Source organism: Paenibacillus sp. KN14-4R (assembly GCF_052180255.1).
In the GTDB taxonomy this organism is placed as follows: Bacteria; Bacillota; Bacilli; order Paenibacillales; family NBRC-103111; genus Paenibacillus_AM.
On sequence record NZ_CP197466.1, the window covers coordinates 1,970,293 to 2,085,635 of the forward strand.

The window sequence follows — 115,343 nt, forward strand, 5'->3', positions numbered from 1 at the left end:
TCTTGGATCGAATTCTGCATCACGCAACTGTCGTTACCATTGTAGGCGAATCTTACCGATTGAAGGATCATTTTACTCAAGATGACAAGTGATTTTGTACATCCTTAAACAAGCAGAAGTGTACATGTTTATGTTGACATTTACAGTTATGAAGTTAAGCCATAAAGCATGGTCACTTTTTAAATACAATAAAGATTATGAGTATCAAAAGATGAATTGCTTATTCAATGATGATGGAAATTTAATTGCTATAGGGTATTTGCGATCGGGTATTGCTGATGATCACGATGTAATGGAAATTGTGATGCAAATAAATGAAAACGTTGCTGAGAGTATTTCTGAAATAAGAAAGGCTTTGTATTCTTCATTAATTGATGTCTGTAAAGCTGCTCATAATCCCGCAAGGAAAATTAAGTTGGTGACATGGGAAGTTTTTGATGGTGATCGTGAATTTTACATAGAACAAGACTACGAATATGAGGGGGGTTACAGCAGAAAGGATTACATCTATTACGTCCCTTTGAGAGGGGGGCTACCCCAACTGCAACCTTTTTCATTCAATTAACGGGAAAGATCGTTCAGTATCATGTGGTCTACCAGTCGGGTTGCCCCTCGTTACGCTAATGTTACCTACTAAGAAGCAAATTTGATCAAAATCTAAGAAAAAGTGAGCAATTAAGAGCTAAGTGATTCTCCATAGAGGGAGGATAGTTTAGCAACTATTACAGTAGTAAACACGTTAATTACCATAATCATGAAAAAGGAGCAGTGAGTAATTTGGGAAAACTGTTTGTTTTGTTAGTCTTATTATCACTACTTCTGATGGGATGCAGCAACAGTCCGCCAATGCCTGACCTAAATAAACAGAACTTAAATCTTCATATCAGCAAACCAGAAGGACAGAACTACAATGTTTATAAGAAAGTTGAAGATAATGAAACGGTAAAAACAGTAATGGATGTCTTACTAAATGTGCAATGGGAGAATTCTAAAGTATCTATGTCTCGTCAGCCCGACTATAAAATTAATACTATTAATACAGACCTTACAGTTCCATACGAGCCAGTGACTTATGCTATTTGGATTTCCCCAAAGAAAGACATTTTGGAAGTAATTATTGAAGGACAGTCTAAATACGGAAAACTTGCAAAGAAAGATAGTGCAATTTTATTAACGATTATTCAAACGCTATTCAACTAACGAGCAGAATAGTTAAATTAAGACAAACACGGATTATAACAAAAATTTGACTAAATGATACAATTTTGCTAACATATTTTTAATTTTCAAAAAGAGAATATGCGGCTATGATGAGAAAAGTAATTTTGATTAATTATTTGCAGAGAGCTCCTGTTTGGTGTGAAGGAGTAATAATGATCTTAATGAAAAAAGGCTCGGAGCTTCGCACGGATCTGAGATGTAATTCTTAGTGATGCTGCGACGGGGTCTCCCGTTAATGAGATAGGGTATAATCAATAAAATATTGCCGTACCCGAAGAGGTTGATATGGTAACATATCAATAAAACTGAGGTGGTACCACGAAGCTAACAACTCTCGTCCTCAAGATGAATAATCTTGGGGGTGGGAGTTTTTTTGTTGTTTAGTTGTATACGTGCTTTTAAGTCCCGATAACAAAAAAATTGGAGTGATATGAATGAGTAACGATCAAATTATCCTTAGATTAGAGAAATTAGACAGTTTAAGATCCCAGGGAATCCCGGTATATCCTGAGAAATTTACTACAAATTCTGAACTTTATGAGGCAGCCTTGTTTAAAGATGGAACATCCGGTGTGCGAGTTGCTGGAAGAATAATGGGTATTAGGAACTTCAGTAAATTTATTTTTATTACCATATCGAACATAGAAGGAAGTTTACAACTTCTTTTGAGTAAGGAAGAGGTTGGTGAGATATCTTTTAATCAATTTCATAAATTAATGGACATTGGGGATTTTATCGGTGTTGAAGGACATATGTATACGACCAAGACAAATGAGAAAACACTGCGAATTGATAGCTATGTATTTCTTGGTAAAGCTTTGCGTACTTTACCAGAAAAATGGCACGGATTAACTTCCATTGAAACTCGATATAGGCAACGATACTTAGATTTAATAATGACAAAGGAAACTCAAATACGTTTATTAGCTAGAACTAAAATGGTAAGTGCCATTAGGAGATTCTTTGAGGATCAAAATTTCCTAGAAGTAGAAACACCAGTCTTACAGCATACTTCCTCGGGTGCAATTGCTAAACCTTTTAGGACATATCATAACTCGTTAGACACTGAATTAAACTTACGCATTGCCCCTGAAACCTATTTAAAAAGATTAATTGTAGGTGGTTTTACCAAAATATATGAATTTGCAAAGTGTTTTAGAAATGAAGGGATCAGTCCTCAGCATCTTCAAGAATTTACAATGGTTGAAGGATATGCTGCATATTGGAACTATGAGGATACAATGAAATTAATGCGTGATATGGTCCTGTATATTCTTGATCGAACCTTTAATACAACTACCATTACAATACAAGGTCACATGATTGATTTTTCATTAGAATGGGACATTGTCTCCTTTAGGGATTTAATCTTAAGAGACACTGGGATTGATATAGACCTTTATCCTGATGTTAAAGATTTATACCAAGAAACCAAGAGGAAAAATATCCACTTCGAACAATCGGATATTGAATCTTTAGGTAGAGGTAATTTCATTGATCTTCTTTACAAGAAAATGTGCCGACCTCAACTGGTAAAACCGACTTTTTTAGTCCAGCACCCTATCGATTTATCCCCATTAGCTAGAGGCAATGATCAAAATCCTACTCTTACAGATCGGTTCCAATTAGTGGTGAATGGAGCAGAAATTATTAATGCCTATTCAGAGTTGGTTGACCCATTAGAACAAAGAAAAAGGTTAGAGGCTCAAGCCCTTCTTAAGAGCAATGGAGACTTAGAAGCTATGGAGATGGATGAAGATTATCTAACTGCGATGGAATATGGGATGCCCCCTATTTCAGGTTGGGGATTTGGCATTGAACGCCTGTTAATGGTGCTAACTGATAGTGATACTATTAAAGATTGTGTTTTATTTCCGTTGACTAAAAAACTTTAAAATTTACTCTTAAGTAGTGATTTGAGTCTGAGTTGCCAATTATATATAGATTCAAGGACTAAACCTTATTCAAATAACGGAGAATGTTAGTTAAATGAGAATGTAAGCAATAGTTTGTAAAAAGTATTTAAAAACTTATTTGTCACCCAATGCCAAGTTAACTAAAGAAAAGGAATCTTCAAGGCAACCTTACCGACATCAAGTCTTTTCAAAAATTGAACAACACCTATAGAGGGGAAGTGACCGACTATGGTCACTTTTATTTTTGGTAAAATCGTCGTGCTTTGGCACGATTGCCGCAATCGGCCATTGAACACCAGCGGCGGCTCCGGTTCCGGCTCGTATCGAAGAATAACCATCCACAAGAGTCTCCCTCACATTGTTTGACTCGTTCCAGGTCGTTTTTGGAAACGAGTAAATCTACAGCAGATTGCAAAATCAGAGGGAGCATCATGTCCAAGTTTTTCTCGGTATGCTTGAACTTTAATGTGAAATGATCCTTTTCATGAATCACTTGCAAAGTTTGATAGAAGTGGCCTACTAATTCATTGAAACGTTCCAGGTCTGGCGGGTGGGGCGATGTTTCCTTTGAAATGGATTTGAAGATTCGATACATGACTTCCCGCATTTCGATTGTCTGCTTCAGAACATCTTCCGCTTCAGACGGTTTCTCCTCCGCTTTTAAAAGAAGAGCTTTTGCTTGTTGTCCGCTCAAGACTTCAGCATGGATGCACCAGTCGACCAATTTGGCGTAACTCGTAAACCAATCCCGCCTTTTCTCAGCACTTTCCCGCCAACTGACGGTATTGATGAAATCCATACACAAACGTTCTCCGACCATCATATAAGGGTTCGTTTCCGACATGATCAAAACTCCTTTACTATAACCATCATAATACATATTGACAGTTAGAAGCAACTCAGTTAAAGTGTAACCATCTAAAGTGATTTTGATGGTTATAAATAAATTCAGGAGGTACTGAGATGAACAATCCGATGTTGGAAGCTGTTAGAACATTGTTGAAGGAAACATTTGATGGACCTGAAAAAAACGCAAGCTGGTACACAGAAGCGAAGCCTGGTAGTGGTTTATTCGGAACGCTTGAAAAATTATCGGCAGAAGATGCTTCGATACCTGTCAATGGTACGACAATCGCCGCACAAACGGATCATACGCGCTATTACTTATGGGCTGCGAATTCCTACTTAAATAAAGAAGAACCCAGGAAGGACTGGGAAGCATCATGGAAAATCACAAACGTTGATAAAATCACATGGACACAATTTAATGACGAACTTCAACAGGAATACACAAAACTACTTAAAAAGATTGATTTATTTGACTCCTTAAATGAAGAGGTATCGAATTGTCTGTTAGGAGCAATCGCTCACTCCGCCTACCACCTCGGTTCGATACGACAGATGATCAAAGCGATCAAAGTCTAAGCCAGAAATAAGCATTAAAAAGCTCCAAGGAATGATTCCTTGGAGCTTTCAGCTTGTAGAGAAACACCTTGTTTTTCTACAAGCTTTTTTTGATGCTTTTAGAAAATACGTTTTTTAATTTTTCTTTTTTTAAGAAAAAGACTTTCCTCCACCTAGTTCTTCTTGTCTAGGTGGAGGGCAACCTTCTTCATGTTCTGACTCATGTTCTTGTCCACCGACAGGAGGATGTTTGGTGACAAGAACCTTATCCCTTTCCCGACAGATTGCTGGGAGTGTGACCTTACTGATTAAACTAACGGGCAGTTTACTTGAATAAGGGAAGTGGCTTTTTGTGGGCAAATTTGGTTTTAAATCAAAAAAATGTGATAAATTTAAATAACGAACAAATTACCAGTACTTTGAAACATTTTGAAAATAAATGGTATTCTAAGGGGGGGGTAATAATTATGTTTGAAATCAGTGGTGAAACATTACGATTAATTAAAAAAACCTGTAAAGGAAAGAAACATTTGAAGTTAACTGTTGGCTATTTAACAGGCAATAATTCTATAATAAAAATTTATAATGAAAATGGCGAACTTGATTCATCGATAAAATATCATTATGAAATTGGTTCTATTACAAAGACCCTTACCTCATCCTTGCTATCAAAATATGCATTTGAAAACAAGTTGTCAATAAACGATTCAATACAAAAATATATTGTAGAACTTAGAGAAGACGAATATTATCCAACATTGCTCCGTCTTGCTACTCACTCTTCTGGATATTCAGAAAAACTGCCATTTAATAAACGGGAATATTTTAAGCTAATTCTAGACTTAATTACTGGCGGTGATGGTTTTAGTAGGAATAACCCTTTACATATGGACTTTAACAAAATGAAAATGCTAATTGAAAGAAATAAATTGAAAGAAGTAGATTATTCATGTGAATATTCAAATTTTGGTACATCACTTATTGGATATGGATTGGGGATTGTATCAGGCCGGGGATATTGGGACATCATGAACGACTTTCTTTATAATGAGCTTGGACTAAGCGATACATATTTGGGTACATCAAACAATAATTTACATGGATACAACAGGAAAAATAATAATTGCGGCAACTGGAAATGGAACAAAGAAAATCTTATATCACCCGCAGGAGCAATAAGTTCAACTGCTGAAGATTTACTTAAATATGCCAAAATAAATATTTATGAAGATAAACCATATTTGTCTCTTTGTCATAAAAAACATGGAAATGGAACAAAGAAGTATGATATGGGTCTTGGATGGATGCTTTTAAAGAAAAACAATAATGTTATTTGGCATGGCGGTGGAACAGGATGCTTTAGTTCATTTTTAGGGATAGATAAAGAAAAGAAAGCTGCCTCCGTAGTTTTGGCCAATTATCAATTAGGTAGAAATGATGATGAAAATATAGGATTTTCTTTATTAGAAAGTCTACAGAAATCAAAAGATGAATAAGAACTGCCAACATATCAATCATTAAAAGAGGATTCTGCATTAACTGTAATAAATCAATACATAGAGGCATTACAATGATCACGCTAACAGGTAGAAGAGTGTGGTGGAACGGCTATTTATTATCGCTCTCTATTTTGCCAGAGTAACACATCCGCTTCACCTGCAATATGATGAGTTTAGAAATCTAAAGAGGTGAGCCAATGGCAGTCGTAAAAGCCAGGAAACAGGATATTAATATGTTGGCAAGGTTGCTTCGAGCTGAAGCTGAGACCGAAGGCGAAATGGGCATGATCCTTGTTGGAAATGTTGGCATTAACCGAATAAGAGCGAATTGCTCCGATTTTAAAGGAATCCGGACAATTCCCCAAATGATCAACCAGGCGCATGCGTTCGAAGCGTTGCAACATGGTTTGTACTATCAAAACGCAAGAGAGAGGGAACGCCGTCTGGCGCAACGGGCTGTGAATGGGGAGCGGAATTGGCCAGCCAAATTCTCCCTATGGTATTTCCGTCCAGGAACGTTCGAAAATCCCGGACCATGTCCGCCAACTTGGTATGATCAGCCGCTCGCAGGACGATGGAAGAAGCACTGTTTTTATGAACCGACCGCGAAAGAATGTGAAAATGTATATAATACTTTTTAATTTTATAAACGGAAAGAGCTCAGGATCTTTTAACCTGACTTGTCACAGCCATGTGTCGGTTGACAAGAACTTTATCTCATTAAGTGCCGCGTAAATCGTGGTTTCTTTGGGTTTAGTGCAATAAAGTTGTTGTCACGCTCATTATTCGGAAACTATATCCACGTGACAGGCCGTCCGATGTCGGATGACAAGAACATACATGCTTAAAAGTCGCGTAGTTGCGGCTTTTTTTGTTTTAAGTTTGTGGTTTGTGTCATTAATGTAGGCACATTTGTGTGTGTCGCTGTCGCGTGAGAAGAACATATATTGTTTTACGTAAATGAGGACGGTTTTCAATTAGAGTTAATTTCGTATTTTCGCTTGAGTCAAAACTGAACTCATGGTAATAACTTCAGGGGGCAGGGAAACAATACCTTGAAAAAACGATGCAGACTAAGCAGTGGCGTTAAGCTCCCTCGAAATGATTTAATTTCCTCACTCAGACTCATGAATTCGCAGGATTTCACCCTACGGTAAATGTGAGGGAAGAAGACTTGTAGGAGCCGGTGACTTGGGGATCGTAGCAAGGGCATGCGAGAACAAAGGTGAGGTATCCATCACCCATATTGTTCCATATGCGCACGTCTCCACTTCGCCTTAGCGATTCTCACTCCCATGTCTCAACGGGTCTAAGCCCTTTCATTCCTTCGTCACATCTAACTAAGGGGTGGAGGTCGGTCTTTCTAACGGAACGGGTCCGAGCCCTTTTGCTTAATTTCTCCCGATACTCCGTGCTTCTTGTTATCCTGCGAATGCATGAGCTAGTGAGGAAAGAATGGATTTAGGCTGCTTGCGGGAAAACTTTGGATGAGTCATAGCCCTCGCAACTCTTAGCTAAGCCCACTAGCATTCGTGCAACTTTACCGCATAATTTCATAATAGATTTCATTTTTTTTAACTTCTTTACTTCGACGTTGAAATGGTGCAAAGCTCTGACATCTGAATTTGTCATGACCATACACATTGTCATGAGATAGAGAAACCTCCGTAGACGAGGGAGGCCACGTTTGCTAAGCGACATTTTACCACGCCACTTTCCAGAACTCGCCTCTGTCAGATTAAGGCCGGCATGTCGTAACAAAGCATTTCCATGGGCATAGCCGCTCAGATCTCCGGTTTCTCCTAGAACACCGGCCAAGCTCGTTGCATTCAAACCCTGTATTTCAAGCAACTTCTGTGCGTAGGGAATACGCTTAAGGATGCGATGAAGCTCATGCTCAATTTGTTCAAGCTGGCGCTTCGCCAAGTCATATTCCTCGAGCAATTGCCCCAGGTGAAGTTTGTAGGCATGGAGTGCCTGCGTGGCACCAACACTGGATTTTGCTAGTACAATGAGCTGCTCCGCTCGTTTAACTCCAGCATGACGCTTCACATATTGTTTCCATCCAACAAGGACCTGTTCTGTTGTTAAGCGACAAATTTCCTCCGGTAAGGGGAAGAGTCTGAGCGTAGCAATGGCACTCGTGCAAGTAAGGATCTTAAAGACCTGGCGCAGCTCAGGAAACACGATATCTACCCATCGATGAATTTGGTTAACAGCGCTGTTGAGCCGTTTGGTAACCGAGTCTCGGTTAGCCATGAGAATTCGCAGTTCTTCGTAGGCTTCTGGATGAAAACGAACAGGGGAGTAATACCCGTTTTTGACCATATCTGCAATGACAAGAGCGTCCTTGCGGTCGCTTTTAGATGGGGTATTGTCACGGTTCTCCTTGTTCTTTTTGACGAGATGGGGATTAACAAGAACGGACTCAATGCTCTGAGAAGAGAGCCAATGTGCGAGATTTAGCCAGTAATGTCCGGTGGGCTCCATGCCTACAATGACTTTGTTAAGCTTGTAGGCTTTGAGTAGATCATGGATCCAGCGCCCCAGCATCTCAAACCCTTCAAGATGATTGCCAAACTCTAGCGGTGTACCTAATGCAATTCCACGAAAGCTGACAGAGCGAGCAACGTGAACTTCTTGAGCGATATCTACGCCAACAACTAGATGCTGATCGGTAATGTTTTCAATGAGTTGATTTTGCTTATCTTGTGCTTTAAACTTCATAGTAGAGCGACCTCCTGGATGGGATTTTTGAGGCAATGACCTCGTGCACAACCCCATCGTACCGAGGCGCTCGTTTTTGTTCAACCACCAAATTATTCGTATTACAGGAATTCTAACGGGCAGGATTACGCAAGAACTTCGGTGTATAATTTATAGATAGATGAAAAGGTGGAAGTGTACAGCAATTGTTTTATGAAACGACAAGAAAGTTTTCGTGCATATTGATTATTGCAGGAATATTGCTGAGAGGTCTTGGGCTATGGCAATACATACCCTATGATTCAACTAACGCAGAACGCTCGCGAGCCGTGAGGATTCCTGTAAGGCCTTATTTGTAACCGATACACATCCAACTATGGCAGAAGAGTACAAAATTCTTTCAGTACATGGACGGTGTTCTAAAAATGAAAATACAAATTGTATTGTTTGACGGCTTCGGTGAGCTTGTCTCTTTCGCACCTTTCGAGGTACTCAAAAGAGCGATAGAAGAAGGGGCTCCATTTACGGTTGAACTAGTATCAAGTGAACCAAAACAAGAAATTACTACTTCGTTTGGAGTTACGGTTAGACTAAATGATTTTTTACGAATGGATAATCGTCCAAATCTGTTAATTGTACCTGGTGGTGGCTGGAATCATAAAGCTGAACATGGGGCACGAAAGCAAGCAGAGCTTGGAACCCTGACCGAATTGATTAGAGAGATGCACAACGATGGAACGATCGTTGCGGGAGTTTGTACAGGAGGTATGCTACTTGCTGCTTCCGGTATATTGAATGGTCGAAAGGCGACGATGCACGATTTGGCGAAGAATGAAATCATTGAATACGGGGCAGAGCTTCTTCGTTACAGAATTGTTGATCAAGGGAATATTATCACTGCAAGAGGAGTCACTTCAGGACTTGATTTGGGACTTTGGATCACGGAAAGGTTCGCAAGCGCCAAAATTGCAGCTGCCGTTGAATATAGAATGGAATACGAGAGGCGAGGTGCTGTTTGGAGATAGGAGTGGTCGCAACCAATTTTAAGAATGAAACGTTAAAAGAATAAACAATCACGGAGGAAATATGAGGGAATTAATAAAATTGGGAGTAATAGTTGGGCTAGTATTTCTTATCCTTACTGGATGCGACAAAGAGGTCACAGGTGATGAAAAAACAGCCGAGCAATACGTTGAGGATCACGGTTATAAAATTATCTCTCACAAAAGCGAAACTGATAAGTACAAATTAGAAAAAAGCAAACTTTACGGAAGTACAGAAGCAATACCATACCAGCAGAGCTGGGGAGTTCAAAACGTAGAGCCTGATAATTATTTTGGTAAAGAAATAACAATCTATGGATTTACTGTGTCAAATCATCCTTTGGAAAAAATATATAAAGCGAAAACAAATGTTTATATTATGCTTACCGAAGGTAAGGTTATTGGCGGATATTCTTTTCCTAATAACGAGGGTTTAATTTTAATGGGTAGCGTTTATTCATTGGACGGAAAGACGCTAGAGGAAGTAACAGGAATAACGTTTAAAGAGTGGTCTGATGGTTGGAAAAAAAAGTACGGCAGTTGACTAAACTATCGGACAGGATTGTTCAGTTATATTAGAATTCCTTGGGTTCTTAACGTATAGTAAGGTAAAGTGTTTTCAAATATAGGGGGATTTTAGCACAGTGTACGAGATAGTGTTCTTTGATGTTGATGGTACTTTATACAGTGAAGTGGATAGAGGAATTCCTGAAAGTACAAAAGTTGCTATTCAGAGGCTTCATGAAAAAGGCATAAAGATCGTTGTTGCAACTGGGAGACCTCATAATTTGTGCGAAGAACTAATTGCACTAGGCATTGATATATTAATATCAGCTAATGGGGCACTTGTTAAAACCCCTAATAATGTTATTCATAAGTCGATACTTTCTCCAGAGACTGTACGTGATCTATCAAGTTTTGCCGAGTTACATGAACACAGTATTTCCTATTTTACAGATTCGATTTCAATGAACGGTATAGGAGTAGAAGAAAAGCGTGTTAGAGATGCACTAGTGGAAACCCTTGGTCTAACCCATTATCCCAACAAATTAGACACTCTTCCAGAAGAGATTTACTGTATGTGTCTGTACGCTGATGAGAGTGAAGCCAGAAAATTTATTGATAACTTTCCGCAACTTCAGTTTGTACGTTTCCATAGTTATGTAATGAACATCCTTGAAACTCAAGTGGTCTCTAAATCAGAAGCAATCAAAAAGGTACTGGATTATTTCAACATCCCCGTTAGAAATTCTATCGCTTTTGGTGACGGTGGAAATGACTTGGATATGTTAGAGTTTGTTGGTCTGGGTATTGCTATGGGCAACGGTGAGGAACGTCTTAAACAAATGGCAGATTTCGTTACCAAAAAAGCAAGTGAAGATGGCATATACTATGCCTTAACTAAATTTGGCGTTATTTGATTCTGAACGAACTATATCATTGAACTCCCTCGGTACGATTTAGTTTTCTCACGAATACTCGCTTATTCGCAGGATTCCGCCCTTGCCAGAAAAACGGAAAGATAGTTAGAGAAAGCTAGTTGAAGACCAGAGCAACATGAAGGCGTGAGGAAATAGAGGGGGAGGTTGAAACCCCATATTCTTCCATATACTGCACGCATTCTCCACGCCGCCCCTGGAGGTTCTCACTCCCATGTCTCAACGGGTCGGTGCCCTTTGGTTCAATGTATCCGGTACTCCGTGCTTTCTTTGAAACCCTGCGAATAAGCCAAAATTCGTACGACGAAACGATTATATTAAGCTTAAGCTGCTAGTTGAATTGGCATCGTTTTATGAGGATTGTATGCCTCGTTGCTACGAGCCATCCCTACGAGAATGCGAGCTAATTTACCACATAGTTTCATCAGGGACCTCATTTTCTTCATCTTTTTCACTTGAACATTGTACGTATGGATCGCTTTGAATTCCGGATTGTTCGCAACCAAACTCATGGCCATCATGAAGATGAAACGGCGGAGGCGAGATCGTCCACGTTTACTAATTTTCATCTGACCCGACCATTTCCCAGAGCTTGCTTCTGCGAGGTTAAGGCCAGCATGCCGCAGCAGAGCATTGCCATGAACAAATCCGCTTAAATCCCCGGCTTCACCAAGAATACCAGCGAGTGAAATGGCGCTAATCCCTTTGACAGCAAGCATGGATTTAGCAAAAGGTATGCGATCTAAGACGGCGATAATCTCCGTTTCTACTATTTTTAGCTACTGGCAAGCAAGGTCGTATTCATCGAGTAACTGCTTCAAGTGAAGCTTGTAGGCATTCGTGGCTTGTTTAGAACCTACAGAGCTACTAGCAAGAGCGATAAGAGCTCGAGCTTTTCGCTCACCAGAATGACGCTTCATCAGTGATTTCCAGCCTTTGATGATGTCCTGCGGCTGTAGTTTCCGAAGTTCTTCAGGTGTAGTGAAAAGACGAAGTGTGGCCAACGAACCGGTGCACATAAGGCTCTTAAAGACTTGACGCAGCTCGGGGAAAACAACGTCTACCCAACGATGGATTTGGTTTTTAGCGCTTACGAGTCTCGTCACGACAGAGTCACGGTTTGAGAGATAAACACGCAGCTCTACAAAGGCCTCAGGCGTGCTGCGAATGAAAGGGTAATAGCCGTTTTTGACCATATCTGCAATAACGAGTGCATCCTTTTTGTCGCTCTTGGAAGGCGTGTTGTCACGGTTTTCTTTATTCTTTTTCACGAGATGCGGATTGACAAGAACGACTTCGAATTGGTGATCCGAGAGCCACTTGGAAAGGTTAAGCCAGTAGTGACCGGTAGGTTCCATCCCGACAATGGCTTCAGTTAGACTGTGTGATGCTTGTAGTGATTGCACCCACCGAAGGAGATTGTGAAATCCTTCTTCATCGTTTGAAAAGGAAAAGGAATTCCCAATGGCGATTCCTCGAAAGTTCACCGCACGTGCGACATGAGTTTGCTGGGCGATGTCGATCCCGACGACGAGGTGCTTGGCGGTAATCTTTTCAATGAGTTGATTTTGTTTCTCCTGTGCCTTAAACTTCATAGTAGAGCGTCCTCCTGGATGATGGGATTTTAAGGGCTATGACCCGTTGTGTACTCCCATCGTACCGAGGCGCTTTTCTTTTTGCAAAGACGAAATTAATTCATCTACAGGAATGCTAACGGAGAACAATAGTTGAATCATGATATATAGGCAGCTGGTCAAACGATCAGCTGCCGTTTTCATTGAAGTATTGGGCAGTAGTTTAGCGTGGTAAAAGCGGTTGGTTTACCATTGTATATGGAACATTTGTTTAGTAAAATTATTGCATATAACCAATTACTGGGGAGGTGTTAAATGGAGATCGCATTAGAGCTAATTGAAAGTATGATGGTTAAGTTTAAGTCAGAGAAGAAATGGACTCTCCAAGCGCTTGAACAATTGTCCGAAGAAGATATTACTTCTTCTCCAACATCGGAAAGTAATAGCATTGCTAACTTAGTTGCTCACATTAGAGGTGCGGTTCACTCTCGAATTGAAACAATTCTCCTTGATATTCCCGATACAAGAGATAGAGATAAAGAATTTGAAAAAGGGCTAGAAATGTCTAAGGAAGAAGCCATAAGAAAGACTATGGATGCTTTTGATATTCTAATACAATTTCTTGAACGTCTTAAATCCTCACCTGAGTTGTTAATGTCTCAACCTTTCATTAATCTGCCCCCTCTTACATATAGCCAGGTAAATAATGAGACGACAGCCCTGAATCTTATGATTGCAATGTTTAGAGAGGTCCATTTTCATACTGGACAAATCATCTATGTAGCCAAAATAAGAAAAGGACAGCTCGTTTGGAATTACGATTAATACAGCACATTGACAGGTCTCCATTAAATTAAAGGGACACTATAGCTAAATAAATAACTAAAACGCGGCTGCCGGCATGAATCGGCAACCGTGTTGCGCTAAAGGGCAGGTTAGTTGAACAAGAAAACCTAATATTATTTGCTTTTTAAGCAAAGGGGTAGGTGAAATTTGTCATTTTTAATAATAAATCAAAATAAGATTGAGATACTTCAAAAAGGGCAAGATGGGACACCAATAATTATCCTTACAGGAATGGGTTGTTCATTCGATGAATGGTATGAAGTAACAGAGTCATTAAGTAAATCAAATAGGGTTATTATGTTTCATAGACCAGGGCTAGGCGCAAGTGAAATTGGTAATGAAGTCCGTAATACACAGGCAGTCGTAAACGAAGTAAGTGAGATGATACATTTACTTAAATTATCTGAACCCGTAATATTAGTTGGTCATTCCTATGGTGGGTTATGTGTACAACATTTTGTGAAAGAGCATCCTGAAAATGTTGCTGGAATAGTATTAGTAGATTCAACTTCTGTTGAATTAAAGGTTTTAGATGACTTGAATTTACCTGTTTTAAATGAAGGATCAACCGATGAATTTTGGATGGAAAAATGTCGTTCTTATTCTCAAATGAAAAGGGAAGAATTAAGTGAAATTATTAACCCTACTCTAACAGAAAAACAAAAGCTACTCCCGAATGATATTCAAAAACGCTTAATAGACTTCCAGATAAATCCTTCTTTATACAAAGCAATGCATTCTGAAATTAGCAACTGGAAGAGGGACGGAGATATTATTCAGAATTTGGTGGTATGCCTTGATATACCTTTAATCGTTATTAGCCGAGATAAAGAGCATAACATTAGGTTAGGCACTATGGAAGGTTTACCAGAGTGGGAGTTAAGGTTATTTGAAGAAAAGTGGCAAGAACTTATTATGAACCAAATTAATCTTACTTCAAATAGTAAATTAATAATCGCACAAGAAGCAAGTCATTCAATACATATTGATAGACCCGATATTATAGTTCAATCAATTAATAAACTAAATTCCTTATTTAACTAACGGATTACGATAGTACCATGAGAACAGACTGCCGGTACGATCGGTAGCCTGTTCAGCTAACTGGCAGTTTAGTTGAACCAAGGAATTATGAATATTATTCCATCTTCTGCAGTGGACAGCATGCCCCCTAACACAAAACTATAATTCTATAGGGTGTGGTAATGGCGGGGATACTTTTTGTGGTAGGTCCATAAATAACAATTAGATCTCGGTTCGCAGGGGTTCTTGAAAAGTGTTGCCCGTTTGTTAATACTATTTGAGTATATGGAGAAATATTTAATCGTAATCGTCCATCACTACTCTCTAATTCAGTATTAAAATAATCTACTTTTACATTCTGATATGGGCTATTTTTTGCCATGACAATTGCTTGATATTGTGGAGGGTAAATTAGAAGAGCAGGTGCATTTCCGTCATAATATCCAGTCACTTGATCTCCTACTGACACCATTACATGGTCTACAAAATAAGTATTGGGTGACACAACGAAATTTACTAATGCTCCCAATCCGTTGTCTACAGATATTAATTTAAAACATCCTTCACCATTTTGACCTGTAAAAAAATCATTAATCATAGTGATAGTCCCGTGAAAAGAATAAAAATTTGTCATATATTATCTCCTTTTGCTTTAAAAAGATAATGCACTATTCGTAAAGTCAAATAACCTGTGTTTACAGTATGTAGGTTAATAACTATATGATTGTGCAGATGCCTATAAAGGAGATTCCTCAGCGAATAGCGTGTTGCGCTAACGGCTTACGATAGATCAATTCTGATAGCTTGCAAACAGCATTCAACAACCAATGTAAATGTAAATAAACCAAAAAATGGATAGAGATTCAGATGTATTCTGAAGACTCTATCCATTCTTATTTCGCCAATGCAGCGCACTATAAATCCGTTTCATCCCATATCGCTGCTCAACGTTAACAAATGGAGTAGAGGTATTCCTTCATTGAAAGGCTTTTAGAAATCGCTTACAATAATATAAGTTAATAGATTACATATGCATAATAGGATAGACACAGGGAGAGTGGCTGAAGATGGGATATTGGATTGGAATTGATCTTGGCGGAACGAATATGGTTTGCGGATTGCTCGATGAGAGTATGAACATCGTGGCAAAACTCAAGAAACCTACACTAGCCAATCAAGGCGCTGACGATATTATTCAGCGTATCGCTGAAAATGCAGAACTATTATTAGAACAAAATCTTGTAAATAAAAGTGATCTTCTAGGCATAGGGATGGGCTCACCAGGATTTATTAATCCAGATCTTGGAATTGGTGTATTTTCTGCTAATTTGGGATGGAGAGACTATCCAGTTGCAGCGCAGTTGCAAGCATTAACAGGTATTCCTGTTTCAATTGATAATGATGTTCGGATGTATGTATATGGGGAAGCCATACAAGGTGCAGGTCGTGACCATGATCATGTACTCGGCATTACACTTGGCACAGGGATCGCTGCTGCAGTCGTCAATAACGGCAAATTGTATTATGGCGGAGGTTACATGGCAGGAGAAATTGGTCATATTCCAATGGATGGAGTAACCGCGAAATGTGGATGTGGCTTGGTGGGTTGCTTGGAGACTGTTGCGTCAGCAACTGGAATCGCTCGACAAGCGAGAGAAGCGCTGCAAGCTGGACGCTCTAGTATTCTGGGTGAGTGGTTCACTGGGGACAACATTCAGCGGTTAATAGCGACTGACGTGTCCAAAGCATATGATGCAGGAGACGCACTCGCTCAGGAAATCATGGATTACACAGGTCGTGCTCTTGGAAAAGGTCTAGCAGCAGCAGTTACCTTATTCAGCCCAGACTGCATCGTCATTGGTGGAGGTGCCGCATTAGCGGGTGAAAGACTTTTCGCTCCAATGCGTGAAGAGATTCAAAAATCTGTGATTCCTATCTACTGGGATCGATTGACGATCGTACGCGGCGAATTAATCGATGATGGCGGTGTAATTGGGTCCGCTACTTTTGCGAAGAGTCGTGCTTAGCGCTTTTTATTAATTGTTCAAGAAAACCGTTTGCAGCAGATGCTGTTGAGCGGTTTTTTTGTGATTTCATGTCTAAATTTTATAACAATACGTATAAAAGCAAGTTATTTTGTAGATAAAAATGGACAACTTCCTGTATATATTTTGATTTTTTTAAAAAAATGAAGTGTTCATCTGGTTGTTACAGTTGGTTTATTCATGTTGGTATGACTTTTGCTTTATTGCTTTACTAAGATGAGGTTAAGGCGTAAAAGGAGTTGAGAGAAATGTAAACGCTTTCCTTTCTTGTATGCGATTATGTATTTTATTTATTGGAGGTTAGGGAATGTCTTGGTATCGGTTGAGGAAAACGAAACTACTAAAGTTTTTGATGATCCTAAATATGATTCTACTCTGTTTTTCAGCGAACAGCAGTTGGGTATTGGCTCAGGAAGAGCAAGGTGTGCACGAAAAGTTAGAACCCACAGTTGAGCAGCCACAGCCTGTCATCGAAGCTCCAGTTGTCGAGAAGCTAGATCAGCTCAAAAATAATGAGATCACGCCAGGCGGGGAACCGAAGCAAGGAGATACCGGACAACTGGTTAAAGTTGATAATCCCGGTACGGGGCAGGGTTTCCATACGATTATGAAGTCAGAGGGTATACTTAGCTTGAATGGAATCTCAATTGCTAAGGATGGATCGATCTATGTTACGAATGAGAGTGCGAGTTATAACGATCCTAATGATTATTATAAAACCAAATTTATTCATAAATTCGATCCGGGTGCATCAATAAGCAAAGGCTTCGGCACCCCTGGAAACACACCGAAGAGTATAGCTTTAGATGATCAATTGATCTATGTATATAATAATTACGGAGAAATCATTTATTATCAACAAGATGGATCCGAAGTAAAAAAGAATAGAAAGAATTATAGCATTTATGATGGAGTTGCTTTGGCAATAGATGAATCTCATCTCTTCGTTACGAATGCTGGACAGCGGAATAACATTCAAAAATTTGATAAAGCCGGAAATTTTATTACGGAATGGAATTCTGATCATATTAAGATCCCTGCGGGAATCGCAGTCGATTCGAATGATAATGTCTATCTCCTTAACTCAAATGGCGGCATCATTAATTTTGATAAAAATGGTGCTTATAAGACTACGATCTCATTAGCTGGAGTAGGCATTCCAAAAGCATTTGCTGTTAATGAGGAAGGCGAATTTTTTATACTGGACCAGTCTAAAAATGCTGTCCTGCACTTCAATGGAAGTGGAGTACTACTGAATAGCTGGGGGGAATATGGCACGAGTGAAGGGCAATTTATAGATGCTAAAGCGCTCGCTCTAGACCCTCAAGGAAATCTATACGTCGTAGATGCAGGAAATAACAGAGTTCAATTCATGAAAAAACCAGTTTCTCCACTTCAGGTATTATCTGCTAACCCGATTGCAGGGAATGTAAATGACGCGGACCTTAATCAAGTAATGGTCGATTATACAATTGACGTAAGTTTCTCGAAGGCTATCTCGATACAAAATCCCGACTCCATTCAAATACTAGATGGATCGAATAGGGTGTCAAGTGAAACCGTAATTAAAGAAGCAAGCGGTAGTAAAGTTTTACAAGTGAAATCAATTGGAGGATTAAAGTCTAATCATTCCTATAAATTAAGACTCGCTTTGAATAGTATTTTAAGTGCAGATGGTAGTCAACTTGAGCAAGAATACACGTATGATCTTAAGACCAAAGATGTTACGCCACCAACTGTTGTTCAATCAAGTCCCACTCCAAATGCAAAAGATGTAAAAGCAAGCACGAGTATCCATGTTACGTATTCCAAAGAACTTGCGGAAAGCGACTTCTCAACAATTGTTCTAAAAGATAGCGAGGGTAAAGCATCTAGAATTGAAACTATTCTTCAATCAGATAAAAAAGTACTCACGATTAAACCGATAAATGTGCTGAGTAATAAGGAAGAGTATACCCTTCATATTCCTGCTAATACAGTGCAAGATACTTTAGGCAATAAACTTAAGAAGGAGTTCACATTATCTTTCACAACAGAAGTCCCAGATCAGACTCCACCGACAATTACAAGTACGATCCCAACGAAAGAAGCCAAAGACGTCCCTGTTTCTCAAGAGATTAGTATTACTTTCAGTGAAGAAATTGCCTTAGATGGCGGACAAGTCACATTAGCTACGGATGAAAAGGTTGTAAAATCGAATGTCAGCATTAAAGAAAATGTGCTTACAATTAAACCAGAAGTATCATTACAATTTAGTTCTAAGTATGTGGTTACCGCCGGAGACAATGTGATTAAAGATCTTGCGGGTAATTCATACGTAAGCTCAGATTCAAATGGCACTTTACTTGAATTTACGACTGTTGAACAAGATGTAACTCCACCTACGGTTGTAAGCACAGTGCCTGTCCGGGATGCCAAAGATATTGGTGTGAATACGGAAATTACGATCAACTTCAACGAGACGATTGGTAGTCTGGATACAAACAAACCAATAACGGTAACAAATGCGACAGGTGGTAAAGTTGCAGTAACAAGCAGCATAAGCAAGAATGATCCAAGTGTAGTTTTAGTTAAACCAACGGAAGCACTTGATTATTCAACAAAATATGAAGTTGTGATTCCAGCTGGAGCTGTAATGGATGCATCAAAGAATCCATTTGCACAAGAGTATAGATTCAATTTCAAAACAGTAGCGAATCCAAACTCAGGCAGCGCACATTACAAGGAAATCAAGCTCACGGATGTCACACGATACACGGGTATGGCACTAGATAAATGGGGCAATGTGTACGTGAGCACGGATAAAACCGTTAAGAAATTTGGCCAAGATGGCAAGCTTATAAGAGAAATTAAGAATTTAAATTATCCAGGTGAGTTAGCAATTGACGACGATAGTAACTTGTATATACACGATTATTATGACATTAAGAAGTTTGATAAAGATGGTAAAGAGATTAAGTTCCCGACTGATATTAAAGCGGAAAGTAGTGGCGGCATTAAAGTGGATCATGCGGGGAACATTTATTTAACGAGCAGCTCGCAAGGGAAGATCTACAAGTACGAACCAAATGGCAAGAAGAGTACAGAGTGGGGAAGAACAGGCAATGGTAATGGCGAGTTTAATTCTCCAGTGGCAATTGCTTTTGATGCGAATGGATCTATGTTCATCGCCGATAAACAAAATAAACGCATTCAGAAGTTAGATGCAAATGGTAAATATCTGACTTCCTGGCTTATTTCTGAAGCGGATTCTTATTACGGAGCGGCCCCGGTAAATCTCTCTGTAGATCCATTTGGAAATGTGTACGTGCTTGCTGATGATGGGAAGAAGCTTCTTCTGATATACGATAATAACGGCAAATTTATTCAGGAGATTGGTGCATTAAAACCAAGCTCTGGAGATAATGACTCCTATTATTCAAAACCTGTGAATGTCATAGTAGACGCTTTGAACAATCTATATGTATTAGATAGCAGTAAAAAGCGGGTTCAATATATAGATATGGCACCACGGATTGAAAAAGTTAGCGAGTATAACACGGTTACAGAAGCTCCAGGAAAAGTTGATTATAAGATCCTATTAACTTTGAATGAAATGATCACAGTCGATCAACTCCAGAATATTAAACTAGTGGATGCAGCTAATAAGACCCAAGATATTGTAGTAAACACTGAGGATAATGTACTTGAAATTAGTGCTCGAAGTCCACTAGCTACAGATGCAAAGTACACCTTATTTATTGCAAGTAATTCGATCAAAGATAGCATCAACCAAGGACTAGTCAAATCTTATTCCAAAGTCATCTACACAAAAGATACAACAGCACCTTTTATTTCACGTTCGATTCCAAGTCACAATGGTAAGGTAACTGATTTATCCTCACCGATTATTCTTGCATTTAATGAGGCGATTAAGAAAGGACCCCATTTCGAATCCATTCGCTTGATAGATAACGAGAACAACGTAGTTGAAATTGCAGCTAGTATAGATGGAAACGTCTTAATGATTCGAACTATTCAAGAATTCAAAGACGGGGTATCTTATAACCTGCTTGTCCCACAGGGTGCTGTGATGGACATGAATGATTTGCAAATGAAAGAAGATTATCAAATCATTTTCAGTGCAGCCATACCAGATTTAATACCTCCTACTATCAAAAAGGTGTATCCCGCACATGGCGAGACAAATGTACCACTGACTAGTACGATCACGATTACATTTGATGAATCCATTCAAGCAGGCGAAGACTTTAGGATTATTTCCTTACTTAAAGGAATGGAGCATGTTGTGACTGATCGTCGTATCGAAGCCAATTCGGTAATCCTAACACCAAGACAGCCTTTGCAGTCAGGCAGTGACTACAAAATTGTCGTCCCGAAAAACTCGGTTGTTGATATGGCTGGCAATGCGATAAAGGAATCACACACATTTGTTTTTTCCACAGGTAAAGTGATTGTTCTTCCTTATGTAGTCAGTAGTAAACCAGCTAATCAAGAGACAGGCGTTGCTGTGAATGTTCAACCTACCATTACGTTTAATAAAGACATTCAAGTCAGTAATATAGAATCGATAAGGCTCTTTGATTCGAATGGCGCAGTCAAAGCTTCTGTCAGGGTAGACAAGAACACGATCACGGTTAAGCCAGAGGCAGAGCTAAAACTTAATCATTCTTATCAAGTTGTCATTCCGTCCCAGACGGTAAGCGATCAAGACGGTATTAAGGTAGATAACGAATACGTACTAGCGTTTAAGACGGTTAGCAATAATGCGAATTTAAAGCATTTGTGGATTAAAAAAGGGTCGGAAACAACGGAAATCCCTGATTTCAACCCATTAAAAACAGAATATTCAGTTAATATTGCGAAAAATAGCCAATTGACTGTATTAGGTACTGCTGAAGAGAAAGAAGCGAAAGTGACAGTCTCTGAAAAAGATCGTAATACGCAAGGCTACAAAGTTGAAGTAATCGTTCTTGCACCTGATGGTAAGACAACGAAAACTTATCTTATCTTAGTCAAATATGATCAAGATACGACCCCTCCTAATCCAGGTGATGGAAGTGGAAATCCGAGTGGAGGATCAGGTGGTGGTACGGGTGGTGGTTCAAGCTCGGGCACAACTGCGCCAGCCAATCAAACATCATCCCAGTTTACACTTCGTCATATCAAAGCCTTAGCAGAAAAAATGCAATCACTTGTTGTTGAAAATGCAGGAGTAAAACTTGAGTTTGCTGCTACTGCGTTCCAAGATCCACAAATTCGTGCAGCAATGGACAAATCGAATGCAAGTCTAGAGTTTGGCATTCAGATTTTGAAATCTAATGAGAAGCAAGACATGCTTAATTTTGAATTAACCGCACAGCTTGTTTTTGCTGATGGAACGAAAACACCCATTACTCATTTTACAGAGCCTGTATCGGTCACAATTGATTTATCTAAATTACATGTATCTACAGCAGATGCTAAGAAGCTTACAGGTGTGCGATATGTCTCGAATGCAGATGGATCAGTATCTGTCATTAAATTAGGTGGTAAATATGATGCCAATAAGCAATGGTTTACCTTCCATACAGACCAATTTAGTCGATATGGCATTTTAAAAGCAAATGAGCTAACGACAGTGGAGCTTACTCTTAATCAGCCAGTTGCACTTGTGAATGGTGCTCAAATTCGTAATGATGTTGCCTCCATGCTTGTCAATCAGAGAACAATGGTACCTGTGAGATTTATTGCAGAATCGCTTGGTGCAAAAGTGACTTGGAATGAAGAAGCGCAGCAGGTCACAATTGAACTTGATAACAAGTCGTTGAAGATGACACTCGGACAATCGATTGAAGGATATGATGTCGCGCCTGATTTTGTAAAAGATCGTATATTCGTTCCACTTCGTTACATTTCGGAACAATTGGGTGCCTATGTCCTATGGTATCCATCATCAGAAAAAATTGAAATCATTAAATAAACACGTCCAGGAGGCCCTATGAAAAAAATTGTAATAAGCAGCTTATTATCAATCGCATTATTATTCGGTTCAGTTCCTAGTGCATTTGCAGCAAAAAAACCGATGGATGGTAAAGATAAAGTGATCGTAAAACCGTTAGTCATTATGATGGATTTTCCAGATTATAAGCATAATGAATTTAAGCAAAAGGAGAAAGACTATCGACCGTTCTTTGTGCGTGACACGTATGAGAAAGACTGGTACCAAGATCTATTCTTCGGCAAATCATACGAACTCTATGATGAGACGTATGATTCGATGAAAACGTACTATGAAGAACAATCCAGAGGAAAGTATATTATGGAAGGTGGAATAGCGGGTTGGTATACAGCAAAGAATGGCATCAAGGAATATGGAAAACGAGAGCAAGATAATGCAGCTGAATTAGTTCGTGAGGCCATCGCTGCGGTAGCAAGCGATCCTAATTTCGATTTATCGGAATACGATGTTGAGGATAAATATGATTATAACGGGAATGGCAATTATTTTGAATCGGATGGCATTATTGATACCATCATCCTCGTGCATGCAGGACGTGGAGATGAATGGGGATCAGGCTCACTCGGAAGAGGTCAGGGGATTTGGCCATTCCGTGGAAAAGTATCTTGGTATAATTCCTTTTCTAATCCGGACAATGGTTATAAACAATACGAAGTAACGGATACAAGAGGTAAGAAATTCAAAGCAGAAGACTTTGTTACCGTTGCACAAGATTCATTGCCGATGCTGATGAACCACGAATTTGGTCACACACTGGGATTGCCGGATATTTATGGTCCTGGTGCAGAACCAACTCGTAACTGGTCTATTATGTCAAGCAGCTATCTTGGAAGTGTGTACGCAACAATGTCTCCTCAATTCGGTGGGATTGGAAGAGAAATTCTACAAGAGAAGCTGGGTGGAGATTGGGCCAGGGAGAAAATTATTGATTTTGATGATCTAGACAGCCAAGGGAAGGACTTTGAGATCGGGGCTTTAATGTCCAATACAGATACAGACTTGGTACGTGTGAATTTACCGCCAAAGCTTGATTTTGTTAAACCTTTCAGCGGTGAGAAAATGTATTTTAGCCAAAAGGCAAATGATGCTAGGAATTCCATGACTACAAAATCTAGTATCGATCTCACGAAATACCCATCTAATATTAACCTAACGTTCAAGACTCGCTATGATATCGAACAAGATTGGGACTATGCTTCCGTGCAAGTTCGTGTGGAAGGCAGTGAGAAATGGGTATCGATTAAAGGGAATATCACAACGACAGAAAATCCAAACAGTGGGACTGATAATCCAGATGGAACAGGACGCAATCCTGGACACGGAATTACCGGAAGTACAAAGAATAAAGCTGGTGAGTATGAATGGGTTGATGGTATTTTCGATTTAAGCACATTTGTTGGCAAGAAGATCAATCTTCGGTTTTACTTCTGGTCAGATGGGAATACACCGAAGGAAGGCATATATATTGATGATATTAAAGTCACTTATACACCAGAGAAACCGATCAGCCCTGTAAAAGATCACCAAGGACTCGATGTTACCAAACATGTCCCAGGTGAGAAAGGTGAACATGGTAAAGACAATGAACCTCCAGTCTCAGATCCAGTTGGTGATAAAGAGCAGGTAGTGCCACCTAAACCAGAAGATACGAATACTCCAATAAATTCTGAGGTTGGTCAGCCCGCTGTACAAGATATTATTCCGCCGACTGTTATACAAGTACTCTCAGATACGAATAATTCGGAGTTTGCCGATAATAGTGCAATCCGAGTTGTATTTAGTGAGAACATCCAAGAAAGTGATGCATTTAAGCAAATTACGTTAACTAACGAAGAGGGCAGAGCAGTTGAGTTAATGGGAAGCATTAAGAACAATGTGTTGACGCTTAAACCTCAGAATCCACTTGAGCAAGGGAAGAAATACATCGTTACAATCCCACAAGGTGCAGTCAAGGATACCGCAGGAAACTTATTTAAAGACGCGAATGTATCCGAAATATTAACATCATTAAAGAAAGTTGAGTTAGTCGCACCTGCCGCCGAAACAGTTATCTTCTTCGATGATGCTGAAGGCGCAGATGAAGCATCATTATTTACTTTTGAGGGATTCAAAAAAGATGACGGTGTAAAAATTGCAAATCATTACTACTTGCTAGAGTGGCGTAATCATGAAGGAACGGATCGTTCATTGAAATCCTACGTACTGGGGAATTGGGTAGAGAAGGGTGCTTATGATCCTGGTCTTGTTATCTGGTATATTAATGAATCACTAGGTACGAAAGATCGCCTTGATCAAGATGTTGTGGCACATCCAGGTAGTTTATCTGTTGGGGTCGTCGATGCCGATCAGAATGCGCATGAGAAACGGACGCTTTATAAAACAGAACCGAACAAAGACTATTTGTTACGTGATTCTGCATTTAGTCTAAGAAAAGGAACAGAGATGTTCGTTGAACACAATGATGGCATTGTAACGGATAAGAATCTTGAACCGAATCCTGTATTTAATGACAAAAATGATTACACAAATAAATCCGATCCAAGACAAGGTTTGATTTTGAAAAATTATGGCTTAAATGTGTACCTCACATCAGAATCGGCAAATCGTCGATCAGCAACCGTTCACATTGCAAATGCGAATAAGCCAAAGACGTTTAAGCAAAAAAATATCGATCTATCGATTGATCATCAGAAAAATGAAATTGTACTTGCAGCAGAAGGGCAGCCAGGTTACAAGGCACATGTATCCTATACATTAAAGACGGATAAAGGTGCTCGTGAATATTTCGAAACATTAACCTACAGGAACGGTCAATATAGAGGCGCAATTAACAATTCTATTATTAATCCGAAGGAAGATTGGAAAGTTAATTATGTTTTGATTGATGGTGCAGAATTCAATGCACCTGTCGTTGGAAAGAAAATGTATTACAGTGGTAAGGGGAATTTAATGACTAGCACCATGACAACGAATATAGATTTAACAGAGGCGAAGAACCCTAATTTACAGTTCAAAACTTGGTATGACATTGAAAAAGATTGGGATTATGCATCCGTACAAGTAAAAGCAGAAGGAACAGATAAATGGGTATCGATCCAAGGTAATATTACAACGACCGATAATCCTAATCAAGGTGTAGGTAATAAAGATTGGGTAAGAAATCCTGGGCATGGTATCACAGGTAAATCGGAAGACAATAAGTGGATAGATGCGACATTTGATCTGAGCGCATTTTCAGGTAAAAAAGTAGAATTGAAATTTGAAATGTGGACAGATGCAAACACACCGCAAACAGGAATTTATGTCAGTGATGTTCAGGTAAAAGATAATGGCAAATCGATTTTTTCAGAACGTGTGAATGACACGACTAAATTTAAGTTTGAAGGCTTTAGTGAATTAGTAGATTCACCCATGTTAGATTCTGTTCAAGCCGTTTACAATTCGGAGTTACATGCAATTGGTACAGACTTAAGTGGAGGAAACATTTATAAAGACAGCGTGGATGTTAAGTTTGTTAATCCTAATCAAGAAATCCATTTAGATAGTGAAGCCGCAGTAACTGTTGAGATTACAAATAATAATTTAAATGAAACCAATGCGACCTTAATTATCACGCTGCTCAGCAAAGATCAATCTAAAATGTACAATTTTGTTAGTACGAGCAAGGGTGTTAAATCAAAGACGACAGAGCGTCTAACAACAGGATTTAGCATACCAGAGACAGGTGAGTACATCGTGAAGGCATATCTTGTGACAGATTACAAGACGGATCATGCTTCCTTCCTTTCAGATCCATTAGTGATTCCAGTTAAATAGAGTAGAAAGTGAGGGACAAATATGAAGAAAAAGTTAGTTTTGTCAAGTATTGCGTTGCTATTAGCCGCCATGACATCCCAGATCGCTTTAGCAGATATTCCAATTATTCCTCCGCATCCCAATGATGCTGTTATTAAAGATAATGGGGGATCACTCGATAAGAGAGATAAGAAAGAGAGCGTAAATGCAAGTTCGTCTCCTATTCTAAATGGAATTACTGTGACATCCACACGGAGTATAGCCACCATAACCGGCAAGTTCACGAAATCAGATATTCCGATTTATATGACAGTGAAGCGGGCTTCTGATGACGCGATCAAGTATTTTAATGATGGGAAGACGAATGCGAACGGCGAGTATCGCTTTCAGGTTCAATTGAAAGAAGGCGACTATACGGTCGAATTGCAGAATAAGCAGGGGGATGAAGTTTACAGGTCCTCCTTTAAAGTAACATCTGGAACAGTTCCAACACCGACACCTAGCCCAGACTCAGGAACGAACCCCCCAGTTACTCCAGGAGGTGGTGGAGGAGGCGGTGGCGGTGGTGCGACGACCACAGCGCCTGCAAACCCTACCACATTGAAGTTGGATGCCAATGGGAAGCTGAAGCTATCAAAGGAACAGCTCCAGACTATGTTAGAAAAGAAACAACCCCTTATCTTGCAAACGACAGATACTGTGCTGACATTTCCATACGATGCCTTTGATACGGAGCAGTTAAATCAGGCACTTGCATCATCGGGAACAAGCTTAGAGTTATCTGTTCATCTGTTAAAGCAAGATGAGCGCAAAGAACTACTTCTGCAAGCAGGTGTGGGGGAGTCAAAAGGGATTATTGATTTAGGCGGTGTTACACTTGAGATTCAAGCCGCAATTATTCAAAAAGATGGTTCTAAGACACCTATAACAAATCTCTATGAACCTCTTGCAGTAACGATCGATGTATCCGATATCCTGCTTTCAAGTAAAGATATCGCGAGCTTAACGGGCGTAAGTTATGTGCTCAATTCTCAAGGCAATTACACGATCGTCAAGCTAGGCGGTACTTACGATGCCCTGAAGAAAACAATTACCTTCTATATCGATCGTCTTGGCAATAAAATCGGTATAGTTAAGGCGAACAAGCTAACGACGATTGGTTTGAAGTTAGATGATACGAACACAAAACTTAATGGCGTTAATAAATTAAATGATGTCGCACCTACTCTAGTAAATGATCGCGTGATGGTTCCTGCAAGATATATTGCAGAGAGCTTTGGAGCTCAAGTAAGTTGGAATGAAGAGAAAGGGGAAGTTGGAATTGAGCTGGATGGCAAGCTATTAACGATGACAGTGGGTCAGAAGATCGAAGGTTTTGATGCACCACCAGTCGTAGTCAACGATCGAGTGCTCGTTCCGATCCGTTATATCTCTGAGCAGTTCGGTGCTTATGTATTGTGGTTCCCGTCAACAAGTTCAGTTGAAATTGTAAAATAGGATGAAGTAGCTAATCGTAAGCATGGTGTAAAGAGGGGGTGAATGCCTCCTCTTTTTTTCATGTATTTAATTACATTAAATATTAAAAAGACTGCCAAGAACTCATTGTTCTCAGCAGTCTGTAAAAGGGAAGATTCCCTTGATTATTTCAAATTCTCAGGATTCAAGCACTCAAGTTCAGGAAGTACGAAACGTCCATCTTTACGAACCAATACGTCGTCGAAGTAAATTTCGCCGCCGCCGTACTCAGGACGTTGGATCAATACCATATCCCAGTGTACAGAAGAACGGTTTGTGTTATCTGCTACTTCATAAGCTTGACCTGGTGTGAAGTGGATGGAACCATCGATCTTCTCATCAAACAAAATGTCTTTCATTGGGGTTTGGATGTAAGGGTTCACGCCGATTGCGAATTCGCCAATAAAGCGAGCGCCAGCATCTGTATCTAGGATTTCGTTTAATTTTTGCGTGTTGTTGGAAGTTGCTTCAACAATTTTACCATTTTCAAAACGTAACACGACATTTTCAAAAGAGGTTCCTGAATAGATCGTCGGGCAGTTGTAGGAAATCACGCCATTAACGGAATCGATTACAGGTGCTGTATAAACTTCTCCGTCTGGGATATTGCGAAGACCTGAACATTTGACAGCAGGAATATCTTTAATGGAGAACGAAAGATCAGTACCAGGAGCAACAAGGCGTACTTTATCTGTTTTGTTCATTAGATCTTGAAGCGGAGTCATCGCTGCATCCATTTTACCATAGTCTAGGTTACAAACATTGAAATAGAAGTCTTCGAAAGCTTCTGTGCTTGTATTCGCTTGCTGCGCCATGGACGCGTTCGGGTAACGCATGATGCACCATTTTGTATGGTTTACACGTTGATTTAGAACAGGACGTTGGTATTCTGTCATGAATAATTTCATTTGGGAATCTGGCACATCGGAAGTTTCTGTAATGTTGTCGCCACCGCGAACACCGATATAAGCATGCATTTTTTTCATACGGAACAATTCAACTTCAGCCATACCGCGGAACAATTCAGCTGTACCCGTCATTTGAACTTTGCGTGTCATGACCGGATCACGAGTCTCGATAAAAGCATGACCGCCAGCAGCAGCAGCTTCTTCTACGAAACATTTTCCAACTTCAGGATCTTTAATGCCAATGAGTTCAATAAGTACATTCTCTCCAGGTTGTAAATTAACGGAGTAGTTAATAATGTTTTTTGCAAAAACTTGTAAACGAGGATCTCTCATAATAGTCAATCTCCTTATATCGAAAATAACATTCAAATTCTATTATATTATATTTTGTGAAAGGATTCCAAAGAAAAAGGGTATTCTATATCGAAGAAGGATTGGAGGGAACAAAAATGGCACGACAACAAATTCAAGTTCCGTTTGGTTATGTAGAGCCGAAAGCAAGCATGAAGGGAACGTTACTCGTGTTTGATTTATTCGAGGATTGGGATGAAGAGGCACTACAAAGATTGATTCAGTATGCCGAGGAAAAATCATTCGAGAAGGTTGTACTATATCCCCAACATGAGGAGACGCTTAAGCGGATGGGACTTAAAGCTGATCTTCCTTATCATGCACGGGTTAAACAACTGTATACTTTTTTGAAAATGCCAGAGATCAATGAAACGTTTGTTGAATTACAATTGGATGAGTGGGAAGGTAAACGGAAGAAGTATACCCCGCTGGATGCGTCTTTACGTTTTCTCACAGAAAAGAATAAAGGGCCATTCTTCATCTATATGAATGACAAGTATGCGAATGTTTTTGCAGCAACCTCTGAATTTGAACAATGGATCAAGCAGCTTAGGATGTTGATTGAAGTGAAGTTTGGTCATACTCTGCATCCTAAACTGCACGCTATGAGCCATCGATGGGACGAAGTTTCTTTTGTTCAATTAGGATAAAATCGAAAGATGCTGGGGCTAACGAACTTGCTTTGGCATCTTGGATTTATCTATGGATGCTTTAATATCTTGTTTCGCATTGTGTAATTCCTCTGCTTTTTGCGTCAGTTGAGCGTCAAAATGTTGATCGGTACTAAACTCCACAAGATGCTTCGTCGCTTCAGTTGCATCGTGGTTAGCTTGTGTTAATCTAGCTTTTGCTGCGAGTATGAGCTGTGGATCAGCATTTTCTAGTGCATCAGCCAGCATTGCTTCTGCACGTTGTGCGGCCATAATGGCACTTTCTGCATGCTCCTCGGCGTGCTTAATCGGTTCTTGATGCTGCTCGGATTGTGTCATAATGATAACCTCCTGCAAGTTAGGTGAGACTTCTTACCTTACCATGTGTCAAAATGAATGGATTCATTCGGGAAATGTAATCTTCTCTATTTCCCAGGCAAGCGCAGGATATGAGAAGGAATATCGATTTTCGACAGCAATTTCCTTTGTTGGAACTATTGTGATACGAAAAGTTGTTGACTAAGTGATATAAGAATGGATGCTGTTGACAGGTTAGCTGTCAGCAGCTTTTTTCATTTGCTAGAAAAGGAATTATTACATGCATCTCGAAGTAAGTGAAATGGCTTTTTCGACAAATTATTACGAGACAACTAGCGAGGTGTAACATGACGATTAAAATTATCGTTACAGGTGGAGCCATTATTCGTGATGAACAGGGCAGAATCCTGATGCAGAAACGATCAGACTATGGGGATTGGGGCTTACCTGGCGGTGGGATGATTCCAGGTGAGACTGTTGAAGAAACGATGGTTCGTGAGATTGCTGAAGAAACAGGATTGCAGATTCAATCCTATGAGTTGTATTCGATTTACAGCGGACCTCGCATGCAATATATGTACCCAAACGGTGACGAAGTCGTATTCGTGATGTTTTTATTCGAAGCAACAGCAGATTTAACGGGTCGATTAGCAGCAGATGGTCTAACGCTAAACTATAAGGATGAAGATAACGAATCCATACAATTGAAGTTCAAAGAACTTAATGCCATTAATATTAATGACATTAATCGTGTGCAAAAACCCGTGTTTGAGGATTTAAAAGCGGGTAAAGTAGAGCTGCTTCGCAGTTAAAAGATAAGGTCAAATATTAGTATGGAAAGAGGAGGTAATTCAGATGATTAGACGTTTAGGACAAAGTGACCATGATTCATTAATGCAGTATTTGAGTGAAGAGCCATCCATTAATTTGTTTATCATTGGTGACATTGAATCGTTTGGTTATGAAAGTGAATTTCAAGAGCTGTGGGCACAATTGAATGATGATGGTAATTACGAGGCGGTTATGCTTCGTTATTTCCATTCTTATATCGTATATGCGAAAAGTGACTTTGATGTACAAGGCTTTGCAGACATTATGAACGCTGACCCTGATTTTTCTGAATTGTCGGGTAAGGCGAGCGTTGTCGAAGCATTCGAACATAATAGATTGAATAAATTAGGAAACAAGATTTCGACTTATTTCAGTGAACTGAAAACAGATGATTTCCATTCAATCTCATCTTCACAAGATAGGGTAAAAGTTGCAACAATCGAAGACATCGATCGAATCATCAGCATTCGTTCAAAAGGATTCAAGAACTACAGCAATCGCCCTAATGCAAGAGAGAGTCTGCTTAAAGTGATGGAAAGTGGCGTTAGCCGAACATTTTATACAGAGGATCAAGGCGAGATGACAAGTGTGGCTTCCACAACAGCTGAGAATAGCCTCTCTGCTATGATTGTTGCGGTATGTACATTGGATGAGCATCGTAACAAAGGCTTAGCTTCAGAGGTGATGACTGCACTTTGTAAGCAAATTTTAAGTGAAGGCAAGAACTTATGCTTATTTTATGAGAATCCGAAGGCAGGAGCGATTTATAAGAGACTCGGCTTTAAAGATATAGGTATTTGGAATATGTATCGATAATATGTTGGAAGGGTAATGAAAGAATATGTTAAAGTACAATATTTGTTTTATCCGCAGAAAAGATGAAGTACTGCTCGTCAATCGGCAGTATCCCTCTTGGATGGGGAGCTGGAATGGTGTTGGCGGGAAGCTTGACCAAGGTGAGATACCTAGACAATCTGTCATTCGTGAAGTATTCGAAGAGACAGGCATAGAGCTTCAAGAGGTCTTTTATAAGGGCGCGGTGACGTGGGTGGCTAGTGATGGTCATTACTACGGTGGAATGTATGTATACCTTGCTGAAGTTGCAGATGACTTTGAGTATCCGACACCACTTACTACCTCAGAAGGTATACTAGATTGGAAAAAGATTGATTGGGTGCTGCATCCAGAAAATTTGGGTGTAGCTAAGAACATTCCAAAATTCCTTCCATCTGTGCTTGATGATCCTGAAATCTATAACCATATGTGTACATTCAAAGGCGATGTGATGGTAGGTTTTACGAGTTTGGGAATAACTCCTGATACCGAACATAACGTGAACATAAATTCGGAATGGTCTGCGATATTTGCAGCTAACCAAGCACCGATTCGACCTCTTCAATCTGACGAACAATTACCCCTAGATCTCCTGCTGCTTGCAGATCCAGATGAGAATGTTGTAGAGGGCTATGTACAAAAGGGTCAGTGCTATATCTATGAAGAGCAAGGTGAAGTTATTGGAGAGTATGTGCTGCTGCCTACCCATCCTGGAACGATTGAACTGATCAATGTTGCAGTTGCCGAAAACTGTCAAGGAAGAGGGATTGGCAAGCAGCTTGTTCTGCATGCTGTACAAACAGCGAAAGAACAGGGGTATTCGATAATTGAAGTCGGAACAGGTAATTCAGGTATCGGGCAGCTTCACTTGTATCAGCGTTGTGGATTTCGAATCACAGGTATTGATACAGACTTTTTCGTAAGGAATTATTCGGAACCCATTATGGAAAATGGCATGCAGTGTTGCGATATGATTCGGCTGAGTCAAGTTTTATAATGAATAGGGGGAGTGTCTGATGGTAGCTACAATTCATACGCCTAACTTACTGCTGCGAGCTTTGACTGAAGCGGACGCGCAAGCAATGTTTGAATATTTTTCACAAGAAGCGGTTATGCAATATTATGGTCAAGATCCTTATCAGACGATAGACGAAGCCAAAGCACTCATTCAACTGTTGCTGCAAAATGAGACCGAGATGCGCGGTGCGCGCTGGGGAATTGTGAAAAAGGATGAGCAAAAACTAATTGGCACGATCGGCTTTAATCTTCTAAATCTTAAGAACAAACGAACGGAAATCGGTTATGAATTACATCCCCTCTATTGGCGAAAAGGTTATGCAAGTGAAGCTGTTCAAGCGATAATAGATTATGGATTTAAAGAATTAGGACTAGAACGAATCGCTGCCATTGTATATTTGGATAATACAGGCTCAAATGGTCTACTCGCAAAGCTCGGTTTTCAAAAAGAAGGCATTCTACGACGTTATTTGGTTGCAAATGGACAATCTCATGATGTTTATATGCATGCTTTACTTCGATCCGAGTGGGAATGAGCCATTCGCTGTTTATCGTTTACCGTGAATGAATAGCTAGATTAAGATATAATAGCATGAAGAGATGAAGGTGGTGTTCATATGAATCAAGTCGTAAGTTTTATTTATGCACATCCTGATGATGAAACATTCGGTTGTGCTTCTCTCATTCGCAATCTTGTAGATCAGGGTGGTAAAGCGACCTTGTTGTCTGCAACACGTGGTGATGCGGGTAAGACAGGTCGATTGGGCGAAATGACCAAAGAAGAACTAGCAATTGTACGCGAGCAAGAACTTAAGAACGCTTGCGATATTATGGGCATATCTGTAATTAAGCACTTAGGATATCCAGATGGGAAGCTTAACACCATCGACCGAACAGAGCTAGCTGAGCAGATTATTCAATTCATTAATGAGCAGCAGGCGGAAGTTGTCGTTACTTTCCCAGAGGATGGTATTAGTCTTCATCCCGATCATACCGCGATTCATCATGCGACGAATGAGGCAATCTTTAGTGGGCGCTGCCCATCGGTTCAGAAGTATTACTACAATGCATCTAAGCCTCTTGAACAAATGGGACATTACCCGAATTTACGCATCGATACAGAGCAGATGTGGGAGATGAAAGCAAGTGCGCTTAAAGCGCATAAATCCCAAGTGTTCTCGGTTGAGCGAGTATTTGGTGAGCAGGTCACTTTTGATGAAAGATATCGATACGAATCCTTCGTTCTTGTCTGGGAACGCGGCACCGAGTGGCCGAACAAGCAAGAACAATTTATTTTTGATGATGTAAAATAATCCTTCAATAATACTTCCGAATCACGTAGAGCCGAAATCGATGTGATTCGGAAGTTTTTTGTCTTGCTCCATTAATTTATTGAGTTTCATTTCAGTTGCTGTTTCAGGTGCAGGTGTGTAAATGCTGCAACGTAGATCGGCGCTTCCTTGCACTTGCAGGGATGTTAAGTGAAACAACATTTTGCCTGCCTTAGCATGACGAAATTCTACTGCCACTTCAGGAGCGGTACTCACTTCGCTTTGATTCCACAATCTTGCAAAATCGGGGTAAGAACGACTCATCTCCTCTATAAAATGGTCGTACCATTCATCTTCCACATACTGGCCGTAATAAGTCCTGAAGATCGAGAGAAAGCCTTTGACAAAATGCTCCCAATTGACAGCCAAGCTCTGGAATTCTTTTCGCGTAAAAAGGAGTCCAATCATATTCCGCTCTTCTACCGCAATTTGATTAAAATCTAGAAAAACATGCGATGCAGCTTGATTCCAGCCGACAATATCACATTTGCGATCAGAGATGATCGTTGGACAATGCCGCAGCTCCTGCAAGATCCTTGCTAAGGCGGGGCTGATCTGGGGTTGAATACTTTGGTTGAGACTTACTCCTAAAGTTGTATCTAGAGCCAGTGCATACAAGTATTTGCGTTCATCGAAGGTTAGCTGCAATGCACTTGCGATACAGTCGAGGACAGAAGCAGATACTTTAATGTCTCTTCCTTGCTCAAGCCAAGTATACCAGGTGGTACTGACACCAGCTAATTGAGCAACTTCTTCCCTCCGAAGCCCAGGTGTGCGTCTACGCGTACCAGCAGGCAGACCGACACTTTGAGGGAGTATCTTGGCACGTTGGCTTTTTAGAAATGTTGAAAGTGCTTGCAATCGAGTCTGAGAATTGATGAGAGGCGCCCCCTTTTATAACCTTATTATGGTACTTATTATACTAGGATAAACGCCAACTTGTAATAGGATATTTACTGTGTAAAGATAAGATCAGAGTATGATTTAGGGAGGAAATGAAGATGGAAAGAGTCGTAATCACAGGAATGGGAGTGGTTTCACCACTTGGTAATGATGTTGATACATTCTGGGAGCGCCTAGTCAAAGGTGAGTCAGGTATTTCTTTCATTGATACATTTGATACAACTAGACATAAATCTAAAATTGCAGGGTTGGTACGAGATTTTGACGCTGATGCGATCTTCGGGAAAAAAGAAGCTAGACGAATGGATCGATTCTGTCAATTTGCACTGGCCGCTGCTAAACAGGCTTATGAAGATGCGGGACTCTCCCGAGATAACGTTGATCCAGCGCGACTCGGTGTATACGTAGGTTCAGGAATCGGCGGAATTCAGACCCTAGTCGATCAGCACTCCCTTTTAGGGAATAGAGGACCTGAGCGGGTGAGCCCACTCTTAGTTCCCATGATGATCGCGAACATGGCTGCTGCTCAAATTAGTATGCAATATGATGCTCAAGGACCTACTCAAGCGCCAGTTACGGCTTGTTCGATTGGCAATACGGCGATAGGTGAAGCATTCCGACTGATTCGATTAGGAGCAGCTGATGTCATGATTGCAGGAGGTACGGAAGCGGCTGTAACGGATATTTCACTTGCCAGCTTTGCCAATGCAACTGCGTTATCGACACGTAATGAGGAGCCGGAGCAGGCAAGCAGGCCATTTGATTCAAGTCGTGATGGCTTCGTAATGGCGGAGGGAGCGGGAATCTTAGTCTTGGAGGCATTGTCTCATGCGATAAATCGTGGAGCGACGATCTATGCGGAGGTCATCGGTTATGGGGCCAGCTCAGATGCTTATCATATGGTAGCTACACATCCAGAAGGGCGCGGTGCGATACTGGCTATGCGAGCAGCGATTCAAGAAGCGGGTATTCAGCCGGAGGAGGTTGATGTGATAAGTGCGCATGCGACAAGTACGGAGCTTGGTGATCGAACGGAGACCAAAGCGATTAAGCAAGTCTTCGGTGATGCTGCTTACCAGATTCCGGTAACGGCAAATAAATCGATGCTTGGTCATATGTTAGGTGCTTCTGGAGGTGTGGAAGCCATTGCATTGATTCAGTCGCTAAGAGAGGGTATCATCCCTCCAACGATAAATATGGAGAAGCCAGATCCATTCTGCGATTTGGACTTTGTACCGAATGCAGCAAGGCAAGCAGAATTAACAATAGGGATGTCCAACTCTTTTGGCTTTGGCGGGCACAATGCAGTTATTATTTTGAAAAAATTTCAATAATTAGTTAAAAATTTAGTATATTCCGACAAGTTTAGTATGAAATATGATGGATTTGCGATATAATCTTGCTTGTGATTGTTGTTCTAAGGTATAATTTTATAACTAAAAACCATGAATGAGGAGCATGAAGATGGAAAAATCACTTATTTTCGGACATAAAAATCCTGACACAGACACAATTTGCTCAGCGATTGCATACGCAGATCTAAAAACACAATTGGGCTTTGAAGTTGAGCCTGTTCGTCTAGGCAGCGTGAATGGAGAAACGCAATACGCACTAGATACATTCAAGACCGAAGCTCCACGTCTCGTTGAGACTGTTGCAAATGAAGTGTCTGGTGTCATTCTTGTCGATCACAACGAGCGTCAACAAAGCGCAGCTGACATCGATCAAGTTCGCGTATTAGAAGTTATCGACCACCATCGTATTGCTAACTTCGAGACAAGCGGCCCCCTATACTACCGTGCAGAGCCGGTTGGCTGTACAGCAACTATTTTAAACAAAATGTATAAAGAAAAAGGAATCTCGATTCCCCAAAACATTGCAGGTCTAATGTTATCCGCTATTATCTCGGACTCTCTATTATTCAAATCACCAACTTGCACACAAGAAGATGTGGACGCAGCTCTGGAACTTGCAGCTATTGCAGGTGTAGATGCTCAGGTATATGGACTTGAAATGCTTAAAGCAGGCGCAGATCTTAGCGACAAATCCATTGCTCAATTGATTTCCTTGGATGCAAAAGAATTCCAAATGGGCAGCAGCAAAGTTGAAATCGCACAAGTTAACGCTGTTGATGTCAACGACGTGCTTGTACATCAAGCTGAAATCGAAGCTGCTTTATCTAATATTATTGCAGAGAAAAATTTGGACTTGTTCTTATTCGTTGTAACGGACATTTTGAACAATGACTCAGTGGGTCTTGCTCTAGGCCGTGCTGCCGATGCTGTTGAACAAGCGTACAGCGTAACACTAGCAGAGAACAAAGCGATTCTTAAAGGTGTCGTATCACGCAAATCGCAAATCGTACCCGTGTTAACGGATATTTTCAACAAACGTTAATAAGTCGAATAGATCGTAAAGGCTGTCAGCAGAGATGCTTGGCAGCCTTTTTTTAAATATTTTATAAAATACTTAATTTTTTGAAAAACCAAATGTATAATGGTAACAGATTACATAATTTGGGGGGAGAAACGATGGAAGACTTGCGATATCCAATAGGTATCTTCGTTAAACCAGAGCACATCACAGATGAACAAATTCAAGCATGGATTAGTGAAATTGAGGTACTACCAAGTAAATTACGTCAAGCTGTAACTGAGTTAACAGATGAGCAGCTCAACACCCCGTATAGACCAGATGGATGGACAGTTAGACAAGTTGTTCATCACATCGCAGATAGTCATATGAATTGCGTGATTCGATTTAAGCTTGCTTTAACAGAGGAATTACCGACGATCAAAGCCTATGAAGAAAAGGAATGGGCACTATTGGGTGATTCGATTCACACGCCTATTGAAGTATCACTTGAACTCATTACTGCGTTGCATGAAAAATGGGTCATTCTATTAAAATCAATGTCAGCAGCGAATTTCGAGCGTGCATTCATCCATCCGAAATCGGGTGAAACGAAACTTGCTACCGCTCTCGGTATGTACAGATGGCATGGCAATCATCATCTTGCACATATTAAGGGATTAATTGAGCGTATGGGTTGGAACTAACTGAGCTATAAAGGAGATGTTAATGATGGGGATTAATCAAGTACGCCCAGCATCCAATGAATATGCGCACTACTACGATACATATATCAAGCTTGTCCCAGAGGGAGATATTCTAGCTCAATTGGAACAGCAAATTGAAAAAACAGCCCAGATTTTGTTAGCTACGACGGCTGAACAAGCCTATTTTCGATATGAGCCGGGCAAATGGACGACAAAAGAAGTGATGGGTCATATAGGAGATGTGGAGCGCGTTATGAGTTACAGAGCGCTTCGATTCTCAAGAGGAGATCAAACGCATTTACCATCGATGTTCGAAGATGATTATGTGGCAAATGGAAACTTTAACGACCGCTCACTTGAAAGTTTGGTGGACGAACTTGTTACGATTCGTAAAAGTACAATTGCACTTTACGCAGGCTTAGCAGATGAGGCTTGGAGCCGTACTGGTACTGCGAGTAATGCCATTGTTTCTGTTCGCGCGCTCGCTTACATCATTGCAGGCCATGAGCTCCATCATCTTGATATTCTTAACCATCGTTACTTCGTTTAATCTGTTAGGCTTTATGTCTCTTTTATGTTAGGCTTAAAGGGACAAAAGAAACACGGAGGCACAGATGAACGGACAACAGCGAAGTAGTATCAAACCTGGAATTGAAGTGGATATCGTACTTAAGCAAGACCAGCGAACAGGCAAATTAACACGTGGCATTGTAAAAGATATTTTAACGAATTCCCCTAATCATCCTCATGGTATCAAAGTAAGACTAGCGGATGGTCAAGTGGGCCGAGTGAAAAACATACTTACAAAGTAACAATGCGAGCAGAGAGGTTACTCCATAAGTTGTGGGGTAATCTCTTTATTTTAGAGGGGAGAATCAAGATGAACGAGAATTTACAACCACTTGAGAAATCGAACTTATTAGCTATGAGTAATCGTGTTGAAGAGACGTATCGGAATTTTGTCGTGAGCCATGTGAATGAAAGCTGCTTACGTCTAGCTGTCATTGAAGGGGAATACCTGTGGCATTTCCATCCGACATCGGATGAATTGTTCATCGTGCTAGAAGGTGAACTGTTCATCGATTTTCAAGAGCAGGAAACGGTCTCGCTTAAGGCTTATGATCAGATCACAATCCCAGCAGGTGTTGTTCATCGGACGCGAGCAGTGGTACGCACAGTTAACTTATGCTTTGAACATACAGATGCGAATACAGAATTTATTTAGAAAGTGGGAAAGTTAAGTTCTTATTCTTCTGTAAAAATGAAATATAAAAAGCACGGCATAATCGCCGTGCTTTTTCTAATCTAACGAGAGCGGTGGAGAATAGTTGAGATTGCTTGGTTGCTGTAGGTTAAGTGCATCATGTGGCATGGGGTATTTCTTTTTAAAATACTCAGAAGACATGACAACAATTTTCGGAATCAGCATCTCATTGCGTATTTTTAACCGTTCCTTACCATCAGGATGCAAGACATATAATAGCAATTTGAGATAACGTTTGGTGATTGAAGCGAACAAACCTTTGGGTAAATCATGTACTTTAAATCCAAGTTTCCTACTGCCACGGTGTATCATGGTAATGCCGTACAAGCCTTTGACATATTTGCATTCAATGTCGTTATAAATACGATCCATAAGCTCAGGTAGACCGGCTTGGATTTTATGAACCATTTGAACCGCGAGATGCATATTGGATCGACTATGAAGTGCTAAATCATACAACATGTGATTGTCAAAATGAATTTCAACGACTTGATCACCTGAGCGAATGTGTCCGCCTTCTTCGAAGTAGATGGTATCTCCACTGTAGGTTGTCACCCGATAATGAAATATCGACTTGCCTTGGTCGACCGCCTTAAACTGAAAGACAGTATGCCAAACTTTTTCCCAAACAAACCATGATTGGATGAGAAGTTTTTTGGATACTTTTAGTTTCATCTGTTCTTTCTCAACAACTCGCATCATCTCATCCACCCTGACGTAAGTATATCCTTGGGCTAGTGTATGATCCATGAATGATTTCAGTGCACGTAACATGTACTTGGGAGCATCTGGCTCAGCGCCGAACGTATCCCCGCTATCATGCAGCAGCAAGATACTTCCTCTTTGAAGATTGCTAAGCATGCGCTGATAAATTTTGTCCTCACCACCGCGGCATCGCCAATCTTCTGACATGACCGACCACAGCACAAATTTCACTGATTTAGGTAAGAAGAGGTCGAAGACATTGAACACACCCCATGGGGGTCGATAGTAAACGGGTCTCACACCCGTAATTTGTTCCACGCGGTCTGCCGTATCTCGTATTTGCTTACGAACTTTCCATGGGGCCATGAACGGATTGGCGAAATGCACGTAATTATGAATCCCGATTTGATGACCTTCTTTGTGAATACGTTCAATTAATTCGGGATACTGAGCGGCCTTTTTCCCCAGAACAAAAAATGTGGCTTTTGCATTATTTTCTTTTAACAAATCTAATAACTCAGCCGTGTATTTCGGATCGGGTCCATCATCGAAAGTAAGTGCAATGCCACCGTCTTGATGGGTTGCGCCTTGATGGATCGAGCGATATCCGAATAAGCGAATAATTAGTGTAGGGATAATCGCATAAAAAGTGAAAACAAGTGCGGTTCCTATAATGTATCTACTCATTGGCATGATCTCTTTTCGTTAAATTGTTTGGCTTAACGTCTTGGTAAAAGCGAGTGGATAAAACGAGATAGAAGATGGCGATACCTCCTAATAAGAGGGAACTAACTACTATAGTTAATGTATCACTAAAATGCTGCGCAATCCATCCCCCAATAATCGGACCAATGATTACACCAATCCCTTCAATACTGGAAAAGAGTCCCCACCCCATACCTTGTTGCTCTTTAGGTACATGATGTGCAAGCAGTGCATTCCAAGATGGAAGTACGGCTGAGTATGATAATCCTATGAATCCAGCTAACAGAATAGAAGTGATTAAACTTCCGGAAAAGGTCAAACACATTAATCCTATGGAAAATCCGCCAAAACCGAGAACGAGAAACCATTTTTTCCCTAAGCGATCCGATAATTTACCCATAGGGACGAGGAGAAGAACGGTCATCGCACCACCTGCCGTAAGTAAATATGAATACTGGGTGTAACTCAGTCCAAGTACATGAGATGCAAAGTTAGGCAGGATCGGGACAAGCATACCCGCAGCGGCAGTTTGAAGAATCATACCTGGTAGCATTAATTTCATTGTACGCAGTCGTTGCCATAATAGTTCAACCTGTTTACGCATGGGAAGTGATTTGGGAAGGGTAGCTCCTTCAAGCTTTGGCATCCATAGCGACAGGAAGGTACATACTCCCCAGAGCCCAACGAGAATCCAATATGTAAGCACGAACCCTCGGTCAATGAATAGGTTGATGACAACGGGTCCAGATCCTAAGCCAATTAACCAGACAGTATATAGTGCACCCATTTGTTGTGCCCGGTTCTCTTCCGTTACACGCGTTAAGCAGACCAGCCATAACGGCGTAATCCCCACACCAAACAGAGCGGATGCGAGAACGAGGATCCATTCTTTAGAGGGATTGGATAGGAGAACTAAACCGGCAAGTGAGATAATGAGACCGACGATGACGACAAGCTTCATAGAGAACCGATCCAAGAAGAAGCCTGCGAATAATTTCACAGCTGTATCGACGACATAATGGACAGAAACAGCAACGCCGATAATGGTGAGCGAAAAACCTAATTCTTTAACCCCGTATACGGGTAAAAATGAGACGAGAAATGCACCTCTAACAAATTCAATAATAAATAGGAGAAGTGCAAGTAAAATAAACTCAGCTCGGAACGAGAATTTTTTGGAGCGTGTCATATAAGGGTAGTCCACCTTTCCGAAGAACATTCACTTCTTCCTATTATGTGCAAAATTAGCCAGTCCCCTGATTTCCAAATGTTTCATTTTTAAGAGACCACTTCTTTTAGACGAAATAATTCCTTTGAACCCTTCAATTTCATTGAAATCTGATAATTAAAAATAAGACGCAGCAGCTAAGTAGCTCCAACGTCTAATTTGTGAAGCCTACATGCCAGTTCTCTCCAGTAGTGTCGAAATACTGCCGTTTCCTTCACTCAAGCAACGTTTAACGCGAGAGATGATGGCAGTGCTGGCGCCAGTATCTGCTTCAATCTCCAAGTAAGTTCGTCCTTGAAGCAGTAATTTGGCAACCTCGCAGCGCTGCGCCATCGATTGAATTTCCTTAAATGTACATAAGTCTTCAAAAAATGCGTAGCACTCATCCAGGTCTTTAACGGCAACAATGAGTTCAAACAATTGTTCAATAGAAGCATCATTCATTTTTTTGAGCGGCATAGGCCAATCACTCCAGACGGAACTTAAGTCTACTATTTTCTTTGACAAAGAGGTAAGCGAATCCTTCTGTGATGTAACAAATAATTAAAAAAGTGGCAACATTCTTCATTGCAAAAAAGCGTCAATGGATTCCTGAGTGTCCGCGGTTGAGCGCGTTTTTGTCACCTTTAATGTTATGAAATATACTGAATCTAGAAGTATTCCAATATATTGTAATGGAGGGTTATATATGCAAAAACAACAGTTGGCTGCGCACTCCGCGCAAGAAGTTTTTCCGATTCAGGATATTGATTACATTGAGTATTACGTCGGTAATGCAAAACAAACGATGTATTATTTTGTAAAAACATTCGGATTTCGTCCAATTGCATACTCGGGTCTTGAGACGGGCAATCGGGAGCAAGTATCTTACGTTTTGGAGCAAAATAAAATTCGTTTTGTCATTACAGGTTCATTGTCAGATCAACATCCAGTTGCAGCGTTTGTAAAATTGCATGGCGATGGAATCAAAGATATTGCACTTCGTGTACAAGATGTTGAAAAGGCTTACAACGATGCGATTGCGCGTGGTGGAATTGGGATCATGGAGCCAGTAACAACAGTAGATCCTGTGCATGGAACGGTGAAGAAAGCGATTATTGCAACTTATGGAGATACGATTCATACGTTGATCGAGCGTGATAACTACAATGGATTATTCTGGCCAGGATATGAGCCGATCGAGCAAAATATCCCTTACGAAACAACAGGACTTATTGGTGTCGATCATGTTGTAGGAAATGTCGAATCGATGGAAGAATGGGTGTCCTATTATGAGAAAGTAATGGGCTTTAGTCAAATGATTCATTTTGATGATGAAGACATTAGTACAGAGTACTCGGCACTTATGTCCAAGGTCATGTTTAACGGAGGAAGAATTAAGTTTCCTATTAATGAGCCTGCGAATGGAAAGCGGAAATCACAAATTCAAGAGTACTTGGAATATTACAATGGAGCGGGTGTTCAGCATCTTGCTCTAATTACGGATGATATCGTGGCAACGGTTCGTTCACTAAAAGAAAATGGTGTAGATTTTCTAAGCACACCAGATTCCTATTATGAAATGTTAAGTGAGCGTGTCGGTCATATTGACGAAGACATCGCGAAATTGCAGGAACTGAAAATCCTCGTAGATCGTGATGATGAAGGATATTTGTTACAAATATTCACAAAACCAATTGTTGATCGTCCAACCTTATTCTTCGAAATTATCCAGCGTAAAGGTGCAATTGGTTTTGGTGAAGGCAACTTTAAGGCATTATTCGAATCCATCGAGCGTGAGCAAGAGCGCCGCGGTAATCTATAACACACTGCAGGACGAGGAACTAAAAGGAGAGATTACGCTTGATAATATCACCTAGTGATCTGGAATGGAAAGATGCAAATAAATTAATGGTTGGCTCCATTTTACCTCGTCCGATTGCTTTCGTCTCAACAATGGATGAACAAGGAGTATCAAATCTGGCGCCATTTAGCTTCTTTACACCCATATGTGCAAGTCCAATGATGATCTGTTTCGCTCCTATGCTTCGGGGAACAGATGGGGTAAAAAAAGACACGCTGAGAAATATCGAGGCGACGAAACAGTTCGTCGTGAACATTGTAAGCGAGAGTTTAGCTGGACCTGTGAATGAATGCGCGACAGAATATGCGCCTGAAGTTGATGAGTTTGAAGCGGCTGGTCTTACAAAAGCGGCAAGCGAGAAGGTTCGTCCCTACCGTGTACTTGAAAGTAAAATCCATCTGGAATGCGAGTTACATGAGTTGTTGTCGTTCGGTGATCAGCCTGGAGCTGGCAATCTTGTCATTGGTAAAGTCGTGCTCATACACATTAGCGATGAGCTCTATTACGATGGAAAGATTGATACGGTTAAGCTTAAACCGATTGGGCGGATGGCAGGGCAGGAGTATTCAAGAGCAAGCACAGATACGTTTATTTTGGAGAGAAAAAGGTAGTCTTGCGTTCGTGAAACAAAGAGAGGTTGATGACATGAAGTTTGTCACGTTTATGAATCATCAAGAGGAAGAACGCAGTGGTTGGCTTCATGATCGCTTTGTTGTAGATATGCAGGTATTAAGTAAAGGCCAATTACCGAGTCGGATGCTGGATTTCTTGCAGCATTCGGCTTTGTATATGCCCAGATTACTTGAGCTTGATCAGACACTTCAGGGTTTAGATCTGAATGTGCTACAGCAAAAGCTGCCAGGCGCGATTTTCCATATTGATCAGATTAGATTGTGTGCACCCATACCGAAGCCGCCAAGTGTACGTGATTTCTATGCGTTTGAGGAGCATGTGAAGACAGCGCGAAGCAGGCGAGGACTAGACATGATTCCGGAATGGTATGAAATTCCAGTTTTTTATTTTACAAATCATCATGCCATTGTGGGACCTGATGCTGAGATTGAACGCCCTCTTAAGAGCAGAAAGCTGGATTATGAGTTGGAGATTGCTTGTATCATTGGAAAAGAAGGTCGAAATATCGCTGCAGAAGATGCAAATACGTATATTTTTGGATATTGCATCATGAATGATTGGAGTGCACGAGATATTCAGCAGCAAGAAGTTAAGGTTGGGCTTGGTCCTGCAAAAGGGAAAGATTTTGCAACGTCGCTTGGACCTTATCTTGTTACAAAAGAGGAACTCGAACCTTACCGACAAGGGGATCGGTATGATTTAGTCATGACTGCTCACGTAAACGGCAAGCAGTTATCTCAAGGGAATGCAAGGGAGATTTATTATAGCTTTGGGGAGCTAATTGCCAGGGCATCTGAGGATGCGACATTGTATCCTGGGGATGTCATTGGCTCTGGAACAGTGGGTACAGGGTGCTTGCTAGAGCTGGGTGAGGAAGTTCACCGGTGGTTGGAACCCGATGATCATGTTGAGCTTACAATAACAGGCTTAGGTAGTTTGCATAACAAAGTGAAGAAATGATTAGGAAGAAGGGAGTATCTGAGAATGACCTATTACCGTCAAATGGGTGAGATCCCGAAGAAAAGGCATACCACATTTCGCAAGGAAGATGGCTCATTGTATCGTGAGCAAGTAATGGGAACAAAGGGCTTTTCAGGTAATCAGTCGATTCTGTATCATCACTATCCACCAACCGATGTAAGCCGAGCTGAACTTCACGCTAAAGTTGAGCATGCATACGAAGATCAGGGCGTCTTGCGCCATCGTCATCTTTTAACAGGCGAGTGTACAGAAACTGGTGATGCGGTAGCAGGAAGGCATTATATGCTTGGGAATGAGGATATCATGATCGCTGTCGCCAATCCAACCGAGGCAATGGATTATTATTATCGGAATAGTGATGGAGATGAGCTGCTGTTTGTCCATGCAGGGACAGGAAAAGTAGAAACGATGTTCGGTGCGCTTTACTATAAGCCAGGTGACTACATCATGATTCCAATTGGAACGATATATCGGGTGCTGCCTGATGCAGGTGAATCGAAGATGCTTGTTGTGGAGACGAACAGCTGGATTACGACACCCAAGCGTTATCGGAATCAACAAGGACAACTTTTGGAGCATAGTCCGTTTTGCGAACGCGACTTCCATGGACCGGCAAACTTAGAGACACATGCCGAGTTAGGCGAATATGAAGTTCGAACGAAGTCAAGAGGATATGTGCATAAGCATATTTTTAATCATCATCCGCTTGATGTTGTAGGCTGGGATGGCTATTTGTATCCTTGGATCTTCAATATTAGTGATTTTGAACCGATTACAGGGCGTCTTCATATGCCGCCTCCGATTCATCAAACGTTTGAAGGCAATAACTTCGTTATATGCTCCTTTGTCCCGAGAATGTACGATTATCATCCGGATTCTATTCCAGCGCCTTATTTTCACAGCAATGTAGACAGTGATGAAGTGCTCTACTATGTGAGAGGCAACTTCATGAGCCGTAAGGGAGTAAAAGAGGGATCGATTACACTGCATCCATCTGGTATTCCGCATGGTCCACACCCAGGTAAGATTGAAGACAGCATTGGAAAAAAAGAAACATTAGAACTAGCCGTTATGATCGATACGTTCCGACCGCTTCATGTTGTGGAGAAGGCTCGGATCTATGAGGATGGAAACTATATGTACAGCTGGATTGTGAAAGGTTAATAGAATCTCTTAAGGAGTAAATAAAGGGGGTGCTCAGCTTGAATCAAGGTAAGATCATGAACTCTTGTGAGGCAGCGATTGCAGATATACAGGATGGGGCTACCTTAATTGTTGGGGGATTCGGGTTATGCGGCATCCCTGAGAAAAGTATCATGGCATTGCGGGATAAAGGTGTCAGAGATTTAACGATTGTAAGTAACAATTGCGGAGTGGACGATTGGGGCCTTGGCTTGTTACTTGCGAATAATCAGATTAAGAAGATGATCTCTTCCTATGTGGGGGAGAACAAGATCTTTGAGCAGCAATTTCTAAGCGGACAGCTGGAAGTGGAATTAGTTCCTCAAGGTACGCTTGCCGAGCGTATACGTGCTGGTGGAGCAGGTATTCCTGGTTTCTATACCGCAACAGGAGTAGGTACTGAGGTTGCCAAGGGGAAGGAACATAAAGAATTTAAGGGTCGAACTTACATCCTTGAAGAAGGAATTGTAGGCGATTTTTCGCTAGTGAAAGCCTGGAAGGCGGATACGCTTGGCAATTTGATCTATCGCAAGACGGCACGTAATTTCAATCCAATTGCTGCAACAGCCGGGAGAATTACGATTGCTGAGGTTGAAGAAATTGTTGAAGCAGGTGAATTAAACCCAGACGATATCCATACACCAGGCATCTATGTACAGCGAGTGGTATTAGGTACGGAGTACGAGAAACGAATTGAACGGCGTACCGTATTGCCACGTGCTGTTGCAGTGGAGAGCGGAGGAGATACTATATGAGTCAAGATCGTCTTACTATCGTGAATCGGGCGGTACAGGAGATTAAGGATGGCATGTACGTAAACCTTGGGATTGGTATGCCGACACTTATTGCCGGCTTAATTCCACCTTGCTATAATGTCATGCTCCAATCGGAGAATGGACTGCTTGGGATTGGGCCATATCCATTCGAGGGTAACGAAGATCCTGATCTTATTAATGCTGGGAAGGAAACGGTAACGACGATGGTTGGCGGGTCTTATTTTGACAGTGCACAGTCCTTTGCAATGATTCGTGGGGGTCATATTGATCTTGCGATTCTAGGTGGGATGGAAGTGTCTGAACAAGGTGACTTAGCGAATTGGATGATTCCGGGTAAGATGATTAAGGGTATGGGCGGTGCAATGGATCTAGTAAGTGGCGCAAAGCGCATCATTGTTATCATGGAGCATGTGAATAAGCATGGGGAGTCGAAAATAAAACAATCGTGCACCTTACCACTAACAGGAAGTAAAGTAGTGAACCGATTAATTACGGAACTTGCGGTTTTTGATTTTACACCAGAAGGTATGGTTTTGGTTGAAACTCAATTAGGGGTAACGTTGGAAGAGGTTAAAGAGCATACAGAAGCGAGCTTTACAGTTAGTCCAATCATTATTTACAATTAATTCCAAATACGATCAGGAGGTTGTTCATTGTGCACACAAAAAATAGCATTCCAACCCGTAGAGAAATTGAGCATATTGGCATCTATACCCCAGGCAAGCCAGTCGAGGAAGTAAAGAGAGAACTTGGATTACAAGATGTCATCAAGCTTGCTTCCAATGAAAATCCGAATGGCTGTTCCCCGCTTGCAAAAGAAGCGATTATTCTAGAACTATCGCATACTGCCCTATACCCAGAAAGCACGGCTCCTGAATTAACACAAAAACTTGCAAGCAAACTTGGCGTAGATCAGGCGTGTATCATTACAGGGAACGGGTCCGATGAGATTATTCATCTCTTGACGCGCAGCTACATTCGAGCAGGGGATGAAGCGATCATGGCGGATGTTACTTTTTCACGTTATGAGACGAATGTGCAGATTGAAGGTGGGGTGACAGTAACAGTCCCTCTCATTGATGGAGCACATGACCTTGAGGGTATGCTTCGTGCAATTAATCATCGGACAAGAATGATCTTTGTATGTAATCCGAATAACCCGACAGGTACCATTGTAGGTGAGCAGGAGTTATTCTCTTTTATACAAAAGGTTCCTCCACATGTCATTCTAGTTATCGATGAGGCGTATTACGAGTACGTGCAGGATAGCGACTATTTGCAGACTCTCCCTCATCTTCATCAATACGCTAATCTCGTCGTACTACGCACTTTTTCCAAAATCCATGGTCTAGCTGCCCTGCGAATAGGATACGGTATTATGCATCCATCACTCGTGCAGTCTTTAATGAAGGTGAAAGAACCATTCAATACGAATCGATTAGCACAAGCTGCTGCAATCGCTGCACTGGATGACACGGAATTCGTGAATTCCTGCGCCCGTTTGAATGACGAAGGAAGAACGTATCTTCAGCAAGAGATCACGCGTATAGGCTTAACCCACTTCCCATCGCATGCGAACTTTTTGATGATTCATCTGAATCGTTCGGGAAATGATGTATTTCAAGCTCTGCTTGCTGAAGGTGTAATTGTCCGTTCTGGCAGTTTACTTGGTTATCCAGAAACCATTCGCGTCTCGATTGGTACGATGGAGGAGAATACGGCCTTTATTCAAGCTCTGGAGAAAGTATTAGGTGCTTAAGTAAGGTGCAAAAGTAACTCTTTCTAGAGCGTATTGGCGATCGCAATTAAATCTTGCACGGCATCACGCGCGTCATCTTTCAATAATGTCACACGATACGACCAACCGCCTTTTACAAATTTGATCGTATCAAAGATATGTTGGTCTTCGACGATTGCTTTTGTCCCGTCCTGCAAGGTGACGGTTTGATCGGTTGTAGAGATCGAGCTGCCGCTAAAAGGTCGAATAAATATTTTACAACGCTGCTTCAAGGAATCATTCACATAATCGAGCTCAAGTTGATCACCTTCAATTGTACCCATGCTTTTTGTAATGGCAAACGGTAAGTTGTAGGGATGCGTGAGCTCTTTGCGTTGGAATTTGTTCTTAAAAGTCTTTAGTGCTTCGCTTACAGGTTGAGAGATTGGTGTAACATCAGTTGCTTCGGCGCGAACTAGACTTACGGGAAGCATCATGAAGCAGATGAGGAACCCGAGAGAAGTCACTTGTACGGTTTTAAAAATAGTCATGGGATCTCCTTGTTGGCATTTGACTTGGCTCATGTAAACCAGTATGGGTTGAAATGGATATTTTTATAAGTGATGTAAAGTAACAGGCGCGTGGGAGAGGGGCGCTTGTTATTTTTTATGAGGGAAAATCAGTCAATTTACCTTTATTTGAATATTAAAATGGATTGTCGTATAATTATTTTGACTCATGAGTACTCTTTCGGAACTTAATAGTTCTGGAAGTTTGGAGGTGCGATCATTTTTGCTTGATAAGGTTTCGAAAAAAAAGGAGCAGATCTTAATCACAGCAATGAAACTGTTCTCGATGAATGGCTACCAGCAAACGTCGATGCAAGAAATAGCTACGATTTGCAAAATTTCCAAGGGCAGTCTGTATGTACATTTCAAGTCGAAGGAGGAGCTTCTCTTTAGCATTTTTAAATATCATTTTCAAATGCTAAATGACCGGTTTCAAGAAATTGAAGAGGAAGTTAGTCTCACGGAGAAGGAGCGGGTTGCTGAGCTTATCAAGACCCAGTTAAATCTTGTCCTCGAAATGCGTGAATTCATCATGATGCAGATGCGAGAGAACATTGGCAATGCGAATCAGGAAGTACAGATGTTTTTGAGTCAAAAAAAGCAGGAGTCTATGCAATTGCTGCAAAAGAAACTTGTCAATCTGTATGGAGAAGCAATTCTACCATATGCCTGCGATATTACAATGCTTTTCGACGGAATGGTCATGTCTTATCTAACTACAATGATATTCCATCAGGTAACACTAGAGACGCAAGCGGTGAGTCATTTTCTACTCAAGCAGCTGGATTACATTGTGGAAGGTATGGTTCGTGATAACCCACATCCTCTGGTTACGCAGGAAATGTGGTCTAATTTCATGTGCCGAAACCTTTCCGAGGAAAATGTGAAACCGCATCCACTTGTTATGATTAAACAGATGAAAGATACGCTTAAGGCATTGAAGCTTGAAGATCAGCAGCGTGAGGATGCGTTGCAAGCACTATTGATGCTGGAAAATGAACTGAAAGAGCTTCAGCCTCGAAGAGTGATGTTAATAGGTATGATGAATATTTTAAGTCAAATTTCTGAATTGCGAAACATGTTAAATGAATTAAACGTAGTACTCATTAGATAGGCACAAATAAAGCCTTTGGAGAGGGTAGGGGAATCAATGAGAGGAATTATTAATTTTTCACTGAACAACAAGTTTGCACTGTGGCTTTTAACGATTATGGTGACGGTGGCCGGCTTGTACGCAGGGCTAAATATGAAGCAGGAAACACTGCCGAATATTAATGTGCCATTCTTAAGCGTGACGGCTGTGTATCCAGGTGCAGCACCAGATACAGTCGTTGAAAATGTAACAAAACCAATCGAACAACGATTGAAAAATGTGCAAGGGATTAAGAATTATACCGCCACCTCGATGGAAAATGTATCGTCCATTTTTGTGGAGTATGAGTATGGACGCGATCTAGATGCTGCGATGAATGAAATGCGTGAAGCACTTGATGGAGTGAAACTTCCAGATGGTGTGAAGAAAGCGGATATTTCGAAGTTCTCCATCAACTCTATGCCGGTTATTTCAATTAGTGCTACTGGCGGGACAGATTTGGAACAACTAACGAAAATGATGGAAGAAAGTGTAAAACCTTCACTTGAGGGTATTCCAGGTGTTGCCTCGGTTCAAGTTGCAGGTCAATATGTGAAGGAAGTTCAACTTAAATATAATAAAGACAAGATGAAAACTTTAGGCTTAAGTGAGGACACGGTCAAAGGAATCGTACAAGGTTCGGCGATCAAAGTCCCACTAGGCATGTTCGAATTAGATCAATCCGATAAGACGGTTGTTATTGATGGTAAGGTCACAACCCTGGATGATTTGAAAAATATTTCGATTCCTGTTATTCCATCTGGTGGTGGGGCAGGTGCAGGTGCTGGAATGGCACCTGGTCAAGGAAACGGACAACAGCAAATTCCTGTAGGACAGGGGAATGCACAGCTCGGTGCACCTGTATTAGATGGAATCCCAACTGTTAAACTGCAAGAAATTGCGGATATCCAAGTCGTTGGTAAAGCAGAATCTGTGTCTCGTACAAACGGGAAAGAATCGATTGGAATTCAGATCGTAAAGACGAATGATGCCAATACCGTTGACGTCGTAAATGCAGTTAAAACTGAAATGAAAAAGTTTGAAGACAAGCACAAAGATATTCAGCTCATCACGATGATGGATCAAGGAAAACCAATTGAAAATTCCGTATCCACCATGTTAAGCAAAGCTGTATTCGGTGCTTTATTCGCTGTATTTATTATTTTGTTGTTCTTACGCAATATCCGAATGACACTAATCTCGATTGTATCGATTCCACTCTCTTTGTTAATCGCATTCTTAATCCTTAAGCAATTGAACATTACACTAAATATGATGACTCTGGGTGCGATGACGGTTGCGATTGGGCGGGTTGTGGATGACTCGATCGTTGTTATTGAAAATATATACAGACGCATGTCGCTTACAGGCGAGAAGCTGCGCGGGAAAGAATTGATTCGTGAAGCAACACGTGAGATGTTCGCTCCGATATTCTCTTCCACTATTGTGACAATTGCTGTATTCCTTCCGCTTAGTCTAGTGAGTGGGATGGTAGGGGAGCTGTTCACACCGTTCGCGCTTACCATGGTATTCTCGCTTTTAGCATCCCTACTTGTTGCAATTACGCTCGTTCCGATGCTTGGACATACGATGTTCCGTAAGGGATTGAACGCTGCCAAAGTGAAGCATGATGATAAACCGGGTAAACTCGCCGGATGGTATCAGCGTGTGCTAAAGAAAGCATTGAATCATAAATGGATCACATTGGGAATAGCTGTTGCGATGTTAGTAGGCAGCTTATTCTTGATTCCAATCATTGGCGTGAGTTTCATGCCCCAGCAGGAAGACAAGTACGTTATGGTGACGTATAAGCCAGCTCCTGGGGATCGTGTTCAAGATGTGGAGAAACATGCTCTTGATGCCGAACAAGTTATTCTAGCGCAAAAGAATGTCAGCAACATGCAATACTCGGTTGGTGGAGCAAATCCACTAAGTCCGGGACCAAATAAATCAGCTCTTTTCTATATTCAATATAAATCCGACACGAAGAACTTCGACCAAGAGAAGAAGGACCTCATCAACAGCTTGAAAGAGAAAGTAAATGTTGGTGAATGGGGTGAAATGCAGGATATGGGCGGCATGGGCGGCAGTAAGTTCAGCCTTAGTGTGTATGGCGATGACGCTAAACAAATAACGCCTGTTGTAGACCAAATTGTAGAGATGATGAAAAAGGATGACTCATTTGAAAAGGTCGAGACGAGCTTGTCCAAATCTTATGAGCAATATACACTTGTTGCTGATCAAGCGAAGTTAAGCAAGCTTGGACTAACAGCAGGTCAAATGGCCATGGCACTTAGCCCTGTGCACGAGCGTCCAACTTTAACTCAGGTTGAAGTGGATGGTAAGACCTATAAAGTATTTATCGAAGCAGATAAAACAGTCTATAAGACAATCAGTGACATAGAGAACGTCAAGTTGAAGTCTCCACTTGGTATGGAAGTAGCGCTTAAAGATGTTGCGAATGTGGAAAAAGGGACTTCACCAAATTCCATCACACGTAAAAATGGCAAAATGGTCGTTGATGTGAAAGCGAATATTACCAAAACTGACATTGCTAAGGTTTCTTCCGATTTACAGAAGAAAGTGGATGACATTCAAAAGCCAGGAAGTATAGAAGTGAAATTTGGCGGTGTGACGCAACAAATAAATGAGACCTTTACACAGTTAGGGCTTGCGATGGCAGCAGCAGTCGCGGTTGTATACTTTGTACTTGTCCTAACCTTTGGTGGAGCACTTGCGCCATTTGCCATCTTATTCTCTCTTCCGTTTGCTATAATTGGGGGATTAGTTGCGCTCCTAATTGCAGGTGAAACACTGGATGTATCCGGTATGATGGGAGCATTGATGTTAATTGGGATCGTTGTAACGAATGCGATTGTACTCATTGACCGTGTACGTCACAAAGAGCAGGAAGGCATGTCTACGAGAGAAGCATTATTGGAAGCAGGGGCAACACGTTTGCGTCCAATTCTGATGACAGCACTTGCAACTATTGGAGCATTATTGCCGCTTGCCTTCGGATTCGAAAGTGCGGGTATGATCTCTAAAGGGTTGGCCGTTACCGTAATCGGCGGCTTGATCAGCTCGACTTTACTAACACTAGTTATTGTCCCAATTGTGTATGAATTTTTGGCTAAATTCCGCAAAAAAACCATACAAGAGTAGACACTTGCATAAAATATAGATGGATTTTCATGTTCCATTACAATCATCCATGCCTTCATGGAGTTCATTACATATGATGGTTTTGTAATGAATATTCATTGAAGATGAGGTGAGATATATGTCTGGAGTATTCGGATTGGGTGGCACTTCCACGGGTTCTATTTTGGTACTTTTCATTTTGTTAGTTATTATTAGCTGCACAGTTTGTTGTTTTTAATTAGTTAGTTAATGACAGGCGTAAAGATAATCCTGCGGGGGTTATTTTTACGCCATTTTTGTATGGAGTGCAAATGAATCTACTCATTTGGATATCATATGCTAGAATCAAAGAAAGGAGTGGGTGACAGCTATGATTTTTCATATTATTAGCAGGATAGATTGGAACCTTTTGAAAGATAAAGACATTTATGAACCCGCAAGTATTGCGGAAGAAGGCTTTATTCATTGTTCCACGCAGAATCAAGTAATCGGTGTGGCGGAATCTTTTTATAAAGGGAAAGATGACCTACTCTTGTTAGCAATTGCAGAAGATCGCGTACATGCAAAGGTAGTTTTCGAGGATTTGTATGATTTGGGGCAGAAGTACCCACACATTTATGGCGCACTAAATTTGGATGCTGTCGAACATATTTATCATTTGAAAATGAACCCGAACGGCGCTTTTGAGCTTGATTTGAGCGAGGGTAACAAGATTTCCTAATTGAAAATCATTCATAAAAAAAGAATCATTCTCCTTCATCAGAGAATGATTCTTTTTCTATACTAACTGATATTTAAAATGTCTCGAATGATAGGTTTAAGGCCACTGACTAAGAATTCAACGGCGATGACCATAACGATAAGACCCATAATGCGCATCAGCACATTGTTGCCTGTTTCACCGAGAATATGAATGATTTTAGAGGAATTAACAAAGATCACATATGTAATAATGCAGATAGCAAGGATGGAGCCGAGTAATATTAAAATTTCACCTATGGATTTTGTGCTCTCCATCAGGACGATCGAGTTCGTTATTGCGCCAGGGCCGCAGATCATAGGAATCGCAAGTGGAGTAATAGAGATGTCGTTCACATACTTTTTCTTTTCAGATTCTGCTACCTTCGGCTTTACGAGTCTAGCTTGGAGCATATCTTGTCCCATTAAGAAGAAGATGACTCCTCCAACGACTTTCAAGCTATTAACGGAAATTGCGAAAAATTTAAATAATAGTTGCCCTGTTATGGCGAAAATGACTAACGTAATAAAGGCTACAAATACAGATTTTTTGGCTGTCCGAATCCGGCTTGCACTTTCAAGATCGGAGGTCATGGATAGGAAAATAGGCATGACACTTAGGGGATTAATTAGTGTAAAAAATGATGTTAAACATAGTAAAGCAAATGAGAAATACTCATTCATAGAATCACCTTTCTGCAGTTTGTCTGCTCGGACATGGCTGTTATCTTAAAATCCTTTGCTATTATAGCACTATTCAAGGCTTCAAGTGTATGGGAATTCGTTAGATTGGTCATAATATCTTTACTTTGATCTGCTCAAATAGGAAAGGTAGGATGATATAATGGGAAACGTTTACAAAGATGACAGCACGACCCTACATACAGACTTATATCAGATCAATATGGCGGAGTCGTACTTTGAGGATCACATGCACAATCGTCGCGCGGTGTTCGAATGCTACTTTCGCAAAATGCCCTTTGGTAACGGTTATGCTGTGTTCGCTGGACTTGAGCGGATTATTGAATATATGGAGGCTTTTAAGTTTAGCGCAAGTGATCTCGATTACTTGAGAGATGAACTGGGGTATGCAGAAGATTTCTTAGACTATCTGAGTACAATGAGTTTTACGGGGACGTTGCAATCCGTGCGTGAAGGCGAACTTGTATTTGCAAATGAGCCTATTGTACGAGTAGAAGCGAGATTAGCAGAAGCTCAGCTTGTGGAGACTGCACTACTTAATATCATTAATTATCAAACATTAATTGCCACAAAAGCTTCAAGAATCAAGCAGGTTGTAGGCAATCAGCGAACCATTGAATTTGGGACACGGCGGGCACATGAGATGGATGCGGCGATTTGGGGGACGAGAGCTGCTTATATTGGTGGATTCGATGCGACAAGCAATGTTAGAGCAGGTAAAAAATTCGGCATTCCTGTTGCGGGTACTCATGCTCATTCGCTCGTGCAGGCATATGGGGATGATTATACTGCTTTTCACGCTTATGCACGTCGTCATCGCGATTGCGTTTTTCTTGTAGATACATACGATACGTTGAAGTCAGGTGTACCCAATGCGATACGCGTGGCGCAGGAGCTGGGAGACCGTATCCGGTTTGTTGGGATTCGGTTGGATAGTGGTGATCTTGCGTATTTATCTAAAGAAGCGCGTCGGATGCTGGATCAAGCTGGATTCACAGAAACGCATATTATTGCTTCGAATGATCTGGATGAAGGAACAATTATGAATTTACGCATGCAGGGGGCTCAAATTGATGTGTGGGGGATCGGGACGAAGCTTATTACAGCCTATGATCAGCCAGCATTGGGCGCGGTATATAAGTTAGTAGCCATTGAGGACGATCAAGGTCAAATGATTGATACAATTAAGATTTCAGGAAATCCAGAAAAAGTATCCACACCCGGGATGAAAACGTTATATCGCATTATCAATAAGATGAACAATCGAACAGAAGGCGATTATCTCGCGATGGCAGATGAGAATCCGAATGAAGAAGAGCGGATTAAAATGTTCCATCCCACTTATACTTCGTTAAGTAAATGGGTGACCCATTTTGAGGCCCGTAAGCTGCTGGCAGACATCTATGTGGATGGGAAGCTGGTTTATGATCTGCCAGATATTCAAGATATTCAGTTTTTCGCTAAAAATAATATGAATTTACTCTGGGATGAATACAAGCGGACGCTCAACCCTGAAGCATATCCCGTCGATCTGAGTCAAAAGTGCTGGGACAATAAAATGCGGATCATGGAGGAAGTTAAAAGAAAAGTATCTGAACTGAATAATCATAATATTTCTCACTGAAACCATGTAGCAAGCTAGATATAGTAGGGGTATATAGCTTCATATTGGGGATGAAAGTGGGTAAAGCTCATGAAAGATAAGTTTGTCATTATAGGGGGCGGAATTGCGGGCCTATCTGCTGCTATTGGGTTACAAGCCCAAGGCATGAATGTGCAGTTGTACGAAAAAAATGAGGGTCCAAGGCAACCGGTTACAGGAGTTATTCTGGCACCTAATGCACTATGGGCACTTGATCAGCTTGGGATTGGCGAGCAAGTCCGTAAGTGCGGCAAGGCATTTGATGCGTTTACTATTTATTCAGATAAAGGCAAGCACATATCTTCGCAATCCTTCTCTTTCCTGCCAGAGCCCATGTTTGCGGTTCATAGGTTGGATTTACTGCGTATCTTGCATGAACAAGTGAAGCCAGGAACGATTGTATGGGATTCAGATTATACGGACTTTGAACAAACTTCGGAGGGTGTCACGATACAATTTAAGAATGAATCGAACATTCAAGCTGATTATGCTTTATTTGCTGATGGGGTTGGCTCTCTTTGTCGAAGTAAATTGCGTCCTTCCCCCCCTGTGCGGGTTGCAAAATATACGTGTTGGCAGGGTGTCACTTCAGCTAAGCAGCCATTTGATAGCCGAATTGGATTGTCCGAAACATTAGGCACAAAAGGTAGATTTGGTATTTGCCCTCTGGCTAGTGGACAGATTTATTGGTTTGCGTGTCTAAATGGTACGTATACGGAAAAGCAAATTGAACAATTTGGCGTAAATGAGCTGATGATGCATTTTGGTGATTTTCATGCATTGATTCCTGAGATCATTCAGAACACGCGTCCGAAAGATATCGTACATAATGACATTATGGATCTGCCTTCCAAGCACAAATTCGCGTTTGAACACATTTTGCTGCTTGGGGATGCAGCGCATCCAATTACACCGAACATGGGGCAGGGAGCATGTCAGGCGCTTGAAGATGCCGCGGTTCTCATGAATCTGATTAAGGCCCATCCTGATAGGGCGCTTGAGGAGTTGTTCCTCCAATTTGAGCAGAAACGCTTAATGAAAATACGGGTGTTGACCAAAATGGCTTGGTCGATCGGCAACTTATCGCAGTGGAGTAATCCGTTATTATGTACAATCCGAAACTTGGGGATGGAGCTGTCGCCATCATTTTTGTATCGGAAACAGTTCAAGTATATGAGTGATGTGAAGTAGGCTGGTAGGGAGACGGCGAGTTGTCTATACCCTTCCAGCGCTGTTGAAATTTTCAGGGCATAGACAACTCTCTGTCTCTTCAAGCTTTGGGGTAGGATTATGCTAGAAGGTTAGTTGTTCCTTTAGTAATACCTCATTGGTTGAAGCATCTATAATTGTGAGTAACATGATCTTGCCATAGTTGAGAAACCGAATCGGATTTTGTGACCAGAGTCGGAGACCATTATTGACAGGATGAATAATGATTTCATCTGTGATCGTTCCTAAACTCAACAGGCTGTTGCCCTCTCCAAGCATGAGACTTGGTCCAAATGGTGAGACATTCTCAAAAGTGATCTTAACTCCTTCAACCTGAGCAAGGCTGAGATTTAGTAGAAGCTGGATTGAATTCTGATCCGTGCCGTAGAGAATTGATCCCATATTCGTACGAATCTGTGAAAGCTGCTTTGTATCAGCCTCTGAAATTACTTTTTTGTTCGAACTACAAGCTGCTGTACTGAGTAAGAGACAAAGTAAAATAATTGAGATCCTAATCCACCTTCGATCCATCACAAACCTCCATATATGGTAAATATGACTATATTTTACAATTAATAGAATTGTCTCCATCAGGCTAACATGAATTTTCAATAAGCTAAAGTGCCTTTGAAAATTCGACATTTCAAAGGCCTTTTCCTTCCTCCACCCATCTCTTACAAAATTGTCATTTCAAACGTCATCCGAAATTATGGTACGATACGAGTGCTTCATCTACAATTGGATATGTTAGGAATAGATCGAAATGAACCTTTTTACATAAAAGAGCGGGAGGTGCCCTGTGGAAGTCATACGCTTGGACAATGTGGGTAAAGTATTTGGAAAAGGAGACAATGTCGTTACGGCTTTACGAGATATTACACTGTCGATCTCAAAGGGAGAAGTTGTCGCAATTGTGGGTGCTTCAGGCTCTGGCAAGAGTACGCTGCTGCATATTATGGGTGGATTGGAGACACCGACAACAGGTATTGTTGAAGTTGAAGGAGAACCCATTTATGCACTACCTGATGAATCACTAGCCATATTTCGCAGACGGAAGGTTGGATTTATTTTTCAAGCGTATAACTTAGTTCCGATCTTAAATGTAAGAGAGAACATTGAGTTACCTGTACTGCTGGACCATGAAAAAGTAGATCAGGCTTATTTTCAAGACATTATTACATTACTCGGGATTCAAGATAAGATTCGTGCTTATCCATCGGACCTTTCAGGGGGTCAACAACAGCGTGTATCGATCGCTCGTGCGCTCATTCATAGACCTTCTTTTATTCTGGCTGATGAGCCAACTGGAAATTTAGATAGCAAAAAGAGCAGTGAAATTATGGAGTTACTGCGGATCACAGCTAAGCGCTACAATCAAACCTTAGTGATAATTACCCATGATCCGCGGGTTGCTGAGCAGGCAAATCGGATCATTACGATCGAAGATGGCACGATTAAGTCCGATCTACCCTACAATTAAAGGGGGGTGATACGTTGAATATATATACGAAATTAACTTTAGATTACTTAAGGCGTAATAAACGGCGAACGACATTCATTCTACTTGGCATCATGCTGTCAGTGGGTCTAATCTCATCCACCAGTACCTTTTTCGTTAGTTTTAGTCAGCAAATTGTGGAACAGACGAAAAAGGACGCTGGCTCTTATCATTTGATCGTTAAGCATGCGAGTCCTCAAGTGATTGAGCATTTAAAAGCGAATGCTTCGATCGAGCAGATTGGACTTGTCCATGAGGAGAAAGTGAAGTTATCGAATGGAAAAATCCTTCAGATCCAGCAGATGGATCAAAAGGCTTATGAATTAATACCCTTTTCAATTCTAGAGCAGGTTCCAGATGAATCTGGTGGTTTAATGATTGCCAAACGTTCTCTTCCTCTGCTAGGAAAACAATTCGTACTTGGAGATAAACTGACTTACCAAACACAAGATAAGCAGCAGCATTCCACACGCATTACGGCTATTTTAGAGAAAAATCCTTTTAACGATTATGGTAATCAAAGTGAAACTCTATTCGCTTATCAATTCATGCAGGAAATAAGTGACACAAAGGATATAAGTCTGTATTTAAAAGTGGCAAGTCATGCTAATTTTCCAGCTACTTGGGAAAATATCAAGGGCATGGTAGGTGAGAAAAACGTAACTCAGAATTATAGATTCAGCGGGAGTATGAATATAAACTCTGATCTTGGAAATACAACCTACCTTCAATACTTCCCAATCTTCCTTGTTGTAGTGGTTACATTTGCATTTATATATAGTACCTTTCACATTAGTGTTGCGGAACGTACCCGGCATATTGGTCTTCTGCGTGCTGTGGGTGCGACGAAACGTAATATTCGTAGAATGATGCTGATCGAAGTGACACTGCTAAGTGCAATCGGGGTTCCCTTGGGATTGTTCCTTGGCATATTTGGTTTATGGTTGGTTGTATGGGTATATCGTGCTTGTTTTGTCCTTGCTGAAAACTCCGTTTTTGATATTCAATTTTATCTATCACCGACATTTCTGCTGATAAGCACTGTTGTTAGCTTGTTTTCCATTTATATCTCGGCATGGCTACCTGTACGAAAGGCGGTTCGCATCTCACCGATTGCGGGAATTCAACAAGCATATTCCATGGGTTTGAAATATCGGAGGAGAAAACTTAGTCGACTTTTCGCGAAAATTTTCCGAATAGAAACCATTATAGCTCTACGCAGTATGTTACGAAATCGCAGACGATTTTTCATGACGATCTTCTCGTTGGGAATGGGTCTGTTCTTGTTGGTTCTGTTTACATGTTTTGTCTCACTCTTGTCGAGTAATGAGCTCAAACTGCGGGAGAACGGTCCTGATTTTACTTTGCACATAAACGGTAATGACAAGAGAATGATCTGGTCTCTACGTGATTTACAACGAATGGAAGATATCCGGGACGTTTATATCCATTATCCAAATGAACAGATGACGGTATTCTTACCTAAAACCCGCGAAACATCGGCTATGGGCTATTACGGAAATACTGCTACGATCGAAGGTGTTCCTTTTGTCGGGTTCTATAGCAATTGGAATATGCTATCAACTCATAATCAGTTATTTCTTAATCGTTATTTATTGGAGGGTAAAGTTCCTTCAGACGAAGGAAGTCAGCAAGAGGGAGTTATTATACTGCTTAATGGGGCAGCAGAGTTTACAAAACTGCACGTTGGTGATGAAGTTTATTTCCGCCAGAACGATGGTCCATCTCGTAATGCATATGCAGCAAGTGAACTTCATCATGTAAAAGTGCTCGCAATTGCAGAGCGTAATACGAGCGGAAGCAACTCAATTGAGTTGGTTGCAACACCTGGTTTATATCGATCCTTGCTTACAGATACTAGAGACAATATTTCACCCGATCGAATTGATATTTATATCAAAGATAAAATATCAGAACAGAAGGTTAATAAACAATTGGAGGAGTTAATAGCCCAAGATCAAGACTCTACGGTTGACAATCAAATTAGGTCAAATCGCAATATGAAGAAGATGGGTTTAGAGGTTTCTATTTTCCTGTATGGTTTCGTTGTTGTTATACTCATTATAGGAAGCTTAAATATGATGAATACGATTGTCATGAATATTCTATTCCGTAGAAAAGAATATGCGACGCTCCGTTCAATTGGATTGTCCTTTAAAAGCTTACAAGCCATGATTGTGAAAGAAGGTATTATTTATGGTATTCTAAGTGCAATCTTTGGTGGGATTGGCTCTGGGATACTCCTATTTTTGTTAAATTTGAATTCGTATATGCCTTTATCCTCTATTATCGTTATTGTGGTGGTCCTTCCGCTCGTGATGACAGTCGGTATCGGTTATCTGTCTGCCAAAATAGCTTTACGGTCTTTACAAGCCGATCACTTGCTTACGTTGTTAAAAGATTAAGTTAGGGACTTACGAAAGAGGAGGGATTCATAATGACTCACTTGTTATTGCTTGAAGATGACGAATCACTCGTACTGGGGTTAGAATTTTCTTTACAGGCTGAAGGATACAAGGTTACACATGTGGGAACGGTTGAAGCGTGCAAGCAAGCACTTGCTACAGATGATTTTGATATGGCAATCCTAGATGTGACGCTACCCGATGGCAATGGCTATGAGGTATGCTCCTATATTCGCGATTCTTCAGATATGCCGATCATTTTCTTAACGGCGATGGACGATGAGGTGAACGTCGTACTCGGATTGGATATTGGAGCAGATGATTATTTGACGAAGCCATTTCGTGTTCGGGAGCTGCTCTCGCGTATACGCGCTGTCCTCCGAAGGAAAATCCAGAAACAAGAGGGAACGCTGCTTAAGAGCGGTAATATCACTTTAGATGTCAATCGTGCTCTATTGAAAAAAGAAGATAAAGAAATTCCGCTATCGGCACAAGAATATCGCTTGCTGCTCATTTTTATGAATCATCCTGAAAAAATATTAAGCCGTGACGAAATTTTCGAGAAGCTGATGGAAGAAGGCGGAGAATTTTTCGAAGATAATACGTTATCGGTTTACATCAAGCGACTGCGTGAGAAGATTGAACGGGATGTATCCAGACCAGATTATATCATTACGCTACGCGGGCTCGGTTATCGATGGGATCGGCGCGTTATAAGGGAGTAGAGGCGATGAAGATATATGATAATCCGGAAGTTAAGCGCAATACCGGCGTGCTCTTCGTGCTTGTGGTCATGCTGTGTGCAGCTATGTTTGGTGGACTCTGGAAATTTGAGCAGCAGATCACGAGAAACTACATTAACAATCATGCGGCTATCGTCGGAAGTATCTTAGGCAAACATCCGAATCTTGAATCGGAGGTAATCCCTCTGATCACGAAAGGCGTAAATGCAGAAGACGAGCAAAAAGGGTTAGAACTGCTTGAACAATACGGATATCATAAGCAATTGCCACTTTTCTTCTTTTCTGGTTTGCATGAGATATGGCAGCAGATGCTCATTTATTTGGTGGTCGTGTTTGGTGTGTTTGTACTAGGGCTATTCTTATTGTTTTGGAAATATAGCGGCGGCATTTATGCCCGAATTCGTGAAGTGACACGTTTTGCTAATCATGTCTTGGAAGGACATTATGAGCTGAAATTACCGGAGACAAGTGAAGGGGATTTTTCCAAGCTCACGCATAGTTTTAATCGCATGCGCCTTGCCATTCAGCGTAACATTGAGGATTTGGTCACAGAGAAGAAGTTTCTTGTTAATTTAATGTCGGACATTTCACATCAGTTGAAGACACCGCTTGCCTCATTGGTGATGAATCACGATATTTTGGAAGAACGTGAATTGTCTAAAGCACAGCAGACTATGTTCTTACAAAAGAATCGCCAGCAACTAGAGCGAATGAATTGGTTAATCCAGAGTTTACTTAAGCTAGCAAAGCTTGATGTGGGTGCTATTGTTTTTCAGAAAAAAAGAAGTTCTTTAAATCAGACGGTCTATGAAAGTATAGATATGTTAAAAGGCATTGCGAAGCAAAAAAACGTTCGGATTGTCATAGATGCGGAGCAGGAAATCTTCATGGAGCACGATAAGGAATGGATGATGGAAGCGCTGCTGAATATGATCAAGAATGGAATTGAACATACAGCAAATGATGGGCACGTCTATGTGCAGTTAGAAGAAGGGAAATCCGTATGTAAAATACATATTCGTGATGAGGGAGAGGGCATTTCACGCGAAGATTTACCCCATATTTTTAAACGATTCTACAAAGGAAAGAAGAATAAGAAGTCTGGATCCGTGGGGATTGGACTGTCACTTAGCCAGTCGATTGTTGAGGGTCATCAGGGCTATATTAATGTGAAAAGTGAAGTGGGGAAAGGCACAACCTTTACATTCATTTTTGCCAAGATGAGCCCAAATTTATAATATTTTCAATTTGAAGGGCTACTGTATAGGGTAGTCCTTTTTTCAATTTATGAACAAAATGTAAATCCCATCTGACACTGTGTATGATGAGATGGGCATCATTTTCAAACAAATTATACATGAAATGGTTTTATCAACCTTATTGCATCATGGAATGGAAATTGCATGTTTCATTAGACGGTCAAAAATCCAGGTAAGAGGGGTGAAGAGTAGCGGGTATTGGGTGATTGTCTAAGAACTGAGTATTCATGGTGTGTAATTAAGAATAATGGGAGGTTCTATGAAAAAGAAATTAATCAGTACCTTACTAAGTACCGTATTAGTCTTCAGCTCGATGTCAACGGCCTTTGCGGCTTCAAAGCCACTTGATGGTAAAAGGCACATTAAGGCAAAGCCGTTAGTTATTCTGATGGACTTTGATGATTACAAAGAGACTGAGTTTAACGGAAAGGAACTGGCTTATTCAACAAAACCCTTCTTTACACTCGATAGCTATGATCCTTCTTGGTATCAGAACATGATGTTTGGTGAGAATACATACGCATTGATGGGTAAAGAGTATGATACGATGCGTAAATACTATTTGGAACAATCACGAGGACTCTATGATATAGACGGAGGTGTCCATGGCTGGTATAGAGCTCCGAAACCGATTAAGGTGTATGGAAATAAAAATCAGGATCGTGCGGCTGAACTAGTCATAGAAGGTATTAAAAAAGCAATGGAAGATCCTGATTTTAATATCGCGGATTATGATGTTGAGGATAAAAATGATTTTGATCATGACGGGGATTATTTTGAACCGGATGGTGTGATTGACACAGTTATTCTCGTTCATGCAGGTCGTGGGGATGAGTGGGGATCTGGATCTCTTGGCAGAGGCGGTGGGATCTGGCCGTTTAGAGGGAGGATCTCTTGGTATCAGACAGAATATACGAAGTATATTCCTTTCGAAGTGAAAGACAAGAACAACAAGACGTACCAAATCGAGGATTTTGTTACCGTGGCACAAGACTCACTTCCGATGCTGATCAACCATGAGTTCGGTCATACATTAGGTTTGCCAGATATTTATGGTTCTGAAAGTTTAGAGCCTGCACGTAACTGGTCGATTATGTCCAGTAGTTATCTGGGTAGTATCAATGGAACGAATTCACCGCAGTTGGGTGCGATCGGAAGGGAGATTATACAAGAGAAGCTAGGTGGAGACTGGGCCAGATCGAAGACCATTAACTTTGATCAAATTGGATCAGCAGGAATGGATGTCACAATTGGTGCTCTAACTTCGAATCCGGAGACAGATTTGGTTCGCATTGACCTGCCGAAAAAGGTCGAGGTAACAAAGCCTTATAGTGGAGAACATATGTATTACAGCCAGCGAGGTGATAATCTACGAAATTCGATGACGACAGACATCGATTTACAGCCTTATGCTGATACTTCTATATTATTAAGTTTTAAGACGATGTTTGATATTGATGATGAGTATGATTTTGCATCAGTTCTTGTGCGTGATAAAGCTAAGGGTTATGAAGCGAAATGGGAACCACTTGAGGGAAATATTACAACCGATGAAAATCCGAACCAAGAACAAGGTGAAGAACTGCGGAACCCTGGGCATGGAATAACGGGAAGCTCACGCAATCCTAATACAGGTGAAATGCAATGGATTGATGCGTACTTCGATCTAAGCGCTTATGCAGGGAAACAAATTGAATTCAAGTTTAATTTCTATTCCGACACGAATACACCACAAGAAGGAATTTTTATTGATGATATTAAAATTACAAGTAAGCCAAAGACGGCAGAAACCTTAAAATCAATGCAGCCGCTGTTAATGAAGAAAGCGCTACCACACTTTCCTAGGAAGAATAAGAATATAGAGGAAAGACCCGAAATTGGCGAACCGAGGCCGGATAATGGCTACCGGGCACAGAGAGATAGAGGACAGGGGGACGAAACACCTATACCGACTTCAACACCATTACCGACACCGCTACCCGAACCAACGGTGAGCCCTATACCAACTCCATCTCCATCTGTAACACCTGAGCCTACGTCAATCCCTACACCTTCTGTTACACCGACACCTTCATCAACGCCAACGCCAACGCCAACGCCAACGCCAACGCCAACGCCAACGCCAACGCCAACGCCACAACCATCTGCCAGTGCTACACCTACTCCATCACCAACACCTCAGACAACAGCTAGTCCATCACCTTCACCTACACCAACACCGCCTGATAAGACTCAGCCCCCTGCATTACCTGCTTCCATTGAAGGGATCAAGTATGTTGCTCCACAAACCTCTAACTCCATAATGAGTCCGGAGAAACAAGGAACCCTACAAGAAGAGTCTATCGAGTTCAAATTTAAAGAAAGTATGAAAGCAGGTGAGGAGTTTAACAAAATTACGTTATCTCTTGAAGATGGAACTGTGATTCCAAGTGTTGCTACATTTTCAACTAACAAATTGCTTGTGCTTAAACCTTTAAAGCCACTTGCTCCGAATACAAAATATGTCGTAACCATTCCGATTGGAGCAATCAAGAATGCGGCAGATAAAGTCCTGACGGAAGAAATCAAGTTTGAATTTACTACTCCATCACCAGCAGTTGAGAAGGTTGTCTTCTTTGATGATGCAGAGGGCGAGAGAGATCCTTTTACACACAATAAATTTATTCGTTATGATGGGCGCAAAGTTTCCACTCACTATTATTTACTGGAATGGAGAAATCATGACGGCACGGATCACTCTTTAAGTTCATATAACTTGCACCGTACAATCTCGAAGGGAGCCTATGATCCAGGGCTTGTCATTTGGTACATCAATGAGTCGATGGGAACCCGTGATCGATTTGATCAAGACGTCGTGTCACATCCAGGCCGATTAACGGCAGGGGTAGTGGATGCCGACCAAACACCTTTGGTTAGAAAAACGAAAACCGGAGACATAGACTACACAGGATATTTGTTACACGACTCTGCCTTTAGTTTGCGCAATGGAACAGAGCTGCTTACCAATCTTGCCAATGGAGATACGGGATATGATAAGAATCTGGACCCACATCCTGTATTTAATGACAAGAATGACTACACGAACAAATCTGATCGAAGACAAGGGCTTATCTTAGATCAATATGGACTTAACGTCTATATTACTGGCGAATCGGCTTCTAGAAAATCAGCAACTGTGCATATTGGGAACGCAAATATAGGATCTTCTTTCCATCAGAATGGCGTGGAACCGAAGTACTCTTATGACAAGAAGAGTAAAGAGTTAACTCTCGATGTACAAGGTAGACCGGGGTATAACGCTCTAGTTGGCTTTAAGAATGTTGCGAATAACACCGAACAAGCGCAAGTATTTAAGTACATTGATGGCAAGTACCGTGCATTCATCGATCCGAAGTTGATGGAGGATAACAATTGGAAGAGGAGTTATGTGCTGGTCGATGGTGGTGAACGTAATGCCTCCGTATTGGGGCAAAAGGTTTACTACAGTGACATGGGTGATCGACTGAGTCAAACAATGACGACCCAACTGGATTTATCCAAAGCCCAGCATCCAGAGCTATCTTTCCAAACCATCTTTAGTATGGAAAAAGGTTTAGACTACGCTGTCGTTCAGGTGAAAGAGCAGGGTACGAACACTTGGACAACAGTAAAAGGAAACTTGACCACGGCTGAAAATCCGAAAGAAGAGCAAGGTCTAACTGGCAGCTCGGGTACAGAAGGTTGGGTTAATGCCGCTTATGATTTAAGTGCATTTAGTAGCAAGAAGGTTGATATGAGAATCGTGTACAATACGAACGAGTCTTACCAAGAATTCGGGATTTATGTAGGTGCACTGAAAATTATGGATGATGGAAGAACGATTTTCTCAGAAAATAGACAGGATGCATCCAAATTTAATTTGGTTGGATTTAAAGAAACAGATCAATTCCCGAATTATGACTCTGTCAAAGCCTACTATAATCCAGAATTACACCCACTCATGGGTGCACCAACTAGAGGAGATGACGGCGGAGATCATGGAACATCACCAGGAAGTGGATCATCCTCAGGTAGTACACCTACCCCTACGACACCACAACTGGATGCGAATGGAAATGTAACCCTCACAACAGATCAACTAAAAACATTATTGGATAAAAAGCAGCCTCTTGTATTAAAAACAGGTGGCCTGAAGCTTGAATTTGCTGCTGACGCTTTTGCAACCGATCAGGTGAAACTTGCAACAAGCATTGCTGGAACTCGTCTAGTGATTAGCGCACGGGTACTCAAACCAAATGAGAAGCAGGAGTTCTTGAAGCAAGCAGGTATGGGTGAAAGATCGGGTATTGTCGATATCGGTGGCATTCTTGTGGATATTACGGCTCAACTTGTTAAAGCAGATGGAACGAAGACAACGATCACATCTTTCCATGAGCCAGTCGCAGTAACCATTGACTTGTCATCACTTACCCTATCCAGCTCAGATATTGATAATTTAACGGCTGTTCGTTATGTAACTGACGATAAAGGCCATGTAAGTATGGTGAAAATGGGTGGAGAATACGACGCACTTCGTAAATCCTTTACTTTCTACACCGATCATTTCAGCTTATACGGTATAGTGAAAGCAAGTAAGCTAACTAAGCTCGGTCTGAAGCTCAATGAGCTAACAACGACATTGAATGGAACGAAGATTACAAATGACGTTGCACCTACGAGTGTGAATGAGCGTGTAATGGTTCCAGCTCGATACATTGCGGAGAGTCTAGGCGCCAAAGTATTATGGAACGAAGAAAAGGAAGAAGTCACGATTGAACTGGATGGCAAAGTGCTCAAGATGACAATCGGTCAAATGATTGAAGGCTTTGATACGCCACCAGTGGTGAAGAACGATCGTGTCCTTGTACCTATTCGTTACATTTCCGAGCAATTCGGAGCAAGTGTACTCTGGTTCCCATCCACACAATCTGTTGAAATTGTAAAATAGTCGTTAAAGAGCGGTTAAAGATCACTGAGTCATTCAGTGGTCTTTTTTCTTATTTTTAAATTCTGAAAAATAAAGCCTTGCAAAAACTAATGGCATTAGTTATTATAAAACTAACACCATTAGTTTTCGGAAAAAGAGGAGATGTTAATATGAGAATCACTCGTCAACATACCATTTATCAACTGACTTTTATGCCACGGTTTTTTCCAGTGAATTGTTATATCGTAGAAGAAGAAAATGAACTTACGTTAATTGATGCAGCACTTCCATATAGTGTAAAGGGCATTCTGGCAGCTGCCGTAAAGATCGGGAAGCCTATTACCCGTATTGTACTTACACACGCACATGGCGATCATATCGGCGCACTGGAAGCTTTAACTAAATTGCTCCCGGATGCGAAAGTTCACATCTCAGCACGAGACGCGAGATTACTCGCAGGGGATGCAACACTAGATCCAAGTGAACCGCAGAATCCGATTCGCGGAAGTCTTCCGAAGAAACCGATGCCTAAGCCAGACATCCTTCTTCAAGACGGTGATCGAATTGGTTCGCTTCTGGCGGTTGCTACTCCCGGACATACGCCTGGTTCGATGTCTTTCTTGGATACACGCAATCATGCTATGATTGCTGGAGATGCCTTTCAATTACGTGGAGGAATCGCAGTATCTGGGCAAATGCGACCGTGGTTTCCTTTTCCAGCCATGGCGACATGGAGTAAGGAAGTTTCACTTGCGAGTGCATGTAAAATTCGAGATTTCAAGCCAACCCTACTTGCTGTAGGTCATGGTAAGATACTGCCTAATCCTGAAGCTGCAATAAACCAAGCCATTTCAACAGCTGAACAGCAATTACACACGACACAGATCCAAAGGAGCCATTAATGTATGTCACCACGAATCGGGCTTGATCTACCAACTATTCTAGATGCGGCTACAATCATTGCTGATACGCAGGGCTTTGAACAAGTCACACTTGCAGCCATTGCACAAAAATTCAATATTCGTCCGCCTTCCTTATACAATCATATCAATGGTTTGCAGGGGATCCGCCAAAAACTGAAAAGTCACGGGCTAGCATTGCTTCATGTTCGGTTAACTCAAGCGGTTCACGATCTAACTGGTGATGCAGCTGTTCATGCGCTAAGTGCTGTTTATATGACTTTCGCCCGCGAACATCCGGGGTTATATGAGGCAACTATTCCGGCAGCAGATCCTGATGATGTTGAATCGGCAGAGCTTGGAGAGCAGATCGTGCATACTTTTTTACAAGTACTTCGTGCGTATGGTTTAGACCATGAGAGGTCTATACATGCTACTCGTGGATTGCGGAGTATTTGTCACGGTTTCGCTTCTCTTGAACAAAAAGGAGGCTTCGGCATTCCACTCGACCTTGATTTAAGCAGGCGGCTCGTGCTGAATTCCTTTCTTGCGGGTCTGCGTCAAATGAAACCGAACGATTGAATGAATAGAGACTTGGGAATCACTCTCGGTAAAGAGAATACGACCCAGTCTCTTTTTTTGTAAGCCAATAGGAGGGAAATATTGTTATAATAAGTAGAAGCTACAATTAAGTTAGGAGATAGAATGAATGACCAACTACCAAACCGTATTGAAAGAAAATGGAGTTACATTAAGAAGCATTACGGAGGAAGATTTCCCTACGCTCTATCAACTCATCTATTGTGACAAGGAACCAGAATGGAAGAAGTGGGATGCACCATATTTTCCACTCAAATTTGTAGAGTACGATGAATATGTAGAGAAAATAACGAAGTCGATTCTACTTGAAAAGGATGGTCCTGAGTCCCAACTCCTTATTGAAGTGGATGGTGAGATTATTGGAACAGTGAGCTACTACTGGGAGCATCAACCATCCAATTGGCTGGAGGTCGGCATTGTCATTTATACTCCCCAATATTGGAGCGGGGGGTACGGTACGGATGCTCTTCGGGCATGGATTACGCATCTCTTTAATCAGATGCCGCTTGCTCGTGTGGGACTGACGACTTGGTCGGGCAATTATCGAATGATGCGTGCAGCAGAGAAAGTAGGCATGCAGTTAGAGGGCCGAATGCGGAAATGTCGGATCTATCAAGGGGAATATTACGACTCTATTCGGATGGGCGTATTGCGAGAAGAGTGGTTTGAGGGGGATTCTGCATGCCGATAACGTTGCAACAGGTAGACCGCAGCAATTGGGAAGAAGCGATCGCGATACAGACGACAGATGAGCAGGTGCGTTTTGCGCCTGCGGTTGCAGTATCATTAAGTAAGATCTCGATTAAACCAGATGGGGATAAGATCACATATGTACCTTTTGCCATCTACAATGAGGATGTAATGGTTGGATTTATCATGCATGCTTTTGATGATCGAACCGATTATCAATATTGGATTAACGGATTTATTATCGACAAGAAGTATCAAGGGCAAGGATATGGCAGAGCAGCTATGATAGAGATGATTCGCCATATTAAAGATCGCAACGCACACTGCAAGGAAATCAAACTTACTGTACATAAAGATAATCCGAAAGCCAAGCAGTTATATGAGCAATTGGGTTTTGAAGTAAACGGTTCTATATTCGGTGATGAGATTGGGATGTGCAAAAAGCTGCTTGACTCAGATCGTACGGAATATGAACTGGAAGCCGAGCAATTGAAACAGATCTTATTACATATCGAGGCAAATGGGCATCAAGTCCCCTCTGACCACAATCCTTGGGAACTAGCGCAGCTGATGATGAAGCATATCGGATCACAAGATGCCACGCTTCGCGATAAGCTCATTTATAGTACCATGTGTCGATGGTTATCACCTAACGTGTTCACAACCGATCAAATGCGTGAATTGCTTCACCAGAGTCTAGATAAAGATCATCTCTTCTATAAACTAGGTGAGAATGGCACAAATAGTGTGTTCACACGCACTTTCTCTGTGCTCATCATTCCACTCGTCATAGGCGAACATTGCAAGTCACCTTTCTTGGAAAAAGAGGACCTTGCGCTCACTCTTAACTGTGTGCTTCATTATATTGAGCATGAGCGGGACATTCGAGGTTATGTGAGGGGCAAAGGTTGGGCACATGCAATTGCACATGCTGCAGATGCGATTGATGAACTAGCGCAAGTCGCTACGATTACAAAAGATGAATTAAGCCGCATGCTCGTTACGATTCAGAACAAATTGCTGAATATACAAGAAGTGCTTTTATATCAAGAAGATGAGCGATTGGTAACTGCAATTATCAGTATTTTGAATCAATTAAAGTGGAGCGAAGATGAGATTAACGAGTGGTTGAAGGGATTCAGTGAGCATACAACAAGAGGTACCATTGAGAAATCTCCAGAATACCTACTTAATATTAAAAATGTTTTATTGGACTTAAATAAAAGAATAGCGTCGCAGAGAGCTTTTCAAAATGTGACTCCAGTCATTCAAATGACAATCAAGCAGATCTATCTTTAATATGGAAAAGAAACCGTTCAATTATTAACAAGATTTATAATGCAATAGGATGATAAATAGCTTCTCAAGCCTTAAATATGTTGACATTCTTTTGTACCAGAGTGTTGACATATTTATTTGTTATGCTTATAATGCGAAGTGTAATATCTAAATGATAATGAATATCATTATCACGATATGGGGGATTACATGAGAATTACATACGTATTTGTGGCTTTCATTGTGTTTTCATTCCTATCTATTTTTATTGGAGTGAAAGATATATTACCAATGGACGTCTTCAACTTATCCGATGATCAGATTCAGATATTAATAACGAGTAGATTGCCTCGATTGGCGAGTATCATTATTGCTGGTGTGAGTATGAGTATTTGCGGCTTAATCATGCAGCAGCTCACTCGAAATAAGTTCGTATCACCTTCAACTGCTGGGACGATGGATTCAGCGAAATTAGGAATATTAGTGGCGCTCATGCTGTTTACATCCGCAAGTCTATTACAGAAAATGTTGATTGCCTTTATATGTGCGTTACTAGGGACATTCATCTTCATGAAGATTCTAGATCGAATTAAATTTAAGGATACGATTTTTATCCCCTTAGTTGGTCTCATGTTTGGTAGTATTATCAACTCGGTCTCTACTTTTATCGCTTACAAATACGATTTGATTCAGAATATTTCTTCGTGGCTGTTAGGAGATTTTTCTATGGTGATGAAAGGCAGATACGAGCTTATGTATATCAGTGTTCCCATTGTGATTCTTGCATATCTGTTCGCCAATAAATTTACAGTCGCGGGAATGGGAGAAGAATTTTCAAAGAATTTAGGTTTGAATTACAAGCAGGTTGTGAGTATTGGGTTAATTCTCGTGGCACTAATGACAGCATCCGTTATTCTTACGGTTGGTGTAATTCCGTTCCTAGGCTTGATTATTCCGAATATCGTTACAATCTTCCAGGGTGATCATTTAAAGAAGAGTCTGCCGCTTACGGCTTTACTCGGAGCTGTCTTCTTACTCGCTTGTGATATTTTAGGCCGTGTCATTATTTTCCCATACGAGATTCCAATCAGCCTTACCGTTGGAGTTATTGGTAGTGTGATATTCATTTACTTGTTAATGAGGAGAAAAGCTTATGCATAACAAAGGGAAGTTATATGCCCTTGGTATCCTATCCCTGGTATTGATAGCAACCTTCTTATTTTTCAAAATAGGACCGAATTGGGATTATGTACTTCCTCGCAGAGGAATGAAAGTCATTGCAATTGTTTTAACGGGTGCAGTGATTGCCTTATCTACGGTCATTTTTCAGACGATTACGAATAACCGAATTCTAACACCGAGTTTGATTGGACTAGATTCGTTGTACATGTTAATTCAGACGATTGTCGTATTCTTGTTCGGCTCTATGAGTCCTATGGTCATGAATCGTAATCTGAATTTCATCATCTGTGTTAGTCTGATGGTTTTATTCGCTGCTCTACTATTTCGTGTGTTATTTAAGCGTAAAGGGTCTAATATTTATTTTCTTCTATTAATAGGAATTATTTTTGGGACATTATTTCAAAGCTTAAGTTCATTTATGCAGGTCCTCATCAATCCGAATGAGTTCTTGATCATTCAAGATAAGATGTTTGCTAGTTTCAATAATATCAAGACCAATCTGCTTGTGATTTCTAGCATTCTAATTGTACTAGTCGTTCTTTACTTTATGCGATTCTTTAAGTATCTAGATGTATTGTCGTTGGGTAAAGATGAGGCCGTAAGTCTGGGTGTTCCTTATGATTCTATTGTCAAAAGGTTACTGATTATCGTGGCGATCCTTATCTCGATATCTACCGCTTTAGTCGGACCGATCACGTTCTTGGGGTTACTCGTAGTCAATGTGACTTATCAATTTATAAGAACCTATAAGCATCAATATATAATCATAGGTTCCATGCTAGTTAGTATCATCGCTTTGGTAGGGGGACAGCTCATTGTTGAACGCGTCTTTACCTTCTCTACTACATTAAGTGTCATTATTAATTTCGTAGGTGGAATCTATTTTATTTATCTGCTGCTAAAGGGGACTAAGTCATGATTGAAGTGAAGAATATATCAAAGCAATATGGCGATAAGAAAGTGGTAGATCAAGTATCACTTCACATTGCCAAAGGAAAGATCACTTCGTTCATTGGTCCTAATGGTGCAGGTAAGAGTACGCTGATCTCGATCATAAGTCGTCTTATATCACAGGATGAGGGCGAAGTAACCATTAATGGTCAAGATATAGCGAAATGCAAGAGTAATGACTTAGCGAAGATGATATCTATTCTTAAACAGATCAACCATATTACCTTACGCCTGACGATTCGTGAGCTTGTTTCCTTCGGACGATTCCCTTATTCCCAAGGAAGACTTACTGCAGAAGATTGGAAGCATGTGGATGAGGCGATTGCATTTATGGATTTAACGGATATCCAGCATCAATACATGGACCAATTAAGTGGTGGACAGAAGCAAAGAGCGCATATTGCAATGGTTATTGCGCAGAACACGGAATATATTTTGCTGGATGAACCGCTCAATAATCTAGATATGAAGCATTCCGTTCAAATCATGAAAATATTAAGAAGACTTGTAGATGAGCTTGGTAAGACGATTGTCATTGTGATTCACGATATTAACTTTGCTTCCTGCTATTCCGACTATATTGTCGCTCTTAAAAACGGCAGAGTTGTTAAGGAAGGTCCTACTGATTCCATCATTGATTCTCAAGTACTTCATGATATTTATGATATGGATATTCAAATTGAAAATATAAATAATCAAAAAATTTGTGTGTACTTCTAAAAAATTTAAGGTAGAGGTGTTGGATATGAAAAAATTATTCATGGTATTATTCATCGCATTACTTTCAGTCAGTCTGGTTGCTTGTGGTTCAAAAGAAGCGTCTAAGGAATCTACTCCAGCTGGTGGCAGTAGTGAAGAACTGACGATTAAACATAAATTAGGCGAGACGAAGATTAAGAAAAACCCGAAAAAAGTTGTTGTATTTGACTATGGTACACTAGATACACTAGACAAATTGGGTGTTGAGGTTCTAGGGTTACCAAAGACCAACCTTCCAGCTTATTTATCCAAGTATAAAGATGATAAATATGTGAATGCAGGTGGACTTAAAGAGCCAGATTTTGAGAAAATCCATGCTTCTAAACCAGATTTGATCATTATCTCAGGCAGACAATCCGATCAATACGAAGAATTTAATAAAATTGCCCCAACGATTTATCAAGGTGTCGATACAGATAAATTCATGGAATCTTTTACAGAAAACATAAACACAATCGGTAAGATTTTTGGAAAAGAAGCGGAAGTTACGAAAGAGTTAGCTCAAATCAATAACGTAATTAAGACTACGAGTGACAAAGCGAAAGCAAGTGGAAAGAACGCATTGATTCTTTTGGCTAATGACGGAAAAATTAGTGCTTATGGGGAAAAATCTAGATTTGGATTGATCCATGATGTCATGGGATTCAAAGCTGTTGATACGAATATTGAAGTATCTACACACGGTAAACCTGTCACTTTCGAATATGTTGCTGAGAAAAATCCAGATTACCTATTTGTTGTAGACCGTACGGCTGCGGTTGGAGGTAAATCCGCGGTTAAAGATTTCATTGAGAATGAGCTAGTGAAGAAGACGAATGCGTATAAAGCTCAGCATATTGTTTATCTAGATTCTGATTACTGGTATCTCTCTGGTGGTGGCTTAATCTCTGTAACGGAAATGATGAAGCAAATTGAAGCTGTTATCAAATAGATAGTCATACTTTTAGAAGCGCCATGTTGCCGATGATCTGCGGATCATCTAGGCGATACATGAGCGCTTCTTTGTTATGTATCGCAAAAACTTCATTGAATCTTCATGATTTATAGAAATGGATGTGTTAATATAAACTCAAGGATTTAGATTAAGTCTAAATTTAATAATAGATCGAGTGATATTTGGGTAATACTAAAATAAACGAAAAGAGGATGATGAATCATGGCAACAACAGCAATGACAACAAACAAAACTTTGGAGCAAGTATTGAACAAACAAATCGCGAACTGGCAAGTACTTTACACGAAATTACACAATTACCACTGGTATGTAAAAGGAACTCATTTCTTCACACTGCATGCAAAATTTGAAGAATTGTATAATGAAGCAGGCGGACATGTGGATGAATTAGCGGAGCGATTGCTTGCCATTAAAGGCAGACCTGCAGCTACCTTATCCGAGTATTTGAAGCTGACTTCGATCCAAGAAGCAACTTATAATGAGAATGCGAACCAAATGGTTGCAGCAATTATTCAAGATTTTGGCGTTCTTATTCAAGAGTTAAAAGAAGGTATGGAGATTGCACAAGCTGCAGGAGATGATTCCACATCTGATATGTTTTTGGAAATTGCAGGAAATTTAGACAAGCATGTATGGATGTTGAATGCATTTTTAGGATAATCGTCCTAATTCCTCTCATGAATCGTATATTCGATCTGATTATTTCGTGATATATTGTTAGAAAGCGAGAGCAGATCGCAATTATACGTATTCATGAGAGGTGCTTCATTCGGATGTTGCAGAAATTACGTTTTTGGCGTTATTTGATGATTTGGTTGGTTGTCCTAGTGACATTGGACGTTTTTCGTATGGTTCCGGTATCGGGTGAACCTAGCGATCCGAAGATGATGCTGCTTCGCTTGGAGGATATTGGACCAGGTGGGCAATTTGACAGCTTAGAGAACCTGGGTAAACTACGTGCAGTGTTAGATTATCTCAATGAACAGCAAGTTAAAGTTCACTTAGCGGTTATTCCACGCTGGCTCAATATTACAGAGGATAATCGTGTTTACGACAAATCATTAGATCAAGTCAATGATCCTTATATCCAGGCGTTTAACCGTGTCCTACACCATGAAGAAGAGAATGGCAACGTCATTGGCATGCACGGGTATACGCATCAAGTAGGCACAATTCGTCGTACAGATGGTCATCATGAATCTGGAATCGGTAATGAGCTCGATGTTAATAACGTACCTGAGACTTCAACGGCTGAATTTGCAAAAGAACGGATAGAGGCAGGTCTTCGAATCTTCAAGTCTGCTGGATTCATTCCGAAGTTTTGGGAGGCACCACATTATCATTTTGCAACTGGGCAGGATAAGGTGTTCCGGTCCTACTTTGGTGTTTTGTACGAGAACGAATTAGAAAAACCAAATCAAGCGTATGTCAATGTGAAAAATGAACGTCCAACTGGGTTTGGATCCAGTTCTCTCGGGGCTGTTTATGTTCCTACTCCTTTTTCTTATGTTCCTTATAATCAGGATGAGAAAATCATTTTGAATCAAGTTGGGCAGAAGAAGTTAGCTTCCTTTTTCTATCATCCGTTTTTGGAATTCAAATTCTTACAGCCTGTTAAGGACAGTGCAGGAGAGCCTGTTCTTCGAGATGGAATACCTGAATATTCGTATATTGGCTCCAATAAGAGTAAATTGCAGCGCATTGTTCATGAGATGAAGGGAAAGGGCTACACCTTCTCAACGATTCATGATGTAACGCCTTTTACACCGGCGAATTCTATTCCATTGGGACTTGATAAAGGTGCGGCAAGAATCCGTACTGGAGATGTGACGGGTAGGGGAGAAAGTGCTGTAGTTCGATGGATGGATAATGGCGATTTTATCGTGCAAAAAGGTGAGTTCCGCGATGTACGTAATATCGAGCAGTCTGCACCACAGACTTGGCTCCGTACGACCCGAAATAAAGGGGATCAATTCACACTCGTTGATGATAATGAGGACGGGAAGAAAGATTTGTGGATTCTTCGAGCAAACGGGAAGATTGAAGCCTATCATTCCAATGGCCAGCAGTTCCTCTTTTATCAATCTTGGAATGTTCAAGTGAATGAAGAGTGGAACGATGTGCAAGCATTCAAGCCCGCAAAAGGTGAATGTGTTATCGCAGGGGTTTCCAAAGATATGTCAAAGCTGTATGGCTATCATATGCGGCAAGGTGAACTTAAATCGATTGCACCACTAAAAGCGAAGTCGCTACCTTTCCGTCACTTGAGTGTGACCAAAGAGTCGAAGGAATCGCCAGAATCCTTATTCGTCCCGAAAAAAAATGCGGATTCAGGTGTTCGTCTTGAATACGTGAGCGCGGAAGGCAAATGGAAATTCAAGCGCATTAGTCTAGGGATACCAGTCGATTCAGGTGAAATTCGTCTAGGTGATTTCAACGGCGATGGTCGTGAAGATGCCCTGCATTGGGATGATGTGAGACAAACATTTACCGTCTACCTCCGCGATGAGCAGGATAACTACCAGTGGCTTTCAAGTTTTGGCCCTTGGGGCATGCCAGGAGCGCGTCTTCTCATTGATGATTTTGATGGAAATGGAAAGATGGACATTGGTCTAATTGAGAATGAAGCCATTAAGCCCGATAACCCGAAAGCGGAAGCAGGGCAATGGGTGCTCGATGTAGCTTTATCGTATGAGACAGGCGAAGCTGTTCTAAAGAGCCAATAAAGCATTAATATTACAAAGAAAACGATTTGTCCGTTCTATGATCATAGACGGTACAAATCGTTTTTTTTATGGATCCTATTTATTTAATTCATCACACGGTACACTTCGCCTGTCTTAAACGTTGGCTGGAACCACAATTGCTTAAAGTCAATCCAACCGAGAGAATTCAGGGCGATGCCGCGAATGGATGATTTGAAGATCGTCTGTTGGGTTCTATGGAGTAAGAATAATGTCTGGTAGCTGTGCTTAATGATAGATTCCAGTTCGTTGATCCGCTTAATATGCCCATTATGGAGAGGTTCTTGCTGCATATCAGTGATTTGACGTTGAATTTGAGCTCTTGTCGCTTCCGTAAGATGGACGTAATTGACCGAGAACGGAGAGAGATAGGTGTCAAGTAAGGCGATGTCAATATCATCAAATGATGTGATCCCAAGTAGAACACAGTCTGCTTCCAGTAAACGATCGGGTTTTGACATTTCAGCGGTTGATAGCACTTTAATCTCAAGTGGGATCCCAAAGTGAGCACATTGCTGCTGGACCCACCTTCCTGCAGGCTCATGCCATGAAGTCACACACATTACGAGCGGCTCACTTGCATAAGCGATGCTCTTCAGAAGTGTTCTTGCTGCTTCTGGATCGTAATCTTCCTCTTCTATACAGAGTGAGCTCGTTTCCGCTGCAACGAATCCTGAAGCGGGTATTGCGAGCGAGTTATAAACATGCTCAGCCATGCCTTTTCGATTAATCAGGTGATGTATAGCTTTGCGAAATTTAGAGTTTAGGTGTGGACCTTGTTTGTTCATATTAAATGAGATGATATTGCAGCCTGTTTCAAGCCTCGTCTCTGCCTTCCATTGTGAGGTAGGGAGGGCAATCGGATTGTGATGACTGACGAGCACATGCATCTCCTTGCGCTGCTCTGCGGGGTATAGAGACTTCTCAGGCAGATGCCAGATGTCGATCTGATCCAATTGCGCACGTCCGAGAAAATAGTCTGCGAATGCCTCCAATTTACAGTTATATGCATCGAAATGATTGACCCGATAAGGTCCTGTCCCGATCGGAACACGGATAGATACATCCAGATCGCCATTATATAAGTCTTCACAAATGATGGATGTTGCAAGTGCAGCCATGTATCGATGGAACATGTGATTTGTCGTTTTTAATTGAAATTGAACCACATGTGTACCCAATATTCGAATCTCTTGAATTTGTGCTGCGATCCATCCATTAGGTGTGGAATCAGTACGATGCTTAAGACGTGTAAGTGTAAACGCTACATCTCTAGCTTGTAATTCACTTCCATGATGGAATCGTACTCCTTTTCGCAGATAAAAAGTCCACTGTGTGGAATCCGGATTTGCTTCCCAGTGCAGTGCAAGATGTGGAATGACCCTGCTGTTCTCAGCGTCGTAACAGACAAGAGTATCAAAAATTTGGTGAACCATATGATGATCAATCGTGTAGAGAACATCAATGGGGTCAAGTGTAGTGAAGTGTCGGAAAATGGGGAATCGGAGCACATCGAGCTTCTTTTCATTCTCTAATACCTCTTTAAACCCGAAGTTGTCTGCAACCCATTCTGAAAAATAAGCTTTCACCGACTCATCAATCTCTGGCAGTCGCATGAGCTCCATGACTTCTTTCAAGTTTCCACGTGCTAGATGAGGCTCCATCTCACGTACAATTAGCTCTTTAGCAGGTAGGAGTAAGCGGATTTTGGAATGGTTTCCTCGTCCGCGCCCAGGTGTCCACTTGATCCAACCCTCACCCTCCATTTTCTTAATAATCAATCTAATGTTTCGGAGTGAAGAGAATAAAAGTTCAGACAACTCTTCGAGTGTGATGGGAATATCTGCGTTTTCTCCCTGCGGTCCAATCTTTGATACGATTTGCTGATAATAAATTAATAACTGCACAGTGAAACTCACCACCTTGAAAAGATGAAACATTCAACAAAATTATACCATTTTTAACCTATTGGAAGCATGGTAAATTTGATTTATAGAAAGAATTCATATGAAAACGGAGTGTGAGAGAATATGATGTTCAGCGAATTGTATGTAATGGAGAAAATGATGGCATCTAATCAAGCTGAATTTGAAAAGATAGATCGTCAAGGGCTTTGGAGAGATCCATTCAAAGACTTGTTAGAAAAAAAAGAGAAAAAGCAAACGCAAACGCAAACAGCTAAATAATTCGCCGTATGCAGGATATAGGAAAATGAAAAGCTCGATCCATTCCGTAATCTCCGGATAGATCGAGCTTTTTGTGTTTTTGCTGCCTCATCAATTGTTCTTTCGTCTTGGTCGTTCTCGTAGTCATATCGATTGCAATCTCTTGACCTCTGCGTTGTAAGGCATAGGGGTCGTATCCTTTGCGACGGGTTTCTTTTTCTCTCATTTTACGTGCTTCACTTTTTGCCATGTGTGAAAACCTCCATGAAATTCATTCTTGTATCCTCTTTATTGTAAATGTGTTCCATTTGGAAGTAAATACACACATGGCTTGTTCCTATTTAAGCTTAACTATATTGCATGATCAAGGATTGATACACACTTTTAGGTCGTAATCCAACGAGCTTTTCTACAGGTACTCCATTTTGGAATACAATAACGGTTGGCATGGACATGACTTGGTATTCACTAGCAAGTTCAGGTTGGTCATCACAGTTTACTTTTAGAATAGAGACGTTCGTCCTATTTTCTTGACCTAATTCCTCTAGGATGGGGAGCAGCACCTTACATGGTGGACACCATGGTGCGCTAAAGTCAACTAACGTAATCCCTGTTTTGCGAATGGATTCTTTAAAAGTATCATTTGTAACTTGACGAACTTTCATTGTATTTCCTCCTCAAGTATCGATTGGATGCGTTCTTCTAAATTGGATTTGATATTTTGTAGACTTTGAATTTGATTGTTGATCTCAGTAAGCTTTTGTTCATACATGGGTAAGACTTCTTGGCAAAAAGCCTCTTTGTTCTTCATCACACAGTGTAAAAAATATGCGATCTGCTCGGTAGTCAGCCCTAGACTGAGATAGAGTTGAATCGTACGTACTTGTTCCTCAGCAAGCGAGGAAAACTCACGGTACCCATTTTCTTGACGGATTGGGGAGAGTAAGCCTTGCTGCTCGTAGTAACGAATCGAACGGATGCTAACACCTGTACGCTGAGCGAGTTCACCTATTTTCAAAGTAGAAGAACCTCCTTTCAAGTGATTGTGAATGGGTAATGTCGTTATTATAAACGGTGACACCAATGTGAGGGTCAAGAGGAAATTGATCATCTTTTGGAAATTTCCACTTTGCTCTGCTATGATAATAAAAAATAATCGAGTGAGGGTGCAAACATATGAGTGAGAATAACAAGACCATCAATCAATATGAGCAAGCTTGTTTTGCAGGTGGATGTTTTTGGTGTATGGTGACGCCGTTTGAAGATATGCCAGGAATTATTAAGGTGGTATCAGGTTATATTGGGGGACATACTGAGAACCCGACATATGAGGAAGTATGCTCACATACTACGGGACATACCGAAGCTGTACATATTACATTTGATCCGTCTATCTTTCCTTATGAGAAGCTTCTGTCGATTTTCTGGAAACAAATTGATCCAACAGATGCCGGTGGTCAGTTCCATGATCGCGGGTCCTCTTATCGCACAGCGATTTTCTACTACACAGAAGATCAACGCATAGCTGCCGAAGCGTCGAAGCAAGCACTTGAAGAAAGTGGACGGTTTCAATCGCCAATCGTAACTCCGATTGAACCTGCGAGCACGTTCTATACCGCGGAGGAATATCATCAAGATTATCATAACAAGAATCCATTTCGTTATAAAATGTACAGAAAAGGCTCGGGCCGTGATGCTTTTATTGCCCAGCATTGGCATACACAAGAAGACAAGAAACTCCTGCAGCAGAAGCTAACACCGATTCAATTTGAAGTGACGCAGAATAATGGCACAGAACCGCCATTTCGTAATGAATTCTGGGATCACAAGCAAGAAGGTATTTACGTTGATATCGTGTCAGGCGAGCCATTATTTAGTTCGTTAGATAAATTCGATTCAGGCTGTGGTTGGCCGAGTTTTACGAAACCTTTAGTTGGAGGCAATGTGCAGGAAAAAGAGGATTACAGCCACTTCATGGTGCGTACTGAAGTGCGAAGTCGGGAAGCAGATTCCCATTTAGGTCACGTATTTGAAGATGGCCCTGTTGATCAGGGTGGTTTGCGCTATTGTATTAATTCTGCCGCGCTTCGATTCATTCCCAAAGCAGATTTGGAAAAAGAGGGTTATGAGGGATACTTGAGTTTATTTCAGTAACCGATATTCAAGACAAAGGAAAAGCTGCCGCTAAACACGGCAGCTTTTTTTGTATTCTCGAAGGATGAACAGCTTATAAGTATCGGATCGGGACTTCAACAAAATTACCTTTTGACAGCTTCGGCATTTTAATTTGGAGAAAGTCTTGTTTGAATGTTGCACTACTTTTGGACGGAACGACAGGGATGTTAAGAAGAATTCGTTGTTCGGTTGGTAAGCCTTCAATCTTAATTTGTGAAGTGTTGATCGATATGGATAAATTTTCAATTTTGATGTCTTTGGGAATTTGTATTTTGGCGATCACAGCGTTGTGCATTTCAAATAATTCATAAGGGAGGTGAGATTTACCTACATGCATGCTGTTGACGGATGCTTGTTTTAAAACATCTTTTACATATTTTTCGACAAAAGAGGGATCTAGATTTAAGTTGTCTCCCAGTCCTTTTAATGGAAGTTTATTGTTGAAAAAAGGATCATCTGAAAACCAATTCGCATTTTTCGTGTTTGGACTCATCATGTAATCCTCCTGACTCTTTAATTTATTATATGGATGAATCAAACAGAAAGTGACATATAGGCGAATATTTACATACAATGATGGATAGGGAGTACGTTTAGATGGGAGGAGGACCGATGCCTTCAATTGTAGGGAATGTAAAGATCGTCAGTGTCGGCCCCAGTTCCAATGTCCTAATCGGTGATACGGCTGCGGTCATACTTAGCAGCTCTTCCAAGACGTATGCAGGAGCCAACTCATTCACAACGGGCGACACATTCGCCGGCACCTCTATTATAAATAACCAAGCAAGCAGCACCAACACGAATGATCCGGATCTTATCGATAGTCCAAATGTAAGGGTCGTGTGAATAATATGAACTTGACCGTACATCAATGCATTACGATTCATCAACTCCGAATTGAAGCCGTTACGAACTCGTCTGTTTTTCAAATTGGTACTGCAGGTGAGATTCGCGCCCTATCTAATTTATATAATACAGGTGGGTTTACAGGGCCTGCACCGCAGTTTCAGCAACAGGAGTCTCCTGGTGCACCGTTAGTTCCCTTGCCTCGTGTGAAGTAGAAATGTGACAATGACGTATGAGCGTCTCACCCCATGCATAGAATGAGAAGGGGAGGGAATGCGATGCAGTCGCTTTTTTACCAACAAGTCATCAACTATCTGAATTGGCAGACCGATAAGCTCCTTGAGCTGGAACAAATGATGAAACAACTGCAGATAGATGTTAATGCGATTAAAGAGCGCAGTGAAACGAAAATTGATCGGATTGAATATAAATTTGATCAATTGAAAATAGAGAAGTTGGATGGGACCTTAAATATCGGATTAACCCCGAATGTTGGGAAATCCATCGAAGATTTTACAGTGAATGGACAATCGATGGAACAATTAAAAAATGATGATAGTCGTTCGGAGCTATTTATACAAATTCATGAGGAGGTAACTCGTCATCTCACCGAAGAAGTGCCCCGTGAGCTTGAATTGTTAAAAAATAACTATCAAATTGTATTGGGAAATCATTATACAGAAGTCATGATTGAAGACATTCGGAAGCAAATTGATGAACGGATACGGTTTTACATGGGCCCCAAACGCAATGATATGGATTCAAATGATAGGCATAATCTGAGGATTTCGGTGGTCGAGCAAATGAAGCAAGATATTAACATGGCAATCAAGCAGCACATCAATCAATTATTTCGAAAAGAAGAGTGATGATCATGAATTTGACAGTAGTGAATAAAGAGATCTGTGTGGGACATATTCGCGTTCTGGCTGTGGCTAGTTCCTCTGTATTTTTAGTAGGGGATTCCAAGGTCATTAATTGTTCATCCGCTTTTGATACGCCGCCAGAATCCGTATTGGTAGGTCCACTTGTCCCGTTGGCTCATACTCGGTGAGGAGGAAGCTTCGTGGAACGAGTGTCTTGTGTGAATTGCATTCTTATCGAAAATATTTCAGGAGGATGTACTTTTATTTGTGGGGATTCAGGTTATATTCGGGCATACTCACAAGATTTAGCTTTGCAGCGTGAGGTGGCCGTATTTTTTGAAGATGAAGGTGAATATGCAGATTATAGCGTGTTTTCCCGGAATATCCCTCAGGTGGATCAATATGGGGATGTCTGTATGGTTGTGAATAATGAGTGTTCAAGGATCAAGGTCAATCGAATTAAAGTAATAGCGATAGCGGCTGCCTCCGCATTCCAGGTTGGATCTAATATACAGCTGGATTTGGAATGTAGAAGAAAGCACATCAGACAATTCGTCACAGATATTCCCCCAGAGGAAAAGAAGAAGAAACAAATGATCGTTATTAATAAATAATAAATATTAAAAAAGCTGATTGATACAGGAAACCGTCGCTAAATAATGCGACGGTCTTTTTGCGAGAAATTATAGATGAAGGAAAAGAGTCCTTTTTAAGTAAAGGACTCCTTTAAATTATTGTGCTTTGTGGGATGAACTTTGTGGGATTTCTTTAATCACTCTTGCGGGATTGCCGCCAACAACAACGTTACTCGGAACATCTTTTGTTACGACAGCACCTGATGCAACGACTACGTTATCTCCGATTGTGACCCCTGGGTTAATAACCGATCTGCCCCCAAGCCATACATTGTGTCCAATTTTAACTGGCTTCCCATACTCCGCGCCACTACAACGTTCGATTGGATCTAATGGATGGGTTGCTGTGTAAATATGTACACCTGGAGCTAGGAAACAATTATCTCCAAATATGACCGGGCATACATCTAAAATGACACAGTCAAAATTGGCATAAAAATTTTCCCCGATTTGGATGTTATAGCCATAATCAACTTTAAACGTTGGCTCAATGTACAAGTTTTTACCTGTCGAACCAAATAATTTTTTTAGCAATCTTTCACGTTCGTCACCATCAATTTCAGTCGTTTGATTATATAATCGAGTCAACATTCTCGCGTGGCTTCTTTCCTCTACCAGCACAGGATCTGCGGCAAGGTAGAGCTCCCCATCGATCATTTTTTGCTTCTCGGTTTTCATCTTTTTCACTCCCCAAAAACGTTATTTTCACATTCTTCTATTCTATCATACTAAATTGTTAACTAAACAACGGTGCGTTTTTTGTGTTACAATATGGGATAGATATTGACAAGAACGTTGTGATTTTGCAATGAAGAATCGTTATAAAAAACAACTTGATTTTTATAACGAAAATGCTTATGCTACTATATAGTGTGATGTTTATGATTGTATTTACATAAAACATACTAGATATAGAAACAGTGACTATAGCATCGCCTAGAGCAGCAGGTGTCGAAAATCGACTTTATAAGGGATTCTGGTAGGGATGGGAAGCCTATGCGACACTTCGCAGCTTGTGCATATACTGCATGCTGGGGTTTATTGTGTTGTCATCTTATCTCATCTTTCCGGGATGAGTTTTTTTGTGCCAAGATGGACAAGTAGGAGGTATCAAATGCTTATTGCATACGATTCAAAGACAGGTAATGTGAAGCGTTTTGTCAATAAACTTGATATAGAAAGTGTACAAGTTTCACCGGAACTAGATATTGAGGAGCCATTCATCCTCGTGACCTATACAACTGGATTTGGGCAAGCTCCGAAGTCAACAATGGATTTTTTAGCTGCAAAAGGGCATTTGCTCAGAGGAGTGGCAACCAGCGGCAACATGAATTGGGGATCAAGGTATGGACTTGCAGCTGATCATATCTCAGAGAAGTTCGACGTACCGCTTTTAATGAAATTTGAGCTTAGTGGTACGAACAAAGATGTTGAAAGATTCAAATGGGAGGTAAATCAAATTGTCCATGCAAATACCGAAGTGGATTCAGCTTAATAACGAAATTATGGTGCAGAAAGAGGGTAAGTTTCAGTTCGAGAAAGATCGTGAAGCAGCAAGAAGCTACTTTGTCGACTATGTGAATCAGAATACGGTCTTTTTCCATAATCTCGAAGAGAAGATTGATTACCTTATTGAGCACGAGTATTACGAAAAGGCTCTTTTTGACCGTTACAACTTTCAAGATATAAAAAAAGTTTATGAATTTGTATATAGCAAGAAATTTAGATTCCCTTCGTTCATGAGCGCATTTAAGTTCTATAACAACTATGCGATGAAAACGAATGACGATACAAAATTCCTTGAACGTTATGAAGATCGCATCGCGGTTGTATCCTTGTTCTTAGGACACGGCGATATAGAGAAAGTGATGCATTATGCAGACTTGCTAATTTCGCAAGAATACCAGCCGGCAACACCTACATTTTTGAATGCGGGTAAGAAACGTCGTGGTGAGCTGGTAAGCTGTTTCTTGCTTGAAATTAATGATTCGATGAACTCCATCGGGTTTGCAATCAACTCTGCTTTGCAGCTTAGTAAGATCGGTGGCGGTGTGAGTCTGAACTTAAGTAAAATTCGCGCATCGGATGAGCAAATTAAAGGTCTTGATGGTAAAGCAAGTGGTGTATTGCCGGTTATGAAACTGTTTGAAGATGCATTCTCCTATGCGAATCAGCTTGGCCAACGTGATGGCAGCGGTGTTGTATACTTGAACATTTTCCATGCAGACATTGAACCATTCTTGGATACGAAAAAAATCAATGCCGATGAAAAAACACGGATCAAAACGTTGTCCCTCGGCGTTGTTGCACCTAATAAATTTTTCGAACTTGTGGAAAAAGATAAAGATATGTACTTATTCTACCCACTTACCGTGTATAAGGAATATGGTATTCATCTCGATGATATGGATATCACGGAAATGTATGATGAACTGGTTAATAATCCAAATGTGCGTAAGAAAAAAATCGTGGCTCGCGAGCTCGTTACGAAGATTGCACAAACGCAGATGGAATCTGGTTACCCCTATATCATGTTCGTCGATAACGCGAATGAATATCATGCGCTGAAAGAAATCGGCCGCGTGAAATTCTCGAACTTATGCAGTGAAATTGCACAGCTAAGTGAAGTTTCTACAATCAACGATTACGATCAAGAAGATATTATTAACCGTGATATTTCTTGTAACCTGGGCTCCCTAAATATCGTGAATGTAATGAACAACAAGCGTATGCGGGAAACGGTTCATTATTCGATGGATGCATTGACAGAAGTAAGTGACCGCACGAATATTGCGATTATCCCATCTGTTGCTAAAGCAAATCGTGAATTGCACTCCGTAGGTCTTGGCGCGATGAACTTGCATGGTTACTTAGCCAATAACAAAATTGCGTATGAATCCAGAGAAGCGAAAGACTTTGTTCGTACATTCTTTATGATGTTAAATTTCTATTCTTTGGAACGCTCCATGTTGCTTGCTAAAGAAAAACAAGAGACATTCAAGGACTTTGAAAAGAGTGAGTACGCAAGCGGTAATTACTTTGACCGTTATATCGAAACTGACTTCTCACCCGTTACAGAGAAAGTTCAAGCACTGTTTGAAGGTCATGAAATTCCATCAACAGCAGATTGGATTCGCCTTAAAGAGCAAGTGGCTGAGCACGGGGTATATCATGCTTACCGTCTAGCTATCGCGCCTACAGGTTCGATCTCATACTTGCAATCTTCGACTGCCTCGATTGCTCCGATTACACAGAAGATCGAAGAGCGTGAATATGGGGATTCCAGAACAATTTATCCAATGCCTTTCTTGAGTGAAGAGAACTACTTCTACTACAAAGAAGCCTATGAGATGGATATGTTCAACCTCATTGATTTAGTGGCTGAGGTTCAAGTTCATATTGACCAAGCGATCTCGACGATCCTCTATGTCAAAGACGATCTAACGACGAGAGATTTAGCGAAATACTATATCTATGCACAAAAGAAAGGGCTAAAAACCCTTTATTATACACGCACGAAGAAGAAAACAATTGAAGAGTGTGTAAGTTGTGTCATTTAAGGGGAGCGAATCGATGAGCAAATTTGAAGCAGTCAATTGGAATGCGCCAGCAACGGATTATATCGAACTTTTGTGGACTCAGAACACTTCGCAATTTTGGTTGGATACGGAGATTCCAATTTCTAAAGATTTGAAATCGTGGTCCAAGATGAATGAAGATGAAAAGTTAGCCTATATGCGTGTACTGGGTGGATTGACTTTGCTAGATACCGAGCAAGGTAACGTGGGTATGCCCATGATCGCACAGCACGTGGAAGAGAAGCAAAAGAAAGCGATTCTGATTTTCCAAGCCGCGATGGAAGAAATTCATGCGAAGAGTTATAGTACGATTTTCACAACAGTTGCAAGTACAGAAATGATCAATGACACGTTTGAATGGGTCAAAGACAACAAACAATTGCAGCACAAGACAGCAATTATTGATGAGCTATATAAGAACATTCAAGTGGGAAATAAATTAAGCTTGTACAAAGCGATGGTAGCATCTGTATTCCTAGAGAGCTTTTTATTCTACTCCGGCTTCTTCTATCCCTTGTTCCTTGCGGGTCAAGGCAAGATGGTGGCAAGCGGCGAGATTATTAAGCTGATCATTCGGGATGAGAGTGTTCACGGTGTGTTTGTCGGCCTACTTGCGCAGGAAGAATTTAATCAATTGGATGCAAATGAGCAAGCAATCGCAACGAAATTCGTCTATGAGTTGTTAGAAGATCTGTATACGAATGAATTGGAGTACACAGAAAAGCTATATGATGCGATTGGACTTACACATGAAGTGAAGCAATACATTCGTTACAATGCCAATAAGGCGCTGATGAACCTAGGTTTAGAGCCCTATTACCCAGAAGAAGAAGTAAATCCAGTTGTCTTGAACGGTATTCGTACGGAGACAAGTACACACGATTTCTTCTCTACAAAAGGCAGCGGTTACCAAAAAGGAAAAGTTGAGCCTTTACAAGATAAGGACTTTGCTTTCTTGAATGATCGTGTAGCGGATTCAAAATTTAATTAAATTCATTTGCTGCTAGAAGCGGCATTATAAACCCTCCTTATGGCATGCATGCATAGGGAGGGTTTTTTTGCACAAAATAATAATATAAAAGTATATTTACTTACTAAAAGTAATTTGATATAATGATGTTATTAAACCAAGGGGGATAAACATTCATGAGTGATCATCAAATTCATCCAGGTACAGAGATCGGATATGTACGTTTAAAAGTAAGCAATTTAGAGAATTCTATAGCCTTTTATCGGGAAGTGATTGGTTTTCAAGTAAAAGAGCAGGAAGGTCTTGTCGCTTCGCTTACAGCCGCGGATGGTGTTCATCCATTATTAATTTTAGAAGAGGTTCCTGATGCGTTAATCATGCCTGAACCTCGACCAACGACAGGGTTGTTCCATTTTGCTATTTTATTACCTGAGAGAAATATGCTTGGCATCGCGCTACGTCATATGCTTGAGAAACGTATTGCACTGGGTCAGGCTGATCATTTAGTGAGTGAAGCGTTATATTTGAGTGATCCAGATAACAACGGAATCGAAATTTATTGGGATCGTCCTCGTGATGAATGGAAGCGTGATTCACGGGGTTCTATACAGATGACTACTGATCCGATTGATTGGGAAGGATTGATAGAAGAAGCGGGAGATACACCTTGGACTGGACTTCCAATTGGCACGAAGATCGGACACATGCACTTACAAGTGGCTAATATTGAGCAGGCAAAGCAGTTCTATTGCGATGTGATGGGGTTTGATGTGATTACGAATTATGGCAGTCGTGCATTGTTTATTTCTGCTGGTGGATACCACCACCATATTGGAATGAATACTTGGGCGGGTACAAATCTTCCAGAGGCGCCGTCTAACGCTACAGGACTTGATTATTACTCACTCGTCTTCTCCGATCAAGCAGCGCTTGAAGTAACCCTTACACGCTTACGTGAAGCCGGGATTGCTGTTGTTCAACAAAGTAAAGTTTGGTATGTTCAAGATTCTTCTGGAATATCCGTTTTATTAACAGTGAAAAGTTAAAGGGAAGCAGATCGATTTAAAAAGGGGCTCACTCCTCGAAGTAGAAAAATTTACTTCAGGAGTGCAGCTCCTTCTTTTATTCACATTTGATGACTTTTTGTTGATTTAATAAGAATTTAATAAATGCTTCACAAGGTTTTTAGTTTTACTGCCTATGATTGATCTTGTGAGTCAAATATCTTATTTTTCAGGAGGTAGAACATGAAGAAGAAATGGTTAATGCTAGGTGGAGCACTAGGTATTAGTAGCGTCATGATGATTACAACAGGAGTAAGTGCATTTGCGAGTACATCCGGGTATGACGCGTATAAATCTGCACTGAAGAACACAAGAACGATTCAAAATGTAGCTGTGCAGGCATCCGCTTCTTTGCAGGACAATGGCAATGTTCTTGCTAGCGCGGCAGGTAACTTCAAGATCAATCTAAACACGCAGACAGCGAGCGGTAGTGCGGATATGAATGTGAGTGGTGCAACACAGTCTGTTAACTTCTATAAGCTGAAAGATCAGACCGTACTTAAATCGAGTAGCAATGATACGTATTATGTCGAACAAGAACGCGACAAAGAAAAGAAAAAGAACGATGCAAAAGAAACGCTAGATCCGCAAATTTCGCAACAAGTTGAGACGGTTATTGATGCGCTAGTAGGGAACTTGAAGGATTACGTCGCTGTAGATGCGAAGACAGATGGTTCCAAGGAGATTACAGCTCAGCTGGATAATTCACAAATTCCAGCCGTTGTGAACGGGATCGCACCGATTATGATTAAACAAGCTTCCAATCATAAGCAAGATCGAGAGAAGAAAGATAACAATGCGAATGGACTTCCATTTAATGGCGATGTACTTCAAGCTGCGACACCTCAATTGACGCAAGATATTAAGATTGAGAAGGTTTCCTTCAATGCTAATATTAACGCTGACAATTATATTGAGCATCAAGAAGCTGACATCACGATTTCCGGTAAAGATGCTAGCGGTACAGCGCATCAAGTGACTGTACACCTGCAGGCAAACCTTTCGGGTTATAACACAACAACACCGGATTCGATAGATCTTTCTGGTAAAAAAGTTCAACAAATGGATAATCATCAACATGGTAAGTTTCATGGTGACAATAAATAATTGAAGTACCGATGACGGAACAGCAGCAGATAGGCTTTTACTCAGCGTCTATCTGTTGCATCACCATATGAAGGAGGAATCATCCAAATGGATCCGATATTAGAGACGCATCAACTTACGAAAGTATTCCGTAATAACAGAGGGATTCGAGATATCAGTCTGCAGTTAAATGCCGGTGATGTGTATGGATTACTTGGGCCGAATGGGGCAGGCAAGACAACATTTTTGAAGCTCATTACAGGTTTGATCCGTGCGGATCAAGGGAAGATTACACTTTTTAATGGAGACCTAATCGATCAATTTGAAGAGGGCATGCAGCATGTCGGCTGTATGATTGAATCAGCAGATTTTCATGATTTTATAACTGCATGGCAATATTTGAAGTTAGTTGGTCGATTCTATCCGAATATTACGGATCAACGAATTACGGAGGTATTAGAGGTTGTAGGCTTGATCCAAGTTCGCAAAGATAAAATCAAGAATTATTCGACCGGCATGAAGCAGAAATTAGCACTTGCTGCGGCTATTTTGCCGAATCCGAAGTTTGTTATTTTGGATGAACCTACGAACGGTCTGGACATTGAAGGCACGGTTATGTTTCGACGGCTTATTAAACAGTTGTCTGAGGAGCATGGAACCACATTCCTCATCTCTAGTCATATGATCCACGAACTGGAGCAACTATGTAATCGCGTGGGGATTATTGTCGATGGGCAATTGATTCAAGAAGGGTATGTATCTCATTTGTTGGAGAGCCAGCAATCGCTGGAACAATTCTATATTCACGAATTAGAATGCAGGAAAGGGGAGAAGGAAAGTGTATAAATGGAGGGTTGGGTTTATCAATGAACTATGGTTGCTCTTATATCGTAAGAAAATGATAGCATTCTTCGCATTCTCGATCATTCTTCCGATTCTGCTAGCCGTGTCACTTCACGCATTACAGCCTATATTGGGACTTGTAGCGGTTAGCCAATCCTTTCCGATTCAGATGTTAAGTATTTATACGGTGGTATGGATTCCCCTCTTCATCTTAACTATGACGGCAGATCTTTTTCCAAGTGAAGTGGCAACACGAACCTTGAAGCTTGCTTTCTTACGGCCAAATACGAGATTTCAAGTGTTCTGTGCGAAGGTTACAGCAATCGCTGTGGGGATTGGTGCGTTACTTGTATTATTAGGCGTGGTAACGTTAATTTGTAATGTATTTGCTGGTACAGCCCTTAGTTTCACAGAGGGAATTGGCGTATTGAAGGCCTATGCTGCTGCTTTCGTTGCGATGGTCGCGCTATCTGCTGTCTTTGTTTTTGTAGCTCAATTTTTCAAGAGTGCGAGTGGGTTTATGGTATCTGCCATTGTACTTTATGTGCTACTTAAAATTTCACCATTTCTACTGAGCGCCATGTCTACGTTCTCACCAGCTTCCTATACTGACTGGCATATGCTATGGATTAGTCATACCGTCGCGGTAGGTAAATTATGGTCCACCTCACTATACTTGTTATCCAGCTGTGTGTTGTTTTTTACTCTAGGTTACTATATATTTGATCGAAAAGAAGTGTAAACGGGGAATCTACCGATGTCGATTCGTATTAAGTTACTGCTCTCGTATGCAGCCATGTTAATTATTCCGCTAGTTATCACATTTTTCACAGCTATACTCTTGACTGTCGTATTTCGTGGTGATCTTCAGACCATCCGTGAGCAATATGGAGCAGGTGCCCATCGCATGTTTGAAGATCAACATGTGGAAGGCATATTGAAGGAGATGAAACGATCGGTTGAGAAGAATCCTTCCATTCTGTTCGATTCGAGTTACTTGTCTGATCTGGATCAGGAGTTGTTAGGGAATAAATCCAATTTGATTGTACGTAAGGATCAAAGGGTTATCTACACATCACCTTCATTGCAACACTCGGATATTCTGAATCATTTACCCGCATTTGAAGATTCAGGACATTTGGAGAGAGGTGAGGCAGAACACGTTGGGAAGGAGCTCATTTCGTTCGGCCACTTTGATTTTAGATTCGCTGACCAAACACCCGGCAGTGTCATTGTAATGACAACCTTGAATCCTTTGGTGAATTTTGCTCAGAAATTTTTCCCGATTCTCTTTATCACCAGTATTATTATTCTGATTCTGACGAATACATTACTGACGTATTTCGTATCTAGAAGTATCATACGACCTCTTACGAAGTTGAAGAATGCCATGAAACGTATTGAAGCAGGCGATTTGGAATTTCAAGTTGAACCGACGAGTAGGGATGAGATCGGGGAGCTTAGTGTTGCCTTCGAACAAATGCGAAACCAGCTGCAGCATTCGATTCATACGCAAATCCAATATGAAGAGAATCGAAAAGAACTTATATCGAACATATCCCATGATCTTAGAACTCCTTTAACTGCGATCAGAGGGTATGTTGATGGTCTGGGAGACGGAATTGCAGACACACAGGAGAAAAGACAGAAATACATCGATATCATATCTTCCAAAGCAGAAGAGATGGACCACTTGATCGATGAGCTATTCTTATATTCCAAACTGGATTTGAACCGATTGCCATTTCAATTTGAAATCGTTGATTTTCACGTATTTTTATTGGATTTATCGGAAGAACTTGAATTTGATCTCGGCAAACAAGGTGTCCATTATTCATCGAATATTACATTAGAACCGGAGACCTATGTGTTGGTCGATCGAGACAAACTTAAGCGGGTATTCGCGAATATTATTGATAATGGATTAAAGTATATGGACAAAACGGAGAAAACGATTCATTTAACGGCTTTTATGACAAAAGATGACGTTGTTATTCAGTTGAAGGATAATGGCCAGGGAATAGAACCAGACGCACTGCCGTTTGTATTCGAACGGTTTTATCGCGCAGATCTATCACGAAACAGTCACACGGGGGGAAGCGGGCTTGGCCTCGCGATTACCAAACAAATTATGGATGGTCATGAAGGCACGATTCAAGCAGATAGTACGGTTGGTGAGAGTACATGTATTACAATGACCTTACCTCGGAGAAATCATAAAGTTGGTGACCAACAATGAAGCAAGTTCTAATTGTAGAAGATGAGAAAGTCATTGCGGAGCTGGAAAGAGATTATTTAGAGGTTCATGGTTTTAAAGTAGATATCGCGACGGATGGCGAGTCGGGGTTAAAGCTAGGGATGAGCGGGGAGTACGATTTAATTATTTTGGATTTGATGCTTCCACGAATCAATGGTTTTGATGTCTGTAGACAAATTCGTGAGAAGCATAATGTACCTATTCTAATGGTTACTGCGAAGAAAGAAGATATCGATGTGATTCGTGGTTTAGGTCTTGGAGCAGATGACTATATTACCAAACCATTCAAACCGGGTGAATTGGTTGCAAGGGTGAAAGCCCATTTAGCTAGGTATGAGCGACTGATTGGTAGCAAGGAAAATAAAGAAGAGATCCGCATTCACGGCCTCTTGATCGATTATGGATCACGAAGAGTATTTGTACATGATCAAGAGGTGATACTTACGGCGAAGGAGTTCGATTTACTATATTTTCTAGCCTTAAATCCCAACCGTGTCTTCAGCAAAGATCAATTGTTCGAGAAATTATGGGGAATGGATGCGCTAGGCGACTCACAGACAGTAACTGTCCATATCCGGAAACTAAGAGAGAAAATTGAGATAGATGCATCCAAAGCCCAATACATTGAGACGTTATGGGGCGCAGGGTATCGATTTCGATTGTAAAGAGAACAGATCTTCTTGGTAGGAATCCAAGCGAAGATCTGTTTTTGTTTTATTGGATGGTTGTCATGATTATGCTTATCCTTGGAAACGCTAAGTTAGTGCGGGATGCTGCAGACATGCATGTATAATATTTGATCCAAGATGAAAGGTTCGTACGTGCATTTACAGCATGTGATATAATATTGGATTAATACGAACTACTACACACGTAAAATGAGGGATTACAATGAACATACGTAAATTACGATTATTCGATACAGGCAATATGCATTCAAGTGAAGACCGAGATGAAATTGAAAAGGATTATGCGCGTTTAATTCAATCGCCATCATTCAGACGGCTGCAAGGGAAATCCCAAGTGTTTGGTGCGGGGAGTGGCGATTATTATCGGACAAGACTGACCCATTCCCTTGAAGTTTCTCAAATTGCCAGAGAAGTCGCGAGAAAGCTAGGTAAGAATTATGCCTTCTTGGAAAAAAAAGAACATCCAGGACTCATGATTCAACCAGAGGTTGTTGAGATTGCGGCACTAGCTCATGACTTGGGGCATCCACCTTTTGGACATAAAGGGGAAGAAGTACTTAATGACTTGCTAACAGCACAATTTGGGCAATTTTATGAAGGGAATGCACAAAATTTTCGCATATTAATGTTTTTGGAAAAGCGTGCGGGCAGCGGAAGTGGTCTTGATCTGAGTGCGTCTGTTTTATTGTCCATTAATAAATATCCTTGTTGCTTAGATGCACCCGGCAGATTAAAGGGAGTGTATGCAGCGGAATGGGAAGGCATTAACTACTTGCGTGAAGCTTGGAGAATGCCCAAAGATTGCGCAACTCTTGAAGCGCAGCTCATGGATTTGTGCGATGACATTGCCTATTCCACGCATGATATTGAAGATGGTATTCGAGCAGGTAAAATCCAAATGACCCGTAGTTTCCTTGAGGATGAACGTTTGATTGCACACCTAAGTCAAGAAATTATCGAAGATCAAGGTAATTCCCATATAGCTTGGGATGAGATCGATGTGACCGCGATGGTCAAGCAAGTACTGGATCAATATTTGCAGCAGTGGGAAGCGATCTATGCGGAGTGTGATTTGGAAGTATCTCGCACAAGACGAGAGATGAAAGCACAATGGGTGAGTAAATTTGCGCAGCATGTAGGGATTATTGATGATCCTGCTACAGGTTGGAAAAAAGTTACGCTAGTTCGTGAGGGGAAGCAGGACTTGGAGTTGCTTCGTACAATGGAAATTTTGAAAAAACTAGCTTGGGTGACACTTGTGAAAGATTTCCGTGTGCAGCGCTTGCAAAAACGCAGTGAAATCATGTTGCAGCGCTTGTGGGAGAGCTTTATTCATTATGAAACAGGTCGTCTTATTCTTCCACCAGATTGGATCGAGAGTTACGAGCAAAATAAGGGGAATTGGCCGTGGGAACGGCTTGTGGCCGATTACATCTCGGGAATGACAGATGCTTATGCGGAGAAAGTATATATGGAGTTATTCGCCAGCAGATCAGGCTCGATCTATGAGCTGGATTAATTCTTAATGAAACATTTTTGCAAAAAAAACCTTGACCCGCAAATAGAGTAGGACTATAATCATAAACCAAGAACCAAATAATGGCTTTGATCTAAGACATGATTCATGTTACGGACTGCACAGAGAGAGAAGTGATTGGTGCAAGCTTCTCCTGATTCGAATATGATATTACCCCTTAGTAGCCGTGATGTTGAACCCAGAGTACTTGCTTTGGTTGTAAGCCTCACCGTCCCATCCTCGATAACGGATGCTGATTAAGGACGCTGCATGTGCGTGGTTTGGTGCGATTGCCCAAGCACGAACGAATGCAGGTCGAATTAGGGTGGAACCACGAGCTTGAACGCACTCGTCCCTTGGGAAGAGATGCGTTTTTTTGCGTTCAAATTTTGGGTTACACACATCGGACTGGAGGGTTAAATATGGGAATTCAAGTATCATTATTAGGTGGAGAAGTTCGGGGATTTGAGCGGGGTACAACAATTGAGCAGGTGGCGGCATCCATTAGTACAGGACTTCGCAAAAATGCCATCGCAGGTAAAATTAACGGTCAGCTTGTTGATTTACAGCACGAGATTACAGAGGATTGCCAAGTTGAAATCGTGGTGCTCGATAGTAAAGACGGTTTGGAAATCTATCGTCACAGCACAGCACATTTGATGGCGCAAGCGATTGTTCGTATATTTGGGCAGCAGTCCGTTAAGCTAGGGATCGGACCTGTAATTGAAGATGGATTTTACTACGATATTGATATCGATAAGCCATTGTCGACAGATGATTTAGCGAATATTGAAAAAGAAATGCAGCAGATCGTAAAAGAAAACCACCCGATTGTTCGCTGCGAGGTGAGTCGTGAAAATGCAATTGATCGTTTTACAAACTTGAATGAGAACTTGAAACTGGAGATTATTCAAGATTTGCCGGTGGATGCAACACTTTCCCTTTATACACAAGGTGAATTTACGGATTTATGCCGTGGACCCCATCTTCCGTCAACAGGTGCAATCAAAGCATTTAAGCTAACGAATGTCGCGGGAGCTTATTGGCGTGGCGATGCAAAGAATAAAATGCTGCAGCGCATTTATGGAACTGCTTTTCCGAAGAAATCACAACTAGAAGATCATTTAGCAATGCTAGAAGAAGCAAAGAAACGTGACCATCGAAAGTTAGGTAAAGAGTTAGGGCTGTTCATGTTCTCGGAAGAAGCACCTGGTATGCCGTTCTATTTACCGAAGGGAATGGCGATGCGCACGGAGCTAGAGAACTTCTCACGTGAGCTGCAAGTGAAGCAAGATTATGATGAGGTAAAAACACCATTAATGATGAATCAACGTTTGTGGGAGCAGTCGGGACATTGGGATCATTATCGCGAGAACATGTATTTTACAGATGTAGATGATACAAAGTTCGCTTTGAAACCAATGAACTGCCCAGGACACATGCTGGTTTATAAAAATAGCCTGCACTCGTACCGCGAACTACCGATTCGTATCTCGGAATTTGGTCAAGTGCATCGTCACGAATTCTCAGGCGCACTTAATGGCATGATGCGTGTACGTACTTTTTGCCAAGATGATGCTCATATCTTCGTGCGTCCGGATCAAATTGAAGAAGAAATTGGTCGAGTGATTGCGCTAATCGATCAGATTTATCAAGTGTTCGGGTTTGAATATAAGATAGAGCTTTCAACTCGCCCAGAAGATTCACTCGGATCCGCTGAGCTTTGGGAGCAGGCGGAAAATGCCCTACAAAGTGTACTCGATCGACGCGGTGTAGAGTACCGATTGAACCCGGGGGATGGGGCATTTTACGGACCGAAGATTGATTTTCACATTTTTGATGCGCTTAAGCGCAGTTGGCAGTGTGGTACAATCCAGCTTGATTTCCAGATGCCTGAGAAGTTCGATTTGAACTACATTGGTGAGGACAATCAGAAGCATCGACCTGTCGTTATTCACCGAGCAGTGTACGGCTCTATTGATCGTTTTATGGGAATCTTGACTGAACATTATGCAGGGGCGTTCCCGCTATGGATGGCACCGGTTCAAGCGAAGATCTTGCCGGTATCGGAGAATTACATCGACTACGCACTGCAAGTTAAACAATCCTTAGAGGATGCAGGTATTCGTGTAGAAGTTGACATTCGTAATGAGAAGCTCGGATACAAAATAAGGGAAGCCCAACTTGAGAAAGTTCCTTACATGCTTGTTCTGGGTGAAAATGAGAAAAATGCAAATGCGGTTGCTATTCGTAAACGCGGCGAGGGCGATCAAGGAACAAAAGAGATCATGGAGTTCGTCGTACAAGTTAAGGAAGAAATCGCAACGAAGAAAGCTTGACATCTTATATCTTCATGGTACAATCTACCATATTCTACAAGGACGAGGAGTGATCTGAAGTGAAAGAAATGACGATACGACCGATTCAAATTAGTGATGCTGCGGGGTTTCAACGGATTTGTACGCAAGATGCCGTCCTTACGAATATGCTTTTTCTTCCGAGTCTGCGTATAGATGTTATGGAGAATAGGATCCGTAATTTGGGCACAAATCAATATGAGTTCGTTGCTGAAATTGAGGGTAAAGTAGTCGGGTTTGTTGGGTTAGTGCAAGGGCAAAATGCACGTCGCTCGCATACTGGCGATTTATATCTCGGCGTAGATAGTGACCATCATAGGCAGGGAATTGGGTTAGCACTAATGTCCAAGATATTGGAATTAGCTGATGATTGGCTCATGCTAGAACGTGTGGAATTAGGTGTCCTCGCTACGAATCCAGGAGCAAAGGCATTATATGAAAAATTAGGGTTCACTGTTGAAGGTGTAAAAAAAGGAAGTATTAAATCGCTTGGCAGATTTGTGGACGAAATTGCCATGTGCAGATTGCGTCCCAATGGACAAATCGTGACGCAGCAAGAAATCGGAGTAACCAATGGGGGATAAATCAATGATACGTGTACAAACGGTACAACCTGAGGAATTCGAAGTTTTTTGGGCATTGCGTTTAGAGGCTTTGCAAAATAACCCTGAAGCATTTGGTTCAACATATGAGGAATCTGTCAAAACTCCGCTAGCTGACGTGAAGAATAGACTGAATAACGATGAAAATAGCTTTGTAGTAGGAGCTTATACAGATGAAGGTAAGCTCATCGGTATGTTCGGTTTCAAGCGTGAGCAGGGTTTGAAAAGTAAGCATAAAGGATTCATCTGGGGCGTATATGTGAAGCCTGAGTATAGAGGTGAAGGGATCGCTAGAATGTTGTTAGAGGATGTTATTCGCAGATCAAAAGCGCTAGAGGATTTAAGGCAGATTAACTTAGCCGTTGTTACGACGAATGTATCCGCAAAGCGTTTGTATCAAAGTGTAGGCTTTGAGACGATTGGTCTTGAAAAGTGTGCGCTGTTCATGGATGGTCAATATTATGATGAAGAACTCATGACATTATTTTTAAACTCATAATAAAAAAGGTTAATGCAAGTAGGTGTAAATCTACAGGCATTAACCTTCTTTTTATATCAAATGTCTTTCGCTTAGTGAATTGTCATTTGCGGCTGAGGTGCTCCGTTGGAATCCCCTTGTGGTTGCTTTTTTGGTTTAGTAAGTAATAATGCGAGTATCATTCCAAATGCGCCAACAGCGATCAAGACGAAGAATGTATCCCCGAATGAGGCAGCCCAGGTTTTAATAGTAGGCATTTCATTAGGTATTGCATGTTCCTTCATTCGGCTAGCAAGGATGGTTGTTAAGCCAGCAACAGCAAAGGCACCAACGACTTGTTGCAAGGCATTAATTAATGAGGTTACACGACTGACGAGATTTTGTGGTGCACATTTCATCAAGTGTGTTTGTAAAGGCATCATTGAAAATCCCATTCCCGCACCCAGTAGAATTAAAGGAATTATCATCATGATGATGCCACCATCAGCCGAGATTTGGGAGAGTAAATAAGCAGCAACGGTTACAAGTCCCATTCCTATAATGACGAGTGGTCGTGCACCAACTTTATCCGATAAACGACCGCTTATTGGCATCGTTAATCCAGCAGCTAGCGCTTGCGGAAGCATAATTAAACCTGTATCAAAAGCACTGTAACCTTTAGCTTGCTGCAAAAACAGAGGTACTAAGAACATCGTTCCGAACAATGCAATTTGAGTAATCCATTGGATTATAATCGCACGTGTGAAATTCCATGATCCGAAGACCCGAAGCTCAAGCAGTGGCTGCCTTTGGCTAAGCTCAACGATGATGAATAGAAGCAGGGCAGCAGCTCCAATGCCAAGACCGAGTATTGTTTTGAGTGAGGACCAGTCACTTGCGCCTTCACTTATTCCATAACATAATGCGGCAAAAGCAAGAGGCGCCAGCATCATACCCAACAGATCAAGTGCAGGTACACTTTGACGGCCCATCTTAGGTAATTTTCGCATTCCAATGAGAAGACCAATGAGACCAATCGGGATATTGATTAAGAAGATCCAAGTCCAATTCACGTAATCAACCAAGTATCCAGCTAATATGGGTCCGAGTGCAGGTGCGAGTAGAATTGGAATTCCCATCATGCCCATAACTGCACCGACTTTATCTGGCGGGCTGATTCGATAGATAAATGCCATCGCAATTGGCATAACCATACCACCGCCAATACCTTGAATAATCCGGTAAGTAATGAGCTGCGTAATGTCAGTTGCAAGGGCACAGAGCAAAGAGCCAATTGTGAAGAAGGTAAGTGAAATGAGGAAAATATTTTTGGGACCGAACCGATCAGATAGCCAACCTGCGAGTGGGATAACAGCAGCTTGTGCTAGCGCATACCCCATCACCGTCCATTGTACAACGGCATAGGAGCTGTTGAAATCTTTAACGAATCCTGGAAGTGCGACATTCACAGCCGTTCCATCCAGAATGACCATGAACATGCCAATAATGATCGTGATAAGAGGTGCTAATATTTCTTTAATCGTCTTCGGTGATTCTTGAATTACTTGATGTGTGGATGCAGATGACATTCTCCAAACCTCCCAATAATCTCTATTGTATCTTCGGACGTCTAGCTGACTCTGCAGTGATGTCTTATTCGGCAATCCCATCATTGACCCATTCTTTGAGGGAGGGTTACAATAAAATGGTAAAGCTTGTTGTGTGATTTATGGAAAAAAATGTTATGTGGTCCGATTCACAATTAATTTACCGGACAATTGTCCGGTTGTCAATACGAACACCGTGTTAATTTTAATTAAGAGGTGTAAGGGATGTTAAAGCGAACAGAAAGACGCGATGCGGCTGAGCATCGACGGATTATTTTACAAAAAGCAGAAGAGTTATTTATGAAATGCGGCGTAAACCAAGTCAGTATGCATCAAATTGCGAAGTCTGCGGGAGTTGGGCAGGGTACGCTGTACAGGCGATATTCGAATAAAAGTGACTTGTGTCTGGATTTGGTGCTCGAAAGCTATAAAAGCCTTCATGCGAAATTTGAACAATTCCTAAAGGAATCGAATGAGATGCTAGCTGAAGAACGATTGGAGCGCATCATTACAGAATGGGTGGACTTTGTTGAAGTGACTAATGAGTGGATGGGGACGACACGAGATTTAAATTACACGGAAGGTGTCAACTTCTTCGCATCCCCCATTTATACGACGATGCATACAACAATATGTGAATTACTAGAAGAGCTAAGACAGCAAAAAGGTCTTGAAGCAAGGGATCACGCATTCATTGCGGATTCGATCATCAATGCAACAGGACCTAGTATGTTCCAATTGTATCGGGGAGAACGAAAATACACTGCTGCACAATATAAACAAAGTCTTATACAGCTTGTACGCATGTGTACATAAGAAAGTGTCTAATCATTGGGGTTAATAATAGCAAGTACTTGATGATCTTCCCACTTATTATTAATGAGAACATTCTTCACAGCTAAACCTTCTTTATGGAATCCTGCTTTTTCAAGTACGCGCATGGAGCCGAGATTATGTGGCATAACTCCAGCTTCTATTCGATGTAACTTTAATTCATTGAATGCGTAATCAACCATTAGCTTCACAGCTTCAGTCATATAGCCCTTGCCATTCACTTCTTTATCTAAAAAATATCCGATAAATGCACTCTGCAGGGGACCTCTTATAACTTGAAACAGTTGAACATTACCTATCAAACGATCACTTTCATTGGAAAAGATACCGAAGAAATAGGCACTATCATTCTTGCGTCGTTCCAGATGTACTTCAATTCGTTCGAGATGATACGCTAAGGAATAAAAATTAGGTTCTCGGGTAATTGAATAGGTTTCGAAAAAATGCTTATTATGTAGATGTAATTCGAGATTTTCTGCAGCATCTTCTTGTTGTAGGAACCTTAAATAAATGTGTTTTCCCTTTAACATGATATTTAGTGCACCTCGCATTCAAATGATAGATTGGATCTTAAATTCACATCTTATTTTAGTATAAAAAGGGACAATATTACAATTTTATATAAAAGTATTTAGATTTTAAAAGTTTATATGTTGACAAGAATTGTGTATTAAGGGTATAGTACACACATGGCGTATGAACCACTTAGTACATACACTAGGAGTGGATGGTGAGACACCTAATTACAAAGAAAGAAAATAGGAGATGGGCCGATGAACGTTGCATTTAACAATCGCGATCCCGTGTATTTGCAAGTTGTCCGTTATTTCAAGGAAGAGATCGCAACAGGAAGATTGGCCGGGGGACAAGAAATTCCATCCCGCAGGGAGCTTGCCGGATTGCTCCAGATTAACCCGAATACCGCGCAGCGTGCGTACAAAGAAATGGAGGAACAAAAGTTGATTACGACTGAAGGTAATTCACCCAGCAGGATTACGACAGATGAGGCGGTTCTGAAATCGATCCGGCATGAACTTTTACGTGAAGCAGTCGATGTTTTTGTTGGTTCTGTTATGAAAATTGCTGTACCTGTGGAGGAATTGCTCGGACTAGTCAAAGAGAAATATGAGTCGGAACGGTCTAAAGGATAGGAGGTTGCCGAATGATTGAGGTTAAATCGATAAGTAAAAAATATAAGAGAAAAAGAGTGCTGGACGAAGTATCGTTTACAGCAGAAAAAGGTCAGATCACATGTCTCGTCGGAATTAATGGTGTAGGGAAGTCAACGATCATGAAGGCAATCATGGGCCTCATTCCCTTATTCAATGGTCAAATTTTAATTGATGGTCAACCCGTGGATAAACGTATTTATGAAAAAGTATCGTTCATTCCTGACACGATCACAATGCCTCCGAACTTAAAAATACGTGAAGCGATGCAATTTATGAAAGATTTTTATGTGAATTGGAACCAGAAGCGTGCGCTTGAAATGCTGGATTTCTTTAAACTTAAAGCGGAAGACCGAATTGGGGATCTATCAAAAGGGAATGCGGCCAAAACCAACTTGATGCTTGGTTTGGCGCTTGATGCGGATTATATCCTGATGGATGAACCTTTCTCGGGGATTGATATTTTTAGTCGAGAACAGATCACAAATGTATTTACGAGTCATCTGATTGAAGATCGTGGGGTTATTATTACGACGCATGAAATTCATGACATTGAGCATTTAATCGACAAGGTTGTCATGTTGGATGAAGGTAGAGTAGTGAAGGAATTTAATACGGAGGATATACGTATGGAGGAAGGCAAATCCGTCGTTGATGTCATGAGAGAGGTGTATCGACCATGAATCGCTTTTGGAAACTTCTCGAATGGGAAATCAATCGGTTTAGTAAGTTGTTCTTGGCTTTATGCTCATTGGCAGTCGTATTGCAATTTACGGGCGTTTACGTAATAGCAAGAGGTGAGACAAGAAGGCTTTATCGTATGATCAATGAACAAGGGGTATCATTAGAGTCAGCAGGTACTCTCCAAATAGGCTCATTTACGAGAAGTTTGTGGTTTTTGGGTCCAATTGCACTGTGTGCTGTTGTGCTCATCTTGTATGTGTTCTTCATCTGGTATCGGGAATGGTGGGGAAAGAATACGTTTGCTTATCGATTACTGATGCTGCCAACTTCAAGAATGAATGTATACTTGGCAAAGTTCGGAGCAATCGTTCTGTTTACACTTGGTTTTATTGGTCTACAAATCGTGATCTTAGTCTTACTTAATCTATCATTTAATATGCTAGTGCCTGATGAACTATTAAGTAAGTTATCGTTACAAGAGATCATAAGGGAACATCGAGAATTAAATCTTTTGTTTCCTAGAAACTTCTTGGACTTCCTTAATAACTATGGAACAGGGTTCATGAGTATCCTTATCGTATTTACAGCGATTATATTGGAGCGGAGTTTCCGTTGGAAAGGGATGGCAGCTGGTATTGGATATGTAGTGGGAGTAAGCCTACTATGCTTGCTACCTTTAATCGTCAGTGAGATATGGATTCCAGATTATTTTTATAATATCGAAGTATTCCTGATGGGAGTTGCTGCCCGTGCTGCGGTTATAGGAGTCTCACTCTGGCTGAGTGCTTACTTGCTTCGTAACAAAATATCTGTCTAAGGAGGTGCAGCATATGATGCGATACTGGAAGACGACCGTGCTAACCACAGTATCTGTACTGTGCCTGGGCACTTATTATATAACAACTTCAAGTCCAAAACCTGATTATTATATCCAAACCGTTAGTGGTGATGAGAAAGCAGCTGCCTCAATTGAGGTTAAAGGAGCAAATAATCAAGATGCATTAACAATTAATCTCGAAGGAAGCAAGTACCGTGCTAATTCCTTCTTACAATCACAAGATGATCATATGGAGTATAATAACAAAACGTTGAATGATATGTTTTTCGCACATGATTCCTTTATGAGAGGTAAGCGGAATTCGAATGAGTTCTGCGAAAATGAAAAATTCATCGGACATGCGAGAATGAAGCCGAAGCCAAACACGAGTGATCTGGAATACCTATTTACGATATCGATTTATGAAAAGGCAAATAAACAAAGTTCGTCCTTTGAAGTGATTATACCCAAAAAGAATATGAATCAGCATAGTTACTGGGTGGAGCATGTATGGTTTGATGGACAGACGATTAAAGTGATTACAATTGAAAATCGTAAAAAAGATAGCGAGAGAGAAGTTCATTTGTACACGTTTAGCTTGGAAAAGAAATCTTTATTGAATGAGCAATTGATGGGTCAACCTATTCAGAATAACAACGGCTATATCAGAGAAGGCATCTATGAGCAAGACAGGAATAAACCCCAACGTTTTGTCATTTATCAAGGACATTTATCCGAACAAGGTAATTCATCTAGAAGTGAGCTTTATGTGTATGATTTGCAGAATGGTACATCTGAACAGATTAAAGACGAGAAGATCAAGGAGTACTTAGCAAATAATCAAAATGAGTCAATGGTTGTAACTCTAAATGGAGACGAGATTATTTTAGTTCTGGCAAAGGGAAAGGAAAAGGATTCCCGTATTCTCCGATATCATCTTCTAGAGAAAAAGGTTAAAGGCGAATTTATTTTGAAACACGAGGATTCACAGACATCCGTTAATCAATACATCGATGTTGTCATTAAAGACAATCAGATATTTTTGCTGAGTATTGGTTTCCAACAAGAGCGCTGGGCTCCTATCGTTCATGTTATTGATTTAAATACAGGACTCAATGTATATAAGGGTTACATTAATCAAAAGATTGAGAAAGAATCAGATCGCCAGAAAAATTATATGTGGGGCAATCTTAGGTTCAGTTCTTAATACTGGAATAAAAGATGAATTACCAAAAGACCAAGTAACCGATCATTCGGTACTTGGTCTTTTTTAACATTAGAGGGGGGGTATCCTGGTACAAAAAATGGATTAATAACAAATTGACTAATGATGAATTATAAGATACGATGATTTAGTAATTTAGTAAGTTAGTAATTTAGTAAATGAAAAGAGGGGGAAAATAATGAAAATACCTACTACCTTGAAGCATAAACCTGTTGTCGTGTCCGAAAATTATGAGCAGGTTGACGGCAGAACTGCCAGAAACACAGATGCGAAAGGTCTTTCCTTGGGATTGGCCCAATGGAACGATAGAGGAAAGGTCGATATTTCGGCCAAAGTATGGAGATATACGGGAGAAAAATGGTCCAGACAATCGGAAGAGCTGCCTCTCCATCGCGTTATTGATTTATCCATTCTCATTTGTCGGTCCTTATCGCATTTTCGCGAAGCTTACAGATACGAGCATCTATATGATCCGCAAAATCCCGTTATCGACCGAATTGGACTACAAGGGGATGCCATGACTGTGGCAATATGTACAGATAATGACAAAATCAATGAAGATATCAAGCTGTTCAATCAAGCTCTAAGTGATGACGGTGAGATGATCGGTGAACGGCTGCGTACGTTATCAAGAATTTTAAAAGATATGGGGTATTAACGTGCTCTCCAATCGATACGTTCGAACCGTCATCCTGTCCCGGGTGCTGCTGCAGCTAGGAATCTGGATTCGAAATTATGCCGTCCTTCTTTATGTTACAGAATTGACGAATAATAGTCCGGTTTATGTATCACTGATTTCGGTTGCGGAATTCGCTCCAATCTTTCTATTCGGCCTTATTGGTGGGACCTTTGCTGACCGATGGCTGCCGAAACGGACAATGGTATGGAGCGATCTGCTGTCTTCCTTGTCCGTTGTAGCTGTGCTGCTTGCCATCATGAATGGTGGATGGATTGCACTTCTCATCGGATCATTTGTTTCCGCCAGCTTGTCTCAGTTTTCTCAGCCTTCAGCCATGAAACTTTACAAGCGGCATGTGCCAAGTGAACAACTGCAGGGCGTAATGGCGATGTCCCAAACTGTAGTCGCTGTCTTTACCGTTTTGGGTCCGGTCATCGGCACGTTTATTTTCATACAGTTTGGAATTAACGTATCTCTGATCCTAACGGCAGCTCTGTTCCTTGGGTCTTCACTTGTATTATCGTCGCTTCCCCGTGACGAGGAGGAACCGAAGTCTGGGGATGCCGGCGGCTTCATAAAGGAGCTGACGGCCGGAATGCGGTATATCGGGTCCAATCAATCCTTAAGAACGCTAAGCTTAACTTTCGCGGCTGTCGGATTGGCTGCAGGACTGACTCAGCCGCTTCAGATCTTCATTGCCATCGAGAAATTGGGACGGGATAAACAATTTCTTCAGTGGTTGGTTATGACCAATGGGATAGCCATGTTGGCAGGCGGCGTTGCCATCATAGGAATAGCCAAAAAGGTAAAGCCGCAGCTGCTGCTCATGGTAGGCTTGCTTGTCAGCGCCGTCTGTACGATCGGAATAGGAGCGTCTACAATGATTTGGCTGACATTCGTCCTTTTGGCGATCAGCGGTTTGTTCTACCCCTGCATTCAAGGGGGTATCCAGACGCTTATTATACGGAACACGGAAGGAGCATTTATCGGCCGAGTATCCGGAGCGATCACTCCTGTTTTTATGGGGATGATGGTGATTGGTATGTTCATATCCGGCTATTTGAAGGATACGTTTTCTCTGCTGGTGGTGTATGCGGTGAGTGGTAGTCTGATTATTGCCGGTGCACTTGTACTAATCCCTCTTATTGCCCGGAAAAAAAGCAAAGCTGAGAGTGGCCCATCATTATAAAACTCTTCGGAAAGGAGAAATATCATGAATGACCCTGAATATGTTTTGTCACCCGCAAGACAATTGACTGATGCTGAAAAAGAACTTGTGTGGTTAAAGCCGTTATCTCATAAAGTCAGCGAAGAAGAACGGCGCATTTGTAAAGAAATAAAACGTAATTGGAATCGCGGGGAAATGAAAATCACTAATATTTTGCTGGAGGGTGATGCCGGTTCCGGCAAAACCCAACTAGCTAAAGCATTGTCGGCTAATTTCGGACTGCCGTATACGAAAGTAACCTGTTTTGCCGATATGGATAAATCGGATATTATGGGGGCTATCTTGCCAGTTATATCCTCCGAAAGATTAAAGAAGTTGGACGCAGATGACCAAGAGGCTTTGAAGGCATTATATGAAAGCGATGGCTTTCACAGCGCAACTGAAGTATTGATGGACGTTCTGGGGGTTACGCAGGAGATAGCTGCCTTAAAAATGAAGCACATACTGAAGCTGGCTGCGGAAAATACCGAGGGTGAAGCAGTGGAGTATCGGTTCTATCCTTCTGAAATTGTGCGGGCCTATCAGAAAGGATATCTTTTGGAAATCCAAGAACCCAACGTCATTCGCGATGCCGCGGTGTTAATGGCGCTAAATTCGGCATTAGAGCTGGATGGGAGCATCAACCTTCCTACAGAAATCATACGCAGACACCCAGACTTTATAGCGGTCATTACAACCAACCGCAGTTATGCAGGGTCTAGACCGCTAAACGAAGCACTGCGTGACAGGGTTCAGCATACGGAAAAGATGGACCTACCAACCAAAGAAGTCATGATTGAACGTGCAATGGCTAAAACCAGTTATGAGAATGAGCAAGTTCTGGACACTTTTGCAGATGCCATTATTGTTCTGGACAAAACAGCTCGAGCTAATGCGATTAAAGGCGTGGCAGGCATGCGTTCTTATTTCTACTGGGTAGATGCGGTGGCTGGAGGTGCTTCTGGAATTGAATCTCTGTATCATAAAGTCATCTACAAGATCACAACTGATTCCGAGGAAATTAAAATATTGGAAGAAGCACTTAAACAACAGGGTTTGTTGGAAAGAATGGATGAAGTTGAGATTGGATTAAAAAAAAACAAATTTTTGACACCGTCGAAATCCGAACATGGGGGAAAATAGACGCCCCCAATTTTGACCATGACAATAATAAAGAGGAAGCCGGTATCGCATTTAAAAAATTATCTGAAAGCGACGAAAGCTCATCTGATGGTGATTCCGATGATTCCAAACATATGGAAAGTTCGGATTTGGGGGAGAATGGTTCTCCTAAGGTTCATCAGGCAAATCCTGATCTCATGTCAGAGGATGCCAAACAAAAAGAGCGTGATTTCCGTAAAAAGCTGAATCGAGATGTACGGCAGGTTGTGTCCGAATCGATTCATAAGGGTGTAAAGCTGATCGTTCACCGTCCGGATTACGTTCTTGAAAGTAAGCAGGAGTACGTCAGCCTAAGTAAGGAGCTTATGCCTGTCGTACAGGAAATAGCCAGAAAAACGCTACCGTTGTTGGAACAGGAGACTTCTTCTGAATTTGCAAGGTATCATTATTATGGCAGCAAGTTTCAGGCAGATAGCATTGCTTATCAGGATTACAGGTATTTTGCCAAGAAACGCCCTCCAACCGAATCCCCTTCACTTGTGGTCGGTCTGAGGGTCGATGAATCAGCATCGATGGCTGCTTTTGGAAGATTGGAGGCGGCAAAGCGCGCAGTGATTGCGGTATATGAATTTTGTCAAATTTGCAATATTCCCATATTGATCTATGGTGATACTGCGGATGTTTCCAAAATGGAGCAAATGTCTATTTTTGCATATACCGACTTTCATAAAACCGATCCAAATGATCGATTCAGACTGATGGGAATTCGCCCTAGGAGTAATAATCGGGACGGAATGGCGCTTCGAATTATGGCCGAACGGTTAGCTGTTTCACCGCAAGAGACAAAGCTATTGATTAGCATAAGTGACGGGCAGCCCAAAGCAATGGACGACTATACCGGAAGTTATGCGGCCCAAGACATGCAGATGACAATATCCGAGTACGAACGAAAAGGATTAACATTTCTAGCAGCCGCCATTGGCCAAGATAAGGATGTAATTAGTCATATCTATGGAAAAGAGAGATTTTTAGATATTACAAATCTAAATGATTTTCCTGGGAAGTTAGTTCGAATAATTTCTCGATATTTGTAACTCACCAATCTATTCCTTCCGGTTATCAATCGCCTCTGCCATCGTCTTATCCGTGAGATGCGCATAGATTTGAGTGGTGTCGGGGGAAGCGTGGCCGAGCTGTTCTTGTGTTTTGTACAAATCGTTCTGTAAGTAGTAGTCAGTTGCGAACGAGTGGCGCAGCTTATGTACGGTTAAATACGGTTTGCCGAACCGCTTAGCATATTTCATGACCATCTCTTGGATGGCACGTTTGGACATCATTTGCCCTTGTTTCTTGCCATTGGGGATGGTGAGGAACAAGGCTTTTTCCTTTTTAGGGGGCAAATATTGGGTCTCGCGAATTGATAAGTAATGGGATAGGTCATCTAATGCATCTTGGCGAAAGAAGACACGTGTCTTGAATGTGCCTTCATTATTTCCTTTACGGTACACATACACGGTCTGTTTCTTCATATCTAGATCATCTAAGGTCAGATTAGTCGTCTCTGACACACGCAGCCCCGAATGTAGAATGAGAGAAACAATACATGCATCACGCGTCTTATTGAGCTGATGAGCGTAGTGCGCCTGCTTGTTATCCACAACATCTGAACCATAGCCTTCACGTATGTAATTGATAAACTCCGTAATTTCATGCTCCTGCAGCAGCTTGCCCTCAAGCTTAGAGGCGATATCTTTTGATTTGTTCGTGCGACGTATCTCTACCTTGGCCATTACATTACGTTTAAGCAGGGGGTAGAAGTTCTCATCCTCGGCAATTTGGCTTAAATAATGGAACAAAGAACGAAGTGAAGAGAGCTTGCGTGTGATCGTGATTTTCGCATTAGGCATCTCTTTTTTCGTGGATAAGTAGGAACGGAATGTATCGATACTGTCCATATGAAGTTTTTCTAAATCTGCCAATGGAATATCTCGAATAGTACGTGCAGCAGTTAGCCCTTCCTGACGCAGCCAGCCCAAGAAGGTATCGTAATCTCGGACATATTCAAGTAACGAGGAAGGGGATAAATCGGGCAGTTTATGATGAATGAATTTATCTACATACCACGGCATGTGTACGAGCCTCTGATCTAATTCTTCACGATCGCGAATTTTCTGTATGTTCATATCAGGTCCTCCGTAACATTTCAAATAACGCTATACAAGCTAAATTATAGCAAAAAGAACTCGATTATGCTCTGTTTCGCACTAAATCCACCCATTTACAGTGTAACAGTGTTATGTTACAATCATTTTGAAGAAGGGGGGATATATATGGAGCAAGATCTCATTTCTAAAAAGGATCTGCTTGAACGAACTGAAATTTCATATGGTCAATTGTATCGATGGAAACGTAAGAACTTGATCCCTGAAGAGTGGTTTATTAGAAAATCAACATTTACTGGGCAAGAAACCTTCTTTCCGAAAAATAAAATTCTCGCTCGTATTGATAAAATAAAGAACATGAAGGACGATTTATCGTTAGATGCACTTGCAGATGTGTTTTCCCCGATAACAGGGGACATGGTTCTAACGAAAGAACAGTTAATAAAACGAAACATTGTTCTATCATCATCTTTAGATTTTTACACGAAACAGAACGGGAAAGTGGATTCGTTTTCTTTTACTCAGATACTGATTATGTATGTGCTTGATTATTTACTCCAGACTGGCGAAATTAATCTAGAAGAAGGTAGCCTATTAATTCAGACACTGAATGATCACCTGCCTCAAATTGAAGGGAAATCGTGTGAGCTTTTACTTATTCGAAAAATGGGGGTTTCGTCATTCTTACTCATTGTTAGCCCCAGCGAGTGGTATTTTGAACGCAGTGTGAAGGTTGTAGTCCGTATGAATTTAAGCGGATGTATGGAGGAATTGAAAATGAAATTAAATCAAGTGGAGGGGATATAACGATGAGAGAAAGATCTAGGGATTTAGTAATAAACGGGTCAGGCAGCTCGGGTGGAGGGGTTTTTCAGAAGGTTAGAATTAGTGGTAGTGGTAAAGTGACTGATGATGTTCAATGTCAAGAATTCCGCTGCAGCGGAAGTGGAGATGTATATGGGAATGTGCAAGCTGGGAATATGAAGATTAGTGGTTCGGCGAATATTGATGGTAATGTAACAACGGATGATTTAAAAATTAGCGGATCGATGAGAGTCGACGGGGACGTTAGTGTCAAAAATATTAAAATAAGTGGTCACTTTAAGGCCGATGGACGACTCGTTGCAGAAGATATCGAGCTCGATGGAGCACTTGAACTGAAAGAGGATTGCTCTGCGGAGAGGTTTGAGGTAAAAGGTGGTTTCCGTATTGATGGATTGTTGAATGTGGGAAAAGTTAATATTCAGCTCCATGGTGATGCACATGTTAGAGAAATTGGTTGTGATCAAATTGAAGTTAGACGCAACTTGCTTGGCATAAGTGTCTTCAAAATGATTAAAACACTTTTCCAATCTTATCACAATGAGCTGCATGTCAATACGATTGAAGGCGATGAAATTTACCTGGAATATACCAAAGCCAAGGTTGTACGCGGTACGAATGTGACGATAGGACCAGGTTGTGAAATTGATCTTGTGGAATATAAAGGTCGGTATGAACAAGATAAAGGTGCTGACGTTGGCCTTAGTCGTATAGTATAATAAAGGGTCTGTCTATATAAAGGAATGAGGAGAGAAGATTGTGACAAGTAAGCAAAGTAGATTAGGATTTGTCGTAGCCGGTTTAATGCTTGGCATTTTCGTTGCAGCAATTGATAATACGATTGTTGCAACAGCAATGGGTACGATTGTAAGTGATCTAGGGGGCATGGATAAGTTCGTGTGGGTGACTTCTGCCTACATGGTAGCTGAAATGGCATCAATGCCAATCTTCGGTAAATTGTCCGATATGTATGGTCGTAAGCGATTCTTCATGTTTGGCATTATCATGTTCTTGATTGGCTCAGTGTTATGTGGTTTTGCACAAAGTATCGAGCAGCTCGCTGTTTTCCGCGCGATCCAAGGAATTGGTGGCGGGGCATTGATGCCGATTGCTTTTACAATTATTTTTGATGTGTTCCCTGTTGAGAAACGGGGAAAAATGGGTGGATTATTCGGAGCCGTATTCGGACTTTCAAGTATCTTTGGTCCACTGCTTGGCGCTTATATCACAGATTACTTAAGCTGGCACTGGGTGTTCTTCATTAATGTGCCGATCGGTATCGTTGCCTTAGTATTCATAGGTATGTTCTATAAAGAATCGCTGCAGCATGCGAAGCAAAAAATCGACTGGTGGGGCGCTACAACACTTATTGCGGCCATCGTATGTTTGATGTTCGCCTTGGAACTTGGCGGTAATAAATACGCTTGGGACTCCACACAGATTTTAAGTCTATTTGCAGGGTTTGCTGTCATGTTCATTGCATTCCTGGTGATCGAGACGAAAGTCGAAGAGCCGATTATTTCGTTCCCGATGTTCCGCAATCGCTTGTTCGCAGGCAGTACGATTGTTGGTTTGTTATAT

Annotated in this window: 109 protein-coding genes, 3 pseudogenes and 1 other annotated feature (2 of these 113 only partly in view); of the genes and pseudogenes, 90 read left to right on the forward strand and 22 right to left on the reverse strand. The window is 41.1% G+C overall.

Features of this window, described 5'->3' with window-relative positions; all coding sequences use genetic code 11:
• The 4 genes from istB to lysS form a co-directional block, all read left to right on the forward strand.
• A protein-coding gene (istB, locus tag ACSBOP_RS09315; RefSeq protein ID WP_442604135.1) for an IS21-like element helper ATPase IstB crosses the window boundary here: on the forward strand, nt 1-92 show its 3' portion. The gene continues 664 nt to the left of window position 1, outside the view; 92 of the gene's 756 nt are visible here — the last part of the coding sequence; its start codon lies beyond the left edge, outside the window; its stop codon occupies nt 90-92.
• 32 nt (nt 93-124) lie between these two features.
• The gene (locus tag ACSBOP_RS09320) at nt 125-565 is read left to right on the forward strand and encodes a hypothetical protein (RefSeq protein WP_442604136.1); all 441 of its coding nucleotides are present in this window, start codon (nt 125-127) and stop codon (nt 563-565) included.
• A 212-nt stretch (nt 566-777) separates the two neighbouring features.
• Complete coding sequence (locus tag ACSBOP_RS09325) at nt 778-1,200, forward strand: hypothetical protein (RefSeq protein ID WP_442604137.1); 423 nt, start codon at nt 778-780, stop codon at nt 1,198-1,200.
• Between the two features lie 98 nt (nt 1,201-1,298).
• Nucleotides 1,299-1,566: a binding site (T-box leader), on the forward strand.
• Between the two features lie 89 nt (nt 1,567-1,655).
• On the forward strand, nt 1,656-3,116 hold the full coding sequence (lysS, locus tag ACSBOP_RS09330) for a lysine--tRNA ligase (RefSeq protein WP_442604138.1): 1,461 nt from the start codon (nt 1,656-1,658) through the stop codon (nt 3,114-3,116).
• Nucleotides 3,117-3,375: 259 nt separating this feature from the next.
• Here the strand turns inward: lysS and ACSBOP_RS09335 are convergent, their stop codons facing one another.
• Entirely contained in the window at nt 3,376-3,981 is a 606-nt protein-coding gene (locus ACSBOP_RS09335; protein ID WP_442604139.1) for a CGNR zinc finger domain-containing protein, read from the reverse strand.
• Between the two features lie 119 nt (nt 3,982-4,100).
• On the opposite strand from ACSBOP_RS09335, the gene ACSBOP_RS09340 reads away from it, so the two are divergent.
• The 3 genes from ACSBOP_RS09340 (at nt 4,101) to ACSBOP_RS09350 (ending at nt 6,681) form a co-directional block, all read left to right on the forward strand.
• Entirely contained in the window at nt 4,101-4,562 is a 462-nt protein-coding gene (locus ACSBOP_RS09340) for a hypothetical protein (protein ID WP_442604140.1), read from the forward strand.
• 329 nt (nt 4,563-4,891) lie between these two features.
• The gene (locus ACSBOP_RS09345; RefSeq protein ID WP_442604141.1) at nt 4,892-6,037 is read left to right on the forward strand and encodes a serine hydrolase domain-containing protein; all 1,146 of its coding nucleotides are present in this window, start codon (nt 4,892-4,894) and stop codon (nt 6,035-6,037) included.
• Between the two features lie 200 nt (nt 6,038-6,237).
• Nucleotides 6,238-6,681, forward strand: coding sequence for a cell wall hydrolase (locus ACSBOP_RS09350; protein WP_442604142.1), 444 nt, complete (start codon nt 6,238-6,240; stop codon nt 6,679-6,681).
• Nucleotides 6,682-7,501: 820 nt separating this feature from the next.
• Here ACSBOP_RS09350 and ACSBOP_RS09355 read toward each other — a convergent pair.
• Entirely contained in the window at nt 7,502-8,767 is a 1,266-nt protein-coding gene (locus ACSBOP_RS09355; protein ID WP_442604143.1) for an IS110 family transposase, read from the reverse strand.
• 404 nt (nt 8,768-9,171) lie between these two features.
• Here ACSBOP_RS09355 and ACSBOP_RS09360 point away from each other — a divergent pair, with 404 nt between their 5' ends.
• From ACSBOP_RS09360 to ACSBOP_RS09370, 3 genes are all read left to right on the forward strand, one after another.
• Nucleotides 9,172-9,771: a DJ-1/PfpI family protein gene (locus tag ACSBOP_RS09360; protein WP_442604144.1), complete on the forward strand. Its 600-nt coding sequence runs from the start codon at nt 9,172-9,174 to the stop codon at nt 9,769-9,771.
• A gap of 61 nt (nt 9,772-9,832) precedes the next feature.
• Entirely contained in the window at nt 9,833-10,333 is a 501-nt protein-coding gene (locus ACSBOP_RS09365; RefSeq protein ID WP_442604145.1) for a hypothetical protein, read from the forward strand.
• Between the two features lie 100 nt (nt 10,334-10,433).
• Nucleotides 10,434-11,210: a Cof-type HAD-IIB family hydrolase gene (locus tag ACSBOP_RS09370; RefSeq protein WP_442604146.1), complete on the forward strand. Its 777-nt coding sequence runs from the start codon at nt 10,434-10,436 to the stop codon at nt 11,208-11,210.
• A gap of 341 nt (nt 11,211-11,551) precedes the next feature.
• Here the strand turns inward: ACSBOP_RS09370 and ACSBOP_RS09375 are convergent.
• Nucleotides 11,552-12,823: pseudogene (locus ACSBOP_RS09375) on the reverse strand (IS110 family transposase).
• Nucleotides 12,824-13,117: 294 nt separating this feature from the next.
• Between ACSBOP_RS09375 and ACSBOP_RS09380 the strand changes: the two are divergent.
• Nucleotides 13,118-13,627: a DinB family protein gene (locus ACSBOP_RS09380; protein WP_442604147.1), complete on the forward strand. Its 510-nt coding sequence runs from the start codon at nt 13,118-13,120 to the stop codon at nt 13,625-13,627.
• A 168-nt stretch (nt 13,628-13,795) separates the two neighbouring features.
• Nucleotides 13,796-14,692, forward strand: coding sequence for an alpha/beta fold hydrolase (locus ACSBOP_RS09385; RefSeq protein ID WP_442604148.1), 897 nt, complete (start codon nt 13,796-13,798; stop codon nt 14,690-14,692).
• Between the two features lie 127 nt (nt 14,693-14,819).
• Here the strand turns inward: ACSBOP_RS09385 and ACSBOP_RS09390 are convergent, their stop codons facing one another.
• Complete coding sequence (locus ACSBOP_RS09390) at nt 14,820-15,305, reverse strand: hypothetical protein (RefSeq protein ID WP_442604149.1); 486 nt, start codon at nt 15,303-15,305, stop codon at nt 14,820-14,822.
• A 433-nt stretch (nt 15,306-15,738) separates the two neighbouring features.
• On the opposite strand from ACSBOP_RS09390, the gene ACSBOP_RS09395 reads away from it, so the two are divergent.
• The 4 genes from ACSBOP_RS09395 to ACSBOP_RS09410 all read left to right on the forward strand — a co-directional run bounded on the left by ACSBOP_RS09395 (nt 15,739) and on the right by ACSBOP_RS09410 (nt 28,009).
• Nucleotides 15,739-16,698, forward strand: a complete 960-nt coding sequence (locus ACSBOP_RS09395) for an ROK family protein (RefSeq protein ID WP_442604150.1) — start codon at nt 15,739-15,741, stop codon at nt 16,696-16,698.
• A 325-nt stretch (nt 16,699-17,023) separates the two neighbouring features.
• Nucleotides 17,024-22,678, forward strand: coding sequence for an Ig-like domain-containing protein (locus tag ACSBOP_RS09400; protein WP_442604151.1), 5,655 nt, complete (start codon nt 17,024-17,026; stop codon nt 22,676-22,678).
• Between the two features lie 18 nt (nt 22,679-22,696).
• A complete protein-coding gene (locus ACSBOP_RS09405; protein WP_442604152.1) occupies nt 22,697-26,533 on the forward strand; it encodes an immune inhibitor A domain-containing protein in 3,837 nt (1,278 codons plus the stop codon).
• A 21-nt stretch (nt 26,534-26,554) separates the two neighbouring features.
• Complete coding sequence (locus tag ACSBOP_RS09410) at nt 26,555-28,009, forward strand: copper amine oxidase N-terminal domain-containing protein (protein ID WP_442604153.1); 1,455 nt, start codon at nt 26,555-26,557, stop codon at nt 28,007-28,009.
• A 143-nt stretch (nt 28,010-28,152) separates the two neighbouring features.
• Here the strand turns inward: ACSBOP_RS09410 and ACSBOP_RS09415 are convergent, their stop codons facing one another.
• Nucleotides 28,153-29,268, reverse strand: coding sequence for an aminopeptidase (locus ACSBOP_RS09415; RefSeq protein WP_442604154.1), 1,116 nt, complete (start codon nt 29,266-29,268; stop codon nt 28,153-28,155).
• A 116-nt stretch (nt 29,269-29,384) separates the two neighbouring features.
• Between ACSBOP_RS09415 and ACSBOP_RS09420 the strand changes: the two genes are divergently transcribed.
• Entirely contained in the window at nt 29,385-29,936 is a 552-nt protein-coding gene (locus ACSBOP_RS09420) for a hypothetical protein (protein WP_442604155.1), read from the forward strand.
• A gap of 18 nt (nt 29,937-29,954) precedes the next feature.
• Here the strand turns inward: ACSBOP_RS09420 and ACSBOP_RS09425 are convergent, their stop codons facing one another.
• Nucleotides 29,955-30,275 carry a hypothetical protein gene (locus tag ACSBOP_RS09425; RefSeq protein ID WP_442604156.1) on the reverse strand — a complete coding sequence of 107 codons (321 nt, stop codon included), beginning with the start codon at nt 30,273-30,275 and terminating at the stop codon, nt 29,955-29,957.
• Nucleotides 30,276-30,601: 326 nt separating this feature from the next.
• On the opposite strand from ACSBOP_RS09425, the gene ACSBOP_RS09430 reads away from it, so the two are divergent.
• From ACSBOP_RS09430 to ACSBOP_RS09455, 6 genes and pseudogenes are all read left to right on the forward strand, one after another.
• A complete protein-coding gene (locus ACSBOP_RS09430) occupies nt 30,602-31,066 on the forward strand; it encodes an NUDIX domain-containing protein (protein WP_442604157.1) in 465 nt (154 codons plus the stop codon).
• A 43-nt stretch (nt 31,067-31,109) separates the two neighbouring features.
• Nucleotides 31,110-31,901 carry a GNAT family N-acetyltransferase gene (locus ACSBOP_RS09435; RefSeq protein WP_442604158.1) on the forward strand — a complete coding sequence of 264 codons (792 nt, stop codon included), beginning with the start codon at nt 31,110-31,112 and terminating at the stop codon, nt 31,899-31,901.
• Nucleotides 31,902-31,926: 25 nt separating this feature from the next.
• Nucleotides 31,927-32,265 (forward strand): annotated as a pseudogene (locus ACSBOP_RS09440) (NUDIX hydrolase); the annotation flags it as partial.
• Between the two features lie 204 nt (nt 32,266-32,469).
• Nucleotides 32,470-32,916, forward strand: a complete 447-nt coding sequence (locus tag ACSBOP_RS09445; protein ID WP_442604429.1) for a GNAT family N-acetyltransferase — start codon at nt 32,470-32,472, stop codon at nt 32,914-32,916.
• A 19-nt stretch (nt 32,917-32,935) separates the two neighbouring features.
• The gene (locus ACSBOP_RS09450) at nt 32,936-33,472 is read left to right on the forward strand and encodes a GNAT family N-acetyltransferase (protein ID WP_442604159.1); all 537 of its coding nucleotides are present in this window, start codon (nt 32,936-32,938) and stop codon (nt 33,470-33,472) included.
• A gap of 81 nt (nt 33,473-33,553) precedes the next feature.
• Entirely contained in the window at nt 33,554-34,249 is a 696-nt protein-coding gene (locus ACSBOP_RS09455; RefSeq protein ID WP_442604160.1) for a PIG-L deacetylase family protein, read from the forward strand.
• Between the two features lie 21 nt (nt 34,250-34,270).
• Here the strand turns inward: ACSBOP_RS09455 and ACSBOP_RS09460 are convergent, their stop codons facing one another.
• Nucleotides 34,271-35,146 (reverse strand): helix-turn-helix transcriptional regulator, encoded by an 876-nt coding sequence (locus ACSBOP_RS09460; RefSeq protein WP_442604430.1) that lies wholly within the window; start codon nt 35,144-35,146, stop codon nt 34,271-34,273.
• 122 nt (nt 35,147-35,268) lie between these two features.
• Between ACSBOP_RS09460 and fabF the strand changes: the two genes are divergently transcribed.
• The 6 genes from fabF to ACSBOP_RS09490 all read left to right on the forward strand — a co-directional run bounded on the left by fabF (nt 35,269) and on the right by ACSBOP_RS09490 (nt 39,454).
• Entirely contained in the window at nt 35,269-36,504 is a 1,236-nt protein-coding gene (gene fabF, locus ACSBOP_RS09465) for a beta-ketoacyl-ACP synthase II (RefSeq protein WP_442604161.1), read from the forward strand.
• A gap of 130 nt (nt 36,505-36,634) precedes the next feature.
• Nucleotides 36,635-37,567, forward strand: coding sequence for a manganese-dependent inorganic pyrophosphatase (locus tag ACSBOP_RS09470; RefSeq protein WP_442604162.1), 933 nt, complete (start codon nt 36,635-36,637; stop codon nt 37,565-37,567).
• A gap of 134 nt (nt 37,568-37,701) precedes the next feature.
• Complete coding sequence (locus ACSBOP_RS09475; protein WP_442604163.1) at nt 37,702-38,229, forward strand: YfiT family bacillithiol transferase; 528 nt, start codon at nt 37,702-37,704, stop codon at nt 38,227-38,229.
• Nucleotides 38,230-38,251: 22 nt separating this feature from the next.
• Nucleotides 38,252-38,779, forward strand: coding sequence for a DinB family protein (locus tag ACSBOP_RS09480; RefSeq protein WP_442604164.1), 528 nt, complete (start codon nt 38,252-38,254; stop codon nt 38,777-38,779).
• 64 nt (nt 38,780-38,843) lie between these two features.
• Nucleotides 38,844-39,041: a YwbE family protein gene (locus ACSBOP_RS09485; protein WP_442604165.1), complete on the forward strand. Its 198-nt coding sequence runs from the start codon at nt 38,844-38,846 to the stop codon at nt 39,039-39,041.
• Between the two features lie 68 nt (nt 39,042-39,109).
• Nucleotides 39,110-39,454: a cupin domain-containing protein gene (locus ACSBOP_RS09490; protein WP_442604166.1), complete on the forward strand. Its 345-nt coding sequence runs from the start codon at nt 39,110-39,112 to the stop codon at nt 39,452-39,454.
• A gap of 75 nt (nt 39,455-39,529) precedes the next feature.
• Here ACSBOP_RS09490 and ACSBOP_RS09495 read toward each other — a convergent pair whose 3' ends face one another.
• From ACSBOP_RS09495 to ACSBOP_RS09505, 3 genes are all read right to left on the reverse strand, one after another.
• A complete protein-coding gene (locus tag ACSBOP_RS09495) occupies nt 39,530-40,885 on the reverse strand; it encodes a polysaccharide deacetylase family protein (RefSeq protein WP_442604167.1) in 1,356 nt (451 codons plus the stop codon).
• Nucleotides 40,878-42,092, reverse strand: a complete 1,215-nt coding sequence (locus tag ACSBOP_RS09500; RefSeq protein ID WP_442604168.1) for an MFS transporter — start codon at nt 42,090-42,092, stop codon at nt 40,878-40,880. Before ACSBOP_RS09500 ends, ACSBOP_RS09495 begins: the two co-directional genes overlap by 8 nt.
• A 207-nt stretch (nt 42,093-42,299) precedes the next feature.
• Entirely contained in the window at nt 42,300-42,590 is a 291-nt protein-coding gene (locus tag ACSBOP_RS09505; protein ID WP_442604169.1) for a YerC/YecD family TrpR-related protein, read from the reverse strand.
• 229 nt (nt 42,591-42,819) lie between these two features.
• On the opposite strand from ACSBOP_RS09505, the gene hppD reads away from it, so the two are divergent.
• Genes hppD through hisC form a run of 7 tightly spaced genes read left to right on the forward strand, consistent with a single transcriptional unit; the run spans nt 42,820 to nt 49,305 of the window.
• Nucleotides 42,820-43,935, forward strand: coding sequence for a 4-hydroxyphenylpyruvate dioxygenase (hppD, locus tag ACSBOP_RS09510; protein ID WP_442604170.1), 1,116 nt, complete (start codon nt 42,820-42,822; stop codon nt 43,933-43,935).
• Between the two features lie 38 nt (nt 43,936-43,973).
• The gene (locus ACSBOP_RS09515) at nt 43,974-44,585 is read left to right on the forward strand and encodes a flavin reductase family protein (protein ID WP_442604171.1); all 612 of its coding nucleotides are present in this window, start codon (nt 43,974-43,976) and stop codon (nt 44,583-44,585) included.
• Between the two features lie 34 nt (nt 44,586-44,619).
• Nucleotides 44,620-45,567, forward strand: coding sequence for a fumarylacetoacetate hydrolase family protein (locus ACSBOP_RS09520; protein ID WP_442604172.1), 948 nt, complete (start codon nt 44,620-44,622; stop codon nt 45,565-45,567).
• A gap of 24 nt (nt 45,568-45,591) precedes the next feature.
• Nucleotides 45,592-46,752: a homogentisate 1,2-dioxygenase gene (locus ACSBOP_RS09525; protein ID WP_442604173.1), complete on the forward strand. Its 1,161-nt coding sequence runs from the start codon at nt 45,592-45,594 to the stop codon at nt 46,750-46,752.
• A gap of 56 nt (nt 46,753-46,808) precedes the next feature.
• On the forward strand, nt 46,809-47,525 hold the full coding sequence (locus ACSBOP_RS09530) for a CoA transferase subunit A (RefSeq protein ID WP_442604431.1): 717 nt from the start codon (nt 46,809-46,811) through the stop codon (nt 47,523-47,525).
• Nucleotides 47,522-48,172, forward strand: coding sequence for a CoA transferase subunit B (locus tag ACSBOP_RS09535; protein WP_442604174.1), 651 nt, complete (start codon nt 47,522-47,524; stop codon nt 48,170-48,172). Before ACSBOP_RS09530 ends, ACSBOP_RS09535 begins: the two co-directional genes overlap by 4 nt.
• Nucleotides 48,173-48,201: 29 nt before the next feature.
• On the forward strand, nt 48,202-49,305 hold the full coding sequence (hisC, locus tag ACSBOP_RS09540; protein WP_442604175.1) for a histidinol-phosphate transaminase: 1,104 nt from the start codon (nt 48,202-48,204) through the stop codon (nt 49,303-49,305).
• Between the two features lie 23 nt (nt 49,306-49,328).
• On the opposite strand, the gene ACSBOP_RS09545 is transcribed toward hisC, so the two are convergent.
• Nucleotides 49,329-49,814 carry a hypothetical protein gene (locus tag ACSBOP_RS09545; RefSeq protein WP_442604176.1) on the reverse strand — a complete coding sequence of 162 codons (486 nt, stop codon included), beginning with the start codon at nt 49,812-49,814 and terminating at the stop codon, nt 49,329-49,331.
• 241 nt (nt 49,815-50,055) lie between these two features.
• On the opposite strand from ACSBOP_RS09545, the gene ACSBOP_RS09550 reads away from it, so the two are divergent.
• From ACSBOP_RS09550 to ACSBOP_RS09565, 4 genes are all read left to right on the forward strand, one after another.
• Nucleotides 50,056-50,946: a TetR/AcrR family transcriptional regulator gene (locus tag ACSBOP_RS09550; protein ID WP_442604177.1), complete on the forward strand. Its 891-nt coding sequence runs from the start codon at nt 50,056-50,058 to the stop codon at nt 50,944-50,946.
• Nucleotides 50,947-50,982: 36 nt separating this feature from the next.
• Nucleotides 50,983-54,129, forward strand: coding sequence for an efflux RND transporter permease subunit (locus ACSBOP_RS09555; protein ID WP_442604178.1), 3,147 nt, complete (start codon nt 50,983-50,985; stop codon nt 54,127-54,129).
• Nucleotides 54,130-54,247: 118 nt separating this feature from the next.
• Nucleotides 54,248-54,346 (forward strand): YjcZ family sporulation protein, encoded by a 99-nt coding sequence (locus ACSBOP_RS09560; RefSeq protein WP_442604179.1) that lies wholly within the window; start codon nt 54,248-54,250, stop codon nt 54,344-54,346.
• A gap of 132 nt (nt 54,347-54,478) precedes the next feature.
• Nucleotides 54,479-54,829: a DUF952 domain-containing protein gene (locus ACSBOP_RS09565; protein ID WP_442604180.1), complete on the forward strand. Its 351-nt coding sequence runs from the start codon at nt 54,479-54,481 to the stop codon at nt 54,827-54,829.
• Between the two features lie 62 nt (nt 54,830-54,891).
• On the opposite strand, the gene ACSBOP_RS09570 is transcribed toward ACSBOP_RS09565, so the two are convergent.
• Complete coding sequence (locus tag ACSBOP_RS09570) at nt 54,892-55,530, reverse strand: MarC family protein (RefSeq protein ID WP_442604181.1); 639 nt, start codon at nt 55,528-55,530, stop codon at nt 54,892-54,894.
• A 160-nt stretch (nt 55,531-55,690) separates the two neighbouring features.
• Between ACSBOP_RS09570 and ACSBOP_RS09575 the strand changes: the two genes are divergently transcribed.
• Together ACSBOP_RS09575 and ACSBOP_RS09580 are read left to right on the forward strand one after the other, a co-directional pair.
• Nucleotides 55,691-57,172: a nicotinate phosphoribosyltransferase gene (locus ACSBOP_RS09575; protein ID WP_442604182.1), complete on the forward strand. Its 1,482-nt coding sequence runs from the start codon at nt 55,691-55,693 to the stop codon at nt 57,170-57,172.
• A 69-nt stretch (nt 57,173-57,241) separates the two neighbouring features.
• A complete protein-coding gene (locus tag ACSBOP_RS09580) occupies nt 57,242-58,381 on the forward strand; it encodes an FAD-dependent oxidoreductase (protein WP_442604183.1) in 1,140 nt (379 codons plus the stop codon).
• A 102-nt stretch (nt 58,382-58,483) separates the two neighbouring features.
• Here ACSBOP_RS09580 and ACSBOP_RS09585 read toward each other — a convergent pair whose 3' ends face one another.
• Nucleotides 58,484-58,930 (reverse strand): hypothetical protein, encoded by a 447-nt coding sequence (locus tag ACSBOP_RS09585; protein WP_442604184.1) that lies wholly within the window; start codon nt 58,928-58,930, stop codon nt 58,484-58,486.
• A 268-nt stretch (nt 58,931-59,198) separates the two neighbouring features.
• Here ACSBOP_RS09585 and ACSBOP_RS09590 point away from each other — a divergent pair, with 268 nt between their 5' ends.
• From ACSBOP_RS09590 to ACSBOP_RS09665, 16 genes and pseudogenes are all read left to right on the forward strand, one after another.
• Nucleotides 59,199-59,879, forward strand: a complete 681-nt coding sequence (locus ACSBOP_RS09590; protein WP_442604185.1) for an ABC transporter ATP-binding protein — start codon at nt 59,199-59,201, stop codon at nt 59,877-59,879.
• Between the two features lie 14 nt (nt 59,880-59,893).
• Complete coding sequence (locus ACSBOP_RS09595) at nt 59,894-62,323, forward strand: ABC transporter permease (protein WP_442604186.1); 2,430 nt, start codon at nt 59,894-59,896, stop codon at nt 62,321-62,323.
• 32 nt (nt 62,324-62,355) lie between these two features.
• Nucleotides 62,356-63,048 (forward strand): response regulator transcription factor, encoded by a 693-nt coding sequence (locus ACSBOP_RS09600; RefSeq protein ID WP_442604187.1) that lies wholly within the window; start codon nt 62,356-62,358, stop codon nt 63,046-63,048.
• A 5-nt stretch (nt 63,049-63,053) separates the two neighbouring features.
• Complete coding sequence (locus ACSBOP_RS09605) at nt 63,054-64,304, forward strand: HAMP domain-containing sensor histidine kinase (protein WP_442604188.1); 1,251 nt, start codon at nt 63,054-63,056, stop codon at nt 64,302-64,304.
• Nucleotides 64,305-64,584: 280 nt separating this feature from the next.
• Entirely contained in the window at nt 64,585-69,291 is a 4,707-nt protein-coding gene (locus ACSBOP_RS09610; protein WP_442604189.1) for an immune inhibitor A domain-containing protein, read from the forward strand.
• Between the two features lie 149 nt (nt 69,292-69,440).
• Nucleotides 69,441-70,172 carry an MBL fold metallo-hydrolase gene (locus ACSBOP_RS09615; RefSeq protein ID WP_442604190.1) on the forward strand — a complete coding sequence of 244 codons (732 nt, stop codon included), beginning with the start codon at nt 69,441-69,443 and terminating at the stop codon, nt 70,170-70,172.
• Nucleotides 70,173-70,175: 3 nt separating this feature from the next.
• Entirely contained in the window at nt 70,176-70,751 is a 576-nt protein-coding gene (locus ACSBOP_RS09620) for a TetR-like C-terminal domain-containing protein (protein ID WP_442604191.1), read from the forward strand.
• A 127-nt stretch (nt 70,752-70,878) separates the two neighbouring features.
• Nucleotides 70,879-71,460 (forward strand): GNAT family N-acetyltransferase, encoded by a 582-nt coding sequence (locus ACSBOP_RS09625; protein ID WP_442604192.1) that lies wholly within the window; start codon nt 70,879-70,881, stop codon nt 71,458-71,460.
• Nucleotides 71,451-71,885: pseudogene (locus tag ACSBOP_RS09630) on the forward strand (GNAT family N-acetyltransferase); the annotation flags it as partial. The gene ACSBOP_RS09625 and the pseudogene ACSBOP_RS09630, both read left to right, overlap by 10 nt.
• A complete protein-coding gene (locus tag ACSBOP_RS09635) occupies nt 71,871-72,758 on the forward strand; it encodes a DUF2785 domain-containing protein (protein ID WP_442604432.1) in 888 nt (295 codons plus the stop codon). The pseudogene ACSBOP_RS09630 and the gene ACSBOP_RS09635, both read left to right, overlap by 15 nt.
• Before the next feature lie 189 nt (nt 72,759-72,947).
• A complete protein-coding gene (locus ACSBOP_RS09640) occupies nt 72,948-73,898 on the forward strand; it encodes an ABC transporter permease (protein ID WP_442604193.1) in 951 nt (316 codons plus the stop codon).
• On the forward strand, nt 73,891-74,838 hold the full coding sequence (locus ACSBOP_RS09645; RefSeq protein ID WP_442604194.1) for an iron chelate uptake ABC transporter family permease subunit: 948 nt from the start codon (nt 73,891-73,893) through the stop codon (nt 74,836-74,838). The genes ACSBOP_RS09640 and ACSBOP_RS09645 overlap by 8 nt, the downstream gene beginning before the upstream one ends.
• On the forward strand, nt 74,835-75,590 hold the full coding sequence (locus tag ACSBOP_RS09650; RefSeq protein WP_442604195.1) for an iron ABC transporter ATP-binding protein: 756 nt from the start codon (nt 74,835-74,837) through the stop codon (nt 75,588-75,590). The genes ACSBOP_RS09645 and ACSBOP_RS09650 overlap by 4 nt, the downstream gene beginning before the upstream one ends.
• A gap of 25 nt (nt 75,591-75,615) precedes the next feature.
• Entirely contained in the window at nt 75,616-76,560 is a 945-nt protein-coding gene (locus ACSBOP_RS09655; protein ID WP_442604196.1) for a siderophore ABC transporter substrate-binding protein, read from the forward strand.
• Nucleotides 76,561-76,785: 225 nt separating this feature from the next.
• Entirely contained in the window at nt 76,786-77,244 is a 459-nt protein-coding gene (locus ACSBOP_RS09660) for a Dps family protein (protein ID WP_442604197.1), read from the forward strand.
• A gap of 113 nt (nt 77,245-77,357) precedes the next feature.
• On the forward strand, nt 77,358-79,310 hold the full coding sequence (locus tag ACSBOP_RS09665) for a DUF2334 domain-containing protein (RefSeq protein ID WP_442604198.1): 1,953 nt from the start codon (nt 77,358-77,360) through the stop codon (nt 79,308-79,310).
• Nucleotides 79,311-79,393: 83 nt separating this feature from the next.
• Here the strand turns inward: ACSBOP_RS09665 and ACSBOP_RS09670 are convergent, their stop codons facing one another.
• Nucleotides 79,394-81,235 (reverse strand): ABC transporter substrate-binding protein, encoded by a 1,842-nt coding sequence (locus ACSBOP_RS09670; RefSeq protein WP_442604199.1) that lies wholly within the window; start codon nt 81,233-81,235, stop codon nt 79,394-79,396.
• Nucleotides 81,236-81,358: 123 nt separating this feature from the next.
• Here ACSBOP_RS09670 and ACSBOP_RS09675 point away from each other — a divergent pair, with 123 nt between their 5' ends.
• Nucleotides 81,359-81,514 (forward strand): hypothetical protein, encoded by a 156-nt coding sequence (locus ACSBOP_RS09675; protein ID WP_442604200.1) that lies wholly within the window; start codon nt 81,359-81,361, stop codon nt 81,512-81,514.
• Here ACSBOP_RS09675 and ACSBOP_RS09680 read toward each other — a convergent pair.
• The 3 genes from ACSBOP_RS09680 to ACSBOP_RS09690 form a co-directional block, all read right to left on the reverse strand.
• Complete coding sequence (locus tag ACSBOP_RS09680; protein ID WP_442604201.1) at nt 81,507-81,743, reverse strand: hypothetical protein; 237 nt, start codon at nt 81,741-81,743, stop codon at nt 81,507-81,509. The two genes, ACSBOP_RS09675 and ACSBOP_RS09680, sit on opposite strands and share 8 nt — an antisense overlap.
• Nucleotides 81,744-81,840: 97 nt before the next feature.
• Nucleotides 81,841-82,158 (reverse strand): thioredoxin, encoded by a 318-nt coding sequence (trxA, locus tag ACSBOP_RS09685; protein WP_442604202.1) that lies wholly within the window; start codon nt 82,156-82,158, stop codon nt 81,841-81,843.
• The gene (locus ACSBOP_RS09690; RefSeq protein WP_442604203.1) at nt 82,155-82,511 is read right to left on the reverse strand and encodes a MerR family transcriptional regulator; all 357 of its coding nucleotides are present in this window, start codon (nt 82,509-82,511) and stop codon (nt 82,155-82,157) included. Before ACSBOP_RS09690 ends, trxA begins: the two co-directional genes overlap by 4 nt.
• A gap of 158 nt (nt 82,512-82,669) precedes the next feature.
• On the opposite strand from ACSBOP_RS09690, the gene msrB reads away from it, so the two are divergent.
• Entirely contained in the window at nt 82,670-83,647 is a 978-nt protein-coding gene (gene msrB / locus ACSBOP_RS09695) for a peptide-methionine (R)-S-oxide reductase MsrB (protein WP_442604204.1), read from the forward strand.
• Nucleotides 83,648-83,720: 73 nt separating this feature from the next.
• Here the strand turns inward: msrB and ACSBOP_RS09700 are convergent, their stop codons facing one another.
• Nucleotides 83,721-84,164, reverse strand: a complete 444-nt coding sequence (locus tag ACSBOP_RS09700) for an Hsp20/alpha crystallin family protein (protein ID WP_442604205.1) — start codon at nt 84,162-84,164, stop codon at nt 83,721-83,723.
• A 116-nt stretch (nt 84,165-84,280) separates the two neighbouring features.
• Here ACSBOP_RS09700 and ACSBOP_RS09705 point away from each other — a divergent pair, with 116 nt between their 5' ends.
• The 5 genes from ACSBOP_RS09705 to ACSBOP_RS09725 all read left to right on the forward strand — a co-directional run bounded on the left by ACSBOP_RS09705 (nt 84,281) and on the right by ACSBOP_RS09725 (nt 85,994).
• Nucleotides 84,281-84,514, forward strand: coding sequence for a spore germination protein (locus ACSBOP_RS09705; protein WP_442604206.1), 234 nt, complete (start codon nt 84,281-84,283; stop codon nt 84,512-84,514).
• Nucleotides 84,515-84,519: 5 nt separating this feature from the next.
• Nucleotides 84,520-84,729, forward strand: coding sequence for a spore germination protein GerPB (locus ACSBOP_RS09710; RefSeq protein ID WP_442604207.1), 210 nt, complete (start codon nt 84,520-84,522; stop codon nt 84,727-84,729).
• Between the two features lie 63 nt (nt 84,730-84,792).
• Nucleotides 84,793-85,383, forward strand: coding sequence for a spore germination protein GerPC (gerPC, locus tag ACSBOP_RS09715; RefSeq protein WP_442604208.1), 591 nt, complete (start codon nt 84,793-84,795; stop codon nt 85,381-85,383).
• A 5-nt stretch (nt 85,384-85,388) separates the two neighbouring features.
• A complete protein-coding gene (locus ACSBOP_RS09720; protein WP_442604209.1) occupies nt 85,389-85,568 on the forward strand; it encodes a spore gernimation protein GerPD in 180 nt (59 codons plus the stop codon).
• 12 nt (nt 85,569-85,580) lie between these two features.
• The gene (locus ACSBOP_RS09725; RefSeq protein ID WP_442604210.1) at nt 85,581-85,994 is read left to right on the forward strand and encodes a spore germination protein GerPE; all 414 of its coding nucleotides are present in this window, start codon (nt 85,581-85,583) and stop codon (nt 85,992-85,994) included.
• A gap of 117 nt (nt 85,995-86,111) precedes the next feature.
• Here ACSBOP_RS09725 and ACSBOP_RS09730 read toward each other — a convergent pair whose 3' ends face one another.
• The gene (locus ACSBOP_RS09730; protein ID WP_442604211.1) at nt 86,112-86,693 is read right to left on the reverse strand and encodes a maltose acetyltransferase domain-containing protein; all 582 of its coding nucleotides are present in this window, start codon (nt 86,691-86,693) and stop codon (nt 86,112-86,114) included.
• 436 nt (nt 86,694-87,129) lie between these two features.
• Between ACSBOP_RS09730 and nrdI the strand changes: the two genes are divergently transcribed.
• The 13 genes from nrdI to ACSBOP_RS09795 all read left to right on the forward strand — a co-directional run bounded on the left by nrdI (nt 87,130) and on the right by ACSBOP_RS09795 (nt 101,476).
• Nucleotides 87,130-87,510: a class Ib ribonucleoside-diphosphate reductase assembly flavoprotein NrdI gene (gene nrdI, locus ACSBOP_RS09735; RefSeq protein WP_442604212.1), complete on the forward strand. Its 381-nt coding sequence runs from the start codon at nt 87,130-87,132 to the stop codon at nt 87,508-87,510.
• Complete coding sequence (gene nrdE / locus ACSBOP_RS09740; protein WP_442604433.1) at nt 87,482-89,575, forward strand: class 1b ribonucleoside-diphosphate reductase subunit alpha; 2,094 nt, start codon at nt 87,482-87,484, stop codon at nt 89,573-89,575. The genes nrdI and nrdE overlap by 29 nt, the downstream gene beginning before the upstream one ends.
• A 13-nt stretch (nt 89,576-89,588) precedes the next feature.
• Nucleotides 89,589-90,584, forward strand: coding sequence for a class 1b ribonucleoside-diphosphate reductase subunit beta (nrdF, locus tag ACSBOP_RS09745; RefSeq protein WP_442604213.1), 996 nt, complete (start codon nt 89,589-89,591; stop codon nt 90,582-90,584).
• Nucleotides 90,585-90,739: 155 nt separating this feature from the next.
• A complete protein-coding gene (locus ACSBOP_RS09750) occupies nt 90,740-91,609 on the forward strand; it encodes a VOC family protein (RefSeq protein ID WP_442604214.1) in 870 nt (289 codons plus the stop codon).
• A 201-nt stretch (nt 91,610-91,810) separates the two neighbouring features.
• Entirely contained in the window at nt 91,811-92,734 is a 924-nt protein-coding gene (locus tag ACSBOP_RS09755; protein ID WP_442604215.1) for a hypothetical protein, read from the forward strand.
• Nucleotides 92,735-92,821: 87 nt separating this feature from the next.
• Nucleotides 92,822-93,559 (forward strand): ABC transporter ATP-binding protein, encoded by a 738-nt coding sequence (locus tag ACSBOP_RS09760; RefSeq protein ID WP_442604216.1) that lies wholly within the window; start codon nt 92,822-92,824, stop codon nt 93,557-93,559.
• On the forward strand, nt 93,552-94,298 hold the full coding sequence (locus ACSBOP_RS09765; RefSeq protein WP_442604217.1) for an ABC transporter permease subunit: 747 nt from the start codon (nt 93,552-93,554) through the stop codon (nt 94,296-94,298). Before ACSBOP_RS09760 ends, ACSBOP_RS09765 begins: the two co-directional genes overlap by 8 nt.
• 15 nt (nt 94,299-94,313) lie before the next feature.
• Nucleotides 94,314-95,795, forward strand: a complete 1,482-nt coding sequence (locus ACSBOP_RS09770; protein WP_442604218.1) for an ATP-binding protein — start codon at nt 94,314-94,316, stop codon at nt 95,793-95,795.
• Entirely contained in the window at nt 95,792-96,478 is a 687-nt protein-coding gene (locus tag ACSBOP_RS09775; RefSeq protein WP_442604219.1) for a response regulator transcription factor, read from the forward strand. Before ACSBOP_RS09770 ends, ACSBOP_RS09775 begins: the two co-directional genes overlap by 4 nt.
• A 226-nt stretch (nt 96,479-96,704) precedes the next feature.
• Nucleotides 96,705-98,021: a deoxyguanosinetriphosphate triphosphohydrolase family protein gene (locus ACSBOP_RS09780; RefSeq protein ID WP_442604220.1), complete on the forward strand. Its 1,317-nt coding sequence runs from the start codon at nt 96,705-96,707 to the stop codon at nt 98,019-98,021.
• Nucleotides 98,022-98,440: 419 nt separating this feature from the next.
• Nucleotides 98,441-100,357: a threonine--tRNA ligase gene (gene thrS, locus ACSBOP_RS09785; protein WP_442604221.1), complete on the forward strand. Its 1,917-nt coding sequence runs from the start codon at nt 98,441-98,443 to the stop codon at nt 100,355-100,357.
• Between the two features lie 68 nt (nt 100,358-100,425).
• Nucleotides 100,426-100,959: a GNAT family N-acetyltransferase gene (locus tag ACSBOP_RS09790; RefSeq protein ID WP_442604434.1), complete on the forward strand. Its 534-nt coding sequence runs from the start codon at nt 100,426-100,428 to the stop codon at nt 100,957-100,959.
• 4 nt (nt 100,960-100,963) lie between these two features.
• The gene (locus tag ACSBOP_RS09795) at nt 100,964-101,476 is read left to right on the forward strand and encodes a GNAT family N-acetyltransferase (protein WP_442604222.1); all 513 of its coding nucleotides are present in this window, start codon (nt 100,964-100,966) and stop codon (nt 101,474-101,476) included.
• Between the two features lie 71 nt (nt 101,477-101,547).
• Here ACSBOP_RS09795 and ACSBOP_RS09800 read toward each other — a convergent pair whose 3' ends face one another.
• A complete protein-coding gene (locus tag ACSBOP_RS09800) occupies nt 101,548-103,023 on the reverse strand; it encodes a DHA2 family efflux MFS transporter permease subunit (RefSeq protein WP_442604223.1) in 1,476 nt (491 codons plus the stop codon).
• Between the two features lie 243 nt (nt 103,024-103,266).
• Here ACSBOP_RS09800 and ACSBOP_RS09805 point away from each other — a divergent pair, with 243 nt between their 5' ends.
• Nucleotides 103,267-103,857 carry a TetR/AcrR family transcriptional regulator gene (locus ACSBOP_RS09805; RefSeq protein ID WP_442604224.1) on the forward strand — a complete coding sequence of 197 codons (591 nt, stop codon included), beginning with the start codon at nt 103,267-103,269 and terminating at the stop codon, nt 103,855-103,857.
• Between the two features lie 8 nt (nt 103,858-103,865).
• Here ACSBOP_RS09805 and ACSBOP_RS09810 read toward each other — a convergent pair whose 3' ends face one another.
• Nucleotides 103,866-104,405 (reverse strand): GNAT family N-acetyltransferase, encoded by a 540-nt coding sequence (locus ACSBOP_RS09810; RefSeq protein ID WP_442604225.1) that lies wholly within the window; start codon nt 104,403-104,405, stop codon nt 103,866-103,868.
• 243 nt (nt 104,406-104,648) lie between these two features.
• Here ACSBOP_RS09810 and ACSBOP_RS09815 point away from each other — a divergent pair, with 243 nt between their 5' ends.
• The 8 genes from ACSBOP_RS09815 to ACSBOP_RS09850 all read left to right on the forward strand — a co-directional run bounded on the left by ACSBOP_RS09815 (nt 104,649) and on the right by ACSBOP_RS09850 (nt 111,872).
• On the forward strand, nt 104,649-105,026 hold the full coding sequence (locus tag ACSBOP_RS09815; protein ID WP_442604226.1) for a GntR family transcriptional regulator: 378 nt from the start codon (nt 104,649-104,651) through the stop codon (nt 105,024-105,026).
• A gap of 11 nt (nt 105,027-105,037) precedes the next feature.
• Nucleotides 105,038-105,727 (forward strand): ABC transporter ATP-binding protein, encoded by a 690-nt coding sequence (locus tag ACSBOP_RS09820; RefSeq protein WP_442604227.1) that lies wholly within the window; start codon nt 105,038-105,040, stop codon nt 105,725-105,727.
• Nucleotides 105,724-106,545 carry a hypothetical protein gene (locus ACSBOP_RS09825; protein WP_442604228.1) on the forward strand — a complete coding sequence of 274 codons (822 nt, stop codon included), beginning with the start codon at nt 105,724-105,726 and terminating at the stop codon, nt 106,543-106,545. Before ACSBOP_RS09820 ends, ACSBOP_RS09825 begins: the two co-directional genes overlap by 4 nt.
• A gap of 13 nt (nt 106,546-106,558) precedes the next feature.
• Nucleotides 106,559-107,752 carry a hypothetical protein gene (locus tag ACSBOP_RS09830; protein ID WP_442604229.1) on the forward strand — a complete coding sequence of 398 codons (1,194 nt, stop codon included), beginning with the start codon at nt 106,559-106,561 and terminating at the stop codon, nt 107,750-107,752.
• 196 nt (nt 107,753-107,948) lie between these two features.
• Entirely contained in the window at nt 107,949-108,428 is a 480-nt protein-coding gene (locus ACSBOP_RS09835; protein WP_442604230.1) for a DUF6530 family protein, read from the forward strand.
• A gap of 1 nt (nt 108,429) precedes the next feature.
• On the forward strand, nt 108,430-109,638 hold the full coding sequence (locus ACSBOP_RS09840) for an MFS transporter (RefSeq protein WP_442604231.1): 1,209 nt from the start codon (nt 108,430-108,432) through the stop codon (nt 109,636-109,638).
• Between the two features lie 24 nt (nt 109,639-109,662).
• Nucleotides 109,663-110,799, forward strand: a complete 1,137-nt coding sequence (locus ACSBOP_RS09845; protein WP_442604232.1) for an AAA family ATPase — start codon at nt 109,663-109,665, stop codon at nt 110,797-110,799.
• A gap of 113 nt (nt 110,800-110,912) precedes the next feature.
• Nucleotides 110,913-111,872: a vWA domain-containing protein gene (locus ACSBOP_RS09850; RefSeq protein ID WP_442604233.1), complete on the forward strand. Its 960-nt coding sequence runs from the start codon at nt 110,913-110,915 to the stop codon at nt 111,870-111,872.
• A gap of 9 nt (nt 111,873-111,881) precedes the next feature.
• Here the strand turns inward: ACSBOP_RS09850 and xerS are convergent, their stop codons facing one another.
• Complete coding sequence (gene xerS / locus ACSBOP_RS09855) at nt 111,882-112,961, reverse strand: tyrosine recombinase XerS (protein WP_442604234.1); 1,080 nt, start codon at nt 112,959-112,961, stop codon at nt 111,882-111,884.
• A 147-nt stretch (nt 112,962-113,108) separates the two neighbouring features.
• On the opposite strand from xerS, the gene ACSBOP_RS09860 reads away from it, so the two are divergent.
• The 3 genes from ACSBOP_RS09860 to ACSBOP_RS09870 form a co-directional block, all read left to right on the forward strand.
• A complete protein-coding gene (locus ACSBOP_RS09860) occupies nt 113,109-113,747 on the forward strand; it encodes a YhbD family protein (protein WP_442604235.1) in 639 nt (212 codons plus the stop codon).
• A 2-nt stretch (nt 113,748-113,749) separates the two neighbouring features.
• A complete protein-coding gene (locus ACSBOP_RS09865) occupies nt 113,750-114,481 on the forward strand; it encodes a polymer-forming cytoskeletal protein (protein WP_442604236.1) in 732 nt (243 codons plus the stop codon).
• 85 nt (nt 114,482-114,566) lie between these two features.
• Nucleotides 114,567-115,343 carry the 5' portion of an MDR family MFS transporter gene (locus ACSBOP_RS09870; protein WP_442604435.1) on the forward strand. Its footprint extends 705 nt past the window's final position, so the window shows 777 of its 1,482 coding nt (coding positions 1-777); it begins with the start codon at nt 114,567-114,569; the stop codon falls past the right edge of the window.

Excerpts from the sequence above, each read along its gene's own strand:
- ACSBOP_RS09320 (WP_442604136.1), top strand. The coding sequence starts at position 125 with ATGTTTATGTTGACATTTACAGTTATGAAGTTAAGCCATAAAGCATGG.
- lysS (WP_442604138.1), top strand. The coding sequence starts at position 1,656 with ATGAGTAACGATCAAATTATCCTTAGATTAGAGAAATTAGACAGTTTA.
- ACSBOP_RS09335 (WP_442604139.1), bottom strand. The coding sequence starts at position 3,981 with ATGTCGGAAACGAACCCTTATATGATGGTCGGAGAACGTTTGTGTATG.
- ACSBOP_RS09340 (WP_442604140.1), top strand. The coding sequence starts at position 4,101 with ATGAACAATCCGATGTTGGAAGCTGTTAGAACATTGTTGAAGGAAACA.
- ACSBOP_RS09350 (WP_442604142.1), top strand. The coding sequence starts at position 6,238 with ATGGCAGTCGTAAAAGCCAGGAAACAGGATATTAATATGTTGGCAAGG.
- ACSBOP_RS09355 (WP_442604143.1), bottom strand. The coding sequence starts at position 8,767 with ATGAAGTTTAAAGCACAAGATAAGCAAAATCAACTCATTGAAAACATT.
- ACSBOP_RS09360 (WP_442604144.1), top strand. The coding sequence starts at position 9,172 with ATGAAAATACAAATTGTATTGTTTGACGGCTTCGGTGAGCTTGTCTCT.
- ACSBOP_RS09365 (WP_442604145.1), top strand. The coding sequence starts at position 9,833 with ATGAGGGAATTAATAAAATTGGGAGTAATAGTTGGGCTAGTATTTCTT.
- ACSBOP_RS09380 (WP_442604147.1), top strand. The coding sequence starts at position 13,118 with ATGGAGATCGCATTAGAGCTAATTGAAAGTATGATGGTTAAGTTTAAG.
- ACSBOP_RS09390 (WP_442604149.1), bottom strand. The coding sequence starts at position 15,305 with ATGACAAATTTTTATTCTTTTCACGGGACTATCACTATGATTAATGAT.
- ACSBOP_RS09395 (WP_442604150.1), top strand. The coding sequence starts at position 15,739 with ATGGGATATTGGATTGGAATTGATCTTGGCGGAACGAATATGGTTTGC.
- ACSBOP_RS09400 (WP_442604151.1), top strand. The coding sequence starts at position 17,024 with ATGTCTTGGTATCGGTTGAGGAAAACGAAACTACTAAAGTTTTTGATG.
- ACSBOP_RS09405 (WP_442604152.1), top strand. The coding sequence starts at position 22,697 with ATGAAAAAAATTGTAATAAGCAGCTTATTATCAATCGCATTATTATTC.
- ACSBOP_RS09410 (WP_442604153.1), top strand. The coding sequence starts at position 26,555 with ATGAAGAAAAAGTTAGTTTTGTCAAGTATTGCGTTGCTATTAGCCGCC.
- ACSBOP_RS09415 (WP_442604154.1), bottom strand. The coding sequence starts at position 29,268 with ATGAGAGATCCTCGTTTACAAGTTTTTGCAAAAAACATTATTAACTAC.
- ACSBOP_RS09420 (WP_442604155.1), top strand. The coding sequence starts at position 29,385 with ATGGCACGACAACAAATTCAAGTTCCGTTTGGTTATGTAGAGCCGAAA.
- ACSBOP_RS09425 (WP_442604156.1), bottom strand. The coding sequence starts at position 30,275 with ATGACACAATCCGAGCAGCATCAAGAACCGATTAAGCACGCCGAGGAG.
- ACSBOP_RS09430 (WP_442604157.1), top strand. The coding sequence starts at position 30,602 with ATGACGATTAAAATTATCGTTACAGGTGGAGCCATTATTCGTGATGAA.
- ACSBOP_RS09435 (WP_442604158.1), top strand. The coding sequence starts at position 31,110 with ATGATTAGACGTTTAGGACAAAGTGACCATGATTCATTAATGCAGTAT.
- ACSBOP_RS09450 (WP_442604159.1), top strand. The coding sequence starts at position 32,936 with ATGGTAGCTACAATTCATACGCCTAACTTACTGCTGCGAGCTTTGACT.
- ACSBOP_RS09455 (WP_442604160.1), top strand. The coding sequence starts at position 33,554 with ATGAATCAAGTCGTAAGTTTTATTTATGCACATCCTGATGATGAAACA.
- fabF (WP_442604161.1), top strand. The coding sequence starts at position 35,269 with ATGGAAAGAGTCGTAATCACAGGAATGGGAGTGGTTTCACCACTTGGT.
- ACSBOP_RS09470 (WP_442604162.1), top strand. The coding sequence starts at position 36,635 with ATGGAAAAATCACTTATTTTCGGACATAAAAATCCTGACACAGACACA.
- ACSBOP_RS09475 (WP_442604163.1), top strand. The coding sequence starts at position 37,702 with ATGGAAGACTTGCGATATCCAATAGGTATCTTCGTTAAACCAGAGCAC.
- ACSBOP_RS09480 (WP_442604164.1), top strand. The coding sequence starts at position 38,252 with ATGATGGGGATTAATCAAGTACGCCCAGCATCCAATGAATATGCGCAC.
- ACSBOP_RS09485 (WP_442604165.1), top strand. The coding sequence starts at position 38,844 with ATGAACGGACAACAGCGAAGTAGTATCAAACCTGGAATTGAAGTGGAT.
- ACSBOP_RS09490 (WP_442604166.1), top strand. The coding sequence starts at position 39,110 with ATGAACGAGAATTTACAACCACTTGAGAAATCGAACTTATTAGCTATG.
- ACSBOP_RS09495 (WP_442604167.1), bottom strand. The coding sequence starts at position 40,885 with ATGAGTAGATACATTATAGGAACCGCACTTGTTTTCACTTTTTATGCG.
- ACSBOP_RS09500 (WP_442604168.1), bottom strand. The coding sequence starts at position 42,092 with ATGACACGCTCCAAAAAATTCTCGTTCCGAGCTGAGTTTATTTTACTT.
- ACSBOP_RS09505 (WP_442604169.1), bottom strand. The coding sequence starts at position 42,590 with ATGCCGCTCAAAAAAATGAATGATGCTTCTATTGAACAATTGTTTGAA.
- hppD (WP_442604170.1), top strand. The coding sequence starts at position 42,820 with ATGCAAAAACAACAGTTGGCTGCGCACTCCGCGCAAGAAGTTTTTCCG.
- ACSBOP_RS09520 (WP_442604172.1), top strand. The coding sequence starts at position 44,620 with ATGAAGTTTGTCACGTTTATGAATCATCAAGAGGAAGAACGCAGTGGT.
- ACSBOP_RS09525 (WP_442604173.1), top strand. The coding sequence starts at position 45,592 with ATGACCTATTACCGTCAAATGGGTGAGATCCCGAAGAAAAGGCATACC.
- ACSBOP_RS09530 (WP_442604431.1), top strand. The coding sequence starts at position 46,809 with ATGAACTCTTGTGAGGCAGCGATTGCAGATATACAGGATGGGGCTACC.
- ACSBOP_RS09535 (WP_442604174.1), top strand. The coding sequence starts at position 47,522 with ATGAGTCAAGATCGTCTTACTATCGTGAATCGGGCGGTACAGGAGATT.
- ACSBOP_RS09545 (WP_442604176.1), bottom strand. The coding sequence starts at position 49,814 with ATGACTATTTTTAAAACCGTACAAGTGACTTCTCTCGGGTTCCTCATC.
- ACSBOP_RS09555 (WP_442604178.1), top strand. The coding sequence starts at position 50,983 with ATGAGAGGAATTATTAATTTTTCACTGAACAACAAGTTTGCACTGTGG.
- ACSBOP_RS09560 (WP_442604179.1), top strand. The coding sequence starts at position 54,248 with ATGTCTGGAGTATTCGGATTGGGTGGCACTTCCACGGGTTCTATTTTG.
- ACSBOP_RS09565 (WP_442604180.1), top strand. The coding sequence starts at position 54,479 with ATGATTTTTCATATTATTAGCAGGATAGATTGGAACCTTTTGAAAGAT.
- ACSBOP_RS09570 (WP_442604181.1), bottom strand. The coding sequence starts at position 55,530 with ATGAATGAGTATTTCTCATTTGCTTTACTATGTTTAACATCATTTTTT.
- ACSBOP_RS09575 (WP_442604182.1), top strand. The coding sequence starts at position 55,691 with ATGGGAAACGTTTACAAAGATGACAGCACGACCCTACATACAGACTTA.
- ACSBOP_RS09580 (WP_442604183.1), top strand. The coding sequence starts at position 57,242 with ATGAAAGATAAGTTTGTCATTATAGGGGGCGGAATTGCGGGCCTATCT.
- ACSBOP_RS09585 (WP_442604184.1), bottom strand. The coding sequence starts at position 58,930 with ATGGATCGAAGGTGGATTAGGATCTCAATTATTTTACTTTGTCTCTTA.
- ACSBOP_RS09600 (WP_442604187.1), top strand. The coding sequence starts at position 62,356 with ATGACTCACTTGTTATTGCTTGAAGATGACGAATCACTCGTACTGGGG.
- ACSBOP_RS09605 (WP_442604188.1), top strand. The coding sequence starts at position 63,054 with ATGAAGATATATGATAATCCGGAAGTTAAGCGCAATACCGGCGTGCTC.
- ACSBOP_RS09610 (WP_442604189.1), top strand. The coding sequence starts at position 64,585 with ATGAAAAAGAAATTAATCAGTACCTTACTAAGTACCGTATTAGTCTTC.
- ACSBOP_RS09615 (WP_442604190.1), top strand. The coding sequence starts at position 69,441 with ATGAGAATCACTCGTCAACATACCATTTATCAACTGACTTTTATGCCA.
- ACSBOP_RS09620 (WP_442604191.1), top strand. The coding sequence starts at position 70,176 with ATGTCACCACGAATCGGGCTTGATCTACCAACTATTCTAGATGCGGCT.
- ACSBOP_RS09625 (WP_442604192.1), top strand. The coding sequence starts at position 70,879 with ATGACCAACTACCAAACCGTATTGAAAGAAAATGGAGTTACATTAAGA.
- ACSBOP_RS09640 (WP_442604193.1), top strand. The coding sequence starts at position 72,948 with ATGAGAATTACATACGTATTTGTGGCTTTCATTGTGTTTTCATTCCTA.
- ACSBOP_RS09645 (WP_442604194.1), top strand. The coding sequence starts at position 73,891 with ATGCATAACAAAGGGAAGTTATATGCCCTTGGTATCCTATCCCTGGTA.
- ACSBOP_RS09650 (WP_442604195.1), top strand. The coding sequence starts at position 74,835 with ATGATTGAAGTGAAGAATATATCAAAGCAATATGGCGATAAGAAAGTG.
- ACSBOP_RS09655 (WP_442604196.1), top strand. The coding sequence starts at position 75,616 with ATGAAAAAATTATTCATGGTATTATTCATCGCATTACTTTCAGTCAGT.
- ACSBOP_RS09660 (WP_442604197.1), top strand. The coding sequence starts at position 76,786 with ATGGCAACAACAGCAATGACAACAAACAAAACTTTGGAGCAAGTATTG.
- ACSBOP_RS09665 (WP_442604198.1), top strand. The coding sequence starts at position 77,358 with ATGTTGCAGAAATTACGTTTTTGGCGTTATTTGATGATTTGGTTGGTT.
- ACSBOP_RS09675 (WP_442604200.1), top strand. The coding sequence starts at position 81,359 with ATGATGTTCAGCGAATTGTATGTAATGGAGAAAATGATGGCATCTAAT.
- ACSBOP_RS09680 (WP_442604201.1), bottom strand. The coding sequence starts at position 81,743 with ATGGCAAAAAGTGAAGCACGTAAAATGAGAGAAAAAGAAACCCGTCGC.
- trxA (WP_442604202.1), bottom strand. The coding sequence starts at position 82,158 with ATGAAAGTTCGTCAAGTTACAAATGATACTTTTAAAGAATCCATTCGC.
- msrB (WP_442604204.1), top strand. The coding sequence starts at position 82,670 with ATGAGTGAGAATAACAAGACCATCAATCAATATGAGCAAGCTTGTTTT.
- ACSBOP_RS09700 (WP_442604205.1), bottom strand. The coding sequence starts at position 84,164 with ATGATGAGTCCAAACACGAAAAATGCGAATTGGTTTTCAGATGATCCT.
- ACSBOP_RS09705 (WP_442604206.1), top strand. The coding sequence starts at position 84,281 with ATGCCTTCAATTGTAGGGAATGTAAAGATCGTCAGTGTCGGCCCCAGT.
- ACSBOP_RS09710 (WP_442604207.1), top strand. The coding sequence starts at position 84,520 with ATGAACTTGACCGTACATCAATGCATTACGATTCATCAACTCCGAATT.
- gerPC (WP_442604208.1), top strand. The coding sequence starts at position 84,793 with ATGCAGTCGCTTTTTTACCAACAAGTCATCAACTATCTGAATTGGCAG.
- ACSBOP_RS09720 (WP_442604209.1), top strand. The coding sequence starts at position 85,389 with ATGAATTTGACAGTAGTGAATAAAGAGATCTGTGTGGGACATATTCGC.
- ACSBOP_RS09730 (WP_442604211.1), bottom strand. The coding sequence starts at position 86,693 with ATGAAAACCGAGAAGCAAAAAATGATCGATGGGGAGCTCTACCTTGCC.
- nrdI (WP_442604212.1), top strand. The coding sequence starts at position 87,130 with ATGCTTATTGCATACGATTCAAAGACAGGTAATGTGAAGCGTTTTGTC.
- nrdE (WP_442604433.1), top strand. The coding sequence starts at position 87,482 with ATGCAAATACCGAAGTGGATTCAGCTTAATAACGAAATTATGGTGCAG.
- nrdF (WP_442604213.1), top strand. The coding sequence starts at position 89,589 with ATGAGCAAATTTGAAGCAGTCAATTGGAATGCGCCAGCAACGGATTAT.
- ACSBOP_RS09750 (WP_442604214.1), top strand. The coding sequence starts at position 90,740 with ATGAGTGATCATCAAATTCATCCAGGTACAGAGATCGGATATGTACGT.
- ACSBOP_RS09755 (WP_442604215.1), top strand. The coding sequence starts at position 91,811 with ATGAAGAAGAAATGGTTAATGCTAGGTGGAGCACTAGGTATTAGTAGC.
- ACSBOP_RS09760 (WP_442604216.1), top strand. The coding sequence starts at position 92,822 with ATGGATCCGATATTAGAGACGCATCAACTTACGAAAGTATTCCGTAAT.
- ACSBOP_RS09770 (WP_442604218.1), top strand. The coding sequence starts at position 94,314 with ATGTCGATTCGTATTAAGTTACTGCTCTCGTATGCAGCCATGTTAATT.
- ACSBOP_RS09775 (WP_442604219.1), top strand. The coding sequence starts at position 95,792 with ATGAAGCAAGTTCTAATTGTAGAAGATGAGAAAGTCATTGCGGAGCTG.
- ACSBOP_RS09780 (WP_442604220.1), top strand. The coding sequence starts at position 96,705 with ATGAACATACGTAAATTACGATTATTCGATACAGGCAATATGCATTCA.
- thrS (WP_442604221.1), top strand. The coding sequence starts at position 98,441 with ATGGGAATTCAAGTATCATTATTAGGTGGAGAAGTTCGGGGATTTGAG.
- ACSBOP_RS09790 (WP_442604434.1), top strand. The coding sequence starts at position 100,426 with ATGACGATACGACCGATTCAAATTAGTGATGCTGCGGGGTTTCAACGG.
- ACSBOP_RS09795 (WP_442604222.1), top strand. The coding sequence starts at position 100,964 with ATGATACGTGTACAAACGGTACAACCTGAGGAATTCGAAGTTTTTTGG.
- ACSBOP_RS09800 (WP_442604223.1), bottom strand. The coding sequence starts at position 103,023 with ATGTCATCTGCATCCACACATCAAGTAATTCAAGAATCACCGAAGACG.
- ACSBOP_RS09805 (WP_442604224.1), top strand. The coding sequence starts at position 103,267 with ATGTTAAAGCGAACAGAAAGACGCGATGCGGCTGAGCATCGACGGATT.
- ACSBOP_RS09810 (WP_442604225.1), bottom strand. The coding sequence starts at position 104,405 with ATGTTAAAGGGAAAACACATTTATTTAAGGTTCCTACAACAAGAAGAT.
- ACSBOP_RS09815 (WP_442604226.1), top strand. The coding sequence starts at position 104,649 with ATGAACGTTGCATTTAACAATCGCGATCCCGTGTATTTGCAAGTTGTC.
- ACSBOP_RS09820 (WP_442604227.1), top strand. The coding sequence starts at position 105,038 with ATGATTGAGGTTAAATCGATAAGTAAAAAATATAAGAGAAAAAGAGTG.
- ACSBOP_RS09825 (WP_442604228.1), top strand. The coding sequence starts at position 105,724 with ATGAATCGCTTTTGGAAACTTCTCGAATGGGAAATCAATCGGTTTAGT.
- ACSBOP_RS09830 (WP_442604229.1), top strand. The coding sequence starts at position 106,559 with ATGATGCGATACTGGAAGACGACCGTGCTAACCACAGTATCTGTACTG.
- ACSBOP_RS09835 (WP_442604230.1), top strand. The coding sequence starts at position 107,949 with ATGAAAATACCTACTACCTTGAAGCATAAACCTGTTGTCGTGTCCGAA.
- ACSBOP_RS09845 (WP_442604232.1), top strand. The coding sequence starts at position 109,663 with ATGAATGACCCTGAATATGTTTTGTCACCCGCAAGACAATTGACTGAT.
- ACSBOP_RS09850 (WP_442604233.1), top strand. The coding sequence starts at position 110,913 with ATGGAAAGTTCGGATTTGGGGGAGAATGGTTCTCCTAAGGTTCATCAG.
- xerS (WP_442604234.1), bottom strand. The coding sequence starts at position 112,961 with ATGAACATACAGAAAATTCGCGATCGTGAAGAATTAGATCAGAGGCTC.
- ACSBOP_RS09860 (WP_442604235.1), top strand. The coding sequence starts at position 113,109 with ATGGAGCAAGATCTCATTTCTAAAAAGGATCTGCTTGAACGAACTGAA.
- ACSBOP_RS09865 (WP_442604236.1), top strand. The coding sequence starts at position 113,750 with ATGAGAGAAAGATCTAGGGATTTAGTAATAAACGGGTCAGGCAGCTCG.